This is a genomic window from Paenibacillus lycopersici, assembly GCF_010119935.1.
GTDB lineage: Bacteria > Bacillota > Bacilli > Paenibacillales > Paenibacillaceae > Paenibacillus_Z > Paenibacillus_Z lycopersici.
Genome location: NZ_CP048209.1, coordinates 4,414,733 through 4,530,075, shown reverse-complemented (window position 1 = coordinate 4,530,075; position 115,343 = coordinate 4,414,733). Strand labels below are relative to the sequence as shown.

The window sequence follows — 115,343 nt, the reverse complement described above, 5'->3', positions numbered from 1 at the left end:
CGCTCAAGCAAGGCATCGCCGAGAAATTCGACAAGGACGCGTCCATGGAAGTCAACACGGTCGACGTCGAAATCGCGAAAGAGCTGCAGCGCAATGCGCTCAAGGCGGTGTTGGTCGCCAGCGTCGGGATCGCGATCTACGTCAGCATCCGGTTCGAATGGCGCTTTGCCGTCGCGGCCATCGTGAAGCTGCTCCATGATGCGTTCATCGTCATCAGCCTGTTCTCGATCTTCCGGCTGGAGGTCAACCTGCCGTTCATCGTCGCCGTCTTGACCATCATCGGTTACTCGATCAACGATACGGTCGTTATCTTCGACCGGATTCGCGAGAACCTTCGGTTCGCGAAGCTCAAGACGGTCGCGGATATCGCCAATGTCGTCGATAGCAGCATCTGGCAGACGATGTCCCGTTCCATCAATACCGTCATGACGGTCGTGTTCGCGACGCTCTGCCTGCTCATCTTCGGCAGCGAATCGATCCGGCTGTTCTCGGTGGCGATCCTCTTCGGCCTCGTCGCCGGCGTGTACTCGTCGGTATTCATCGCGAGCCCGCTATGGTTCCTGCTCAAGAGCAAACAAAAAACGAAAACCAATGTCAAATCTTCGGCTGCATCGTAGGGAGAAAACCTCTATCGCAGCGATTCGAAGATATGCGACCGCGTTTCGTGGCGGGTTTATCGCCATTAAGAATTTGTTCTTTCATGAGAATCGGAAGCTTATAATTTCTTATGCGGAAAAATAGGCAGTACGACGTTATATCAATCAGGAGGCGTCCATGACAGCGAACCATCGTTATGCCAAGGCGGAGTCGGCAGCATGGACCGGACTTATCGGCAATGCCTGCATTGCGGCAGTTAAAGCCGGGGTAGGCGTATCGACGGGCAGCAAATCGCTGCTTGCCGACGCCTGCCGTTCGGCTTCCGAGGCAGCCGCCTCGTTTGTCTCCTTGACCGGTGTCCGCCGGTGCAGGCAGCTGGGTTCTCCCTATGCGCCCGTACCGGCTTCCCGCGGCCGTTCGGAAGCCGCGACCGGCGTCATCGCATCGTTATTGCTAATGATTGTCGGTCTCGAAATCGGAATCTCCGCCATCAAATCGATTGCGGACGGCGTCGATGACGCGCCCGGCTGGCCTGCGGCAGCAGCCGTACTGGTTGCGTTTCTTGTCAAGGAAGTCGGGTTCGGCAGCAAGGAACGCGGACTTGATTTCTATGCCTCGCTGGCGGCGCTTGTCGGCACCGGCGGCTCGATGCTCGGGAGACCGCTCGGCATGCATCTGCTTTACTATCTCGATCCTGCCGCTTCGCTTATTATCGTCGTTATCGTATTCAGCAGCGGATACCGCGTCGCATCGGCGTCCGTCATGAGAAGCCGGTTTTTGGAAGTGGAGCCGTCCGATCTGTCGGAGCTGAAAGCAGTCGTGCAGCGCATGGAAGGCGTCATCAGCATCGAGGTGCTTCGCGCGCGCGAACACGGCCATTATGCGGTCGCGGAAGTCGTCATTAGCGTCAATCCGCGCATTTCGGTGCTGGAAGGCAACGAAATCGCCAAGCGCGTCCGCGAATTCATCATGAAACGGTTCAATCACATGACGGAAGTGACCGTTCACGTCGAACCTTACGATCCCGGTTATCCGTACAAAACCAATTACGATTCCACGCAGGAACATTCGACAACGCTACTGCAATAGCAGCTAGCGTTCATTTTTTTGAAATCCGGATTTGCCGGCGGCCCGCATATGCTACGGTTAATCGATAGCGCACTCGGCATCGCACGCCGCATCAACCCGGATTTTCCGCTACAAGAAACGCACCGCGCCGCGAGGCATGCGGTGCCGTTTCACCTTATAGAGAGAGGTGTCAGCGATTTGCTGCAATCAAAAACACGCTGGAGCCTCGCGTCCCTCGATGTGGAAGGCGAAGCCCGCGCGGCGGTATTGGCGCGCTCTTTATCGCTATCGCCGCTTGTCGCCAGGCTGCTCGTGCAGCGCGGTTATGACCGCGTGGAGTCGGCGAGGCAATTTCTGCACGGCGGCATCGAGTGTCTGCATGATCCGTTCCTGTTGAAAGGAATGAAGGCGGCTTCGGAGCGAATATCGCTTGCGAGAGCGCATGGCGAGCGCGTTCGAATATACGGCGATTACGATGCCGACGGCGTATCCTCCACGACGCTCATGACGTATCTGTTCAAACGGCTGGAGCTGAGCTTCGACCACTATATTCCGCATCGGACGCTGGAAGGGTACGGCTTGAACAAGCGTGCGCTCGACGCGGCGGCGGCGGCGGGCGTGACTTTGATCGTGACCGTCGACACCGGCATCAGCGCGGTGGACGAAATCGCCTATGCGGCCGAGCTCGGCATCGACGTAATCGTGACCGATCACCATGAACCGCCTCATATCCTGCCGAACGCATACGCGATCGTGAATCCGAAGCAGGCGGATTGCGACTATCCGTTCAAGGGGCTGGCGGGCGTCGGCGTCGCCTTCAAGCTGGCGACGGCGCTGCTCGGCGAGCCGCCGCTGGAATGGACGGACGTCGTGGCGCTGGGCACGGTCGCCGACCTGATGCCGCTCACGGACGAGAACCGCGTGCTCGTCCGGTTCGGGCTGGAACAGCTCCGGCAGACGGACAAGCCCGGATTCCGGGCGTTAGCCGAAGTCGGCGGCGTCGAGCTGCCGGCATTGCTGGCGACGCATATCGCGTTTAGCATGGCGCCGCGCATCAATGCGGCAGGACGGCTCGATCACGCGAATGCCGCGGTCGAGCTGCTCACGGCCGGCACCGATGAAGCGGCCGCCGCCGGCGCTTTCCGGCTCGACGCGCTGAACAAGGAGCGGCAGGGCATCGTGGACGACATCGTGCAGCAGGCGCAAGCGATGTGGGCCGCCAAGCGCGAAGCGGCGAAGGAAGCGGGGAAGCCCGCTCCGTCGGTCATCGTGCTGGCGGGCGAAGGATGGAACGCCGGCGTCGTCGGCATCGTCGCCTCCAAAATGATCGAGAAGCACTACAAGCCGACGATTATTCTCGGCATCGATGCGGAGACCGGCAAGTGCAAGGGCTCGGCCCGCTCCATCGAAGGCTATGACCTGCACGCGGCCTTGACGGAATGCGAGGAATGGCTCGAGCATTACGGCGGCCACCAGGCGGCGGCCGGCATGACGCTGCACCGCGACAACCTCGCTCCGTTCGAGGAGAAGCTGTCCGGCCTTGCGGACGCTTGGCTGGAGCCGGAAGACTGGGTGCCTAAGCTGACGGTCGATTTGTCCTGCAAGATGGAAGACGCCACGCTTAAGGTGCGCGAGCAGCTCGCGAAGCTGGAGCCGTTCGGCGCGGGCAACGCGGCGCCCAAACTGCTCCTGACCGGCATAACGCTGGCGGACCGCAAGACGATGGGCAAGGACGGCGCGCATCTGAAGCTGTCGCTGGCCGGGCAAGGGAAGATGCTGGACGCCGTCGGCTTCGGGTACGGCCATCTGGCGGAGCGGCTGACCAGCGGTGCGAAAGTCGAAGTCGTCGGCGAATTGGCGATCAACGAATGGAACGGCCAGCGCAAGGCGCAATTTATGCTGAGCGATCTGCGCGTACCGCATATTCAGCTGTTCGATAAGCGCGGCGAGCCGGATTGCGATTCGGTCGCGGCGGCGGTCCGCCTGCTGTCCGCGACGGGCATTGCCCAGACGGGAGGCATCGTGCTCGTCCCGAACGAGCAGTGGAAGGAAGCCGCGGTACAATCCGAGCAATCCGGATCCGATCAATCCGATCAATCCGCGCCTTTCCAGCTTCCGCCAGCATTTCGGCTCTTGACATATGACGAGCTGATCGGGCAAAGTGTATTAGGCCGTCATTTGATCGTCGCCGGCAAGCCGCCGTCCGCTGAGCGGTTGTCCGCCGCCGTCGCAGCCTGCCAAGAGCTCGAAGCCGTGCATCTTCTCTACGGCATCGACAAGGAGCAGTGCGAATTCCCGACGCGCGAGGAATTCGGCCGGCTGTACCAGCTGCTGCGGCGCGAATGTCCGCTGCCGGAGAGCAGCGGCAGAGAGACGCTGGCTCAGCGGCTGGAGCGTTCCCCGCGGAGCGTCGGCTTGATGCTCGGCGTATTCGAGGAGCTGCAGTTCATCGCCAGCGAGAACGGCATGATCACGCTCAGCGCGGTGACGGGCAAGAAGGAGCTGTCGCTGTCCCGCACGTACCGCGACGGCAGCCGGAAAGCGGAGTCCAATGCGATTCTCTCCCTGCCGGTCAAGCAATTGTCGGAGTGGCTGAACGTGCAGAAGAGTATTACCCATAATGATCAGAACGAAGGAGTCGTCCACGCATGAATTATAAAGAATATATCCGGGTCATCCCCGATTTCCCGCAGCCGGGCATCCGGTTCAAAGACATTACGACGCTGACCAACAACGGCGCCGTATACGCCGCGGCCATTAACGAAATCAAGCAAGCGGTCCAGAACAAGCAGATCGATCTCATCGCAGGACCGGAAGCGCGCGGCTTCATTATCGGCGCGCCGCTCGCGGTGTCCATGGGCGCCGGCTTCGTGCCGATCCGCAAAAGCGGCAAGCTGCCCGGCGAGGTCGTCGAGGCCAGCTACGATCTGGAATACGGCAAAGACAAGCTGACGATTCACAAGGACGCCATCAAGCCGGGGCAAAAGGTGCTGATCGCCGACGACCTGCTCGCGACGGGCGGAACGATCGCGACGACGATCAACCTGATCGAGCAGCTCGGCGGCGAAGTGGTCGGCGCGGCGTTCCTGATCGAGCTCGGCTATTTGGACGGGCGCAGCAAACTCGGCAATATCGATATTTTCTCGCTCGTGACCTATTAATTGGGATTCGCCCTGCGCCGGACACGGAAGCTGCCGCTTCTGTCGTCCGGCGTTCTGCAATCGCGATGGTTGACGGAAAGGCTTGAAAACAGGCATAATGATAGAAAAAACGCGGGCAGAACGACGATGAGCGACCATTTCACCTTGATCTCGCAGGACCGGGAATCATTCGGAATTGATTTGGAAAGCAGCACGGACGCGCGCTTTTCCGGAAAGGAACATTCATGGGCATAGAGCAGCTACTCGATAAAGCATCAACCTACATGAAGGAACAAGACTTGAAACGAATTACGGAAGCTTATGAATTTGCCGATCAAGCCCATCACGGGCAAGTGCGCAAGTCGGGCGAGCCGTATATATTGCATCCTGTAGCCGTTGCGGAAATTCTCGTCAATATGCAGATGGACGTATTGTCGATTATCGCGGCGCTCCTTCATGATGTGGTCGAAGATACGACCGTTCCGCTGGAGGAAGTGCGCTCCCGGTTCGGCGAGGCATGCGCGGCCGTCGTGGATGGTTTGACCAAGCTGGAGAAGATTCAATTCCGTTCCAAGGAAGAGCAGCAGAACGAGAATTACCGCAAAATGTTCGTCGCGATGGCGCAGGACATGCGCGTCATTCTCATCAAGCTGGCCGACCGGCTTCATAATATGCGCACGCTCAAGTATCAATCCGAGGAAGCGCAGCGGCGGATCGCCTACGAGACGCTGGAGATCTTCTGCCCGATCGCGCATCGGCTCGGCATTTCCGCGATCAAATGGGAAATGGAGGACATCGCCCTCCGCTATTTGAATCCGCAGCAGTATTACCGGATCGCCAATCTCATGAAGAAGAAGCGCGCGGAGCGGGAGCAGTACATCTCCGACGTCATCGCCCGCATTCGCGAGAAGCTTGACGACATGGGCATCGAAGGCGATATTTCGGGGCGGCCGAAGCATATTTACAGCATCTATAAGAAAATGACGTCGCGGAGCAAGCAGTTCAACGAAATTTACGACCTGCTCGCGATTCGGATTATCGTCGACAATATCAAGGACTGTTACGCGACGCTCGGCATCATCCACACGCTGTGGAAGCCGATGCCCGGCCGGTTCAAGGATTATATCGCGATGCCGAAGGCGAACATGTACCAGTCGCTGCATACGACCGTGATCGGTCCGACCGGCGAACCGACCGAAGTGCAGATCCGCACCTGGGAAATGCACCGCACGTCCGAGTTCGGGATCGCGGCGCACTGGGCGTACAAGGAAGGCGGCGTCGTCCCGTCGGGCTCGTTCGAGGACAAACTGACGCTGTTCCGCGAAATCATCGAGCTGCAGCACGAAGCGCGGGACGCGTCGGAATTCGTCGAATCGCTCAAGATGGACTTTTTCTCCGACCTTGTGTTCGTGTTTACGCCGAAAGGCGAAGTGTTCGAGCTGCCGGCCGGCGCCGTGCCGCTCGATTTCGCCTACCGAATCCATACCGAGGTCGGCAACCGGACGATCGGCTCCAAGGTGAACGGCCGCATCGTTCCGCTCGACTATAAGCTGAAGACCGGCGATATCGTCGAGATCTTGACGTCGAAGCATTCCTACGGCCCGAGCCAGGACTGGATCAAGATCGCCCAGTCCTCCCACGCGCGCAGCAAGATCAAGCAGTGGTTCAAGAAGGAACGCCGCGAAGAGAACATCGTCAAAGGCCGCGAGGCGATCGAGCGCGAGCTGAAGCGTCTCGGACTCGAGCCGCCGAGCCTGATGTCGGATGCACAGCTGCAGGAAGCGGCGTACAAATATACGTTCAACGACATCGAGGATATGCTGTCCGCCGTAGGGTTCGGCGGCATCACCGCCGCCCAGATCTGCACGAAGCTGACCGAGAAGATGCGCAAGGAAGCCGAAGAGGCGAGCCAGATCGTCCTGACGAACGAAATGAAGGAAGTGAAGTCGTCGACCTCGCTTCGCAAGTCGCGGCCGACGCACGGCGTATCGGTCAAAGGCGTGGACAATTTGCTCGTCCGCTTCGCCCGCTGCTGCAATCCGGTTCCGGGCGATGCCATCGTCGGTTATATTACGCGCGGCCGAGGCGTATCCGTCCATCGCGCGGACTGCACGAATCTGACGTCGAGCGCCGAAGGGGAAGAAGCGGCGCGGATGATCGAAGTGGCATGGGAAGAATCGGTCGAGGCGAATTACAGCGTCGATATCGAGATTACGGGGCATGACCGTTCGGGGCTGTTGAACGAAGTGCTGCAAGCGGTGTCGGAGAGCAAGACGAACATTTCGGAAGTTTCCGCCCGTTCGGACAAAAACAAATTGGCGTTGATTCATATGACGGTGCTCATCAAGAACATCGAGCATTTGCAGTCCGTCGTGGAGCGCATCAAGCGCGTCAAGGATATTTATTCCGTTCAACGGATTATGCAATAGCCAACAAGGCCGCGTTAGGGAGCTGGAATCGAACATGAAAGTGGTTGTGCAGCGCAGCAAGCAAGCAGCCGTTACCGTCGACGGGGAGACGGTCGGCTCGATCGGGCATGGCCTCGTTCTGCTGGTCGGCCTGACCCATGAGGATACGGAATCCGATATTCGCTGGATGGCCGACAAGATTGCCGGCTTGCGGATTTTCGAAGACGAGAGCGGCAAAATGAACCTGTCGGCAGCGGACATCGGCGGGTCGATCCTGTCCGTGTCGCAGTTTACGCTCTACGGCGACTGCCGCAAAGGCCGGCGGCCGAATTTCATGGCCGCGGCTCGTCCCGAGCAAGCGGAGGCCCAGTATGACGCGTTCAACGAAGCGCTTCGCGCGTCCGGGCTCGAGGTGCAGACCGGCCGTTTCGGGGCGATGATGGACGTGTCGCTGACGAACTGGGGACCGGTTACGTTGATTGTCGACAGCAAATCGTAAGCAGGCGCGGAAGCAAAATCGGAAGCTAGCAAGGAAGTCGCCAGCACATGCCGTCAGGCTGTCAGGGTGCCTAGATTAGTCAAGTGCGCATGGATTGAAAGGAATCCCGCCGAGCCCGGCGGACAGAGATTCCGTTATTTTGACAAAATCGGCTTTCGAAGTTCGCGATCGGACACAGGATCCGTTATTGTCCCCGGCTGGCACCGAAAACATGGCAATCGGCCCGAATAAAGGATTTCCTGTCCGCGAACCTAGGAAGACAGGTGATCAAGAAGCGAATAGCGGATCTCCTGTCCGTTAGTTTGCTCGGTTGGTCGAATTGCGGCCTAGCCGACATGCAGACGAATAGGTCATGACGCAGCGGCAGTCTCGTCCATTCCAGACCGGCGAAGCGGCCGCTGGATCTCTCCATGGGCATGGTGCAGGGTGCAAGCTGACGCGAGTCAGCGCGAATCCGGATCCTACTATAGTGTTTTGGCATAGTTTTTGGCCAATCCGGCGGCATGCGCATGCCGTCTTTTTGCATTGACGGGCGAACGGACAAGGACGAATCCGAGAGGGCTGCGGCGAGTCCGATGCAGGCAGCGTCGAGTCAGACGGACCGAATTCGCTCGATGCGTGTTGAAATGACCGGAAGCGGGCAGACTAGATGCTGATAAGCACGCGCACGGATGGCGCGGAATACGGCGGAGGTCGAACCTAGCATGCACCAATCACGCAAAGAACAAGGCATTGAGAGGACTGCCAAACGGCTGCTGCACGCCGATCGCCGCGAAGCGATCATGCTGGCCCGCGAGGAATCCGGCATCGAAGCGGGCGGGGAGCTTGGCAGAATGGCGGTAGTACCGCCGAAAACGCCATAAGATAATGCGGGCGGGCAGTTTGTGCTGGCAGCGATGCGAAACGATGCCGAACATGATCGGACGAAGGCGAATGCACGCGGATCGCGCGAAATCGCTTTATTTTTTGTAATATAACTGTAACGTGTTTTCAATGTTTCTCTAACATGACAAGCCTATAATACAAAGCGACCCCCTTTTTTGAATATATTATTGATGGACCTACAACGCGTTTGTAGGTTTTTTTCTGTCTTCTTCCGGATTGGGTTTTTATTCAGGCCTGGATGGGGCGGTACGGATGTATATGTCAATTGTCTGAGAGAATGTCACCCTAACTGTTCTGTGAAAATGTCACCCCCGTTGAGTTTAAAGCCACCGTCAGGTGGCTTGGTTTCGGCCTTGCATTGTGGTATTCTGAATCTGTTTTTGGTGTACCTGATACGTCCTTTTCCAAGGATGGTCAGCGGCGGGTTTGCGTGGCTGCGCAATACCCGCTTTTTTATTGGGCTTCTTCTCCGCCTGTCGGACCGCTTTCGTGGTCTCCTTCAGCATTAAGGCCTCTCCGTTGTGCCAGATCAGCAAGGCCCCGCTAAGTGTCTCTCGGACCTCGACAACGGATTTGGCATCCCAGTGTCCCGGTACCGCCTTGGCGAAGGTGTAAATCCTCCCGCCGTACGAAAGCGTTCGGCCCGTACCCAGCTTACGATGTTCACGTGTCGTGAATACATGCTCTAAGCGTACGTCCTTGCCAAGCTTGCGGTAAGCGGAGTCGGCAGATACGGGGGCTACGGCAAACTGCTTGTTGTGCTTGGCGATAAGCTTGGGGAGTGCCTTATTGGCCTCCTCGATGGTCGATACACCGAGCAATCGCAGCTCAATGACGAGGCGGTCCTGCAGCGTCACCCAGAGGCGCTCAATGCGGCCCTTGGCTTGCGGCGTGACGGCCTTGATGTGTTCGATGCCCAATTCATGCATAGCCTTGCCAAAGTGCGAGAGGGGCTTGGTCATGCCAGCAAGCTGCTGCTCCAAGGTAAGTTTCTCGTTCGGCGAACGGAAGATGGTGTGGCGATCGCTGTAGAGTCCGAGTGGGATGCCTTGTTTCTTGATTCCCTGCATCATCACAAGCGAATACCCTTCGCGGCATTCAGTGGGCATGAATACGGCGCCTGTCACGATGCCGGTAGCGTCGTCGATGGCGGCGTGAAGGGCAAAGACAGGGGCACGATCCTCGAGCCAAGCATACGGAGTTGCGTCGATCTGCCAAAGCATACCGACTTGGGAGCGACGTTTACGGGGCTGGTGCACCTTCGAACGTCTACGCTGTTTCGCCGATTTCAAACCCTTGGTGAGGAGAATGCGACGTGTGCTGACGCCGCTTAGTTCAATCCCCTCATGCTCAGCAAGCAGTTCGGCAAAGTGACAGCTGTTGCTGCCTTGATACTTTTGTGTGTAAAGTTCCGCGACTCGATCCTTGATTTCCGCGGACAAGGCATGAACGGGCTTACGTCCGCGATTGCCGTGAGCGATCCCCCCAGCGTTTCCGACTTGATAACGTTTTTTCAGACGTTGAACCTGTCTAACCGAAAGCCCCAGCAGGGCAGCTCCTTCCTCATTCGTCATGTGTCCATCCAACACTTTCTCCACAACCAATACCTTCTTCAGCTCTGTGTTCGTCAATGTCATGGTCTCCTGTCTCATAGTGACATTATCTCAGAACAGTTACAGGGTGACATTATCACAGACGAACAACAGGCGGTACGGATGTATATTGACAGGTCAAAACTGGAATGCTAAGATATACGAAATAATGTGTCGATCCGATGATAGGACAGCTTCGCTCTGTCTGCACCGACTCAGAGATGGATTCCTTGGCTGGAAGAATCCTCGGCGTGCTGGAGCGAATAGACCCCCTTGAGGACATGCGGCGAACCTGCAAGCTCATGCACCGCGCTTGTTCAGTAGCTGTAATGCGTAGCCGGGCGTTAACCGGATAAAGCGAAACCTCGCGGGTTATCCCGCTGTTTCGGAATGTGGGTGGTACCACGATTGCTTCGTAAACGACAGCTCTCGTCCCTTTAGCCTGATGCAGGCGGAGGACGGGAGCTTTTTTGATTTCAACGTTCAAGGAGGAAGCTGCAATGGCGTTTCAGAAACCACCGGGCACGCAGGATTTCCTGCCGGGCGCCGTGGAGAAATGGCAGTATGTCGAACGCGTGGCGCGCGACATTTGCCGGCGGTTCAATTTCCGTGAAATCCGCACCCCGATCTTCGAGATGACGGAGCTGTACAAGAGGGGCGTCGGCGAGACGACGGATATCGTCGAGAAAGAAATGTACACGTTCACCGACCGCGGGGACCGCAGCCTGACGCTCCGTCCGGAAGGAACGGCGGGCGCCGTCCGCGCTTACGTCGAGAACAAGCTGTACGGCGAGCCGGATTTGACGAAGCTGTACTATATCGGCCCGATGTTCCGCTACGAGCGTCAGCAGGCCGGACGGTACAGACAATTCCACCAGTTCGGCGTCGAGGCGCTCGGCGCGGTCGATCCGGCGCTTGATGCGGAAGTGATCGCGCTCGGGTATGCGTTCTACGCCGAAGTCGGGCTCAAGGACGTACGGGTTGAAATCAACTCCGTCGGCACCCCCGCGGTGCGCGCGGCGTTCCGGGAACGGCTGCTGGCCTTCCTGGAGCCGAAGCGCGAGATCTTGTGCAAGGACTGCCAATCCCGCATGGACCGCAATCCGCTGCGCGTGCTGGACTGCAAGGTGGATCAGCATCACTTCGAGGGAGCGCCGTCCATCCTGGACAGCCTCGACGAAGCGTGCAGCACCCACTTTGAAGCGCTCAAGCGGCATCTTACGGGGATGCGGATTCCGTTCAGCGTGAATCCGCGCCTCGTCCGCGGCCTCGACTACTACACGCATACGGCGTTCGAGTACAAGGCGGAAGGCATCGGCGCCATCGATACGATCGGCGGCGGCGGCCGGTATAACGGCCTGGTGGCCGATATCGGCGGACCCGATCAGCCGGGCGTCGGCCTCGGGCTCGGGCTGGAGCGCACCGTTATGATTCTGGAAAGCCAGAACGCGCAGCTCGATAACCTGCATCAGGTCGATGTGTACATGGTCGGCTTGGGCGAAGCGGCCGATGACGAAATCACTCGCTTGCTGCATGGCTTGCGGATGCGCGGCATCGCCGCGGAGCGCGATTACCAAGGCCGCAAGATGAAAGCGCAGATGAAGTCGGCCGATCGGCTGCAAGCGCGCTTCACGGCCATTCTCGGCGACGACGAGCTGCAACGGGGCGAGATCGCCCTCAAGAACATGGCGACGGGCGAGCAGCGGTTCGTCGCGCTGGACGGGCTGGCGGACGCGATTCTAGGCGCGTAGCGGCGACTGCTTTAAGCCGGCGTTTGTTATGCCGCAGCGCCTCATGAACGTATTTTCATTCACTTACTATAAAAGGAGTCGAACATTCATTATGATGCTCAAAACGCATGCATGCGGAACACTGACGAAAGCGGAAGTAGGCCAAACCGTAACCCTGAACGGCTGGGTACAACGCCGCCGCGACCTTGGCGGAGTATTGTTCATCGATCTTCGCGACCGCACGGGCATTGTGCAAATCGTCTTCAACCCGGACTTCTCCGGAGATGCGCTCGCCATCGCCGACCGCGCGCGCAACGAATACGTGCTTGCGGTCCGCGGCCAAGTCGTTGAACGCGACGCCGAGACGGTCAACACGAACATCGCGACGGGCGAAATCGAAATCCGCGTCACGGAAATCGAAATCATGAACGCGGCGAAGACGCCTCCGTTCCCGATCGAAGACGGCGTCGACGTCGACGAGTCGCTGCGTTTGAAGTACCGCTACCTGGACCTGCGCCGTCCGGAAATGCAGAAGACGCTGCTGCTTCGTTCCAAAGCGGCGAAAGTGTTCCGCGACTTCCTCGACGGCCAGGGCTTCATCGACGTCGAGACGCCGATCCTGACGAAGAGCACGCCGGAAGGCGCGCGCGATTATCTCGTGCCGAGCCGCGTGCATCCGGGCGAATTCTTCGCCCTGCCGCAATCGCCGCAAATCTTCAAGCAGCTGCTCATGGTCAGCGGCCTTGAACGCTACTACCAGATCGCGCGCTGCTTCCGCGACGAAGACCTGCGCGCGGACCGTCAGCCGGAGTTCACGCAAGTCGACATCGAGACGTCGTTCCTGTCCCAGGACCAGCTGCTCGACCTGATGGAAGAGCTCGTCGCGAAGCTGTTCAAGGAGACGGTCAACGTCGACATCCCGCGTCCGTTCCAGCGCATTACGTACGCGGACGCGATGAACAAGTACGGTTCCGACAAGCCTGATCTTCGTTTCGGCATGGAGATGGAGGATATCACGGACATCGTGGCGGCCAGCGACGTGAAAGTATTCGCGTCGGTATCGGCGAGCGGCGGCGTCGTCAAGGCGCTGAACGCCAAAGGCTGCGCGAGCTGGAGCCGCAAGGAGCTTGACGACCTGCAGCCGTTCGCGGCGCGCTACGGCGGCAAAGGCCTTGCTTGGGTAACGGTGAAGGAAGGCGAATGGCGCGGCCCGATCGTGAAATTCTTCAAGCCCGAAGAAATCGCGGCCATGACGGAGCGTCTCGGCGTCGAAGAAGGCGACCTGCTGCTGTTCTCCGCGGATAAGAAGAAAGTCGTCGCGGATGTGCTGGGCAACCTGCGTTTGAAGATCGGCAAGCAGCTCGGTCTGATCGACGAATCGAAGTTCAAGCTGGAGTGGGTCGTAGACTTCCCGCTGCTCGGCTACGACGAGGAAGCGAAGCGTTACGTGGCGGAACACCATCCGTTCACGCGTCCGAACGACAACGACCTGGAGCTGTTCAACTCGAACCCGGGCGACATCCGCGCGCAAGCGTACGACCTTGTCTTGAACGGTTACGAAGTAGGCGGCGGCTCGATGCGGATCTACAAGCGCGACGTGCAGGAGATGATGTTCAAGGCGCTCGGCTTCACGCTCGAAGAAGCGCATGAGAAATTCGGCTTCCTGCTCGACGCGTTCGATTACGGCACGCCTCCGCACGGCGGCTTCGCGTTCGGCTTCGACCGTCTCGTCATGCTGCTTGCAGGCCGCACGAACCTGCGCGAGACGATCGCGTTCCCGAAGACGGCCAGCGCGACGGATCTGCTCACCGACGCTCCGTCCGAAGTGGATATCGCCCAGCTGCAGCAGCTGCATATCCGCACGATTCAGAAAGCGGCCAAGCAGCCTGAGGCAGCAGCCGCCGGCGCCGCGCCGGCACCGCAAAACTAATCCACTACCCGGCTTTCGTCCGCTAGCCATGCGGGCGGAAGCCGGATTCGTTACCGCATAAGAACGGATAAGCGTTCGAGAATCGCGTATAACAGAGGTTTTCCCGTATATCGCCCATGGAGGTGTGTGTAAGAATGCTGCATCAATTTTCCCGCACGGAGCTGGCGATCGGCCCGGAGGGGATGGATATTATGAAAGGGAGCACCATTGCGGTGCTCGGCATCGGCGGCGTCGGCTCCATCGCGGCGGAAGCGCTGGCGCGGACAGGCGTCGGACGCATTATTCTGATCGACAAGGACGTCGTCGACATCACGAACATCAACCGTCAAATTCATGCGCTGACGACGACGGTCGGCCAGCCGAAGGCGGATCTGATGCGCGACCGGATCAAGCTGATCAACCCCGAATGCGACGCCGTTTCGCTGCGCATGTTCTATACGGAGGAGACGTACGAGAAGCTGTTCGAGTACGAGCTCGATTACGTCGTCGACGCTTCCGATACGATCATGTACAAGATCCACCTCATCAAGCAGTGCCTGGAGCGGCAAATTCCGATCATCTCCAGCATGGGAGCCGCGAACAAGATGGATCCGTCGCGCTTCCAGGTCGCGGACATTTCCAAGACGTCGATGGATCCGATCGCCCGCGTCGTCCGCCAGAAGCTGCGGAAGGAAGGCATCAAGAAAGGCGTGAAAGTCGTCTTCTCGACGGAGGAGCCGATGAAGCCGCGCGCGGACGTTACGCAGCGGATCGTGCCCGAGAACGCGCCGGAGATCCGCAAAGCGCAGCAGCCCCCTGCAAGCAATGCGTTCGTGCCGCCCGTTGCGGGACTGATCATGGTAAGCGAGGTCGTCAAAGATTTGCTGGCATCAGGAGGCCAACCGATATGAACGTAGAACTGATGAATAAACTGAGGCTGTCGCTGGACATGCGCACCGCCCTGCTTGAAACGCCCGACGATTCGTACAAGGAATCGCTCGGCGCGGAGAACGCCGAGCCGTTCAGCGAGATGGACGCCGGCACGTACGATTTCGTCATGCTGTTCGCCAAAGATATCGCATCGCTGACGGAGCATGCTCCCAAAGCGCTCAAGGCGGTCAAGAAGGACGGGCTGCTCTGGATCTGTTATCCGAAGGGCACGTCCAAGATCAAGACGGACATCAACCGCGACCGCGGCTGGAAAGTCGTGAAGGAAGCGGGCTGGGAGGGCGTCTCTCTCGTATCGGTCGACGATGCGTGGTCGGCGATGCGTTTCCGTCCCGCCGGCATGGTGCAGGCCGGCGCGAGAGCGAGCCGCGCAGCGGATGCGAGCCGCACGGCCGGCGTGTCGATGGTGAAGGAAATCGTCGTCCCGGATGACGTGCAGGCGGCACTGGCGAGCGTGCCGGAAGCCGCAGCGTTCTTCGCGGAGCTGGCGCCGTCGCATCGCAAAGAATACTTGCGCTGGATCAACGAAGCGAAGCAGGAAGTAACCCGCGCGAAGCGCATCGGCGAGATGAAGGAGAAGCTTCGGCAGCAGCTGAAGCGCCCGTCGGACAAGCCGCAGGCGTAGGATGGAGCGGCATGAGCATCGTTCAGCATGCGTTCGCGTGTAAATTAGAAGCAGGTTTATCGGAGCATCGACAGCCGTCGATCCCCGGTAAGCCTGCTTTTTTTCTTGTGTTGCACGGCCGAAATGAACCGGCGAAATATTAGACGAGGCCATGAAATTTGTCCCAGTCAACAAAAGTTGCCTTTGACAAACTTTTTTGGTGGTGTACAATGAAATTAGGAAACAATGGTTTCCCGGATGCATACTTCTAGGTTATATCCATCTCGGAATTCATAATAAAGACGAACATAAAGAGGTGAAAGGCAATGAGCAGCAATCAATCGGCACCGTTGGTTCAAGAGAACGGCTGGCGGAAAGACAAGAGCGCGAACACGCTCCCTGAAGTATATCGTTCAATGAAAATACCGAAGCACGGCTCGTGGTTTCGCAAATTTCTGGCCTTCGCGGGTCCCGGCTACCTGGTTGCCGTCGGCTACATGGACCCGGGCAACTGGGCGACCGACTTGGCGGGCGGTTCGAAATTCGGCTATTCGCTCTTGTTCGTCATTCTGCTGTCCAACCTGATGGCGATCCTGCTTCAAGCGCTGGCGGGCAAGCTCGGCATCGTAACCGGCCGGGATTTGGCGCAGGCATGCAGAGACCATTACAGCAAGCCGGTATCCATGGCGCTGTGGGTGCTTTGCGAGCTGGCCATTGCAGCCTGCGACCTTGCGGAAGTCATCGGATCGGCGATCGCGCTTAATTTGCTGTTCGGCATACCGCTGATAGCCGGGGTGTTATTGACCGTCGTGGACGTGCTCCTCGTGCTGCTGCTGCAAAATAAAGGGTTCCGCTTCATCGAAACGCTCGTCATCGTGCTCATCGTCACGATCGGCGGCTGCTTCCTGATCGAAATGTTCTGGTCCCGGCCCGAGGTGGGCGCGGTCATGCAGGGCTTCATTCCGACCGGCGACATCGTATCGGATCCGACCATGCTCTATATCGCGATCGGGATTCTCGGCGCGACGGTCATGCCGCATAATCTGTATTTGCACTCGTCCATCGTTCAAACGCGGCAATACGAGCAGACGGAGCTCGGCAAGCGCCAAGCGATCAAATACGCGACATGGGATTCCAGCATCGCCTTATTCTTCGCCCTGTTCATCAATGCCGCCATCCTCATTATCGCGGCTTCGACGTTCCATACGACGGGCCATACGGAAGTGGCGGAGATCGAGGACGCGTATCACCTGTTGTCGCCGATGCTGGGAACGGCCGCGGCAAGCGTACTGTTCGGCGTCGCCCTGCTGGCCTCGGGACAGAACTCCACCTTGACCGGCACGCTTGCGGGCCAGATCGTCATGGAGGGCTTCCTGAATATCCGCCTCAAACCATGGCTCAGAAGGCTGATCACGCGGATGATCGCCGTCGTGCCCGCAGTCATCGTAACCTGGATCTACGGCGCAAAGGGAACGGGAGAGCTGCTTATCCTGAGCCAGGTCATCCTGTCCCTGCAGCTATCCTTCGCGGTCATCCCGCTGGTGAAATTCACGAGCGACAAGAAGAAGATGGGCAATTTCGCGAATCCGCTCTGGCTCAAAATATTGGCATGGGTCGTAGCGGTCGTTATTGCGGCACTGAATATCTATTTGCTGGTTCAGACGTTTACGGGTTAACGGCAGGCAGGAACGTCAGATCGGAACCGAGAAGCCTTCTCCGCATGGGGAAGGCTTCTTGGCTTTCCCGGCTCCCCTTGCATGGCGAACATGTGTGCTAGTGTGATATGATAGGGCGGAAAGGGACGTGATGCGGATGGATTTGTTTACCTATAACGAAGAGGAAGCGCAGCCGAGAGCGAAGCTGCTCGCGGACCGCATGCGCCCTCAGACGATCGACGAATATATCGGACAGCGCGACGTCGTCGGACCGGGCAAGCTGCTGCGCAGGGCGATCGAAGGCGACCAAGTGTCGTCCATTCTGCTGTACGGCCCTCCGGGATGCGGCAAGACGACGCTCGCCCATATTATATCCAAACGCACACAGGGCGATTTCGTGAAATTAAACGCCGTCGACGCGACCGTGAAGGATGTCCGGGCCGTGATCGATCAAGCGAAGATCACGAAGTCGATGTACGGGCGCAAAACGATCCTGTTCCTCGACGAGGTGCACCGGTTCAACGCTTCCAGACAGGATGCGCTGCTGCCGGCCGTCGAGCAGGGCATTATCGTCTTCATCGGCGCGACGACGGAGAACCCGTTCCACTACGTGAACGGCGCTTTGCTGTCCCGTTCGACGCTGTTCCAGTTGGAAGCGCTGACGCGGGAAGACGCGCTGGAAGCGATGCGCCGGGCGCTAGCCGACCCGGAGCGCGGACTCGGATTCATGAAGCTGCGCGTCGCGGAAGAGGCGCTGCAGCATATCGCCTCCATGGCGGGCGGAGACATTCGCCGGGCGCTGAACGCGCTGGAGCTGGCCGCCGTGACGACGCCGTCGCAGCCGGACGGCACGGTCGACGTCACGCTCGAGGTGGCGGAGGAATCGATCCGCAAGCCGACCGTTCGCGCCGACGAATCGACGCAGTACGACGTGCTGTCCGCCTTCCACAAGAGCGTCAGGGGCTCCAGCGACGCGGCGTTGTTCTGGTTCCTCTACGCCGTCGAGAAGCTGGGGATGGATCCGATGACGTTCCTTCGCCGGCTGATCGTCGCGTGCAGCGAGGATATCGGACTGGCCAATCCGCAGGCGATGGTACAGGCCGTGACGGCGATGGACGCTTATCACAAGATCGGCTGGCCGGAAGCCAAATACAACATCGCGCAAGCGATTCTGTTCGCGGTGGAGAGCCCGAAATCCAATGCGGCGGCGGTCGCGATCGGCAATGTCATGTCGACGATCGAAAGCATCGGCTCGGCCGACGTTCCGCTCCATTTGCGGGATACGCATTACAGCGGGGCCGAACGGCTCGGGCATGTCGGTTATCAATATCCGCATGATTATCCGAATCATTACGTGAAGCAGGATTACTTGCCGGAGCGCATCGCGAACAAAAAGTTCTATAAAGCGACGCAGCAGGGCATGGAGGATAAAATCCGCCAAAATCAAGAGCGAAGAAAGTAGCTTCTTGCACCTTAGCGGTCAATAACGCTAGCAGGAGCGCGAAAACGGTGCATAAAGGCCGACCTTTACAGAATAAGCATGAGTAAAACCCGAATTCGGGCCAGAAGGTGGGATGACGGCATTTGACGGAAAGTCCGGTCATCGTCTAATGTAGTATTATAAAAGAAATTTATAATTTTTATTCCCTGAAGGAGGTGCACCTGTTGGTCGTGATCGCGGCTTACGGCGCGAACGGCGAGCAGGGAATCATTGAGTAGTGACCCGTTACCCATAGCGTGGAGCATCGTATTGATTTTGGTGCTCGTCTTTCTAAACGGATTTTTCGTTGCCGCCGAGTTTGCCATGGTTAAAGTAAGAAGCAGCCGAATCGATACGCTCGTCCAGGACGGCAATCGCAAGGCGCGGTTCGCATCGCTGCTGACTTCGAATTTGGATGCTTACTTATCGGCCTGTCAGCTGGGCATTACGTTGGCTTCGCTCGGATTGGGCTGGGTCGGAGAGCCGACCGTGTCGCATATTCTCGAACCGCTGCTGGAGAAGCTTCGCCTTGGCGAGGTTGCCGTCTCGACCATTTCATTCATTGTCGCCTTCTCGGTCATCACCGTCTTCCATATCGTGCTTGGCGAGCTTGCTCCCAAGACGTACGCCATCCGCAAGGCGGAGCCTGTAACGCTGTGGACGGCCGTTCCGCTGATCGCCTTTCATAAAGTGATGTATCCGTTCATTTATCTGTTGAACGGCATGGCGAACGGCATGTTGAAGAGCATCGGCATCGAGCCCGCGGCCGAGCATGAATCGGCTCATACGGAAGAGGAAATCCGCATCCTGATGAAGGAAAGCCACAAGTCCGGTCTCATCGATAATACGGAGCTTACGCTGGTCGACAATATTTTCGAATTCGCCGAAACCCATGCCAGGGAAATCATGATTCCACGTACCGAAATGATCTGTCTGTACGCGAACCTGCCGTTCGAGGAGAACCAAGCGATCGCGCTGAAGGAAATGCATACCCGTTATCCCTTATGCGAGAAGGACAAAGACAACATTATCGGTTTCATTCATATAAAAGATCTGTTGAAGGTATCCCGTCAGCACATTGAAGACATCCGGGAAATCGCCCGGCCGATGACGACGGTGCCGGATTCGATGCATATCAGCACGCTGCTCAAGCTGATGCAGAAGAAGAAGACGCAAATCGCCATTCTGATCGACGAATACGGCGGCACGTCGGGCCTTGTCACTTTGGAAGACATCATGGAGGAAATCGTCGGCGAAATTCAGGACGAATTCGACGAGGAACGACCCGATGTCGAACCGAAGGAGGACGGCTCGCATTCCGTCAACGGCATGATGCTGATCGAGGCAGTGAACAGCTGCTTCGGCACGGAGATCGAAAGCGACGATTACGATACGATCGGGGGCTGGATGTACGCGCAGCTCGAGAATCCGCCGACGCAAGGACAGCGGGTCGTGCATCCGATCGGCTTCGAATTCATTATCGAGGAAACCGATCATCTGCGTATCTCGCGCATCCAGATCCGCAAGCACGCGGTTAACGATGCCGACGAGGAGCTGCTGATTGAAGATAACTTGCAGGCGGAGACGGGCTGAACGGACGCTCTTGCCGCGTCATCATAAACGAAGAGACGGCCATTCGGCCGTCTCTTCTTGTCATGGTTGCTCTTCATCGCTTCCATTCCCTTTCCCGGAAGCTTCGGTTATTTCTTCACGATATCGATCGTGCCGCCGCCGAGACAGACGTCCCCGTCATAGAAGACGACGGCTTGGCCGGGCGTGATCGCTTTCTGCCGCTCGGCGAAGACGACATCGGCCGTCGACCCGTCGGGACGGAACGTCACCTTCACCTGCTGGTCCGGTTGACGGTAACGGAATTTCGCCGTGCAGACGAACTCGCCATTCGGCTTGGCCGGGGAGATCCAATTGATGCCCGTCGCGGTCAAGCCGGCCGAGTACAAGCTGGGATGCGCATCTCCCTGCACCACGTACAGGATGTTCTCCTTCAAGTCCTTGTCCGCGACGAACCACGGCTCGCCGCTGCCGGAGCCGCCGATGCCGAGCCCTTGGCGCTGGCCGAGCGTATAGTACATCAGGCCGTCGTGTCGGCCCTTCGTCTCGCCGGTCATGATATCGATCATCGGACCGGGCTGCGCGGGCAAATAGCCGCTCAGGAACTGCTTGAAGTTGCGTTCGCCGATGAAGCAGACGCCGGTGCTGTCCTTCTTCTTGGCCGTCGCCAGGCCGAATTCCTCGGCGATCCGGCGAACTTCCGGCTTCGGCAGGTGGCCGATCGGGAACATCGCCTTCGCCAGCTGATCCTGCCGCAGCGCGTGCAGGAAGTACGTCTGGTCCTTGCCGGAATCCACGCCGCGCAGCAGCTTCGATTCGCCGTCGGCGGTCCGCTCCAGGCGGGCGTAGTGCCCGGTTGCCAAGTAGTCGGCGCCAAGCTCCAGCGCTTTCTGCAGGAAATCGCCGAACTTGATTTCACGGTTGCACATGACGTCGGGGTTCGGCGTGCGGCCGTTCCGGTATTCATCGAGAAAGTAGGCGAACACTTTGTCGTGGTAGGCTTTCTCGAAATTGACCGTATAATAAGGGATGCCGATCTGGTCGCAGACGCGGCGCACGTCTTCCGCGTCTTCCTCGGCCGTGCAATGGCCGAGCTCGTCGGTATCATCCCAGTTCTTCATGAAGATGCCGATGACATCGTATCCTTGCTGCTTCAGCAGCAGGGCGGTCACGGACGAATCGACGCCGCCGGACATGCCGACGACGACACGGATATTGGAATTGCTCATAGCTATGATCCACCACCTTGTCTATCAACCCATTCTGGCAGGAAGCAGCCGAATTGGGCGCTTAAGTTGTTATTGTAGCACACTTTCAACCCTTTTTTCATGAAAGTGTCATCGTTTTTCAACAAAACGCCGTCCGGTTATGTTAACATAGATATGATATGGGAATACCATGAATTGTAATCGATTACGGAAGCAACCTTATAAATAAGATTTTGTTTCGTCGGAGAAGAGGTGCACGATATGAAAATTTCTACGAAAGGCCGTTACGGCCTTACGATCATGATGGAGCTGGCAGCCAAATTCGGCGAAGGCCCGACATCGCTCAAGAGCATCGCGGAACGCAACCAGCTATCGGAGCATTACTTGGAGCAGCTGATCGCGCCGCTGCGGAACGCGGGACTCGTGAAGAGCATCCGCGGCGCGTACGGCGGTTACATTCTGTCCAAGGAACCGCAGAATATTACGTCCGGCGACGTTATTCGCATTCTGGAAGGCCCGATCTCGCCGGTCGACTTCACGGAAGAGGACGATCCGGCCAAGCGGAACCTGTGGCTCCGCATCCGCAACAGCATCGCGGACGTACTGGATTCGACGACGCTTGCCGACCTCGTGGCGTACAAGGAAGAGGTTCAGCAAGACTCTTACATGTTCTATATTTAAGGATGATGGCATAATGGAACGCATTTATTACGATCACGCGGCATCGTCGCCGATGCATCCCGATGCGGCGGCGGCGATGATGGACGTCTACGCCGGAATCGTAGGCAACCCGTCCAGCATTCATGGCAACGGACGCGCGGCAAGGCAGCTGCTGAACCGCGCGCGCGATCTGATCGCCGGCGGCATCGGCTGCGCGCCGGCCGAGCTTGTGTTTACGAGCGGCGGCACGGAGAGCGATAACGAAGCGCTTATCGGTGCGGCGAGAGCCGCCCGCAAACGCGGCAAATCCCATATCATTACGGCCGCGACCGAGCATCACGCGGTACTGCATGCCTGCGAGTCGCTGGAGCGCGAAGGGTTTCGTCTGACCGTGCTGCCGGTGAACGAGCAGGGGATCGTGGCGCTTCCGGATGTCGCGGAAGCGATCGCGGACGATACGGCGCTGATCAGCGTTATGTATGTCAACAACGAGACCGGCACGATTCAACCGATTGCGGCAATCGGTGAGCTCGCCCGGTCTAGCGGCGTTGTTTGTCACGTCGATGCCGTGCAGGCGCTTGGCAAGCTGCCGATCGACCTGCGGACGCTGCCGGTCGATCTGATGAGCTTCTCCGCCCATAAGATCAACGGGCCGCAGGGCGTGGGCGCGCTATTCGTCCGCAAGGGCGTCGCGATCGAACCGCTGCTTCACGGGGGATCCCAGGAACGGAAGCGGAGGCCGGGCACCGAGAACATTGCCGGCATCGCCGGTTTCGCCGCAGCGTTTGAACGTTGTGTGAACGAGATGGCGGAACGGAAACTTTTGTTGGACAAGCTTCGTTATACATGGATAGAACGGATGAAAGCAATCGCCGGCGCGGACCGGGTCGTCGTGAACGGTCATGACGAAGCATATGCTCCGCACATCGTCAATCTCAGCTTCCTCGGGATCAGCACGGAGACGATGCTGATGAATCTGGACATTGCCGGTATCGCGGCATCCGGCGGTTCCGCCTGCACCGCAGGCGCGCTTGAGCCATCGCATGTGCTGCGGGCAATGGGCGTCTCGCAGGAACGTCAGGCATCCGCCGTACGATTTAGCTTCGGTTTGAGAAATACTACGGAGGAACTCGAAGCGGCGGCAAAAAAAATTGAAACCTTTATGGGCCGCATTCGTACTACTGCCTAGGAGGCTTTACCAGACTGTGTTGCGACTACAGCATCTGATTGGACTGCCTGTCATTGAAATGAACGCCGGTAAGCATGTCGGGTATGTGAAGGACGCATGGTTCGATGAACACTGGCAGCTCGGCGGCATTATTCTGGACGCCGGACGGCGGTTCCTGACTTCGATGAAAGCCGTTGTGTGGAGCGAGGTTCTGGTCTGCGGAGAGGACTCGGTTCTCATCATGAACGAAGCCTCGGTGCAGCGAACGAAACAAACGGAAATTCAGCGTTCGTTCCTGACGGGAACCGTTCGTTTGAAGGATTTGCCCGTCGTTACCGCGCACGGCGAACAACTTGGACGCGTTTCGGATGTTTATTTTGGCGAAATACAGGGTACACAAATAATAGGCTACGAGTTGACGGATGGTTTCATAGCGGATATCATGGAAGGCCGTAAGTGGCTGCCAGCTCCGCCGCAAGCCGACGAAGTCATGCTAGGCAACGATGTAATTATAGTACCGGCCGGAAGCGAGGAATTCCTCTCGCCGGTCGTTGTTTCTGAGACGGATATTAGGGAGAAATGAGCTATGAAATGCCCGAATTGCAGTTCAAAGGATATCGGAAAAATCGGATCGCACCAGTATTACTGTTGGGGATGCTTCATCGAATTAACGGTGAACGGCGAGAAAATGTCGGTCTATCAGGTTGAAGAAGACGGCACGCTCAGCTCGCTGGACGATTTGTTCTTTGAAGACGAAATGCCGCAGGTTCATGCGAACTAGCGTGCAGCGTTCAGCTGCGTTTTTAGGGAAACGGCCTAATTTATAGGCCGTTTTTTTATTTGTCCGTTCCTTGCGCCGGAGAACCGGCTCCCTTTCGGCAGATTGCGGGATGATTCCGGCAACTTGTACATATACTGTAATAATGCCGGTCTTATCGAACACGCATGGCAGTAGAGCGCTTCGGCAAGTCGATCGAAGGGGGCATCGAGGTGGAACGGTTCACGAACAATCGCATATTCAGATGGCTCGTCTATCTCATTCTGGGACTGGTCGCCCTGTATCTCCTGCTGCTGCTGAAGCCGATATTCATCCATATCTACGTCTTCCTGCGGGCGGTGCTCGCGCCGTTCCTGATCGCGATGATTATCTCCTACGTGCTCAATCCGATCGTCAGCCTGCTGAACGAGCGGCGGGTGCCTCGGACAATGGCCGTGCTGCTCATCTACGCCGTCTTCTGCGCGGCGCTCACGGTCATCCTGATGAATGCCATCCCGATGTTCATGGAGCAGCTGCAGGAGCTGAACCGCCATATGCCGGATTTGTCGATGAAGGCGCAGAACATCGTGGACGACTTGAACAATTCGTCGTTTCTGCCGGAGAGCATCCGCTCGGGCATCAATAAATCGCTGTACAAGCTGGAGAAACAGGGCTCGGACGCCATCTTCAGCTTCATCAACAACATCGGCGAGATGCTGAACGTCGTCTTCATCGCGTTCATTATTCCGTTCCTCGCGTTCTACATCTTGAAGGATTTCGAGGTCTTCGAACGGACGTTGCTCACCTATGTCCCGAAGCCGCACCGCAAGCATGCCGTGCGGCTGCTGAAGGACATCGACAACGCGCTGGGCAGTTACATCCGCGGCCAATTCCTCGTATGCGTCATCGTCGGCACGCTCGCCTACATCGGCTATCTGATTATCGGCATGCCGTATGCGCTGCTGCTGGCGAGCGTCGTCGCCGTCACGAACATCATTCCGTACCTGGGCCCGTTCTTCGGCGCCGCGCCGGCGCTCGTCATGGCATCGACCGTCTCGATCAAAATGATGCTGATGGTCGTCATCGTCAATACCCTCTGTCAGATCCTCGAGGGCAACATCATTTCGCCGCAGGTGGTCGGTCGCACGCTGCATATGCATCCGCTGTCGATTATTTTCGCGCTGCTGGTCGGCGGCGAATTGGCAGGCATCGTCGGCATGATTCTCGCGGTGCCGATCTTCGCGGCGCTGAAGGTAATCGTGCAGCATATTTTCGCCTACTACGTTCGCAGGAAGACGATTTGACAGCGAATACGGATTGCTGATATTCTATCTTTATCTAGGTGAATTGCATACCTGAATACGTTGAGGAAACCGAAGTAGTTCATAGACCGCCAACAGAGAAAGAATTTCTTCGCGTCAGCGGATTGGTTTGTGTGTACAATCGCGAGATTGGACATACAGCATTCCGTCAGCGGATTGGTTTGTGTGTACAACAACCATTCCGCGAACGATAACGCGTCGGCTGAAAGAATTCTAAGGGCGAAGGATGAGCGAAAGCTGGTTTCGGAGTGCGAACGAACTTCGCCGGTTGGACCCGTTACCGTCTGCTGAAGGAGATTGTCCGGGCTGAATGCGGCCGCTTGCAAGCGCGCGTTACGCTGCCGGGCAATAACCAGGGTGGTACCGCGAACGATTCGTCCCTGTTAGATGGGGGCGTTTTTTTATTTTATCGACATTGTGGAGGTAGATTGGACATGAAAGCAAGTGAAATTCGTTCCAAATGGCTCGCTTTTTTCGAGAGCAAAGGCCATAAGATCGAGCCGAGCGCTTCGCTCGTGCCGCATAACGATCCATCCCTGCTCTGGATCAACGCAGGCATGGCGCCGCTGAAGCCGTATTTCGACGGCCGCGTCATTCCGGACAATCCGCGCATCGCGAACTCGCAGAAGTGCATTCGGACGAACGATATCGAGAACGTCGGCAAGACGCGCCGCCATCATACGATGTTCGAAATGCTGGGCAACTTCTCGATCGGCGACTATTTCAAGGAAGAAGTCATCACGTGGGCATGGGAGTTTCTGACGAGCCCGCAATGGATCGGATTCGATCCGGAGCGTCTGTCCGTCACGGTTTACCCGGAAGACGAAGAAGCGTTCCGCTACTGGAACGAGAAAATCGGCTTGCCGGCCGAGCGGATTTACAAGCTGGAAGAGAACTTCTGGGATATCGGCGAAGGCCCTTGCGGCCCTTGCACGGAAATTTTCTACGACCGCGGCGACGCATTCGGCGACCTGAACGACCCGGAATGCTGGCCGGGCGGCGAAAATGAACGGTTTCTCGAAGTATGGAACCTCGTCTTTTCGCAATATAATCATAATAAAGACGGCAGCTATACCCCGCTGCCGAACAAAAATATCGATACGGGCGCGGGCCTCGAGCGGTTCACGTCGATTCTGCAGAACGTCGATTCCAACTTCGACACGGATCTGTTCCGTCCGATCATCGACCGCACTTGCGAAGTCGCCGGCGTAACCTACCATACCAATCCGGAGCACGACATCGCGCTGAAAGTCATTGCCGATCATGTCCGTACGGTAGCGTTCGCCATCGGCGACGGCGTCATGCCGTCGAACGAAGGCCGCGGCTACGTGATCCGCCGATTGCTTCGCCGCGCGGTTCGTTACGGCAAGTCGCTCGGCGTCGACCGTCCGTTCCTGTTCGAGCTCGTGGCGATCGTCGGCGAAATCATGGGCGCCTACTACTCGGAAATCGTCGAGAAGCGCGAATTCATCGAGAAAGTGATGCGTACGGAAGAAGAGCGTTTCCACGAGACGCTGTCGGACGGCCTGTCCTTGCTCGGCGAGCTGGTGAAGACGGCGAAAGCCGATGGCGGCGCGCGGATCAGCGGACCGGACGCGTTCAAGCTGTACGATACGTACGGTTTCCCGTTCGACTTGACGGAAGATTATGCCGCCGAGCATGGCATGACGGTCGACCGCGAAGGCTTCGACGCGGCGATGGAAGAGCAGCGCACCCGCGCCCGCGCAGCGCGTCAGGATACTGGCGGCATGAACGTGCAGGGCGGACCGCTGGCGGATTTCACGGCGAAGTCGGAATTCGTCGGCTATGAGGAGCTCGCTGTCGAGGGGGCCAAGGTTATTGCGATTGTCGACGGCGATGCGCTTGTCGATGGAGCCGGCGAAGGCGCCGAGGTTCTGGTCATACTGGACCGCACGTCCTTCTACGCCGAAAGCGGCGGGCAGGTCGGCGACAGCGGCACGATCAGCGGCGAAGGCTTCGCGCTGAGCGTCGGGAACGTTACGAAAGCGCCGCATGGCCAGCCGGTTCATCACGCCGTCGTCGGGCGCGGCACCGTCAAGACGGGCGATACCGTGCAAGCGGTCGTCACGACGCAGACGCGCGAGGATACGATCAAGAACCATACGGCGACGCACTTGCTGCACCGCGCGCTGAAAGACGTGCTCGGCGAGCATGTCAACCAGGCGGGCTCCCTGGTCGAGCCGGATCGCCTGCGCTTCGACTTCTCGCATTTCGGCAGCATCAGCCCGGAAGAGCTGGCTGACATCGAGCGCCGCGTCAACGAGCAGATCTGGCTCGGCACGACGCTGCAGATCGACTACAAATCGCTGGCCGAAGCGAAAGCGATGGGCGCCATGGCGCTGTTCGGCGAGAAATACGGCGACGTCGTGCGCGTCGTGCGCGTAGGCAGCTACAGCCTTGAGCTGTGCGGCGGCTGCCACGTGACGAACACGTCCCAAATCGGCTTGTTCAAGCTCGTCAGCGAGAGCGGCATCGGTTCCGGCGTCCGCCGGATCGAGGCACTGACCGGCCGTCACGCTTACCTGTACATGGAAGGGCAGCTGGACCTGCTGAAGCAAGCGGCCGCGCTGCTGAAGAGCAGCCTGAACGACGTGCCGAAGCGGATCGAAGGGTTGAACGCGCAAGCGAAGGAGCTGACCCGCGACAACGAATCGCTGCAAAGCAAGCTGAGCCGCATCGAAGCGGGCTCGCTGGAATCGCAGACGAAGACGGTCGGCGGCGTAACCCTGCTCGCGGCCCAAGTCAGCGCGCCTTCGATGGATGCGCTGCGCGGCATCGCGGATGAGCTGAAGACGAAGCTGACCAGCTCGGTGATCGTGCTTGGCGCCGTTGCCGAGGACAAAGTCAATCTGGTCGCGGCTGTATCGCCGGATCTCGTCAAGCAAGGCTTCCATGCCGGCAAGATCGTGAAAGAGGCAGCAGCGGCTTGCGGCGGCGGCGGCGGCGGACGTCCGGATATGGCGCAAGCCGGCGGCAAGGATCCGTCCAAACTGGCGCAGGCGCTGCAAATTGCCGAAGAACTGGTTCTTGCGCAGTCAAATGTGATATGATAGAGACATAAATTGGCTGTCAAGCGACTTGGAAAGTGAGGTGCTGGCGATGAATTCAATGGACAAGACAATGAAATTCGACGTGAAAGCCGAAGGGGAAGCCTCTTCGAAGGAAATCATGCTCTCCGTCTACGATGCGCTGCTTGAGAAGGATTACAATCCCATCAATCAAATTGTCGGTTATTTGTTGTCCGGAGATCCTGCTTACATTCCGCGGCATAACAATGCGCGCAGCTTGATTCGCAGGAAAGAGCGCGATGAATTGATTGAAGAGCTGGTGCGCTCATACCTAAGCCAGCACAGCAAATCATGATCGACTACAGGAAGAAATGAGGTTCCCGTCGCATGCGTCTAATGGGTTTGGATTACGGCGACCGCAGGATCGGCGTTGCCGTCAGTGATGCATTCGGCTGGACCGCGCAGGGCGTCGGCGTTGTCGCGAAGCGCCGCGATAACAGCGAGGACGAGGACATCGCGAAGCTCATGCAGGAACATGAAGTATCGGAGATCGTTGTCGGATTACCGAAGAACATGAATGGCACCATCGGTCCGCGTGGCGAAATTTGCATCGCATTCGCTCAACATTTACAGCAAAAGCTAAATGTACCCGTACACCTTTGGGACGAACGGCTGACGACCGTTGCCGCAGAACGAACGCTGATTGAAGCGGATGTCAGCCGAAAGAAGCGAAAGTTAGTGGTGGACAAAATGGCGGCGACGCTCATTTTGCAAAATTATCTCGATTCTAAAACGAAAAGGTGAGGGTTACGATGGCAAACGACAACATGCAGAACGAAGAGCCGGAAATCATCTATATTCCGGATGAAGAAGGCAACGAGGAAGAGTTCGAGGTAGTCATGAAGTTCGAGGTTGACGGCTCCGATCAGAAATATATGATGGTCGTTCCGCTGAATGTCGATGCCGAAGACGAGCAGGACGAAGAAGCGGATGAGGTGTACGCGTTCCGCTACGAGGAAGACGGCGACGATCTGAAGCTGTACACGATCGAAGACGAAGAAGAATGGAATATGGTCGAAGAGACCTTTAATACGCTGCTTGCGGAAATTGACGACAACGACTAATCGGATCGGCTCGCATCGGAGCAGGAGCTTCGGATGTGGCTGCCGCCGGCCGGCGTTCGTTGAAAGGAGATCTGTATCTTGTCCGAAGTAAAACGGATTTCCGTGCTGAGCCCTATTTACGGGACGGAAGTTGACTTGATCGGCGATGCGGGCGAGACGGAACCGTTTCAAATCGTTGCCGAGTTTCAGCTGGGCGACCGCGCCTATGCAGGCTTGCAATCGCAAAGCATGCAGAAGGAAGACGAAATCGCGTTCTTCCGCATCGTCATGAACGACGGTTCCGAGCCGGAGCTGGAGTCCATCGAGGATGACGAGGAATGGGAAGACGTCGCGGAAGCTTACGACGATCTGATGTTCGAAGGCGACGACCAGCCTTAATGGCGATGCCTGATCGTCAAATAGAAACGAACGGATGGGGGCGGCGCTGACCGCCCCTTTTCCGCGCTGACAATAGAAACGGGGGATCGTTGCTTGAGTCCATCAAAGCACCGGCCGGATAACGACTGGCCGGCAAACGAAGACATGCGCCCAGTCGGGCCGTCAAAAGCGCGAATTACGTTCTGGGTCATAACATCGCTCTTAAGCCTGATGATCCTCATCGTAGGCGGCACTTATCTGTATATTTGGAACGGACTTCGGCCGACATCCTCAGGCGATACGGTGCAGGTCGAGCTGAAGAAAGGCTCTTCGCCCCTGGCGTTCGCGGAGGTGCTTGAAGACCATGGCATCATTCGCAATGCGTTCCTGTTCAAATATTATTTGCGCTACAAGAACGAAGGGCCGCGATTCCAAGCCGGCGTCTACGAGCTTCATCCGGGCATGAACAAGCAGGAGATTATCGACAAATTGAACGCCGGCGAAATTCTGCCGGCGGAGACGATTCGCTTCACGATTCCGGAAGGGTTCACGGTGGAGCAAATCGCGGACAAGCTGGCCGAGGCCGGATACGACGACAAAGCGGGCTTCATTGCGGCCGCCGACAAGGATCAGGCGTGGCCGGATGCGGATGCCGCGAAGAACGTGCCGAAGGACGGCAAGCTGCGTCATCGGCTGGAAGGCTATATGTTCCCCGAGACGTACGAGCTGCCCAAGGACAGCAAGCCGGAGGCGATCATCGACCGGATGCTGCAGGAGACGGACCGCAAGCTGGACAGCCTGCCGGAGAATTGGGATGATGCGCTTGCCGAGAACGGCGTTAATTTCCATCAAATGCTGACGATCGCCTCGTTAGTCGAGCGGGAAGTCGTCGTCGACGAGGAGCGGCCGATCGTTGCCGGGATTATTTATAACCGGCTGAAGAAGGGGATGCCGCTGCAAATCGACGCGACCGTGCAGTATTTGCTCGACAAGCAGAAGGAGCATCTGATGGAAGCGGACCTGCAGGTCGATAGTCCGTACAACACGTACAAGATCAAGGGTCTTCCGCCGGGGCCGATCGCTTCGCCGAGCTTGAAGTCGATCGAAGCGGCGCTGTTCCCGGCCAAGACGGATTATTATTACTACGTCACGAAGAAAGACGGCAGTCAGAAGCATTTGTTCGCGGAAACGCTCAAGCAGCATAATCAGAACATCGCGAAGAGCAATCAAATGGCGACGCCATAGATGATGCATGCGAAGCCGGTTTGCTGTCTTGGCACGCGAACCGGCCGCAGGCTTCGTTCAAGTAACGTTTAGGAGGATTTGCAAATGGCAACAAAGCCGGAGCTGCTCATCGATGCAGCTTCTCTCGCCGACATGGAGCGGCTAATTGAAGCGGGCGCGGATGCGTTCGTTATTGGCGAAGCGCGTTACGGCATGCGGCTTCCCGGGGATTTCGACATCGCCGGAATCGCGGCGGCCGTCAAGCTGGCTCACGCGCATCGCGTTTCCGTCTACGCAGCGGTCAACAACATGATGGATAATGCAACGGTCGACACGCTCCCGGAATATCTTCGGGCGCTGGCCGATGCCGGCGTCGATGCGGTCGTATTCGGCGATCCCGCCGTGCTTATGGCGGCGCGCGAGGCCGCGCCGGATATGAAGCTGCACTGGAACGCCGAGATGACGTCGACGAATTACGCGACGGCCAATTACTGGGGACGCCGCGGCGCTTCCAGGGTCGTGCTCGCGCGGGAATTGAACATGGACCAGATCATCGGCGTGAAACAGAACACGCCGCTTGCCGTTCAAGTGCAGGTGCACGGCATGACGAATATATATCATTCCAAGCGTCCGCTCGTGCACAATTATTTCGTCCATCAGAACAAGGATGGCGCCGAGGAGAACGTGCCGGTGCACGGCAAGCGCGAGGACGGCTTGTACCTCGTGGAGGCGGAGCGTCCGGGCGAGCGATTCCCGATCTATGAAGACGCGAACGGAACCCATATCATGAGCTCCGACGATCTGTGCATGCTTGAGAACCTGCATGAGCTGATGGAAGTTAATATCGATAGCTTTCGGATTGAAGGCCTGCTAAAATCGATAACATACAACGAAACCGTCGTGCGCGCGTATCGCGCGGCGATCGACGCGTACATGGCGGACCCGGAAGGCTATGCGTTCAACGAAGCGTGGCTCGAATCCATCCAAGCGCTGCAGGATCCGGGCCGGGAGCTGTCCTATGGGTTTTTCTATAAAGAACAAGTGTATTAAGGGCAGATCAATTGCATAAGTTGCCCTGGCCGTCGGCTATGCTGACCTCGGCCGCGAGCTTCGTTCGCCGCCCGGGTCTGCGTACGTGCGGCTGCCCGGGCCTGCGAGCTGCCCATGTATGTTTTGGAGGTGAGAATGGTGACAACGCAATCCGCCCCTCGATTGAAGGGCAAACGAAACCGGTTGGATAAGCCGGAACTGCTTGCTCCGGCAGGCAACCTGGAGAAATTGAAATTCGCCGTTCATTACGGTGCGGACGCGGTCTATATCGGCGGACAGAAGTACGGACTTCGCTCGAACGCCGACAATTTCAGTTTCGAAGAAATGAAGGAAGGCGTCGAATTCGCCGCGCGCTACGGCGCCAAGGTGTTCGTCGCTACGAATATATACGCCCATAACGAAGACATCGACGGCTTGGAAACCTATCTGCAAGAGCTTGAACGGGCAGGCATCGCCGCCATTATCGCGGCCGACCCGATCATTATCGAAACCGCGCAGCGCGTTGCGCCGAAGCTCGAAGTGCACCTGAGCACGCAGCAGTCGACGTTGAACTGGCAAGCCGTGAAATTCTGGAAGGACGAGGGACTGCCGCGCGTCGTTCTGGCGCGCGAAGCGAGCCTCGAAGAGATCGCGGAAATCAAGGCGCATGTCGATATCGAGATCGAGGCGTTCATCCACGGCGCCATGTGTTCGTCGTTCTCCGGACGCTGCGTGCTGTCCAACCACTTTACGGACCGCGATTCCAACCGGGGCGGCTGCTGCCAGTCCTGCAGATGGAAATACGACATCTACGAAGACGATCTGCAGATGGTCGGCATGGACGCCGATCAGTTCACGATGGGCTCCAAAGACCTATGCATGCTGGAGCATATCCCGGATTTGATCGAAGTCGGCGTCGACAGCTTCAAGATCGAAGGGCGCATGAAGAGCCTTCACTACGTGGCGACGGTCGTCAATGCGTATCGCCAGGCGATCGATTCGTACATGGCCGATCCGGAGCATTACGAGCTGAAGCAGGTATGGCTCGACGATATTCGGAAAGCCGCCAACCGGCCGCTCAACACGGGGTTCTTCTACGATACTCCGGGCGCGGAAGATCATATTTACCAGCCGGAAGACAAAGCGGCGCCTTATGATTTTGCCGGCGTCGTGCTCTCGTACGATGAAGCCGCGGGCACGGCCGTCATCCAGCAGCGCAACCATTTCAAACCCGGCCAGGAAATCGAGTTCTTCGGCCCGCACGGTACGTTCTTCAAACAGACGGTCGGCGATCTCGCCGATACGGACGGCAATGCGCTCGATGCCGCGAGACATCCGCTGCAGCATATCGTCATGCGCGTGAATGCCCCGGTTAAGCCGATGGACATGATGCGCAAACGCATTCGATAATGCAATAGACCTAGAAACATCCTTGTCGATCATTCGGCAGGATGTTTTTTTTGTTAAAATTTTTCTTCCATAGGCTAATAAAACGATTTCCGCATTCCGATAAATTGGATATTGCGTCGAATAAGGAACGATGGAACTGGTGCTGCGACTTCGTACATAGGCTACCGACACGTACCGCAATCAGCCGAATTCCGAAAACAGGAATCTATTACACAATCAGGTGGTGTCAAGCGATGAAGAACAAGTTGAAGAAGGATAACGCGAAGAAATTATCGAACGAAGGCAAGTCGAACAGTAACATGAAATCCATTTATGAAAGCTCCGTCAAAGGCATTAGGAACGTCAAGCTGACGAACCCGATCAAGTCCGTGGGACTCATGCTGTTCTTGATTATTTTTTGCGCGATCTTGATATGCGTGCTTGGCGTCGGCCTGTTCTCCTACTCGACCTCGAAGAGCATCATCAAGGACAAGGTTGCGGAGTCCAGCTCCGTGGCGCTTGCCCAGTCGAACGGTAAGCTGGAGTTAATGTTCAAGAACTACGAGGCTCTTTCCATGCAGATTCTGCTGGACAAGAACGTCCAGGATATGCTGATCGCGTACCATAAGGCGACGGACGATTACGACAAGTTCGACTTGATGAAGAAGCTGAGCGACACGATCCAGTCGTACATTCTCGGCAACCAGACGATCGTCGGCGCGGCAATCCTGCCGATCAACGGCAAATCGAATGCCGTGACGATTGGCAGCACGAACATCACCTCGGAAGACGCGAGCAAAGCCGATTGGTTCCAAAGCGTCGTCGATGGACAAGGCCGTCTGGTGTGGCTCCCTTCCAAGGCGAAAGGCTACAGCGACAAAGGCACCGAGCCGACGTTCGCGATGGGCCGCGTCATGAAGAACACGGTTAACAACGAGGGCAACTTCATTATGCTCGTTGAAATCAAACTGCACGAAATCGGAAATCAATTGGATGACTTGAAGCTGGGAGAGGGCAGCGAAGCGTTGATTCTGGACGCGAAGAACAACGTTATCTACAGCTCCGACGAAGCGCAGCTCGGCCAGCCGTCGCCGATTGCGATTTCGGAAGAGCAGCTGAAGAAATCCGCGGGCTCCATGACGACCTCCGACTCGGACGGAGACGAAGTGCTGGCGATGTACAATAAATTCGAAACCACGGGCTGGAATATGCTCGGCACCGTTCCGGTGAAGGAGCTTGTCAAAGACGCGAAGCAAATTCGCAATGCCACGTACATTATGGCCGGCATTGCGGCCTTGCTGGCCATCGGGATCGGCTTGCTCGTGATTCGCATGGTCGCGATTCCGCTCGTCCGTCTGCGGAACCTGATGAACGAAGGCGAGCGTGGCAATTTGACGGTTCGCTCGACGCTCAACAAGAAGGACGAAATCGGTCAATTGGCGCAAAGCTTCAACCAGATGATGGCGCAAATAACCGTGCTTGTGACGCAGACGAACCAGTCGGCGCAGGACGTGCTCGTCACGGCGGGAGAATTGTCCGACGCCTCGAAGAAAACGGCGATCTCCGCCAAAGAAATTGCCGTCGCTACCGAAGAGATTGCCAATGGCGCTACAAGCCTCGCGGTCGAAGCGGAGAAAGGCAGCGACTTGACGAGCGAGATTGGCCAGCAGATGCAGCAGGTGACCAGCGCGAACCAGGAGATGGGCGTTGCGGCATCCGAAATGGAGAAGGCAAGCCAGCAAGGTACGGTATATATGGGCACGCTTATCGAGAAGACCGGCTTGACCGAAGAAATGACCCGTTCCATGGTCGAGAAGGTCGACAAGCTGAAGGAATCGACCGGTTCGATTCGCAAAATTTTGGATGTCTTGAACAATATCACGAAGCAGACGAACATTCTGTCGCTGAACGCCACGATCGAAGCGGCGCGTGCCGGTACGGCCGGCAAAGGCTTCATGGTCGTCGCGGACGAGATTCGCAAGCTTGCCGATCAATCCCGTCAGTCCATCGATGTCGTCGGTCAAATCACGGAGGCGATCCAGAAGGAAATCGACGAGACGGTCAACGTGCTGTCGAACGCGTATCCGATCTTCCAGGAGCAGATCCAGTCCGTTAAAGAAGCGAATCAAATTTTCTTGACGGTGCAAGGCCAAATGGGCGAGTTCGTCGGCCGCCTGGGCTCGGTGACAACCTCGATCGGTACGCTGGAACGTTCGCAGGTCGTATTGTCCGAAGCGATGGGCAACGTCAGCGCGGTAGCCGAGGAATCCTCCGCGACGTCGCAGGAAGTCGCGTCGCTCAGCAACGAGCAGACGAACATCAGCGAAGGGCTTGTCCGGTTGTCGGATAAGCTGGAGACGGTATCGACAGGGCTCAAGGAGACGCTTAGCCGTTTCCGTACGTAAGTATAACGGCGCATGGGCGCATGCATAACTGCACGAAGACCGGTCCTATGTGGGCCGGTCTTCGCGCTTGTCAGGCCAATCGCTGAACCGTAGAGGTCAATCGACTGTCGACGTTCGATTATGCGACGATCACCGGAAGGCCGGTCTATCGGAAGGAATGAAACGAAGGGGCGAGCAGCTATAGCTGCTCGCCCCTTGCTCTTGCGGGAATTATGATCGTTCGTTAATCGCGCTGCTGCTGGGTGAAAATAAGAATGTACTTGATCAATTCAAGCAGCGAGATCAGCGCGGCGGCGACATAGGTCAGCGCGGCGGCGTTCAATACTTTGGCGACTCCTCGCTCTTCGTCGTTCGTGATGAAGCCTTCGGCAACCATCAAGTCGCGCGCGCGGCTGCTTGCGTTGAATTCGACCGGAAGCGTGACGAGCTGGAAAGCGACGGCGCAGGAGAAGAAGATAATGCCGAGACCGACGAGACCGGAGAGATTGAACAGAAAGCCGGCGATCAGCAGAAACGGCGCCGCGCCCGACGCGAAATTAACGACCGGGAAGATGCGGTGGCGGAGCGCAAGCATCGGATAGTGCACTTTATGCTGGATTGCGTGTCCGACCTCGTGGCAGGCGACGGAGACGGCGGAAATCGAGTTCTCGTAGTACACATGCTCCGAAAGTCTGACGACGCGGTGGATCGGGTCGTAATGGTCGGAGAGCGTACCCGGTACCGGCTCGACCGGGATATCGTGAAGTCCGTTCCGGTCGAGCATCATCCGCGCGGCCTGATAGCCGGTAATTCCGCTCGCCGTCGGCACGCCCGACCAGCGATTGAATGTGCCTTTGACTCTGAATTGCGCCCAGACCGACAGCGCGAAAGCGATGATGATCAAGAAGTCCATCGGGTGAAAAAACATACAGGTTCCCTCCGTTTAAATGGAATGCTACATGAATCCGCCTTTGTTCAGCAGCAGCATTAAGGCCTCGACGCAAGCGGCCGTCTGCGGGATCAACCGTTTGAATACTTGTTTAGCCTGCCCAGGCTTCAATTGGCTAATAACCGGCTCGATGGCCATCACTTCGCGCTGCAGCTTCTCCAGATGGATCTCCAGCTCGATGAACTGTCCGGACACTTCCTCCTGCGAGGAAACCTTCTTCCAGCCCGCCAAGCTTGCTTTGATCTCATCCAGCGAAAATTTTTCTTGCTTCAATTGTACGATACGTTTGAGACGCGATAAGGTTTCATCGCTGTATAAACGATAATTTTTGGCTGAGCGGCGTTCGGGCTCGATTAGGCCGATGGAGGTATAAAAGTCGATTGTGCGGGGACTTACGCCTGCCGCTTTGGATAATTCGCCGATCCGATATAGGCATTGATCAGACATTGAGAACACCTCTTTCCTTATAAAGCATGGTATGTACCAAAAAGATAAGTACCCTATATAACTATGATACAAATCCTGAACCATACAGTCAAACGTTATGCTTTGACAATAAATGCACAATATTGCGTGTATATAAAACCTGACATTAGTTGCGGTGGAGCACTAGAATCTAATGAGATGCCGGACGCGGATGGCGCTGCAGGGGCACTAGCTGGCGAAAAACACGAAGTATGAGTTCGGAAAAACAGAAAACCAAGCCGATTAATTGTTAAATTACTTAACATTATGCTGGTTTTAAGAGACGAACGTTAGATTTTTTTCTCAAAACGGCAAACTCATTATTGTCAAATCGGGAAGATCTGACTATAATGACATTAAGTCTTTCGTAATATGTTAGTAAACATTACATTAGGGAGTGGTCGTATGGTTAAGAAGTTGCTTTTGTCATTAGGAGCCTTATCGTTGTTATTCCCGGCATTGGCATTCGCGGATGATTCCGACGCAGCCGTGCTGAACATGGGGCTCAACTCGATTTGGGTGCTCGTTGCGGCCATTCTGGTCATCTTGATGCAAGGCGGTTTCATCCTGCTGGAGTCCGGGTCGACGCGCATGAAGAATGCGGGCCATATTGCAGGGAAAACGATTTTCACGCTGGGTCTCTGTACCTTGGTTTACTGGGCCATCGGCTATGCCTTCGCATTCGGTGCCGACAATGCCGAGAACACCATCAGCCGCGTCATCGGGTGGGGCGGTCAATTCTTCTCGCCGGCCGTAGCCGCGGGAGACGGCGATTCGCTGCCGACGACGATATTCTTCGTCTTCCAGCTGGCCTTCGCGGCAGTGTCGCTCTCCATTGCATGGGGCGGCTTCGCGGAACGCGCCAAGCTCTCCGCCTATCTCGTCTTCACCGTATTGTTCACCGCGCTCATCTATCCGGTCATCGCGCACTGGATCTGGAGCTCCTCCGGCTGGCTGTTCACGAAAGGCGCGCAGGACTACGCCGGCTCTACCGTCGTTCACTTGACGGGCGCGATTGCGGCCTTCGCCGCGACGGTGCTCTTGAAACCGCGGATCGGCCGCTTCAATAAAGACGGCTCCGCGAACGAAATTCTCGGTCACAACCAAGTGTTTGGCGCCTTGTCGGTCCTGATTCTGTGGGTGGGCTGGTTCGGCTTTAACGCCGGCAGCGCGCTGAGCGTAGGGGATGGATTCTTCGGTTATGTCGCGTTCAATACGCAGCTTGGCGCAGCGGGCGGCGCGGTATCCGCATTGTTGATCTCCTGGCTCGTCAACGGCAAAGCGGATATCACGACGACGCTGAACGGCGCGCTTGCCGGTCTGGTCGCCATCACCGCGACTTGCGCATTCGTCGATCCTTGGGCGGCGGTCGTAATCGGTCTCGTCGCAGGCGTCCTCGTCTTCTTCAGCGTCAAGTTCTTCGAGAAAATCAAGGTCGACGATCCGATCTACGCGCTGTCGGTGCATGGCGCGGCCGGCATCTGGGGGACGCTTGCGAACGGGATCTTCGCGACCGACGCGCTGGCGAAGAAACTGAACGTCGGCGTCGGCGGTCTGATCGATACGGGGAGCTGGCATCAGCTGTGGGTGCAATTGGAATCGGTCGTCGTCTGCGGCGGCTATACGCTGGTCGCCTCCTTCCTGCTGCTCGGCATCATGAAAGCGGTCATGGGTCTTCGCGTTACGGAGGAGCAAGAGATCATCGGCCTTGACCTCTCGGAGCACGGCACGTTCGGTTACCCGGAACAAATGAAGAAAGCTCAACAAAACATGTAGTCCCCATGCATGGCTAAGGAAACTGCGGCATAGATTCCGATATCGTTCATAGGGATGAAGCTTGCGGCGCCGCTTATGCACGGCGCCGCCGGTTTCGGACCCACTATCCTGATAATGAGGTGAGCACTGCATGAGCGACCCGGTTCTTGGGCAGCTGCTTGCGCGCATCGGCGCTTGCGGCGACGCGCATTCGCTGCGCGGCTTGCGGGACCATATTCACTCGCGTCTGGAAGCTCTGCTCGCCGAACAGCGCATCGATCACTTCTATACGGATCTGAACACGATGCACGACGCCATCATCAGACGCGCGGTCGCCCTCTCGGAAGAGCAGCTGGCGCGGTCGGGGTTCGGTTCTCCGCCCGTGCCGTATGCGTATCTGCTGTTCGGCAGCGGGGGCAGGGCGGAACAGACCTTCGCGAGCGATCAAGACAGCGGGTTGATCTATGCGGACCCGGCTGATCCGGCGCAGGCGGAATCGACCGCGCTGTACTTCGCGCGATTCGCGCAAACGGCGGTTTGTCTGCTTCAACAGCTTGGCTATCCGCCGTGCGAGGGCGAGGTCGTCAGCGCCAATCCGCTCTGGTGCCGTTCGGAATCGCAATGGAAGGCGCAATTGGAGCAGTGGTTCCGGGATCCGGACTGGGAGCGGGTCAGATACCTGCTGATCGTGGCGGACTGCCGCATGGCAGCGGGCGCGCCGGCGCTTGCCGAAACGCTGCAAGACTGTTTCTTCGCAAATATGCAAGACCATGAACGGATCGCCGCGAATATGCTGCATAATACGATGCGCCACAAAGTGCTCGTCGGCGTATTCGGCCAGCTGTTCAAAGAGCGTTACGGCGAGGATTCGGGCAGTCTCGACCTGAAGTACGGCGCGTATATTCCGATGGTGAACGCGGTTCGTCTGCTAGCCATCCAAGCGGGCATCCGCCGGACGTCCACGCTTGCGCGCTTGCGAGCGCTGACGGACTTGGGGATTGTCGATGAAACGGAAGGCGCGCGCTATGCCGAGGTATTCGCGTTGTTCCTGCGGCTGCGCTTGATGACGACCGTCAAGCTGGACGACGGCTTCTATGCCAACAACGGCAAGCTCCCCCATGCCCGCATGACCAAGGAACTGATCGAGGAACTGAAGACCGGCCTTCGCGTCGCGAAGAAGCTGCAGAAACGGGTTCGGAGACGGGCGCTGGGCCGGATATAAGCGCAAGCTCATCCGGAGGGGAAGAACATGAACGAACGGAAAGGCGTAGGCCGGATGTGGCATTTGTACAAAATGGGCGGCATCACGCCGGCGCTGGCATCGATGAGGGGGGTGCAGAACGCGCAGCAGATGGCGTTCATTCGCTCGATATCCAAGGAACAACGCAAAGATTCCATCATGGACCAGCCGCTGTCCGAAATGGAAGTCGTCGTGTTCGATCTGGAGACGACCGGCTTCTATCCGGCCAACGGGGACGAAATCATTTCGTTCGGCGCGGTTATGCTGAAAGGCGGGCAGCTGCTGGAAGAGCGGACGTTCTACAGTCTGGTCAATCCGAAGCGCAGCGTGCCGAGGCCGATTTCGGAGCTGACCGGCATTACGAACGAGATGGTGCGGGACGCGCCCGAGCTGATGCAGGTGCTGCACGATTTTATGGCATTCGTCGGGAAAAGGCTGCTCATCGCGCATGCCAGCGGGCATGACAAGCAGTTTCTGAACAGCGCGCTCTGGCGTACGTCGAAGGTGAACCTGACGCATCGCGTGCTGGATACGATAATGGTCGCCAAGTGGCTGGATTCGGGGCGCGCCAGCTATCATTTGGATGACCTGCTGGAGCAGTCCGGCATCGTGATCGGGCAGCGTCATCATGCGCTCGAGGATGCGGTGATGACGGCCAGGCTTTGGCTTCATTATCTGAAGCGGATGCTGGAGCGGAATGTGGTGACATTGGGGGACTTATACGCTTATTTGAGCAAGCATTAACGGATGGAACGTCCCGTCCTGCAGCCAATATGGCTGCAGCGCCGCTCCAAGCTCCGAATGCCGGGGAGCGACGATCCAGTACGAGGTGCCGCCGTCAACCGGCGGGAGACCGTCGCGGTCGGCCGGGCTCGGCACGGGAGGCGAAGCGGGATGGGAATGGAAGAAACCGACAAGCGATTGCCGGTTTTTTTGCATGCCGTACAGCACGCGGATCCAGTCGGCCGGATCGAAGGCAAAGGCCTTCGCGGGAATCGGCGATGCGTTTCGAATCGGATGGACGCCGGAAATGCGAAGCAACTCTCCGTGGCAGGAGCCGCTTAATACGCCGCATGCTTCATAGGGCAGCGCATTGACGCATGTCTCGATCAGGCGGTTACAGGCTTGCGGTTCCAGCTCGGCTCTCCGCGGCGGCTGCCTCATGGCGGCGGTTCTCCTTCTGTGGCTGCATGACAGCGATAATTAACCTCATTATAGCGCAAGCGCCGCGGGAGCGGGAGGTCGGATGGCCATATCGAGCGATTGCAAGCCGAGCTGATTTATTCGGCCGGCGCATCCCCGGCCTGTGCCGGCGGGTGCACGAGGAAGACGATGATCAGCAGCGCGGCTACGGACAAGCCCGACACGATGCCATAGAGCAGCGCATCGGATTTCGCTGCGATCCAGCCGAATAACGGCGGACCGAAGGCGACGCCGAAGAAACGCAGGCTGCTGTACAGCGATGTCACCATGCCGCGATGCTGGCGGTCGACGGAACCGGTGATCAATGTGTTCAAGCATGGCAGCAGCAGACCGGTTCCGAGGCTGCTTAGCGCGGCGAAACCGATCAGCACATAGATATTCCGGTGAAGGAACGCGGCTGCGGCCAAGGCGGCGCCCATGACGGCGAGTCCGATGATCATGAGGACGCGCATCAGCTTGCCGTTGTTTTTGATTTTACGGCCGGTAATGTACGCGGTTATGACCAAGAACAATAACGGAATCGCGAGTACGCCGCCCTTCGCGACGCCGTCGACGTTATAAGGCGCCTTCTCCAGCAGGTCCGACAGCCGGAACAGGACGCCGAACAGAATGAATAAGCCGAGCGAGCCCGACACGAAGGCGCTGATTAGCCATTTGCCTTTCTCCCGGAACACTTTGCCGATGTCCTTGACGTATTGTTTGATCGGCAGCGCTTGTTCCTTGCTCTCCCGGGACGGTTCTTTGATGAGGAACATCACGGCGGCGAACGAGCAAGCGCAGAACGCCGGGAACGCGAATAGCGGCGCGTACCAGGACAGCAGCGCGAGCAGCGATCCGATGATCGGGCTGATGACTTTGCCGGCGCCGTTGGATGCTTCGATCAGGCCGAGCGCCTCGCTCTCTTCGCCGTCCTTGTATTTGTCGCCCACGAGCGCCATGGCGATCGAGGACGTTCCCGCGGCGCCGATGCCTTGCAGCGCCCGGGCGGCAATGAGGAAACCGTACGAGTGCATGACCGCCGCGACGCCGGCGCCGATTCCCGCGACGCCGTAGAGCGCCAGGGAAGGGAGGATGACGCCTTTCCTTGAATAGCGGTCGGAGAGATATCCGGAGATCGGAATAATTAAGCCCGCCGAGACGGAGAATAACGTAATTACGAGACTTGCCTGAAACGTGGAGATGTGAAGCTTGCGTTCCATTTCCGGGAGAATCGGCACCAGCATGGAGTTGCCGAGCACGAGCACGAGCGGTACGGTCGCCAGGGCCATGTATTCCAGCCATTTGCCGCCGCCTTTGCCGCCTTGCTTCGAGTCGGACGCCGAACCGGCCGGTCCCGTCGTCCGCAGCTTACCGGGACCGCCGGCCGCGCCGCGGGATTTCGTCGATTGTTTCACTGTTTCCAGCCCCCAAGCCCCTGGTTTGACCGAATGGTCTTCGGGTAATGTGCCCTTGAACTTGAGCTGCCATTCTTGCTCGTGGTAACATAGGGGAAGCGAGTCGGATGTATCGACAAATTTTGGAAAGAAGGCCCAACATGAAACGATCGATCGTATTGCTAGCCATTGTACTTCTGCTTGCGGGAGTAGCCGTATATCAGAATAACGGCAAACATGACGAAGTCTTGGCCGCATCGTCGGATATGCTGCCGAAGCCGGGTTTCACCGCGCCGACGCTCAGCTTGCCCGATCTGAAAGATCGGCCTGTCGCGATCGGCGGGAAGCAGGAAAAGCTGACGCTGGTTAATTTCTGGGCGTCCTGGTGTTACCCCTGCGAGATGGAAGCGCCCGATCTTCAAGCGCTGTCGAAGGAATATGGCGATAAGCTGCAAATCTTGGGGATCAACGCGACGAGCGTCGACAAGGAACGGCAGGCGAGGGAATTCGTCGATCAGCAGAAGCTGACGTTCACCATCCTGATGGACAGAGAGGGCAGCGCCCAGAAGCTGTACAAGATCAATTCGTTCCCGATCAGTCTGCTGGTGGACGGCAACGGTATCGTCCGGGAACGGGTCGAGGGCGTCATCAAGAAGGAGCAATGGCAGTCGCTTATCGACAAATGGCTGAATGCCGAAGTTGAAGAGAAGGCGAACGCGGCGACCTGATCATGGCGGCGCGATCCAATACGATACGAGTCAACAACGGTTAAGAACCGACAGTGACAATGAAGATACAACGGATAGAACGAACGGCGAAGAAGCGGATGCACCTTAATGGCGGTATCCGCTTTTTGCTGCGGAGATTTTATTCCTTCATCCAAATTCAATCTTGACAGCGTTTGCAGGGTAGTGGTATATTTTTCTCCCTGTCATTCTCAATACACTAATAAAATATGGAGGTACAGGAAGTTGATTACTTTGGAAGGCATAAGCAAAACATTCCTGGTTGCGAAGCGGCAACCGGGTATCCGGCATGCGGTCAAATCGCTGTTCCATCGGGAGTACACGGCGGTCGACGCGCTGCAGGACATCTCCTTCTCGATTGCGCCCGGCGAAATCGTCGGCTACATCGGGCCGAACGGGGCGGGCAAATCGACAACGATCAAAGTCATGAGCGGCATCCTGGTGCCGGACCGCGGCGCGTGCGTCATCGACGGCTTCACCCCGTGGAAGGACCGGGTGCCGTTCGTGAAGAACATCGGCGTCGTGTTCGGCCAGCGCTCGCAGCTGTGGTGGGACGTGCCGGTGCTCGACTCGTTCGAGCTGCTGCGCGACATCTACGACGTACCGGAGGCGCAGTACAAGGAGACGCTGACGCTGCTCGTCGAGGCGCTCGATCTAGGCGCCATCATCCACACGCCGGTCAGGCAGCTGAGCCTCGGCCAGCGGATGCGCTGCGAAATCGCCGCCTCCTTGCTGCACAGCCCGCGCATCTTGTTCCTGGACGAACCGACGATCGGGCTTGACGCGGTTTCCAAGATCGCGGTGCGGCAGTTCATCAAGAAGATCAACAAGGAGAAGGGCGTCACCGTCATTCTGACGACGCATGATATGAACGACATCGAAGCGCTCGCGAGCCGGATTCTGCTGATCGGCAAAGGAAAGCTGCTCTACGACGGCAGCGTGCAGGGCCTGCGGAGCCGGTTCGGCACGAAACGGACGATCACCGCCGACTACCACGAGAACGGCAAGCCGCTGCATATTCCGGGCGCCGAGCTGCTGTCCTGGACGCCGGAGCGGGCCATACTCGGCGTCGACACCGAGCAGGTGATGATCTCCGAGGCGATTACCCGGCTCTCCGCGCAGGTCGAACTGCTGGACGTGGCGGTCGAAACCCAGCCGATCGAGGATATCATCGTCCAGATGTACAAGGAGTACCGGTTATGAGGAAGGCTTACTTATCCGTCTTCAGGCTCCGAGTCAGCACCGGTCTTCAATACCGCACCGCGGCGCTGGCCGGCATCGGAACGCAATTCTTCTTCGGTTTCGTCTTCATTATGGTCTTCGAGGCGTTCTACGCGCACACCGTCAACCAACCCCCGATGACACTGTCCCAAGTGATCACCTACAGCTGGCTCAAACAGGCGTTCCTGGCTTTCATCATTCTATGGCTCCGGGACAACGAGCTGTTCCAGCTGATTACAAGCGGCAACATCGCTTACGAGCTATGCCGGCCCAGCGGCATCTACGGCTTCTGGTTCGCCAAGCTGCTCGCCCAGCGGTTGTCGAGCGCGCTGCTGCGCTGCTTCCCGATTCTTCTTGTTGCTCTGTTTCTGCCGGACCCTTACCGGCTGGAGCTCCCTTCAGATCCGCTCACCTTGCTGCTCTTCGTCGCCGCGCTGTTAATCGGCCTGCTCATGATCGTATCGTTGTCGATGCTGATCTATATTTCCGTGTTCGTCACGATGTCGCCGAGCGGCTCGCTGCTGATGTTCAGCATATTCGGCGAATTTCTTGCCGGGATGATCATTCCGGTGCCGCTGATGCCGGGATGGATGCAGAACATCGTATACGTGCTGCCGTTTCACTGGACGGTCGATTTTCCGTTTCGGGTCTATACGGGGGATCTGACGAAATCCGATGCGGCCGTGGGGCTGCTGGGGCAATTGACATGGCTCGCAGCGCTGGTCGCCGTCGGCAAATTCACCATGGGACGGGCGCTGCGGCGCATCGTCGTGCAGGGAGGCTGAAGCGGGGCCATGAAGCTTTATTTCAAATACATGCTGATCATCTTGAAATCGCAAATGCAATATCGGGGCTCGTTCTTGCTGCTCCTCGTCGGCCAGTGCTTGACGCCGTTCACGACATTGGCCGGGGTGTACTTCATGTTCGAACGGTTCGGGCAGCTGAAAGGCTGGGATTTCTACGAGGTGGCGCTATGCTTCGCCGTGACCCAGATGGCGTTCTCGCTCAGCGAGACGTTCGCGCGCGGCTTCGATACGTTCTCGAGCCTTGTCGTGAGCGGCGATTTCGACAGGCTTCTCGTACGTCCGCGCGGCACGGTCGTACAGGTGCTCGGCTCGCGGTTCGAGTTTGCCCGCCTTGGCAGGCTGCTGCTCAGTCTGGCCCTGCTCGTATGGTCCGTCATGCATATCGATGTCGCGTGGACGGGACTCAGAATCATGGCGCTCGTCCTGATGCTCCTATGCGGTACCGTCATTTACACCGGCATCTTCATCCTTGCCGCGTCGATCAGCTTCTGGACGGTGCAGGGGCTGGAAATCGTCAATATCTTCACCGACGGCGGACGGGAAATGACGCAGTATCCGCTCAACATCTATCACCGCTGGATCAAACGGTTCTTCACCTTCATCATCCCGTTCGGCTGCATTAACTATTTGCCGCTGCTGTACATCCTCGGGCGCGAAGGTGCCGATCATGCGCTCTACGCGCTGACGCCGCTGAGCGGGTTTCTGTTCCTCGCGCCATGCCTGCTCGTCTGGCGGATCGGCGTCCGGCATTACCGGTCGACCGGTTCGTAGCCCATATGCAAAAGAAGGGGCCGCCCGTTGCGGGCAGCCCCTTCTATAGCTAGCAATTTCACCGGTCAGTGGTTCACGAGACCCAGCTGCTCGCGCGGTTCGTCATGCGAATCGACTTTGCTCTTCGTCAGCAGCGCGTAGCGAATGCTGTCGACAAGCGCTTCCCAGCTCGCTTCGATGACGTTGCTGGAGACGCCGACCGTGTTCCAGGTGTTCTTGAAATCGGTCGATTCCATGAGCACGCGGACTTTGGCGGCCGTTGCGTCCTTCTCGTCGATGACGCGTACCTTGTAGTCGGACAGATGGAAATCGTTAATGCTTGGATAGTAGGTTTCCAGCGCCTTGCGCAGCGCGTTGTTGAGCGCGTTGACGGGGCCGTTGCCTTCGGCGGCCATATAGACGGCTTGACCGTCGATATTGACCTTCACGATCGCCTCGGCGTTCATGCCGTGGCCGTTCGTTTTCTCGACGAGCATTTTGAGCGATTCCAGCTTGAAAATCTCTTTCATCTCGCCGAAGGCGTCGCGTAGCAGCAGCTCGAGGGAGGCGTCGGCGCCTTCGAATTGGTAGCCTTGATGCTCCAGCTCCTTGATACGCTCCATGATTTGCTTCGTCTTCTCGTTGTTCGCGTTAATGTCGAGCCCGAGCTCTTGCGCCTTGGAAATGATGTTGCTCTGGCCGGCGAGCTCGGAGACGAGCACGCGCTGCTTGTTGCCGACGAGCTCCGGCCGGATATGCTCGTACGTCTTCGAATCTTTCATGATCGCCGATACGTGGATGCCGCCTTTGTGCGCGAACGCCGCGTTGCCGACATACGGCTGCGCGACGGGCATATGGACGTTGGCGATTTCGCTGATATAGCGCGCCGTCTTCGTCAGCGACTGCAGCTGGTCGTCGCTGATGCAGCGGTAATCCATTTTCAATTGCAGGTTCGGAATGATCGAGCAGAGATTCGCGTTACCGCAGCGTTCGCCGTAGCCGTTGATCGTGCCCTGGATTTGACGGGCGCCGGCTTGTACGGCCGCAAGCGTATTGGCGACGGCAAGCTCGCAATCGTTATGCGTATGTATGCCGATCGGCGAATTCAGCTCGGACGCGACGCGCGTGACGATGTCGTGGATTTCCGTAGGGAGGGTGCCGCCGTTCGTGTCGCAGAGCACGATCCAGTCGGCGCCCGCATCCTGCGCTTTGCGCAGCACGGAGAGCGCGTACTCCGGATTATGCTTGTACCCGTCGAAGAAATGCTCCGCGTCGAAGATCGCCTCGACGCCGTTGCGTTTCAGGAAGGCGAAGGAATCGTAGATCATGGACAGATTCTCTTCGAGCGTCGTTTGCAGCGCGGTGTGTACGTGGAAGTCCCACGACTTGCCGACGAGCGTAGCGGCCGGAACGCCGGATTCCACGATGCGCAGCAGGCTGCTGTCTTGCTCGGCGAGGCTGTTCTTCCGCCGCGTGCTGCCGAAGGCGGTCAGCTTCGCGTTCAGCTTCATGCCTTTGATGCGCTGAAAAAATTCAATGTCCTTGCTGTTGCTGCCGGGATTTCCGCCTTCAATATAATGAACGCCGAGCAGATCGAGCTTCTGGGCGATTTTGACTTTATCCTCTGCGGAAAGACTGATGCCTTCTCCCTGTGTGCCGTCTCGCAGCGTTGTGTCGAATACGGAGATTGTGTTTCCCATGAATGCAGAAGCCCCCTTCCAAAGACCAGTTTTACGTTCTAGTCATAATATTTTATTATACCATCAGAAGAGCGGGGCGTAAATGTCGGATGCATTCGCCGGCGGCGAAAGTTGACGCGGCGGACGTTATCTTGCTATGCTGAAAATACGATCATAAGTTCGGGTATCGGTTATCCGCGGAAGGATGTTGCTGCGATGACGAAGGAGCGGGAAGCGGCGCCTCCCAAAAGCCGCGTCATTCTTCATTTAGACATGAACGCGTTCTATTGTTCCGTTCACGAGGCGGAAGAGCCTCGCTTATATAAAGGCAAGCCGACGGCGGTCGCCGGAAGCGTGGAGCAGCGGAGAGGGATCATCGTGACGTCGTCGTACGCCGCGCGGGCGCAAGGCGTCAAGACCGGCATGACGGTGCGCGAGGGGCTCCGCAAATGTCCGGATCTCGTGCTGATCAGTCCCGATTTCAACCTGTACCGCATGTACTCCAAAGGCTTCATGTCAATAGCCAGGCAGTATACGCCGCTCGTGGAAGCCGTCTCGATCGACGAGTGCTATATGGATATAACGGGCTCGGCCGCCTTTGGCGAACCGCTTCACATCGCGCATACCATACAGGAGCGGATCCGCACGGAATGGAATTTGCCCTGTTCCGTCGGTATCGCGCCGAACAAACTGCTGGCCAAGATGGCGTCCGACATGCAGAAGCCGAACGGCTTCACCGTGCTGCGCATCCGCGACGTGCCCCGGCTGCTCTGGCCCAAGCCGTGCGATACGCTGTTCGGCATCGGCCGGAAGACGGCGGAGAAGCTGACGAAGCTGAACATCCGTACGATCGGACAGCTTGCGGCCGCCGAAGAAGCGGCGCTGATCAAGCATTTCGGCGTGACCGGCAGCTGGATGAAGGCGGCCGCGCACGGCTATGATTACGCGCCTGTCAACGCCGAGCGCGGACGGAACAAGTCGATCGGCCACACGACGACGCTCCCGAGAGACGTGACCGACCGGGACGAAGCGCACCGGATACTGCTCAATCTGGCCGACCAGACCGGCAGGCGGATGAGGCAGCAGAAGATGATGGCCGCAACGATTCAGATCGTTATCCGGAGACCGGACATGGTGACGATCAACCGCTCCGTCACGCTGGAGACGCCTACCGATTCCGCGGCCGATATTCATAGGGAAGCGTGCAAGCTGTTCGATAAGCATTGGAAGGACGGCGAACCCGCGCGCCTGCTCGGCATCACGCTGCAGAACCTGACGCTGCAGTCGGAAACCGCGGTCCAGCTGGATTTGTTCAATTATAGCGAACAGCCGAAGAAAGAGGCGCTGACGCAAGCGATGGATAGATTGAGAGACAAATTCGGCGAGGATGCGGTGCTGACGGCGGGCATGCTTGGCGACGATCCGTCGGCCTTAATCCGCAATAAACGAATTCGCGGGACATCCTTGCAAAGGGATGAGCATATGTTATATAGTGATGAGTGAGGGTTGTATGCTTAGTATGAAGCACATAACGTAAGGTTGAACTTACCACATAATAGGAGGAACCACGATGTCGAAATTTACTTGGGTAGAGAAAGATACATGCATTGCATGCGGAGCGTGCGGAGCAACGGCACCGGACATTTACGATTACGACGATGAAGGTTTGGCTGAAGTTATTTTCGGCAACGACGGTAACCACGGCAACACGGAAATTCCGGAAGATTTATACGATGATTTGCAAGATGCGGCAGACGGCTGCCCGACCGACTCCATCAAGATCGCGGACACGGCTTTCAATAACTAATCTCACATATAAATCGCGTAAACGCGCACATGAAGTCCCGTTCCCTGTTTCGACAGGAGCGGGATTTTTCTTGTTTTTTCGACAATCCGTTGTTGCCAATCGTTGTAAGTCTACTCTAGAATGATAGGTAGCTTAATAGCCTATTTCTGGCAGCATGAACAAGAGAATAGGGGGCGTGTATGCACAGGCGCAAATGGATCGCCGCGGCTGCGGCCGGTATCGTCATTATGCTGTTCTGGTCGTTTCTAAGCCAGTTGGGAACGGGTGGGACGCTGAGCAAGCTGGAATCGGTGCTTCAAGACAAAGTAACGAAGCAATCGGATGCGGCGCGAAAACCGAACGTCAACATCAAGCTGATTACGATCGACCAGGCTTCGCTAGACGGGCTCGGGCAATTCCCGTGGGACCGCAGTCTGTACGCGCAAATGATCGGCATGCTTGCGGATGCGGGCGCGAAAGCGATCGCGCTCGACGTCGTGCTGTCGGAGCCGGGGAACGATCCCGCGATCGATGCGGCCATGGCGGAGACGATGCGCAAGTATCCGAACGTCGTTCTGCCGGTCGTATTCAATTTCAAGGCAAGACAGGACCAGGCCGGCGCATTGGAGACGGAATCGATCTCCTACCCGGCTTCGACCATCGGCGCAGGACCGGATCAGCTCGGGCACATCAACGTGCTGCAGGACAACGACGGCACCGTGCGCAAGCTGACGGTCGGCTTGCGGGACAACGCGGGCAGGATGGTTCCGGCGTTCAGCGTCAAGCTGGCGAATTACTTGCTCGACGCGTCGCATCAAATCGGTTGGGATGCCGGCAGGAACGGCTGGTACCGGGGAGACAAGCGGTTGCCCGTCGATGCGCGCGGCCAATTGACGACACAGTTCTACACGGAGCCGAGAGAAGCGATGAACGCGGATACGGGCTATGACACCCAGAGCTTCGTCGACGTCCTGACGGGCAACGTGCCGCCCGAATATTATCAAGGCGATATCGTGCTGATCGGACCGTATGCGCCGGGCTTGCAGGACGAGTACTTGACGCCGCTCAGTCCGGTGCTGAAGATGTACGGAGTGGAGATTCACGCCAACATGGCGCAGTCGCTCGTCGCGGGCAAGTTCTATACGCAATCCGGTCAAGGCATCGGCTACGCGTTGATCGCGCTGCTGACGCTGCTGCCGATCCTGCTGTTCGCGCGGATGACCGGCTACAAGACCTTTATCGTCTACGGGGCGCTTGTCATAGTCTATACCTTGACCTGGATCGAGCTTTACCAGCTCGAGTCCGTCTTCATTCCGTTCACGTATCCGTTCTTGGCGATGACGACGGTGCTGATCTGGTCGGTCGTGCGGTATTACGTCATGGAGCGCACGGAAAGGGGCAGGGTGACGAACATTTTCGGCCGTTTCGTGCCGCGGACGGTCGTCGACGAGCTGCTCGCCTCCGGCGAAGAGGTTAAGGTCGGCGGACAGCGCAGGGACATCAGCGTCATGTTCGTCGATATTCGGGGATTTACCCCGATGTCCGAGAAGCTGGAGCCGGAGCAGATCATTCAAGTGTTGAACGAATACCTGGATATATGTACGAAAGCCGTCTTCAAGTACAACGGCACGCTGGACAAGTTCATCGGCGACGGCGTCATGGCGATCTTCGGGGCGCCGGTCTCGCAGCCGAACCATCCCGAGCTCGCGGTGCTGGCCGCGCTGGAGATGAAGCGGCAGTCCGCGGAACTGGAAGAGCGCTGCCTGCGCGAGATCGGCGTTCCGGTGCGGTTCGGCGTCGGCATCAACAGCGGTCCGGCCGTCGTCGGCAACATCGGCTCGCAAATGCTGCGGCTGGACTATACGGCCATCGGCGATACGGTCAATCTTGCGGCGCGGCTGGAATCGAACGCCAAGCCGGGACAGATTCTGATCAGCGATGCAACGCTGAACCGCGTGACCGGGCGGTTCGATACGGCGTTCATCGGCGAAATCAAAGTGAAGGGCAAAGAGAAGCCCGTGCCCGCAACGGAAGTGCGGGGGCAAACGGAATCTTCGCCGTCCTTGCATCCGATTCGCGAATTCGAAGGGAGAGAAGGAACATGAGGAAGGGAAGCTCCCGCACGCTGCTTGCGGCGCTGTGCTTCTTGCTTGTCATCGGACCCGCGTCGCTGTTCTTCGGCAAGCAGGCGTCGGCACAGATTATGCGCGTGGCTGTCGTGCAGTCGCTGAAAGGCGGCGTAACCGTCTTGAAGTCGGGAGGCGCGAAGCCGTTCAAGGCGTTCAAGAACATGAGCCTGAACGAGGGGGATCAGATCGCGACGGCGAAGGACGGCCAAGTCGTGCTCGAGCTGTCCAGCGCGAATGCGGATAAGGATTCCATTACCATCGCGGCCAATTCGGTCGTCAATTTCTCCAAAATGAAAGACGGCGAAGGAACCAAGTCGAAACTGAGCGTATGGGCCGGATCGCTGTGGGTGAAGGTCAAGTCGGTCTCGAACGCCAGCGATCAGTTCGAGGTGGAGACGCCGACGTCGATCATGGGCGTGCGCGGCACGCAGTTCTACGTCGACGTCGATCCGATGACCGGATTGACCCAGCTGTTCCTTGCGGCGGGCGTTGTCCAGTCCTCGACGAACGATACGCGGAAGGCTGCATCGAGCCATGAGCAGATGAACCAGCAGCAGCTCGTCTATCCGTCGCAGCAGCTCGCCGAATCGCATGATCAAGCCGATCTGATGACGCAAATCGCGATTGTCGACTTGCAGCAATTCATTGCGCAGGCGTCGCCGGATATCATTCGGGCCATCCTCTCCAGCGCGCAGTCGATCATGGCGGAGAACGATGCGTATCTATTGAAGAAGCGGCAGGAGCTGGACAAGGGTCCGAAGGGAGACCCGGCCGGCAGCCTAGCCTCGCAGGAAGAGCTTGACCGGATCGCGGAGAATCTGGGCAATTTGCTATCCGCGATTGCGCAAGAGGCGCTGAAACAGCAGAAGCTTGACCAGAAGGCGCTGGAACAGCTGGTCGAGGAAGCCGGCAAGAAGCTGGACGGCAGCAATATCATCGACTTGAAGAAGAAGGCGGACTTGAAGCTGACCGATAAGGAAAAGGAACAGCAGAACAAGCTGGATCAGCTCCTGAAAGCCAAACAGGAACAGGCAGCCAAGGAGCAGGCGGCCAAAGAAGCGCAATTGCAGCAAATGAAAGACGCCTTGGCGAAAGCGCAGCAGAAACTGCAAGAGCTGATCGAGCAAAACCGGAAGAAGCTGGAGGAACAGCAGAAGCTGGCCGAGCAAGCGTACTTCAATACGCTGTCTGCGGACGAGCAGAAGAAATTCAACGCCAACCGCGTGGACAACGGACTTGCGCCGCTTGGAACGGGTACGTCGCCGGGCGCTGGCTCCGGTCCCGTCCAGCAGCCCGCTGTCCGCAAAGCGAGCTTGGCGTTCAGCAATCCGCAGCAGGCGGCGACGCCCGTCGATAACATCGGCGACGTGGACCTGAATCTCGTCTTTGACGGATTCGCCGCTTCGCCGCGTATCGCTGGTTATCAGATCGAAGTGGAATTCCCGACGCAGATGGCCGCGTTCCGTCAAGGCGCGTTCGCCGAACCGGAGTCGGCGCTGCAGTATCGCGCAGGCGCCGCAGGGTTCAAGGTCGAGCCGGAAGGCACGTCGGTCGCGAACGCGAACAGCGTCGACGATTTTCGCGTCGTCGCAGGGTCGGCTACATCGAGCGTGATCTATTCGGTGGCCATGTTCAGAGCCGATCCGGCGACCGTCCCTGACAGCGCGGTAATGCTCAAGCTGCCGTTCAACGTCCATGCGCCGTCTGCCGGCGGGGATACGGGAAGCGGACTGGCCAATGTCGCGTTCCATATCAAATCCATTAAAGCCGTCGACGCGAACGGCGATCCGATTGCGGTCAAGGCCGGAGATGACGTGACGGTGCAGGTGCGGCAGGCGAATACTTAACGAGGAGATACGTTGCCATGAGGAAAATAACGAGATTCGCCGCCATCGCTGCGGCTGCTTCGGCCGTGCTGGCGGCTACGGGCGGCACGGGATACGCCGATGCGGGGAGCTCCCGGGATACGATCGGAAACCTTAAAGCGCTGTACGAGGTGCATACGATCGCAGGTACCGGCGATTACCGCTTGTCCAGCGGCGCGCCGCTCGGCTCCGCCTTCAGGACGCCCAGCTCGCTGCTGAAGGATAACGGGACGGATGCTTATCTGGTGTCGGATACCGGCAACCAGCAGCTCCGCTACATTACTTCGAAGGCGACGGACAAGGCTGCGGGCTTGTACATCGGCAGCGGCGACAAGGACGATCCGCTCGGCAGCTTCGTCGACGGTCCGGCCGCCGAGGCGGCATTCAACGGTCCGGCCGGCCTTGCGCAGGACGCTTCGGGCAACGTCTATGTCGCCGACGCCGGGAACAATGCCATCCGCAGGATCGATGCCGAAGGCAAGGTCACGACGGTTGCGGGCACCGGCGTATTCGGCGACGCCGACGGAGCCGGCGCGAAGGCGGAGTTCGATCATCCGCTCGATGTCGCGGTGACGAAGGACGGCGTTATCTACGTCGCGGATACGCTCAACCATGTGATTCGCCAAATCAAGAACGGCGCCGTGACGACGCTGACCGCGCATTCCGACCGGATCGTGGAGTACAGCCCGGGTTCGGTCGCGGCAGCGGGCGATTATGCGGACGGCCCGATCGGGCAGGCGAAGTTTAACGAACCGAGCGGCCTTGCGCTGGACGGCAAGGGCAATCTGTACGTCAGCGATACCGGCAACGACTTGATCCGCTATATCGATTTCAAGGCGGGCAAGGTAACGACGGTTGCGGGCGCGGGCGCGCCGGCCGGAACGGCCGGCCTGTACGGGGCCAACGCCGTCTACGCCGAAGGCGGATTCGCGGACGGGGCCGCGCGCGCGGCGAAGTTCCATGCGCCGCGCGGCATCGACGTCACCGCGGACGGCGGCGTGCTGATCGCGGATTCGCTCAACCACGCGATTCGCTACTTGTTCTCCGGCAGCGTGACGACGATCGCGGGCACGCCGGGCGAAGAAGGACGCGTAGACGGCCTTGCGGGCAGCGGCGCGCTGCTGAACCTGCCGACCGACGTGGTATGGCTCGGCGGAGGCGCGATGGCGGTTGCGGACAGCGGAAGCGGCACGATCCGGGTCGTCGAGCCGTATCGGGCGCCAGCCGAAGTCAAGGCGGACGGCACGATTCATCTGCTGTACGGAACGAAATTGCTGCAGAGCGACGCGAATCCGATCATCAAGGAGAGCGTTACCTTCGTGCCGGTCAGAGTGTTGGCGGAGCAGCTCGGTTACAGCGTTCAATACGAGAATGGCCAAACGACGCTTCGCAGCGGAACGACTGCTTATACCGTGAGAACCGGTTCCTCCGCGATCGCGAGATCGTCGGAAGGCAATGCGAAGCAGACGTTCAACATCGCGGGCACGCCGTTTAACGCGGGCGGCCGGTTGTTCCTGCCGGTTCGTTTCTTCGCCGAAGAGCTCGGCCTCGACGTGCAGTGGCTGCCGGATCTCCGCGCCGTACTGCTGCGCAGCAAGACGGTCGGCCATTGATCGCGGCCATAAAATAATTATAAAAAGAGCCGTCCGGATGTTATCCGGGCGGCTCTTCTGCCGATAAAATAGCTACCGGGTTCGGAACAAGGGAGGCTGCGACATGGAAACGAACGAGGATATGAACTATCTCAAACGTTACGTACAGAACCATCCCGATAATCGAATGGCCTGGTATTTGCTGGGCAAGCAGTACGTGCGGGAAGGCAAAGACGCGAAGGCGAACTATTGCTTCCTGCAATCCGGCAGCATCTATGATGCGTACGAACGCAAGCAGCATCCGCTGGCGAACGAGCCTCAGCAAATGATCGCCGAATGGAACCGCACACGCCGGCGCCGCCTGCTCGCGCTGCGTACGGCGTCCGCGGCGCTGCTCCTTGCCCTGATGACGATGTTCATCCGGCCGCACGGCTACGAGGACGGGGCAGGCGAAGCCCCCGGCAGGAGCAAACCGTCGGCGGCAGCGCCGGTTGCTGCGCCGGCCGTTATGAAAGACGGGCTTCAAGTCGTCTTCGTGAAACCGGGCGGGAGCGATGCGGCTATGTTAGGCAACGCGCTTGGCGCGCTCCTGCAAGGGGGGAGGAGCGGAGCCGGGCGGGGGCTCGCCGTCAGCTTGGAACAGGACGGCAAGTGGCGTAAGTGGACGGGTACGACCCGCCTGCTGGCTCAGACAGCGCCGATGGACGGTCAAGGCCGCGCCGATGTCGGCCTGCTTGACGCGCGGGCATGCGATTGCAAGCCGGGCAATGCATCGCAAGCGCGCAAGCTCTACGCCGGCTGGCGCGCGTGGCAGGAGCAGAAATGGACCCTGTCGAGCGCGATCGCGCATTACCGCGAGCGGACGACGGCATGGCCCGCCGCGCTGGACGATCTGGTGCGGCCGTATCCCGATAACGTGCTGTCGGGCAGCTCGGGAACGATGCGGCAGCTGTTCGCGCCATTACTGCAGGCGATGAAAACAAAGGCCGGCCAAGGCGCGGCGCCGCCGGCCGGGGCGGGATCCTCCGAGGGGAGCGGTGCTGCGGACATGCCCGATATGCGCGTTCCCGCGACTTCGGGCGTATCCGCAGCGGCCGCTTCCGCAATAGAATCGCCGCTGCCGGAGGAACCGCTGTCGATCGTCGTCGACAAGGCCAGCCATCAGTTAGCCGTCGTCAGCGGGGACGTCATCGTCCGCGGCTACATGGTGGGACTGGGCGGCGGCAAGACGCCGGAAGGCAGCTTCCGTATCAGCGAGAAGGTGCGCCATCCGAACGGCCGGGACGACAGCGAATTCGGCAGCCGGGGCATGGTGCTGTCCGGGTCGCTATACGCGATTCACGGCACGGACGAACCGGACAGCATCGGCAAGGACGAATCGCACGGCTGCATCCGGATGAACCGGAAGGATCTCGAGGAGCTGTACGACCTGGTTCCGCTCGGCACGAAGGTCCATATAAAAAGCGGCGTTCTTCCCGGCCAGCCGGCGCCGATCGCAACGCGTTTCCGCTTGCAGCCGGCCCAGGACGAGACGAACTCCGCTGTCGTTTACGAATGGCTAGATTGATTAACGGCCGAACTTACTTGTCAATAATAAGCAGTACGGCGATGACGATCACGACGACGACAAAGACCGATCCGATCCAGATGAGCGCTTTCTTATTGACTTCTTCTTTCGACTTGGATTTCATGATGGGCGGCTTCTTCTTGGCTTGGCTCATGCGGATCAACCTTTCTTTCACGGAAATGAGAATATGGTTTTATTGTAATCGTTTTCTTGCGTATAAACAACTGTTCGCAAGGCAATCGCGAGTCGCGCCGCAGGGAATGAAGGCGGCGGCGACTCTTTCTTTTTCGTGCCCGACACGTTAAACTGTTCGATAGAGCTAACACGAAGAACGGAGTGACTTAACCTTGCTGTACACCAAGATCGCCAAGCCTTATTTCTTCCGGATGGATGCGGAGAAAGCCCATCATATGGTCATCGACGGCCTCCATTCGGCAAGCCGCCTCCCGGGCATTCCCGGCATGATGCGCGCCATGTACGGCGTGCCGGAAGCGAAGGAGCTCGCGTCGAACCTGTTCGGCCTGCATTTCGCCCATCCCGTCGGCCTTGCCGCCGGATTGGACAAGAACGCGAAGGCCGTCGACATGTTCGCGAACATCGGCTTCGGCTTCGCCGAGGTCGGCACGGTGACGCCGAAAGGACAAGCCGGCAACGATCTGCCGCGCCTGTTCCGGCTGCCGAGCGACGAAGCGCTCATCAACCGGATGGGCTTCAATAACGACGGGGCGGAGGCGATGGCCGGACGTCTGGCGCATTATACGAACCGCCGGATTCCGATCGCCGTCAATATCGGCAAGAACAAGACGACCCCGAACGAGCTGGCGCACGAGGACTACCGCGCGTGCCTGCGGCAATTGTATACATACGGCGACTTCTTCGTCGTCAATATCAGTTCGCCGAATACGCCGGATCTGCGCGCGCTGCAGCATGGCGACGAGCTGAAGCTGCTGCTTGCGACCGTCATGGAAGAGACCGGCGCGCAGGCTGCCAAGAGCGGCGCCGCCCGCAAGCCCGTGCTCGTCAAGATCGCGCCGGACATGACCGACGAACAGCTGGCTTATACCGTCGAGACGATCGTTGCGAGCGGCGTGAACGGCATTATCGCGACGAACACGACGATCGGCCGCGAAGGGCTGCGGCATCCGAACGCGAAGGAAGCCGGCGGCTTGAGCGGCAAGCCCGTACGCGACCGTTCGACGGCCGTCGTGCGCGACGTGTACCGCCTTACGGGCGGACGGCTGCCCATTATTGGTTCCGGCGGCATCTTTACGGCATCCGATGCATACGATAAAATTCGCGCGGGTGCAAGTCTTGTAGAAATATACACTGCGCTGATTTATAAAGGCCCGGAGCTGCTCCGGGAGCTGACGGAAGGACTCAAAGCGCTGCTGCGCAAGGACGGATTCGCATCGATTACGGAAGCGATTGGGGCAGATCATCGGTCTTAAGACAGGAGGCGGCCGGATGGACGGAAGAGACTGGGGATTATTTTTACAGCCATATGAGCAAGCAGTCGAAGAATTGAAGGTCAAGCTGAAGACGCTTCGGACGGAGCTGAAGAATAGAGAAGCCTACGCGCCGATCGAGTTCGTCACGGGGCGGGTCAAGAAAATTTCGAGCATTCTCGAGAAGGCGAAACGGCTGTCGGTGCCGATGGAGAAAATCGATACCGGCATTGAAGATATCGCGGGCATCCGCATCATGTGCCAGTTCGTGGACGATATTCACCGCGTGGCGGGGCTGATCCGTTCGCGCAAAGATTTGAAGCTCGTCTACGAGAAGGATTACATTACGAATTTCAAAGACAGCGGTTATCGCAGTTACCATATGATCATCGAATATCCCGTTCAGACGGCGATCGGCTTAAAGAACGTGCTGGCGGAAATTCAAATCCGCACGCTCGCGATGAATTTCTGGGCGACGATCGAGCATTCGCTGAACTATAAGTATAAGGAAAGCTTGCCGGAGGACGTTCGGGGCCGGCTGAAGAAAGCGGCCGAGGCGGCGTCGCAGCTCGATATGGAGATGTCGAGCATCCGCAACGAAATATTGGATGCGCAGCGGGATTTCGAAGAGAAATCGAACATATTCTCCAGCGTGCTCAGCGACATTCAGGATCTATACTTCTTCAATCGGGTGCGGGAGGCCGTGCAGTTCCAGCTGCGGTTCAACGAGCTTTGGGAGCAGGAGGATACGTTCGGCATTCGCATGCTGTCCGACGAGATTCGCACCGCGATCAACCGGTCGAAGAAGGGCGGCACGACGTAAGTGGGCGGCGGGGCTGACAAGCTTTACGACGAGCGGTTCGTCCATTTCATCGTCCTGTTCAATACGGACCGGGATTATTTCGAATGTCACGAGGTCATGGAGGAATTGTGGCTGGAAGAAGGCCGCAATCTCCTCTATCAAGGACTGCTGCAAGCGGCGGTCGGCCTGCATCATTGGCGCAATGAGAATTTCTCCGGCGCGGTCAAATTGTTTAAGCAGGCGGACTCGAAGCTCGTTCAATATCCCGATGAGCAGATGGGCATTGATCTGCGGCGGCTCCGCGCCGACGTGGCCGGGAGCTTGGCACTGCTCGTCGGCGAGGAGGACAGGCTGTTAGCGCCGGCCTTCGCGCCGTTCCGGCTCGTTATTACGGATGAGCGGCTGATGATGGAATCGGAAGCGCTTGCGCAGATGCCATTGGAGCAGCGCCTTCATCCCGATGCATGATTCAGGGAGTCCGGGCGGACTCCCTTTTCGAATTCGCAAGCTCCCGTTAGCCGGTTGGTCAATGGAGCGGCTTTCATATACAATAAGTGAAGCATCGGACGTTTGGAGGATGAATAAAAGATGGCGAAACGAATGCGGCTGGATAAGCTGCTGTCAAATATGGGATTCGGGACGCGAAGCGAAATCCGGCGCGCGGTCAAGCAAGGGCGGGTCACGGTAGACGGAGCCGTCGTCAAGGATTTCGGCCTGCAGCTCGATCCGGAAGCGGAGCAAGTCAGGTTCGACGAAGAAGCGGTTATCTATAAAGATACCATCTACGTGATGCTCAATAAGCCTCAGGGCGTCGTTTCGGCGACGGAGGACACGCGCGACCGGACGGTCGTCGATCTGCTGGAGCCGGAGGATCGCGTGCTGCAGCCGTTCCCCGTAGGACGGCTCGACAAGGATACGGAAGGACTGCTGCTGCTGACGAATGACGGGAAGCTCTCGCATGACCTGCTGTCGCCGAAGAAGCATGTGCCGAAGACGTACGAGGCTTTGGTGCACGGCGATGTGGACGCGCGCGACCAGGAAGCGTTCGCGGCGGGCGTGACGCTGGACGACGGCTACGAGACGCAGCCGGCGAAGCTTGTTATCGGCGAGAAAGAAACGCGCGAGGATGGGATCTACAGCCGGATTTCGCTGACGATTCACGAAGGAAAGTTCCATCAAGTGAAGCGCATGTTCGAAGCCGTCGGCAAGAAGGTCGTCTTCTTGAAGCGGGTCTCCATGGGACCGCTTGTGCTCGACGAGACGTTGGGGCTTGGCGAATACCGCCCGCTCACGGAAGAAGAACTGGAAGCGCTGTTGAACGTTCGTAAATAACGATCAATAGATAGATAGATAGATAGATAGATAGATAGATAGATAGATCAACAGACAGATAGACAGACAGATAGGCAGGGAGAGGAACCATATGGCCAACATCAACTACGATTTAATTGCGCTCGATATCGACGGCACGCTGCTTACGGACGGACATGTATTGACCGCCGGCGTCAGAGAGGCGGTGCGCGAAGCGCATGAGCGCGGCGCGGAAATCGTGCTCTGTACGGGCAGGGGGCCGGCGAACGCGATTCCGGTCTTGGACGAGCTTGGACTTGCGGGCACGATGATTACGCATAACGGGGCGGCTACGGTCGACTCGGCCAGCCGCAGCGTGCTTCATCAATACAGCATCGCTGCGGCGGAAATGGCCCGTTTCCGGGCGTATTGCCTGCAGGCGAAGCTGCATTTCGATATTAACACGGCATTCGAGATGCTGATCGAAGGCATAACGCCGGAGGCGCGGCGGATGTACGAGCGATACGGCGCGAATCCGGTCATGCGGCAAGCGGACGCGCCGCTGCCGGAGGGGCTCGTGAAGTTTACGCTGTTCGGCGATATGGCGGAGCTTGACCGCGTCGAAGCGGAGTGGAACGGCTGGTCGCACGGCTTGCAGCATATCCGGAGCGGCGATTATTTTATCGACGTGCAGCACAAGGAAGCGAGCAAGGGCACGGCGCTGCGTCAGCTCGCGCAGCTTCGAGGCGTCGACCATAGCCGCGTCATGGCGATCGGCAATTACTTCAACGACGTCGGCATGCTGACGTTCGCCGGACTCGGCGTTGCGGTCGCGAATTCTCCGGACGCCGTGAAGGACGCGGCGAACGCAGTGACCCGTTCCAACGAAGAGGACGGGGTTGCGCACGCGCTGCGCGAGCATGCGTGGTAACGCGCAAATGAAAAAACCGTCGAAGGGGAGCCTTCGACGGTTTTCTCATTATCGCCAGTTAGTATTCCTTAGAAGAAAACCCCGCGGGTTACGATGACCAGCAGAATGAACAGAACCAGAATCACGCCAGCAGAAGTAAATCCTCCGTGTACACCGGACATGCAATTGCCTCCCTTAAAAGGTTTTTCCGGCACCGGCTTCAAGATTGTCATGTTGTTCTCGGCACTCGGTATACAGTATTGTATGAAATACGCCGTTCGCGGATTGGACAGATGCCCGCCTCGCCAACAATTGGGCAAATCGCGCGGGATGGATGGCCGAAGAATGAGATGGTTATCCGCGAGGCAAACGGAACGGAATGTACGCCTATCAACGGAGGCGGAGCCCGTCCGATCGAAGCCCGGAGCTTAACGCGCGCAGCTGCGCGCCATCGAATCGCAATTGAACGGAGGTTAACGCCATGCATGCTGCCCAGGACTTGCAGGGCTTGAAATTGCACACGAAACGGCTTGTGCTGCAAGTCGTTGACGAAACGGACGCCGAACGCGTGTTGGCGTTCTTCGCGCGCAACCGGGAGGCGCTGGCCGAATGGGAGCCGGCCCGGAACGAAGCGTTCTACACGCTCGATACGCAGCGGCAGCTCATCCGTCAGGACTTGCAGAGCCTGCAGGGGGGTCAGCGCGTCAGCTTCTGGCTGTCGCTTGCCGGGGACCCGGACGGGGAGCTGATCGGCACCGCATCGGTCAGCAATATCGTGCGCGGCGCGTTCCAATCCTGTCATCTCGGGTATCGGATGGACGAGAAGCACCGCAGCCAAGGCTATATGACGGAGGCGTTATCGCATCTCATCGCCTTCGCCTTCGACCGCTTGAACCTGCACCGGATCGAAGCCAACATCATGCCGCGCAACGCGCCGTCGTTGAAGGTGTGCGAGCGGCTTGGGTTCCGGCGCGAAGGGCTGGCGCGGGATTATTTGCGCATTGCCGGGCAATGGGAGGACCATGTCCATATGGTGCTGCTGCACCCTTGCTGGACGGAACGCTAACCGCCGGCGGCTATCGGAGCGTACGGAAACGCACGGGGGATAATTAACCTGCCATAGGCATTTATGTCCTTGCGGGTTTCATGTTAGAATAGAACATGCATCCTCTTGCAAGACATAGAGCGCAAATACGGGCACATAAGCCTTACTTGACTATACGATGTTCGAACGCCTCGATTGCGGACGAACGGGAGATTCCGGTTGGAAATCCGTTCTTCGCCCGCATTTCCCGGGATAGAGAAGCTGTCGGCCGCGGTCGTCGCGGCGGAACGACCGCGATGCGGGAACCCGCCGGTGCCAAGCGTTACGGCGCTTGAGAGGCCGAAGAACGGCCTGCCGGGTTCATCGGACTTCCGATGATCCATCCGAACGATGGCTGCGCATGGATCCGCGAGCGGATCATGCGACGATAAGTAGAGGATGCAATTCATATGGACGGGAGATTGAAAGGATGTACAGGACGGCGATGCTTGGCATGCTGCTCGGTCTCGTTGTGCTGACCGGCGCCTGTTCGATTCAGAACGACCCTCCGAACCAGGACCCCGTCACGGGCGAACGAATCGACTATCGCGATTCATCGGGCGCTTCCGATGTCATGAAAGCTTACGAAGAATCCATGGTCGAAGCGGTCAATAAGAACCGCTTCTCGCTTGTGGAAGGACTGCTCGACCCGGACGGGCCGCTGTACAAGGAACAGGAAGGCCTGGTCCGCCGGCTCAGCGCCAAGCAAATCAAAGAGAAACTAATCCGCTATCAGACGATGAATATTCAGAAGATCAACGGTACCTATAAATTTTACATTATCGAGAAAATCGGCGTTTATTACCCCGACGGCAGATCGACGGTGAACGAGTACGAATGGATCTATACCGTTACGCAGCATCCCGTGACGAATGCCTTCAAAGTGTACAGCATCGAACGGTGGGAGTAGCCGTTCGGCCGCGGCCGGGAGAACGAGGAGCGCAGACGGAGCCGGTTTCGGCGCCGTCCGTTCAATCATGAATAAGCAGCCAAGAGGTGCAACAATGTCGAGCATAATTGCGTTTGAACCGTATAGCGGCCAATATTTGGAACGCGTCCGCGGCACGTACAACCATTTCGTGGCGCATACGACGGTTTCGTTCGATCTGTATCCGTACGACGCGGAGCAGATGCGTCAGCTGATCGAGCCGGTATCCGAGCTGTACCGCTCGTATGTCGTGCTGTACGCGGGCCGTTACGCGGGCTATATGCTGCTCACCCAGCATAAGAAGAAGCTTGCGTTCAACGTTACGGCCGAAGTGACGATCTACCTCGAGCCGGATTTCACGGGCAAGGGCATCGGTACCGAAGCGCTGCGGTTTCTGGAAGAGACGGCCGCATCGCTGCGTTTCCACTCGCTTATCGCCGCCATTTGCACGGAGAACGAAAGCAGCATCGCGCTGTTCTCGAAGCTCGGGTACAAGCAAGTGGCGCATTACGAGGAAATCGCCTACAAATTCGACCGCTGGCTCGATTTGGCTTGTTATCAGAAGAAGCTGAACTAAAGGCGGTGGTTACATGCGGGTTCGTGCGTCCGCAAGAGGCTTGGCGCTGTGCGCCGCCGCTGCGGTCATGCTTGTCGCGGGCTGCAGCGGGAACGCGGATAATCTCCGGAAGCGGCTGGACGCGCAGAACGAACAGCTGGCTGCGCTCAAGCGCGATAACGGTTCGCTGGCGAAGCGGCTGGACGAAGCGAACCGGAAGCTCGGCGAAGCGGACAGGCGGTTGACGCAGATGCAGGCGCAAGCCAGCGAAGAAGCGGAACAAGCGGCCGAGGATCCGTATGCCGACCGGACGGAGAACGATCTGCTGGTCGACCGGCGCCTCCCTGCGGATGCGGCCGGATTGCTGCTCCGGCTGATCGAAACGGTCAACGCCAAGCCGAAAGCGGACGACCAGATTTGGGCGCGCTTTTTTCAGGACCCGTCCCGCATGCGTTATTTTATCGAATCCGTCCTGGCGAAGCCGGAACTGACGTACGTCAAGCTGTTCTATCAAGGCGAAACGACGTATGCGAAGCCGGGCAAAGAGACGGTGTCGATGGTCGTCGTCGGCAAGCTGAAGACCGAAGGCGCCCATGCGTTCGCCATGACCGATACGAACGGCGCCGGATGGACGATCGTCGATGTCGATTGAAGCCGTCCCGCATGCCGTCACGGCCGCCGTTTCGGATACATGCATGCGCCATGGAATGAATCGCCGGCAGGCGGAATAGCTATAGTTGGCAAGGGGACAAGCGAATTGCCGCGGAGCGCGGCCGCGTTCTCCTTGGCAGGCCGGGAGGTGAGATTGCAGGTAGAATGAGGAAAGCCATTGCATGGATTACCATTGCGTATTCCCTCTTGCTGCTGTATTGGATGTTTATCGGGTTCGGGCGCACGCACCCGCAATTGCCGGGTTACAAGTACAACGTCGTGCCGCTGCAAACCCTCAAGCTTTATTTCCGGCATGCGGACAGCTTCCAATTCAAATACTGGATCGTGAACATCGTCGGCAACATCGCGGTATTCGCGCCGTTCGGCCTCTCCGTTCCGTATTTGCTGCGGATGCGGCTGTTCTCGTTCACCTGCTTCTTCATCTGCGTGCTGTTCCTGCTGGAGACGTTTCAGCTGCTGCTGCAGCGCGGCAGCTTCGATATCGACGATATTCTGCTGAACACGATCGGCGCGCTCATCGGCTTCGGATTGCTGCAGCTTATACGAAAGCGGGTGGTGATATGACCGCGTACAAGGCGATACTGTTCGATCTGGACAATACATTGCTCGATTACGATACGAGCGAGCGGGAGTCGATGCAGCGGACGATACGCGACCACGGGCTGACCGACCGGGAAGGCTTGACGTGGGAGCTGTTCTGGACGTCGTTCGCCCCGATCAATTGGACGTACTGGAGCGAGCGCATGGAGCGGAAGCTGCATATTTCCGACGTGCTGGATTATTCGTTTCGCGATACGCTGGTGCAGCTCGGCTTCGACGGCGCGCTGTCCAAGGCGCTTGCGAAGACGTACTGGGAGCTGTTCTGTTCCTCCTGCCTGCTCATGGACGGCGCGGAGGAGCTGCTGCCCGGGCTGCACGGCAGCTACGAGCTCGGCATCATCTCGAACGGCATCGGCGAAGCGCAGCGCAGACGGCTCGCGATCGGCGGCATCTCGCACTATTTCCCGCATCTGTTCATATCGGACGAGGTCGGCGTCGGCAAGCCGCATCGGCTGATCTTCGACAAAGCCGTCGACGCGCTTGACGCCGAGCGGTCGGAAATCCTGTTCGTGGGCGATTCGTTGACGGACGATTATGCCGGGGCAAGGGCCGCGGGCATCGATTTCTGCTACTATAATCCGCATCGCAAGCCGGCGCGGGAGGGGATAGCCCCGCATTACATCATCCATGAGCTGACCGAACTGAACGGCATCATGAAGAGAGAAGAGGAACCGCAGTGAAGTTCAGACCTTGCATCGACCTGCATAACGGCAAAGTAAAACAGATTGTCGGCGAAACGCTGGGGAGCAGCGGACAGGTCGTGGAAAATTTCGTCTCCGCGCACGATTCCGCGCATTACGCGGACATGTTCAAGCGCGACAAGCTGACCGGGGGCCATGTTATCATGCTCGGCGGCGGCAACGAAGAAGCGGCGCTCGCGGCGCTGCGCGCGTATCCGGGCGGCCTGCAGATCGGCGGCGGAATCCGGGCCGAGAACGCGGCGCTGTATTTGGAAGCGGGGGCGTCCCACGTCATCGTCACGTCCTACATCTTCCGCGACGGCGAGCTCGACATGGGCAATCTGCAGCGCATCGTCTCCGAGGTGGGGAAAGAACGGCTCGTCATCGATCTCAGCTGCAAGCAGAAGGACAATCAATGGGTCGTCGTGACGAATCAATGGAAGACGTACAGCAATTTCGTCGTGGACGCGGCCCATTTGCGAGAATTGGAAGCGTACTGCGATGAATTTCTAGTCCATGCCGTCGACGTGGAAGGGAAACGCACCGGAATACTGGCCACGCTCGTGGAGCAGCTGGCGCAGCAGGTGACGATCCCGACGACCTACGCCGGCGGCGCGCGGTCCTTCGGGGACTTGGAGCTGTTCCGTTCCTTGGCGAACGGCAAGCTCGACATTACGATCGGCAGCGCGCTCGATATATTCGGCGGCGCGTTGTCCTACGACGAGGTTGTCGCTTACTGCAGCCGGTAGCGGACGCCTGAAGACGCCAGCCTGCGCGCGACGCGGGACTGGCGTTTTTGATGATGAGCGCGCGTGCGCAAGCAGGGATTGTCTTCTAGCAATGACGAGTATCATCTTCCGCATTCATTACATAACCTTCGAAGTCGAGAGCGGCGACCGGATGGAATTTCAAGTGACCGGCGAAGAATCCGGCATGCTGGTCGAGGGGGACCAAGGCAAGCTGACGTTTCGGGGGACGCGCTACAAAGGTTTTCAACGTTACGGCAGCAAACAGACGGTGAGGGACTAATACTAATCGAAACAATGGATAGCTTTTCCCTCTGCAAGCGATTACAATGGTAGTGATTGCATGTCTTCATCGAATCCATGATAAGAGGAGTGGCAGATCAATGGCAGGAAATCGCGCGGTCGTCTATGACCGGCCAGGCAGGGTGGAAATTAGTGATATTGCGTATCCGGAGCTGATTTTGCGCGACGGTCCGGGCGTGAATCCGCTCAACGTCGGCAGAAAATGCGAGCATGGCGTCATTCTGAAAGTCATTACGACGAACATCTGCGGGAGCGACCAGCACATGGTGCGCGGACGGACGACCGCTCCGAGCGGCTTGGTGCTTGGACATGAAATAACGGGCGAGGTCATTGAAGTCGGCCGCGACGTGGAATTCATCAAGAAGGGCGATCTGGTATCCGTGCCGTTCAACATTGCTTGCGGACGGTGCCGGAACTGCAAGGAACGGAATACGAACGTCTGTACCAACGTCAATCCGGACCGTCCCGGTTCCGCATACGGCTATGTCGATATGGGCGGCTGGGTAGGCGGTCAATCCGAATACGTCATGGTCCCTTACGCGGACTTTCAATTGCTGAAATTCCCGGATAAAGACCGGGCGATGGAGAAAATCCTCGATCTGACGATGCTGTCGGACATCTTCCCGACAGGCTATCACGGCGCGGTCAGCGCAGGCGTCCGTCCGGGCTCGACGGTCTATATCGCAGGCGCCGGACCCGTCGGACTCGCCGCCGCGCATTCCGCGCAGCTGCTTGGCGCATCCGTCGTCATCGTCGGCGACTTGAACGCCGAGCGTCTGGCGCAAGCGAGAAGCTTCGGCTGCGAAACGGTCAACCTGCGGGAGCACGCGAACTTGGCGGAGCAGATCGATCAAATTCTCGGCGTGCCCGAAGTGGATTGCGCCGTCGACTGCGTCGGCTTCGAGGCGCACGGCCACGGCAAGTCGCACGGCGAAGCGCCGGCGACGGTGCTCAACTCCATTATGGAAGTGACGCGCGCCGGCGGCAGACTGGGCATTCCGGGCTTGTACGTGACGGGCGATCCGGGCGCGGTGGATGAAGATGCGAAGATCGGCACGCTCAAGATCCGCTTCGGTCTCGGCTGGGCGAAATCGCACACGTTCGTCACGGGTCAGACGCCGGTCATGCAATATAACCGCGAGCTGATGAGCGCGATCTTAAGCGGCCGGGCGCAAATCGCCAAAGCGGTCAACGCCACGCTCATATCGCTGGACGAAGCGCCGGCGGCATACAGCGAGTTCGATCAAGGCGCTTCGAAGAAATTCGTCATCGATCCGCACGGTTCCGTCAGACGCTAACGGAAGAAGTCCGGCCTTGCCGGAAGGATCGGCGAGAGACCCGTTTTGCCCCTCGCGGGCGGGACGGGTCTTTTTGTTGGGCGCGCTCGGGGAACGGTAAAAGTCGACTATAGGCAAATAAGTAGTACCGCGCCAACCGGAGACATGGTACACTGAGTACGGGTCAAACCTTCAAACAGCCGAAGGCAATGAAATTGCATGCGGGAGGTCATTCGCGGTGAATAATTGCGCCTTGATTACCAAGCCGGCAATGAATGTGGTGGGCATCAGCTATTGCGGTCCTTATTCTACGTTCCCGGATGAAGCCATTCATCTGCAGAGTGAGTTTCTCTCCAGAAAACACGAAATCGAAGGCGACGTCAAAACATCGGTGCTGTACAGTCCTTATTTCGGCAATGAAGTTTTCGCTACGTATTGGGCATGCTTCGAGGTGCCGCATTTGGAGCAGGTTCCTGCAGGCATGGTACAGTTCACCATTCCTCAGCGCACGTACGCCATGGCGGTATGCACGTACGAACGCATCGGCGAAGGCTATGAGCAGTTGACGGCGTGGATGAACGAGCAGAAGCTGAGCAGGCGGGAGAACGCCGTATCGCTGGAAATATTCTATATCGACGAGCATCTGGAAGCCGAGCAGGTCGAGCTGCTCATTCCGATCGAAGAAGAATAAACGCGCTTGGTATGCGACACTGCCCGGCGGCTGAAGACAGCCGTCAAGGGGCGGTGTTTTTTGCGTAAGGAAATCGGTCCGATGCCGGCGGCAACGGGAAACGGGATGGGAGAATCGGCGGGTTTTCCGTACGATTGAGAAGCCTTATTCGGCTTCAACCCTGCGAATGATTCGGGAGGTGCGTGACATGTCGTTAGCGATATCCATTATTGATGCATTTACGAAAGAACCGTTCCGCGGCAATCCGGCAGCGGTCTGCGTGCTGGAGGAGGAGCGAGGTGCCGAGTGGATGCAGCGCGTCGCCGCCGAGATGAATTTGCCGGAGACGGCTTTTCTGCGCCGCCGCCAAGACGGCAGCTACGACCTTCGCTGGTTTACGTCGACGCACGAGGTCGATCTGTGCGGCCATGCCACGCTTGCCAGCGGCCATTATTTGTGGACGAACGGGCAGCTGAGGCAGGACGAGCCGGCACGGTTCCATACCCGCAGCGGATTATTGACCGCGGAGCGGACGGAAGAAGGCATTACGCTCGACTTTCCGGCCGAGCGTGCCGAACCGGTCAACGCGCCGGAGGAGCTTATTGAAGGGCTTGGCCTTATCCCGCGATTTGTCGGCCGCAATCGGATGGACTATCTGGTAGAGGTCGACAGCGAGGCAACGGTGCGCACGCTTCGGCCGGACCTCGGGCTGCTGGCTCGCGTCGAAGCCCGCGGCGTGATCGTGACGAGCAAGGGAGCGCCGGGCGCTTCGCCGGCGTACGATTTCGTCTCCCGCGCCTTCTATCCGGCAACCGGAACGGACGAAGATCCGGTGACGGGCTCGGCCCACTGCGCCTTGGCGCCGTATTGGCAGCGCCGGCTGCGGAAGGACGAGTTCCTCGCGTACCAGGCCTCGGCTAGAGGGGGAGAGCTGCGCATCGCCCTTCGCGGCGGGCGGGTATTCATGACCGGACGGGCCGTAACGGTGCTGACGGGGCAGTTAAAGGTATAAGACAACGCTAGATACCGCTGCCGCATTGTGCTATAATATCATATTGCAGTTGTATACAGAGGAAGGTGTGGAACGTGACTTACGAGATTCCGAAGCATATTCAGCAGTTCGGTGTCGATATTGACGAGCGGCAGCTCCGTTATCATAACCGGCGGGTGCTCGTTTCCAAAGAATTTACTTTTGACAGCGCGCATCATCTGCATCTCTACGAAGGAAAGTGCAAGAGCCTCCATGGCCATACGTATAAGCTTCAAACGATCCTGTCCGGCACGACCGACAATCGCGGACTGACGATCGATTTTACCGATATGAAACGAATCGCGAAAGAGCGGATCATCGACAAGCTCGACCATCGGTACCTGAACGAGGTGCTACCGCCGATGAACACGACGGCCGAGAACATGGTCGTATGGATGTACGAGCAGCTGCACGACGCGCTCGTCGAAGAAGGCCATTACCCGAATGTGCGTATCGAGGAGATCCGGTTGTGGGAGACGCCGACCAGCTATGCGGCGGTTACGCGGGCGTTGATGGAGGCGGACGAGCATGCCGGCTAACGAGACGGGGCTGGAGCCGCGCGCCATTCGGCTGCCCATGGTGGAAATTTTCGAAACGGTCGAAGGCGAAGGCACGCGTGCCGGGTTTCCGACCGTTTTTGTACGTCTGTTCGGCTGCAACCTGCGCTGCGTCTGGTGCGATACGAAATACAGCTATCCACCGGCCGAAGCGGAGATGACGATGACGATCGACGAGATCGTCGCGCAGGTCGAAGGACAGTACAAGTCGGAGCATATCTGCATGACCGGCGGCGAGCCGCTGCTGTATGGCAGCCGGTCCGGCGCCCTGCTGGAGGCGCTGTGCGGCATCGAGCGCATCAAGGACGTGCACGTGGAGACGAACGGCGCGATCGATTTGGCTCCGTTCCTGCGGGACATTGCATCGCCGAAGGCGCGGTATATCATGGATTACAAGCTGCCGGATTCCGGCGAGAACGAGGCGATGCTGCATGACAATTTCGCGCTTCTGCGCCCGCAGGACGAAGTGAAGTTCGTCATCGCGAGCGACGCGGACTTCGATTATGCCGTGAAGGTGCTTGCCGAATATCCGACCAAGGCGCTTGCGCTGTTCAGCCCGGTATGGGAAAGCATGCCGCCGGCGAAGCTGGTCGAACGAATGCTCGCTGCGGGCTTGACGGGGGTCAAGCTGAACATGCAGCTGCACAAAATCATTTGGGATCCCGCCCAGAGAGGTGTATAAGTTGACGAAAAAAGCGGTCATTATATTGAGCGGAGGATTGGACAGCACGACCTGCATGGGCTATGCGAAAGAAGCGGGCTATGAGTTGTATCCGATCTCCTTCCACTACGGCCAACGCCACATCATCGAGCTGGAGAACGCGCGCGCGGTAGCCGAATTTTACGGCACGGCCGACCGGTATAAAGTCGTGCAGCTCGGATTTCTGCGCGAATTCGGCGGCAGCGCGCTGACGGACGACACCATAGACGTGCCGAAGACGGGCGCCGATCCTGAATCCATGCCCGAATCCGACGAGCCGGGCGAAATCCCGGTGACGTACGTGCCCGGCCGCAATCTGCTGTTCCTGTCGATTGCGACGTCCTATGCGGAAACCGTCGGCGCGGAAGCGATCTATATCGGCGTCAATGCGCTGGATTACAGCGGCTACCCGGACTGCCGTCCGGAATTCATCGCGAAGGTGCAGGAAGTGATCGCGCTCGCGACCAAGGTCGGCGCGGAAGGCAAGCCGATCTCGATCGAAACGCCGCTCATTCATCTGACGAAGGCGGGCATCGTCGCGGAAGGCACGCGCATGGGCGTGCCGTACGATCTGACGACGTCCTGCTACAACGGCGAGAAGGAAGCCTGCGGCGAATGCGACAGCTGCCGCCTGCGGTTGAAAGGTTTCGCCGAAGCGGGCATGACCGATCCTATTCCATACAAACAGCGTTAAGCTGCGACGAAAGCAAGACAGCTCCGAGCATAGGGACGAACCTTCGTCCCTTGCCGGAGCTGTCTTGCGTTATGTATGCCGCGATAACCGTATATAAGTCGATGAAAGCCGTTCGTTATGCCTGTGCTTTCGATTTGCCGGCGCCTTCGGCCGACCGCGGCCGGGTGCGCATGGAGGCGTGAAGCGTTACTTTGTTCTTGCCCGTCGTCTTGGACTGGTACATCGCTTCGTCGGCTTGCGCGACAATCTCGGCGATGGACGCGCCTTCGCGCGACAGGCTGACGCCGACGCTGATCGTAACCATCGTTTCTTGCTCGACCCGGCTGCGAATCGCTTCGGCGACCGTTTCCGGCTTGATGCCCGGAGCGGCGACGAGACCCAGCAGCTCTTCGCCCCCGTAGCGGCCTGCGGTGCCGATGCCTGCGGTTTCTTCGCGAATAATGTCGGCGACCTGCTTCAGCACGCCGTCCGCCCTGTGGTGGCCCTGCGTGTCGTTCAGCTTCTTGAAGTTATCGATGTCGCAGAATATAATCGCGATCCGCTTCGTATCCCGCAGCAGCTGCTCCGCCTTCTTGTTGAAGTGCCGGCGGTTGTACAAGCTCGTCAAGCCGTCGGTAATCGAGGATTGGAACGTCATCAGGAGCCGTTCAAGCACCCATTCGAACAAGAGCAGGAACAGCAGTCCGTAGTAGATGACCGGCAGAAATTGGCTCAGTATGACGAGCATCGGCACTTTGCCGTGAAAGACGTACCGGTCGGCCATCTCCGCGATCTGACGCGCGAAATAGACGATCAGGCTGGCCGAGTAGGTGAAGCGCTGATCGATCCCGCGCAGGTTCAGCAAGATGACGAAGTTCAAGATTAAGCCGTAGAAATCGACGGCGAGAAAGTTGACCGATTCCGCTTCCGGTCCCGCAAGCATGATGTTCGGCGTGAACGCCACCTGCGCCGCCGTAACGAGCGCAAGGCCGGCGATCATGAGCAGGAACGGAAATCCTTTCAACTTGGCCGAACGGCCGGTATATAACTTCATGAACACGAAATTGATGATAATAAACGCAAGCAGGTCGAGGAAGATGACGGTAAGCTGCCAGTACGGAGCCGTCGTCCGACCGGAGCAGGCGATGCCGAGCACGGCCGCGTTCTGGATCAATCCCACGAGCAGCAAGAGAATGAGCACGAGATAAGTTCGATTGCGCCGATAGCTTTGATACAGCTTAATCGCCATGAACAGCATGAGGACGAGAATGGTCATGACACATGCGGATGCGAAAACGTGGCCGGATAGGCCGGCCAGCCAAGGAATGAACGTCATATTTCAACCACCTAGAATGAGAGTGCGAACAAGGTTGATTATCGGCAAGAGGACGGATTTTCGTGAGCATACGGAAACATATGTTCTAGTATAGCATAAGTTCGCGGATGAAGTCTTTAATACGTCGGATCCATTATGAGCTGTTCGAATTCCGAGAACAGAAAGCGCAAAGTACTTCGCAAACTCGGCGATCGCAAGCGCAGGAATGCCTTATGCCTATGCCGTCCCGCCGGCGGAGTACGCAACTGCCGCCGCATGCGCATTACGCCGCGGCAGCTGCGGCAAATGCTCCGTTTACTGCGCGACTTCAACGCCTTGATTCCGCCCGCCCTCTCGGTCCAGGAGCCCGAGGCGGTCAGAACCTGCGGCAGATGCTCTTCCGCTTAAACCGGCTGGTCGGTCTGCTGTGTCCCCTGAACCGTGAGCGGATCCTCCGCCTGGCGCTGCTGGATTCGATACTGGCGAAGCTGGTCGTGCCGATCGCGTTCGTCACCTCCGCCGCCGTCGATATGCGCATCTTCAATACGCTCGTCCAAATCGTCACGCTCGTCCAAATCGTCGCGCAGCCGCTTGTCGTCAATTCCGTCGTCCGGAACGAGCCGACCCAGCTCATTCAAGCCATCGACAACTCGTTAAGCATCGTCATCGACAACGTCCTTGCGGGCGCGGAAGGTCCCCAGGGACCGGCTGGACCCGCAGGCCCGGCCGGACCCCAAGGGCCGAACGGGCTGCCAGGTCCGGAAGGCCCTCCTGGACCGAGAGAGCTGCCGGTCAATCGCATCTATGTGTCGTCGGAGAATCTCGTTACGGTAATCGACGGCAATACCGACACCGTGACGGCGACGATACCTTTGGGCACGGGCACGGCGACGATTCAGGGCATCGCCGTCAATCCGACGACGAGCCGCGTCTACGCGGTCAACCGCACCAGCGCCCAAGTCATCGTCATCGACGGGGACACCGATACGATCCTGCATTCGCTTTCCGTGGATCCGCTGCCGTTTTATCCGGCGGTAGAGGTATCCACCAATACGATACTCGTTACCTGCGGTTTGTTCGATACGGTAAACGTGATCGAAGGAAACACCGATTCGATCATCAAAAAGATCTCGGTCGGGTTGACGCCCGGCGGCATCGCGGCCAATCCGGTTACCAACCTCGTCTATACGTCCAACGGGAACACGTCCGCCGGAAGCGGGAGCGTCTCCGTTATTGACGCGATTACGAATACGCGGATCGCGCCGGACGTGCCGATCGGCAGAAATCCGGGTCTTATCGCCGTGAATCCGGCCACGAACCTGGTTTACGTAGCGGGCTTCGACACCCCGAACGTCACGGTCATTAACGGAGCCAACAAATCCGTGCTCGCGACGATTACCGCGGGTATCGGAGCCCAGCCGTTCGGCGTGGCGGCGAACCCGGCGACGAACCTGATTTACGTGGCGAACCGGGGCAGCAATACCGTATCGGTCATCCAAGGAGCGACAAGCACGGTAGCATTGACCATACCGGTCGGCCCCAGGCCGCTCGGCGTCGCCGTCAACCCCCGCACGAACCGAATTTACGTGGTGAACGGCGGGGACGGCACGTTGTCCGTTATCGACGGGGAGACCAGCACGGTCGTACAGACGATCGGGATCGGGCTTACTCCGTTCGATGTCGCTGTACAATTCTAGGAACGTATCTCTAGCAACGTCACTAGGAACGCCGCCCGCGGCAACGGTCGCATGCCGGTCTAAGCGCGCGGTTCGCATTGTGGCCACAAGAAGACATCTCCGCCGGGAGAGCGGGGGGAGATGTCTTCTTGTTGCATGGTGCGCCCGGCATGGGCGATAACTAGGCGGTGAAAGTCCGCTACAGGCTTGGCAGTAGGAACTGTTCGCCGAAGGCAAGGGTGTCTTGACCGCTTTCATGGCTATCGGACGTACATACGAAGGGACAGGACTTGCGGAAGCCGGAGATACGTGGCAGGCCTGCCAATGGGGAAGCGCCGTCCTTCACGGCGTTGGCGCTTCCCGCACGCGGTCAAACCATTTAAGCGGCGACAGACGTTTTCCGATCGGATCGCACATATCATACCTTAAGAACGGCTCTTCGATATTCACTCCTGTGCCAAGCACGCGGAACGGATGGAAAATCATGGAATTGCTGGCGCGTTATTGCAGGCAGGGCATTGAGGAAAGATTGCTCTAAAGGCCGAATTGCCACTATAATGAACAGACACAGTGGTTTGGGAGGGCTTGAGATGAACATTTTGCAGGCACTTTTTTTCCCCCCGGAGCAGCCTGGCGGCGTGTCCTCCATGGTCCCGTACATTCAAGAGCGGTTCAGTAAGCTCGGTTGGCCGATGGAGCTGTTCTCGCTGCCGAAGCGGGTAAGAGGGAAGGGACAGGAGCCCGTTTCATTCGATACGTTCGATGTCGTTCATTACGAGGGCAATCCGATTATCGATAAATATTTGCAGACGTACCGCGATTACGTCTGGTGGACGAAGCTGCGCATCAAGAAGAACTACGATATCATCCATGCGCATCATCCGATCTCCGCGCTCGTCATGAAGCAGCTGTACCCGGATATCCCGCTTGTCATGACGATCCACTCCAGCTTCGAGCGCGAGCTGATCCTGAACGGCAAAATCGTCGAAGGCGGCATGGAGCACCGTTTCCTGACGGCGGTATACGGCGAGCTCGAATCGAAGGCGGAACGGATCCTTACGCCGTCGGCATCGTTCCGCGAATACTTGCGGCCGTACGTCAAGGACGCCGACCGGATTCAAGTCATTCCGAACGGCTTCGACGAGAAGCGGTTCCGGCCGATTTCCCACGAGAACGCGGTCGTGCAGCTGATAACCGTCTGCCGGCTCGTACCCGCGAAAGGACTCGACGTGCTCCTTCGCGCATGCGCGCAGCTCAAGGCCAGGGGCCATGCGTTCGTGCTCCATATCATCGGCGACGGACCGTGCCGGGAGGAGCTGGAACGGCTGGCGCAGGAGCTGAACCTGTACGACGATATTATCTTCTACGGCTATATGCTGCACCCGGAAGAGTTCATGCCGTTCTTCGACGTGTTCGTGCTGCCGTCGCGGGCGGAAGCCTTCGGCTCCGTGTTCGCGGAGGCGGCCCTGTGCTGGCTGGCGCTCGTCGGCACGAACGTGGGCGGTATCGCCGAGCAGATCGACGACGGCGTGAACGGCTTGCTGGTGGAGCCCGAGAATCCGGCCGCGCTCTGCAACGCGCTGGAGAAGGTCGTGTCCGACCGGGATTACCGGTACAATATGGCCCGGGCGGCATGGAACAAGGCGAAGAAGGCGTACTCCCTGCAGCGGGTAATCGCCCAGCTCAAGCAGGTGTATACGGAAATCAAACCGGAACCGGAAGCGGCGGAGTAGAGGGAGAGGAAACATGGGCGTCTCGTTTCGGTTTATACATGCCGCGGATCTGCATGTCGACAGTCCGTTTCGCGGCCTTACGGAAGTGCCTGCGCCCGTGCGCGAGGCGCTTCAGGCGTCGACGTTCGAAGCGGTGAGCAGGCTTGTGGACGCGGCGATCGGCGAGGAGGCCGATTTCGTCGTCGTCGCGGGAGATCTCTACGATTCGGCGGACCGCTCCCTTCGCGCGCAGCTGGCGCTTCAGAAGGAATGGCTGAGGCTGCATGCCCACGGCGTGCGGCTTTTTGTCATTCACGGCAATCACGATCCGCTGTCCGGCCAGCAGGCCGCGCTGCGCTGGCCGGACAGCGTCCGTTTCTTCGGCGCCGAGCGTCCCGAGCAAGTGCCCGCTTACACGAAGCAAGGGGAACTGGCGGCTTACATAACCGGCATGTCGTACGGCTCGCGGTCCGTGACGGCGAATTTGGCGGCGAGCTATGTCCCTCGGCGCGACGGCGCATTCGGGATCGCGCTGCTCCATGGCAATGTCGACGGCAATGCCGGCCACGATCCGTACGCGCCTTGCAGGCTGGACGAGCTGGTCGGGGCCGGGTTCGACTATTGGGCGCTCGGCCACATCCATCAGCGCGCGGTGCTGCATGAATATCCCCATGTCGTCTATGCCGGGAATACGCAGGGCAGGCATGCCAAGGAGACGGGGGCAAAAGGCTGCTATGTCGTCGACGTCGCGGCTTCGCATGAAGTCGCGCTTCGTTTCGTGCCGCTCGATTCGGTGCGCTGGCTGCAGGCGGAGACGGCGATCGACGGCATGGCGGCGGAGCAGGAGCTGCTGGACGCGATGGAGGATGCGGTCTCGAAAGCGTACGCGGCATGCGAGGGGCGTTCGCTGATGATGCGCCTCACGTTTGTCGGACGAGGGCCTTTGCACGCGGCATTGGGCAATGCGGAGCGGCTGCAGGAGCTGCTTGCCGGACTGCGGGAGCGCGTGGCCGAGCCCGGATGGCAGTCGGCTTTGCCTGCGGGCGGCGCTGAAGCAAGCTGGTGCTGGGTTAGCGAAATCGAGGCGTCGACGGCCCCGGAATTGGATTATGGGGCGCTGGCGGAGGAAGACAGCTTCGTCGGCGAGCTGATCCGCGGCAGCAATATGGCGGCGAGGGATAGAGACTTGCTGCAGGCGTTGACGGAGGAGGCGATGCTTCCCCTGCTCGGATCGCCGAAGCTGCGCAAGCGAGTGCGGAACGCGATGGAGAGGCGGGCCGAGGATTGGCTGGACAAGGCCAGGGCGTTATCGGCCGGCCTGCTCGCCGCGGAGCCGGAGACGAACGCGACGGGCGCGAAGGATCAAGGAGGGGAATCGTCGTGAGACTGCTTAAGCTGCACGTGGAAGGGTTCGGCAAGCTGAGCGGCGTTGCCTGCGATCTGGCCGCGCCGGTAACGATCGTTTACGGGCCGAACGAGGCGGGCAAAAGCACGCTGCTCCATTTCCTTCGCGCGATGCTGTACGGGTTCGCGAATCGAGGGAGCCGGACGGAGCGTCTGGAGCCGGTGAACGGCGGGCGCCATGGAGGAAGGCTCTACTTTGCCGACGAGGCCGGCCGTTCGTTCGTGATGGAGAGGTACGGCGCTTCGTCCGGCAAGGTGACGGTGCGCAGGCTGGCTGCCGGCGGCGCCCGCGAAGAAGGCGCGGAACAAGCCGACACGCTGACGCAGCCGCAATGGGAGCGGCTGTATCTGGGGGGCATCGGCGAGCGCGTATTCCGCGAGCTGTTCGCGATTACGCTGACGGAGCTGCAGGCGATCGGCATGCTCGAAGGCGACGAGCTGGGCAAGCAGCTGTACCATGCCGGCTGGAACGGCGGGAGCGCGATCGCCGGCGCGGAGAAGCTGCTGCAAGGCCAGCTGGACGATCTGTTCAAGCCGCGCGGAAGCAATCAGCGGATGAGCAAGCTGCTGAAAGCGCTGGACGAGACGGAAGAGCAGCTGCGGAAGCTGGAGGACGGCATCGCGGCGTTTAACGAATTGACGCATGCGATCGCCGAAACGGAACGCGGGCTGGCTGACGTCGAAACGCGCATGCCCGGCTTGCGGAGCCGGAGCGCGCTGCTTGAGCGGGCAGCGGAGCTGCGGCCGGCCTGGATGCAGCGGCTCGCGCTGCTCCAGGAGCTGGATGCGCTTCAAGACGCGCCGCGGCTTGCCGCGGATGCAAGAAGCCGCTGGGAATCGCTGGCGAACGAGCTGCTCCGCGCCCGCGAGGAGCTCCGGGAAGCGGAGGCGTCGGCGCTATTGCTGGAAGGCCGGTTGGAACGGCTGCAGCTCGACCGGGAGCTGCTCGACCGCCGGGCGGACATCGATACGTTAATGCTGTCCGACCGCCAAATCGCGGCCGCGAAGCAATCCATGACCGAGCTGGCGGCCGAGCAGGAAGAGCATCGGGAGGCCGTTAAGCGGCTGCTGCTGCGGATTTCGCCGTCGTGGACGGAGGCGTCGCTGCGCGCGTTTCTCGCCGGGGTCGCGGAGCGGGAAGCCGTGCGCGCGCACCGGTCTTCGCTGCAGGACGCCGAGCGGGCGCTGCAGGCCGCGGATGCCGAGCATCGCGCCGCGCTCGGCCGCGTGCGGGAAGCGGCGCTTGCGGTGGAACCGTCGGGACTGGCGGATGCGGAAGACACGGGCGGGACGGGAAGAGCCGGCAATCGCGGGAGCGGCGAAGCCCGCACAGGCGGCAGCTTGCAAGGGTCGGCGGCTGCCTGGGGGGATGACGAAGCGCTTGCGGCCATTTTCCGCTTGCTGCCGCAGACGGGCGATGCGCTTCGCTATGCCGCGCGCCAGTTCGAGGACGCGTGGCGCGAGCTGGAGCTTGCCCTGCTGCGCGAGCGGCATGAAGCCGGCGAGGCCGCTGCCTTGCCGCGCCGGCTTGGAGGCGCCGCCGCCGGTTATGGGGCGGCGGCGGCGGTTTTGGCCGCCGGCGCGGCGGCGCTCGCGGCGGCCGGCCAGGCCGCGGCCGCCGTCGCCGCCGGCGCAGCCGCGGCCGCGCTGGCGGTGCCGGCGCTGCTGCGGCTCGCGCGCCCGCAAAGCGGCGACGGCCGCGCCGCGCGCAGCGGCCTCGCGCGCTCGCGGCGCGCGGCCGTGCCTGCGGTGGCTGTCGGCGCAGGCACGGCCGCGGCCGCGGAGCAGCGCGCGCTCGCGGCGCTGGGCGCGCTCGTCGCCGTGCCCGGCGGCGCGCTGGCGCTGCTGCTGCCGCGCGAGCGCGCCGCCGGCGGCGCTGCCGCAGCCGCGCCGCTGCGCGAAGCGGCGGCCGCGCGCGAGCCGACGCTGCCGCCCCGCGGCGCCGCTGCGCCAGGCCCGGCGCAGCTGCTCGCGCGCCTGCGCGCCGCGATCGACGCGCGGCAGGACGAGCTCCGCGCGCAGGCCAGCGGCGCCGAGCGGCGCGCGGAGCTCCTGCGCGCGCATGCCCGGCTTCGCGCGCAGGAGCGATCCGCCCGCGCCGCGGCCGACGCGGCGGCGCAAGCGTATGACGCGGCCGCGGCCGCGTGGCGCGACTGGCTGACGGCGCGCGAGCTGCCGCCGATCTTGTCGCCCGAAGCCGCGATCGAAACGATCGAGCTCGCCGAGCAGGCGCAGCTTCGCTTGCAGGCGCAAGAGCGCGCGGCGGGCAAGGCCGCGCGGCTGCGCGAAAGCATCGCGGCCTTCGAGCAGGCGGCCGGCGCGCTCTGCGAAGCTTTTCCGGTCGCCGTACGCCTGGCGCACGGCGACGCCGCTGCCGGACTGCGCCTGCTGCAGGCGGAAGCCGCCAAGCAATCGGCCGTCCAGGCCGAGCGGGAGGAGCTGCGGACGAAGCTGACGGAGCAGGCCATGCGGATCGCAAGCCTGGAGCGAAAGCTGGAGGAGCTGGAGCGGCAGCGGGATCGCTGGTTCGCGGCCGGCAAGGCGGCCGATGAGCCGGAATGGCTGACTGCGCTTCAGCGCTCGGAGCGTTTGGCCGGCATCGAGCTGGAGTCGTATAAGCTGAACGCGGCGATAAGCGCCGGCTTCACGGAAGAAGATTCGGCGCTTCTGGCGGAGTGGTACGCCAGCACGGACGAGACGGGGCTGCGCGACATGCTCGCGGACGCCAAGACGGCATGGCGGGAGGCTGAAATCGCCCGCAGCGAGCTGCAGGAGCGGCTCGGCCGTCTGAAGCAGCGGCTGGAGCTGCTCTTGAAGGACGGGGACCGGCAGCGGCTCATCGGCGAGCGCGAGCGGCTGAATGCGGCCTTGGAGCAGTTGATCGACCGGTACGCGGTGCTGTCCGTCAGCATGACGATGATCAAGCGCACGAAGCGGATCATGGAGGAACAGCGCCAGCCCGGCGTGCTGCGCGAAGCGTCGCGCTTGATGGGCATGCTGTCGGAAGGGCGATACAAGCGAATATCCATGCCGGAGGGAGAGCGGACGATCGCGCTGGAGACAGCCGACGACCGCATCGTCGAAAGCGGTTTTCTGAGCAGGGGAACGGCGGAGCAGCTGTATCTCGCGATGCGTTTCTCGTTGGCGGGCGAAGCGGCGGCGGTGCATCAGCTGCCGCTGCTGCTGGACGATCCGTTCGTCAATTTCGATTACGATCGGCTGCAAGCGGCGGCAGGCGTGCTCGAAGAGCTGGCGGAGCAGCGGCAGATCGTCTTCTTCACCTGCCACGCGCATATGCGGGATCTCTTCATGAAACGGCTGCCGGGCGCGCGGCTGATCGCGTTGAACTCCTGAATCCGCGATCGGACGCAGCAGCAAGATGCCATGGCAAGCGCTGCCTCGCTCGGGCGCGAGTACTCGAGCGAGGCAGCGCGATTTGCGTTTCTACCTATGTTTCGTCCGCCGGTTCACTCCCGAACGGGGGGCCGATGGCGGATCAACAGGATCAGCCAGCCGAGGCTGATCAGGCCGAAGATCGGATAGAGCGTCGAGAGCAGCGGTCCGAACCCGATTTGGCTGGCGAAGTAGCAAGCGCCGAGCGTCAAGGTCGTCAGCATCGTGCGGGACAGCTTGATGCGCTCCTGCAGCTGCAGCGTAAGCCCGTATATATCCGCGATCAGCGTCGTGAAGATCTCGGCGAAGATCAGGAAAATATACACCCACTGGATGCCGTGCCCGAGCTCGCGCGCGATGCCGCCCATCGGAATGGCGAACTGCTGGATGCCCGGCATGTAGACGGAGAGCGCGATATGGCCGGACAGCAGCATGAATCCGATGCCGATGCCGCCGACCCAGGAGCCGTAGACGATCGTTTTGCGGTCTTTCATCGCTGCGCCGAGCGGCACGAGGACGGCCTGCGCCATCGACAGATTGAACGCCGCGTACAGGAAGGGCGAGGCCCATACCGCGAACGGCGAGAAATCGCTCTTCAGCAGCAGCCAGCGTCCGGAGCCCGGCGTTTGCACCGTATCGATAATGATCAGTACCGTGAACAGCAGCATGGCCGGGACGACGATCGCGTTAACGGTCAGAATCGCGTTCATGCCTTTGCGCAGCAGGAGGAAGCAGCCGACGATCGTCAGCAGCAGGCCCGATTGGTAGGAGAAGTTCCAGTTCTCGGAGAAAATCGCGCCGGCGCCGGCCAGCATGACCGCGCAAACGCCGAATAAGACCAGCTGCATGAAATGGCTGATCCACCTGCCGAACCGGTCGCCGAACAGCACTTTATTGACATCCTCGTAGGATTTGGCTTGCACGTCGTTCGAGATGAGCATCATTTTCGCGCCGAGCCAGACGAACATCAACGTGGCCAGCAGAATCGTAAGCGCGCCCATGAAGCCGAAGCGGGTGAAGAACTGCAGGATTTCCTGGCCCGTGGCGAAACCGGCGCCCACGACCGTGCCCATGTACGTAAAAGCGATTTGCAATATCGTACCGATCCGTTTCATGCTTCGATCATTACCTGCCTTTCGGTCACCTTGACAGCCTGTAATTCTATAGGTATGTCCAAGCGCGGACAGGCATGACTATTACATGACTATAATTCGAAAACTTGACATTGAAGGCAGTTGATCCGATCCAATGGCTTTGGTTACGGCCGTCGGCGTGTTCGCGATCGCGCTTGCGCTCATCGTATGGAAGCCGAAGGGGCTTCACGAGGCGATTACCGCCTTGGCCGGTGCGGCGCTGTTGTTCGCGATGGGCATGCTGGATGTTGGCGACGCGGCATATATTTGGCATTTCGTTTGGGATGCGACATTTTCATTGATCGGCATAATGATGTTTACGTCGCTGCTGGACGCGAACGGTTTCTTCCGCTGGGCGGCGCTCCATATCGCGCGGCGGTTTCACCGCCGTCAGCTGCGGCTCCTCGTCGGACTATGCGCCCTCGCCGCCGGCATTACGATCTTCTTCAATAATGACGGGACGATTCTGATCATGATTCCGATCGTGCTGGAGGTAACGGCGCTGCTGCGCCTCTCGCGGACGGTCCGGATCGCGTTCCTGCTCGGCGTCGGCCTGATGGCCGACACGGCGAGCGCGCCGCTGATGATGAGCAATTTGACGAATATTTTGACGGCGGATTTTTTCGGCTTGACGTTCGGGGAATACGCGCGGACGATGATGTTTCCGGGCTTTGTCGCAATCGCGGCGACGATCGCGGCAACGACGGCGTATTTCGGCAGGAGCATTAAGCGGGAAGAGAAGCAGCGCGAAGCGCCGGATGAGTTTCCGGATCCGGCCACGGCGGTCCATGACATGCGGCTGTTCAAGCTGTCCTGGATTATTATCGCGTTCATGCTGGGCGGTTATTTGGTATCGGGGAAGGTCGGCTTGCCCGTCGCGGTCATCGCGCTCGGGGGAGCGGCCGTTCAGTGGGCGGTCAATATGTCTGTCGGACTGGGGGATATCCGAACGACCGTGCGCCGTACGCCGTGGTCTATCGTCGTCTTCGCGCTGTCGATGAATCTGGTCGTCTACAGCTTGTACTTGCACGGCGCCATCGATTGGTTTCCGCGCGCGCTGACGCCGTTGACGGAACAAGGCCCGCTGATCGGCATCCTCGGCTCCGGCGGCATGTTCTCGCTGCTGAGCGCCGCCGTCAACAATTTGCCGGCGGTGCTTGTGTCGTCGCTCGCGATTCACGATTCCGGCGGTCCGCATTATTTGGCGTATGCGAGCCTTCTCGGCACTTCGGTAGGCGCCAAGCTGACGCCGATCGGCTCGCTCGCGACGCTGCTATGGCTGCAGCTGCTCCGCAAAGGGGGCATCGATATGACGTGGCGCGAGTACGCCAAATACGGCATCGTACTGACGCTGCCGATCCTGTTCTGCGCGCTCCTAGCCTTGTGGCTGACGATCGGCTGAGAACAGCTTGATGGACACGATCCGGTTGTTCTGCGGGTCGAGATCCAGCTTCAGCAGCGCCCCGGCCGCTTCGTAAGCAATGACGCTTGTAGTCCGGGTGCTGGGCTTGCCGAGCGCCTTGACGGCGGCGTTGCCGCTGTCCCCGATGCGCAGCCCGCTTAAGCCGGTCACGGCCGCTTTGCCGAACGCTTCCACGAAGACGACCTTCTTGTCGCTGCCGTATCCGACGGCGTAATCGGCATATTCGTCGACGGTCAGTTTACGGGTTCCGTCTTCCAGCGGATACGTGTCGAGCGGCTTGCCGAGCTTCGCGCCGGCTTCCGATTTCGGTTCCCCGAGCGCGACGCCGATCAGGCGGGGCGCTTCGGCGTTCCAGGCGGCATCGGCCGCAGGCCCTGTAGTCTTACCGGGTTTGACGGCTGCGGCGCCTTCGGAAGATTCCGTCGTCGCGTTCGGAATCGCCGCCGCTTCGCCGTCCTCATCCGTGTCCTTCACGGCAGCGTAGGAACCTTTGTCCTTCGCATTATAGGTTTTCTGGGGGCTGTCCGATTCCGGGCCGGGGTCGGCATGCCGGATCGCCGCGCGATCGTCGTTTCCGGCTGGCTGCGAGCTGTCTCCGGCGCCGAGCTGGCAGCCCGTAACGGACATGGCCAGCAGCGCGGCAGCGGCGGCGCCGGCGGCTCTTCGGGCATAATTGAATTTCATGGCAAGAGACCTCCTGATGGTGCTCCGATAATGTTACGTAAGATCATTGTAATATGTAGACGCCGGGAATGGAAGAAAGTTGCAGCCGATTTCGTTCCTCGCGGATCGCCTGCGCGTTCAGTTGCGCGGATTGAAACCATATGGTACCTTTAACGGAAAAAGATTTGGTGGAGGGAACGCGAATGGAGCTGCTAAAAGAACGTATTTTGCGCGAAGCTTCGATTATTAACCAAGACGTCCTGAAGCTGGACGCACTGCTGAATCACCAGGTCGATCCGCGGCTAACGATGGAGATGGGCAAGGAATTCGCCCGCCTGTACGCGGAAACGCCGATCACGAAAGTCATCACCGTCGAGTCTTCCGGCATTCCGGTTGCCTTCGCGACCGCTCTGGCGCTGAACGTGCCGCTTGTGTTCGCCCGCCGGAAGAAGACGCTGATCGCCGATTCGGACGCTTATACCGAGCGGGTACCGTCGTTTACGAAGGGCATCGTGACGGACATCATGGTTTCCCGTCAATTCCTGTCACCGGACGATACGGTGCTGTTCATCGACGACATTATCGCCAACGGAGACGCTGCCAGAGGGCTGATCAAAATCATCGAGCGCTCCGGCGCCAAGCTCGCCGGTCTCGGCATCGTCGTGGAGAAATCGTTCCAGGCCGGCGCGCGGACGATACGCGAGCAGGAGATCCGCGTCGAATCGCTCGTCAAAATCGCTTCGCTTGAAGGCGGCCAAATCCGCTTCGAGCAGTAAGCCGGAATCCGCATCTTTTCGAGATTCGCGTTTTGACTTATAATGATCCTAAGTACGGATGGGGGAGGCACAGATTATGGCTAAGCTATCAGCTGAGTATTTATTAACCAAGTTGTCGGACGCGAAAACCCATTTTGAACGTGCGCTCGATTGCAAGCATACGGAGTTCGATGACTTGTATCCTTATATGATCGAGCATCCGCAGTTTTTCTGGTACAAACGGTATGTCGCCTGGTCGGAGCTGCTTACGATCGTGAAGCTGTCGGAAGAGCTTGAGATCGACTGGAAAGGCAATTTCACGGAGAAGCAGGCCGAATACGTCGAGAGCCGGGTCATGTCGTCGCGCGTGCTGGACGAATGGTACGAGACGAATGATTCCAAGGAACACGTAAGCTAATTCAGCTATGAACGGGAACCTCAACGCCAGCGCTCGCCGCGGTCTTGAGGTTCTTTGAGCATTGGGGGCAGCGTATGATTACGGAAGAACAACTGGATCGCTATCGCATCGATGGGACGCCACTTCGGGTCGTCCGCGACAATTTCGAGATCAACGACGTGCTCGGCATTGTCGTCGCGTGGGACGAAGAGCATGTCGTGATCCGCAAGCGGAACCGCAAAGTCGTCAAGTTAAGCCGAGGCTATGTCTATGAGCCTGTAACAGCACCGCGAAGCGAAGTATAACAGAGCTGGAGATATTGTTAGAAAATTAGAACTTTAGCGTGTTTCTTGACTTCGAGCAGGTCAGATGATAATATAAAACACGTGATTGCGGCACTGTCGCAGTCGATCTGCCAGATGCGGTCGTGGCGGAATTGGCAGACGCGCTAGATTCAGGTTCTAGTGGTGTAACAGCCGTGGAGGTTCGAGTCCTCTCGACCGCACCAACCTTATACGTTCAAGAAGCCTTGCTGATGCAGGGCTTCTTTTTTGCGTTGAATCGGTTTTTTGCGTTCGCGCCGGCGGCCTTTCATGCTCTTCGGTTTCTTATTTGCGCCTCTACGCCCCACCGTCTCTCCGGCACCCCGAAAGCTTAGCCTGAATGTCACCCTGATTCAGCCTATAGTTCTTTGTTCTCTCTTGAATGATGCTTTTGTCATGCTCGCAGCTATTATTTCCCTTTACATTACGAGTCGAATTACATAGAATGATGTTGTCGAAATATGTCAATGAGCGGTTTGCTGGAAAGTACAAGATAACGAAATGGGAACATTCTGCTGCATCAGTCCAAATAGTTGGAGACGATAGGATGACATATGGCAAGCTTGTAACTCGCATGATCTTTCTGTCGGTCGCGCTCTGCTTGCTGACTTCCTGCTATAAGGGCGGCATGCAGCGCCCGGTCTCGCCGCTGGATCCCGAAGAAGCGGGGAAATGGCAAGCGGTGAACTCGTATTACCGTCTGACCGATTTGCATGCGAAAGGCTTCACCGGCAGCGGCGTGCATGTGGCGATCGTTACGTTCGATACCTTTGAGCGGTCGGATATCGAGCTCTTCTCGCAGCAATTCAACCTGCCCAAGCCGGAGATCCGCGTCATCCCGGTAGTAGGCGGGGCTATTCATCAAGGCGCGGCGGCCAACGGCCATGTCGAGTCGACGCTCGATATCGACGTGGTGCACGCAGCGGCCCCGGACGCGGCGCTGGACGTCTATTCCGTTCCGCCGGCCGTCCCTTTCTCGCACGTGCTTCAGCAGATCATGGATGACGGGCAGGCTCGAATCGTGACCTTCTCCTGGGGACGTGCGCCGGATCCGAGGGACGACAAGCTCGTCTACGACATTATTGAAGAGATGGGCAAGCGGGGAACGACCGTGTTCGCGTATACGGGCGACATCGGCCCAAGCCTCGATAACTCGCATATCGCCTCGCCGTCTTATTTGCCGAACGTGGTAGCTGTCGGCGGCACCGTCCTAACGGTCGATTCGGCTTCCAAAGCCGTTGCCGAGCAAGAGTGGCCGTTATCGGTAGGAGGCTGGAGCGTCGCATATCCGTCGCCTGCCTATTAATCCGCCGCGGCGGCAGTCATGGAAGGGAACGCGGAGAGCGGAAAATACCGCATGCTCCCCGATGTCGTCGGACCTTCAATCGTAGCGGCGGCCGGCTCGCCTACCGCGGACCGGGACGGGCTGCCGATCTTCGTCACCGATCCGAAGACGGGCAAGGGCGCATGGATGCCGGCCACCGGGACGAGCGTTGCTGCGCCATACGCGGCCGGCATTTTTGCGTCTATTGCCGGCGGATTGAACAGAGGGCTCGGGGATATCCATGAACCGCGTGTCCTCTCCGGTCTTTACGGGATTGGCCATGCCTGCGGGCGCGTGCGGCCCGCATCAATTCGAAGTGAACATCATTCGAGATGCGGCGCCTTCTACGCCAAGCGCGCCAAGCACGCCTAACCATACGACTACGAAGGCCGTGCTCGTGCTGGATACGAACCCGAACGAGACGGATCAGTCGGCCAAAACGGCGATTACCCAATTCGTAGGCAAGAATTTGAAGCTGTCGGGCACCTTATTGACGCCGGACGGCAAACCGGTTAGTCTCCCGGACATCGAGATCGGCGCGGACGGCTCGTTCAGCCTGAACAACGTGCCTCCGGGCGAGTATAAAGTCATGCTCAGCGTCGTGGCGCCTACAGGCGAGAAGCTCGCCGGCCAATCGGCGAAGCTGATCGTGAGCAGCGACGGAACCGCCAAGCTTGAAGCAGGCTTGATCGACCCGTACGGCATTGTGACGGACGCGGTTACCGGCGAAGCGATCGACGGCGCGACAGTGACGCTGCATTGGTCGGATACGGAGCTGAACCGTTCCAAAGGCAGAAAGCCGGGCGAATTGGTCGTATTGCCGGAGCTGCCGGACTTTGCTCCGAACAAGAACCGCGATCCGCAAACGACTGTGAATAAAGGGCAATACGGCTGGATGGTATTCCCGGATGGGGATTACTACATCGTGGCCGAGAAGGCAGGATACGAGCCGTACGACAGCCGCAGCGATACGCGGGACGAGCGGCAGGGCGATGACAGTTACGTGAAGAACGGCACCATTCACGTCGGCCAGTCGATCGTACAGTATAACTTCGCGATGAAGCAGAAAGTCATCGGTTCCGGCGGCCATATGCCGTACATGCTCGGCTATCCGGACGGCTCTTTCCGTCCTGAGCGCGGCCTTACCCGGGCGGAGACGGCAGCGATCCTGAGCCGTTTGTTCGCGGGCGAAGCAAGTCAAACTTCGGCGGCATCGTTCGGCGACGTGAAGGCAGCGCACTGGGCGGCGAAGGAGATCGCCGTCGTCGCTGCGCAGAAGTGGATGGTCGGCTATTCGGACGGCAGCTTCCGTCCGGACCAGCAAGTAACGCGCGCCGAGCTGGCGCAAATACTGCTGAACGTGAAGCAGTGGACAACGGATGCGACGAACGGCTTTGCGGATGCGAAAGGACATTGGGCCGAGAAGGCGATTGCCGCCCTGCAAGCGCAAGGCTTGATTGCGGGCTACCCGGACGGCAATTTCCATCCGAACGATCCGGTCAAACGCGTCGAAGCGGATGTCGTCTTCAATCAATTGACCGGCCGTACGCCTTGGAAAGTGCAGGCGAAGCAGAAGTGGACGGACGTCGCCCCGGGCTATTGGGGCTATGACGCGGTCATGGAAGCATCCGTGCCGCATGACTATGAGCAGTACGAGAGCGGTTCGGAGAATTGGACGTCGAATTAATCGGCCTTGAGGTTGATTAAGCGCGGCCGTATTCGCCATCTTGCTCTGCAATGAAGAAGGCCGCGTGCGCCAGAGGGTACTACTGGCACATGCGGCTTTCTTGTTCGCGGCGCAACATCAGAGGAATCGCCTGGAATGTTATGACCGGAATGGCGATGGACCGAATATTAATTTTTCGTTGACTTTCCATTCTTCGGCATGCTATATTATTTCTTGCCGCTTCGATTTCATCGTTGAAGCGACATCTGCCAGATGCGGTCGTGGCGGAATTGGCAGACGCGCTAGATTCAGGTTCTAGTGGTGTAACAGCCGTGGAGGTTCGAGTCCTCTCGACCGCACCATCTTAACATTGAACAGCTCTTGAATTCGTCCTTGGGACGGTTCAAGAGCTTTTTGCATAGTTGGGATTCGCGACGTTAATGAACATCTTAAGTCCTTCTGTTGATATCTCAACAGAAGCGATACTATTAACTATGTGCATGTTAACCTTGTACAACTATAATTCTTATTATATCCGACAACTTACTGGAGGTAACGCAATGATAGCTGCTCAAGCACGTGCCGTTTTTAGTCCGGAGGGATCATTCAAGCTGACCGCCATCGAGCGCAGAGATCTGCAGCCGCATGATGTCCTTATTGAAATTAAGTACGCAGGCATTTGTCATTCCGATATTCATACGGCTCGAGGCGATTGGGGACCGATCGATTATCCCCTCGTGCCGGGACACGAAATTGCGGGAATCGTCGCCGAAGCAGGTTCGGACGTTACAAAATATGCGGTTGGCGATCGGGTTGGCGTTGGCTGCATGGTCGACTCTTGCCGCGAGTGCGAGCCCTGTCGGCATGGAGAAGAACAGTACTGCCTCGATGGGAATACCGGAACCTATGCAGCCATCGACAGATATGGCCAATATACGCAGGGCGGTTATTCCACCCATATCGTTGTCAACGAGGATTTCGTGGTGAAAATTCCTGACGGCCTTGCGCTGGATGCTGCCGCGCCGCTGCTATGCGCCGGTATCACGACATACTCGCCGCTGCGCCATTGGGGGGCTGCGCCTGACAAAAAAGTGGCCGTTATCGGATTCGGCGGACTTGGGCATATGGCCGTGAAGCTTGCCCATGCGATGGGGGCGGAGGTGACGGTTTTATCGCAAACCTTGAATAAACAAGAAGACGGTTTGCGTCTTGGCGCGGACCATTACTATGCTACGAACGATGCGGAGACGTTTACGAAACTGGCTCATTCATTCGACCTCATCATCAATACGGTAAGCGCGAAAATTGATATCAACGCTTACCTGGCATTGCTGGCGCTGGACGGTACTTTAGTCAATGTTGGCGCGCCTTCGGAGCCGCTGCCCGTTCAGGTGTTTTCGCTTATCCCTTATCGCCGGTCCTTTGCGGGGTCCGCGATCGGCGGAATCCGCGAAACACAGGAAATGCTGGATTTTTGCGCCGAACGCTCCATTGCGCCTGAAATCGAGGTGATTGCCGCTTCGCAGATCGATGAAGCCTGGGAGCGGGTGCTGGCTTCGGATGTTCGGTATCGGTTTGTAATCGACATCGGCACGATGAATAACGAATAACGAACAACGAATTACGAATAACGAATTACGAATAACGAATTACGAATAACGAATTACGGCAGCATCAAGCTCTGCGAAGAGTTTGATGCTGCCGTTTTTATAGGTATTCATTTTTTGAAAGAAGGATCCGGTTAGCGGCCGAAGCGCAAAGCGAAGGGAGCTAACGAATGAAAGCTAATTAAATTGCGCAGCCGGAGCCGGTCTTTTCACCAAGATGACATAGGCGACGGAGGCAAGCATGCTCGTCATGAAAATCGTGACTCCGAAAGGCCAAGCGGCGTTTTCTCCCGCAAGCCCGACGAGTGGAGAAGCAACAGCCCCCAGTGCAAATTGCAGCGAGCCTAATATCGCGGCAGCGCTCCCTGCGATATGTCCTTGCGATTCCATCGCCAACGTAAAGGAAATCGGGCCGACGATGCCGATCGATGCCGCAAACAAGAAGATGGCAAGGAACAAAGCAAAGAATGGCCCATGAGCCAAAACCTCGATGAGGATCACGGCGGCAGCTACAAAAGCCAACAGCAGCCCGATCCGGAAAATCCGCCGTTCATCCATCCGTCCGGCGAGCCGTTTGACGAATTGCGATCCCAAGATGATACCGAGACCATTCAAGGCAAACAGAACTGAAAACAGCGGGGATATGCCGTACATGTTCTGATATATAAACGGTGTACCTGCAACGTAAGCGAACACGCCCGCGAACAAAATGCCGTTGACAAGCGCAAAGCCCATAAAGCTCCGATTCCGAAGCAAAGCGCCATAGTTTCTCAGCACTTCCGCCAAGCTGCCCGGGACACGCCGCTCGACAGGCAAGCTTTCTTTGATTCCCCACATGGTCATGCCGCTTAAGAAAAGCCCCAGCAATCCCAAAAAGACAAATACGCCGATCCATGAAGTAAACGTGGTCACCAGGCTGCCGGCGGTAGGTGAAACCAAGGGCGCGATATTGCTGATAATGGTCAACAATGCCATGAATCGGACCATCTCGACGCCGCTGTAACGGTCGCGAACGATGGCGCGGGAGATGACAAGCCCGGCGGAGGCGACAAATCCTTGAATGAAACGCAGGGCAATAAATATCCCGACGCCGGGCGAAAATGCGCAAGCCAAGGAAGCCAGCAAATAGAGCAGCATGGAGATGATCAAAGGCCTCCGTCTGCCGTAAACATCGCTTATAGGTCCTGTCACAAGCTGACCGACGCCTAATCCCAGCAGGCCGGCTGTCAGGCTCATCTGGATCGTGGACGCATTCGTACCGAAATCAGCGGCCATTCGCGGAAGCGACGACAGGTACATATCGACCGTAAACGGCCCCAGAGCAGAGAAGGCCGATAACATCAAGGCAAATAAGATAGAATAACGCTTAGTCTGCATACTCATCTAAGTAACTGAACACCTCGCCATAATATAATGAACTCATGTTCATAATTATATTTTGTTCCAAAACATCTTCAATCGTTAAAAAGGCGAGAATCGTTCAATAATGAACGGATACCTGACATCTGTTCATTTTTCGTTCGAAAGGGTTTATTTTTTTGCCTGGAATTAACATGGATAAGAACCGATAATGCTATAATGGTCTACACATTATACAGGCAGGTGGTTCCCCGTTGTTAGTAGAAGAACGATTGTCGCCGCGTACGAATGGATACGGCGCCAGACTGTCTGAACGGCTGTACGGACGGGAGCGCGAAGCGGCGCTGATCGCCGAAGCGTATCATTGGGCGACGCTCGGGTCGACGCAGATGATCTGCGTGTCGGGGCCGTCCGGCATCGGCAAGACCGCGCTCGTTCAAGAAGCGACGCGCAAGATCGCGTTCGGGCAAGCGTACGTCATTGCCGGCAAATTCGAGCCCTTGCAGCAGGATAAGCCGATGTCTCCGCTCATCGCCGCATTCCGGGAGCTGACCGAGCAGCTGCTGAGCGAAGACAAGCCAAGTCTGGATCGGTGGCGCAACGATATCGTACAGGCGCTGGGCGCGAACGCCGCCGTCATTACGGAGGTCATTCCCGAGATGGAGCGGATCGTCGGGCAGCCCGCGTCCGTCGAGCAATTGCCGCTGGAAGAAGCGATGGAACGGTTCCAGTTCGCGCTGCGCCGCTTCATCCAAGTGTTCTGTCGCCAGAAGCATCCGCTTGTGCTGTTCATGGACGACTTGCAATGGGCGGACGAGGCTTCGTGGCGGATGATCCGCGCCATCATGACAGACCCATTAAGCCAGAGCTTGCTGCTGATCGGCGCTTATCGCGACTATGACCAAGCCGGCGTGAGCCGAATCGCGGACGAATTGGAGGCGATCGCGTCATCCGGCGTATCCGTACAGCCGCTTCGGCTGGAGCCGCTCGCGCTCCCCGAGTTGACCCATATCGTGAAGGACACGCTGGGCGTGAATCGGGAAATCGCCGACGATATCGCCCACGCGCTGTTTCTGAAATCGCAGGGCAACCCGTTCCTGTTCCGGCGCTGGCTGCGCCGGAGCCTGGAAGAAGAGACGCTTCGGTACGACGACGGACAGGGCTGGATATGGAATTGGGGCGAAAATGATCCGAGCGGCGATCCGGAGCATGCCGACCTGCTCTTCGACTATATGATGGACAGCATCGACCGGCTTCCTGGCGATACGCGTCTGGCGCTGCTGGAAGCCTCCTGCTTGGGGAGCGAATTCGAGCTCGGGCAGCTGGCCTCCTGGCGCAGCGAATCGGCGGGACGGACGCTCGCGCTGCTGCGTCCGGCAATCGATCGGCAAATTATCGCTTGCATGGACGAAGCAACGGTGAATGGCGAGCTCCCGCGCGAAGCGGTACGCCTCCGGTTCGTGCACGACCGGCTGCAGGAAGCGGCCAACGCGATGCTCGATGCCGAAGCAAGCGGACGGGTGCATTGGTATGCCGGCAATTATTGGCTGGATCATCCCGATCCGGCGAAGCGCGAGCGGCATCTATACGATGCGGCAGGACATCTCAATAAAGGCAACCGGTTCGCGATGCGGCCGGAGGACGCCGATCGTCTCGTGCGCGCGAATGCCGGCGCAGGGCGGAAAGCGAAGTCGGCTACCGCATTCGAAGCGGCTCTCGTCTACTTCCGCGCGGCCGCGGCAAGTATCGGAGAGGAGCATTGGGAGCGCGATTACGGGTTCTGCTTCGACTTGATGGTCGATCTGCTGGAATGCGAATACATGAACGGCTGGCAGTCCTCCGCCGATGCATTCACCGCGTCGCTGCTCCGTCGTTCCCGCAATGCGTACGACAGCATGCGCGTACAGCTCATCGTCGTGATGAGCATGCTGCATACGGACAGGATGGCGGAAGGGATCGCGCTCGGCATGCGCAGCTTGCGCGACCTGGGCTTCCGCGTGCCGGCGAAATCGGGCAAATGGAGGCAGCTGGCCGAAGCGCTGTTCACAAGGGAGCGGCTGCGCCGCAAAGTCGGCCGTTTCGAGGGGCAGCCGTCCGTGACGGATCCCGTCGTCACGCTCGCGCTGCAGGTGCTGACGCAGCTGTCGGGCTCGGCATTTATGTGCGACAGGCCGCTGTTCCGGACGCTGACGTACAAATGCGTCAGGCTCTCGTTGAAGTACGGCAACTTTCCCCAAGCCGCGGCGGTGTTCGGCAGCTTCGCGGGGTCGATCAACCAGGCGTTCGGCGACCGCAAGCTCGCGCATGCCTCGCTGACGCATGGGATGCGAATTGCGCTCGCGTACAATCAGCCTTCCATTCTGTGCAGAGCCTACTTAACGATGGGCGTCATGTTCTTCGTCATGGAAGACGACTATCGGGACTTCGGCGCGAGTTTGCAGAAATCGATCGACTACGGTTTGGAGGCCGGAGATCTGTTTTTTGTCGGCCAGACGGTCATTATCATGCTCGTCAATCTTCATTTGACGGGAAAGCTCGTCCGGCTGCGGAAGGTCCTCCCGGAATATCGGAAGCTGCTGCTCGATACGCATAATCAATATTTGCTTCCCTGCCTGACGATGATCGAACGATGGACGCAGGCGATGAGCGGAACGGAGGAAGAGGCAGGGGCCGTAGCAGGCGCGGAGGACAGCGAGCTGCTTCGTCAAATCGGCCGTTCCGGCATGGAATCGAACCTGTTGTTCCTGCATGGCTTATGCCTGCTTCAGGAAGGTTTCCTGCTCGGCCGTCACGGATTGGCGCAGCAAGGTATCGCTATGGCCGGCAGCCGTTCACAGGATGCGACGCATTACGTGCAGCGCTCCGAATTCGAGCTGTTCCATGGATTGGAGCTTGTATCCAGGTGGGATTCGCTCCAGCCTGACGACAAACGATTGGCAGCGTCATTGTTGAAGCGGCTTCGCCGTTCGGCGCGCAAGAACGCAGCGCATGTCCGGCACAAGTCGCTGCTGCTGCAAGCGGAATATGCCCGGGTTCGCGGCAAGCGCGAAGAGGCGGGCCGCTTGTACGACGAGGCGATCCGGGAGGCGAAACGGAGCGGGTATGCGCATCATGCGGCGATCGGCTGCGAATGCGCCGTGAACCATTATTTGTCGCAGGCGCGGGAAACGATCGCGAAAGGGTATTTGATCGAAGCGCTGACGCTCTACCGGGAGTGGGGAGCCTCGCGCAAAGCCGACAGCATTCGCGAACGGTATGCGGCGCATTACCAGGAGCTGGGCGCACGGGAGACGGCGGCAGCCGTTGAAGGCAGCGCCTTGTCCGCCGACGCGGCGGCTTCGGAGCCCCTTGCCTTGCCGGGCGCGCTGGAGTTCAATGTCGTGCAGCAAGCCTTTCAAGCGATGGCGGCCGAGGCGGATCAGCGGATATTGATCGACCGTTTGGCACGGACGGTCTTGGAGCAGGCCGGCGCGCAGAAAGGCTGCATCGTGTTCGAGCAGGCCAAACGGCTCGTAGTCGAACTGGCCATCGGCGAGCAGGGCGTGACCGACCGGAAGCGATTGCCGCTGGAGCGGTACGACGAGGTATGCGTATCGGCAATCCGGTATACGGCGAACACGGGCGAGCCGCTGCTGCTCGACAATGCGTCCGCAAGCGGGCGGTTCGCGCGCGATCCGTACGTGATGAGCTGCCAAGTCCGCTCCATGCTGTGTATGCCGCTTTATGTCCAGAACGAGCTTGCCGCCGTGCTCTATCTGGAGAATAACGCGAAGCCGGGCGCGTTTGCCGCCGGCAAGCTTGACATGCTGCGTATGCTGGCGACGCAAGCGGTGTTCCTGCTCAAGCTCTTTCCGCTGGAGGTTGGCCGGACGACAGCAGCCTTGTCCTGCGACAATTCGCCTACAGACGCCATGCCGAGTCATGCCGAGCCAAGCCGCTACGTGCCGGGCGAAGCCGGGGAACGTGACGCCGCGCCAGTGGGCGCCGATCCGAATGCGTTCGCTCCGGTCGACGTCGCGCCAGCTGAAGTCGCTGCGCTGCCGCCCCCGTCCGATGCGCCCGCGGCGCTGCCGATGGATCCGCTCACGAACCGGGAATTGGAGGTGCTGCAGCTCATCTCGCTGGGGCTGTCCAACCAGGAGATCGCCCAGCAGCTTCACATCGCCGTCGGCACGGTGAAGCTGCATACCAATCGTATTTTCAGCAAAATGAACGTCAACCGCCGCGCCAAAGCCGTCATCGAAGGCAGGAAGCTGAAGCTGCTGGATGACGGAAAATAAACGAAATCGTTAGGCAGTAGACTTGCAAAGAACCTCACACACCTGCTGCAGAATAGCAAAGAAGTCGTGGCTAAATGGGAAAGCTGCCATTCAGTCAGCTTTACCCGCCGCAGACCGGCAAAAGTGTCGATAAAGTTGCCATTCGAGCAGCTTTACCCGCCGCAGACCGGCAAAAATGTCGATAAAGTTGTCATTCGGGTAGCTTTACCCGCCGCAGACCGGCAAAAGTGTCGATAAAGTTGCCATTCGGGCAGCTTTATCCGCCGCAGACCGGCAAAAGTGTCGATAAAGTTGCCATTCGAGCAGCTTTATCCGCTGCAGACTGGCAAAAATACAGATAATGTTGCCATTCGGGCAGCTTTATCCGCTGCAGATTAGCAAAAATGCCGATAAAGTTGTCATTCGGACAGCTTTACCTCCCGCAGGCCAGTAGCTTTGCAAAGAACCTACCACGGGCAGTGGAGAACTTTACAAATAAAGAGAGTTCCCCTTCGGATCGTTACGCGAAGAAGTTGACGTTTGGGAACACCTCGCTTCTTTTTCTGGAAGCCATTTTACGCGGTTGTCCCTTGCAGGAAATGGCCGATCACTTAGAAAGTTCACCGTGGATGCAACGTTGGTTGGGACTGTCCTCCATCCGCGCCTCCAGTTTGCATCGCAAACTCGAGCGACTGCCGACGGAATCGTTGCAGGAGCTTTGTCATCAAGCCGCCAAAAAGCTTGCTACGATGTACTGCGATGTGAGCCTTCGATCGCTTGGACGACTAGCCGCTGTCGATTCTTCCATGGTTACCCTCGGTAGCAAACGTGCCGAATGGGCCTATGTTTCAAAGGATTTTCACGCCATCAAGCTCCACCTGAGCTTAGGATTGGTCAATGAGACAACGTCATATCCCTTGCGGACGGTGCTGTCGACGGCCGTCGTCTCTGACAACGACGACGAAGTGCTAGCTGTGCTGGTGGAGCCTTCGGATTTCACCTATGTGTTTGACCGCGGCTATGTGAATTACGGTCGGTACATCGCTTGGAACGAGAACGACATTCGCTTCGTCGCGCATCCGCTTCAACAATAAGTTTCGCACCATCCGCGAACGTAAGTGCAGCGGGGAGATCAAACGGGATGCGACAGTCGAAGTCGTCGATGCGAAAAGCGGCTGTAAGACCCACTTGCGTTTGGTTGAATACCGTTTTTTGGGTACGCGTAAGAAATGGCCTGCCATTCGCGTCTTGACGAACCGAACAGATTTAACGGCCAAACAAATCGCGCGCATCTATGCCTGGCGCAGGAAAATCGAAAATTTCCGTACGCATTCTGGTCTACTAAAGCATGACAAATCCATTTAAAAAACGGTGTTACCTACATGGTAGCAGGGGATTTGCTTTGTTTTTTGACTGCTTCCGCTGCAAATGCCCTCTCGAACTTAAGGTGCGAAAACGCCGGAATTATATGACTCATTCAAGTGCAAGAGGAGCCATTTCCCTTGTTGCAGCCACACGTGTTAGGTAGTTTGCAAAGCTGCAGATCGTTAGGACAATGGACCCGGGAGTATGGCCGAATGCGGCGATATTCTCGGGTTTTTTGGCGTTTTATGCGGAAAATGCACAGATATAACTTAAGGTATACGACAAATTTCGCATTCGACGCGTAGAGTGGAACAAGCATGAGACGATCAAAAGGAGACACGGACGGATGAGAAGGAAAGCAATCGCGTTCATCGCCGCAGCGGCGCTTATGACGATGTGCCTCGCTTCCTGTTCCCGAGCAGGCAGTTTGAGCCAGGAGCGGGACCAAGCGCTGCGCAAGCAGACCGGCGATATCCTCGTCGGCGTAGCCTGGCCATTCGCCTCCCGCAATGACGGATTTCGCGAAGGACTACAGCTGGCGCTCGATGAGATTAACGAACATGGCGTGCTTGGCCATCGGCTGCAGCTGATCGAGCAGGACGATAACAACTCGGTTACGGAAGGACTCGAGATCGCGCAGTCGTTCTCGGGCAACTTGAAGCTGACGGCAGTCATCGGCCATCGCAGCTCGGCGGTCACCGTCCCGGCGGCCCAAGACTACGATCATGCCGGCCTGCTGCTGCTCGCCCCTTCTTCGACGGCTCCGGCGCTCACGGCCTCCGGAATGGAGCGCGTCATCCGTCTGATTCCGAACGATAAGCAAATCGGCTCCGCCATGGCGAAATTCGCCTTTGCGCAAGGCTACCGTCATGCGGCGATTTTCTATACGAACGACGAGTACGGCCGCGGGCTTGCCAACGCGTTCGAGGATGAAGCCGAGAGGAACGGAACGCAAATCGTCGACCGGGTGTCGGACTATAAGGATTTGAACGATTTGCGGCGCCTGGCTGACAAATGGAAGCTGCTCGGCTGCGATGCCGTATTCGTGGCGGAATCCATGCCCGAAGGGGCCGCGCTGATCTCCGATCTCAGGAAAGCAGGCGTGGAAGCGCCGATTCTTGGCGGAGACGGATTGGATTCGGCCGCGTTGGCGGAAACGGCGGGCGAAGCGGCGGAGCAAGCGGTTGTCGCCTCCATCTTCGATCCGACCGATAAGGCGGATGCCGTTCAGCAATTTGTACGGCGCTATAAGGATAGATACGGCGCGGAGCCCGGCAAAATGGCCGCCCAAGGCTATGACGCGCTGCAATTGCTAGCCTACGCGCTGACTAAAGCGGGGACGCGCGAGCCGTCCAAGCTCGCGGAAACGCTGAAGGGAACGAAGTCGTGGCAGGGCGTTGCCGGCCTTCATTCGTTCGACGGGCAAGGGGACGTAAGCGGCATGCCGATCATTCTGAAACGGCTTGAAGGCGGCAAGTTTCACTATCTACCTTAAAAGGAGCGCAAGCGGATGAACAAGGACGTGTATCGCAAAGTGTCCCTCGAGCGGCTGTCCTCGCCCGAACAACTGGATACGCTCATGCGGGTGACTTCGCCGCGCGGCTGGCTGGCCTTGGCTGCGCTCGGACTGCTGCTGCTGTCGGCGATCGCGTGGGGAATCGGCGGCACGATCAGCACGAAGATGGAGACGCAGGGCGTATTCATCCGTCCGGGCGGCCTGCAGACGATCTATGCCGGCGCGAGCGGCACGATTACCGACATTCGGGTCGTGGAGAACGACGAGGTGACGAAGGGCGACGTGGTTGCCCGGGTCGAGCAGCCGGCGCTGCTGGAGAAGCTGGGGCAGCTCAATCAGTCGCTGAAGGCGGCGCAGGGGGAATACGGGCAGCAGCCGAACAAGGCGCTAGCCGGGCAAATCGACGCCGTGCAGGCGGCGATTGTCGCGGCGAAATCCAACTATATGGCTGCATCCCGAATCGTCAGCCCCTACACGGGACGCGTGCTGGAGGTTCGTTCGAAGGCAGGCTCCGCGATCGGTTCGGGCATGCCGCTGCTTACGGTGGAATCGGGCGCGAAGCAAGCCGGCGCGCTGGAGGCGGTCATGTATCTCCCGGTGCAGCAAGGCAAAACGATCGTTCCCGGCATGGCGGCCAATATTTATCCGAGCTCGGTCAACCGGGAGGAGTACGGCTTCATCAGAGGCCGGGTGACGACGGTGTCCGAATACCCGGTGACGGCGCAGGCCATGATGGCGACCATCGGCAGCGAAGCGCTCGTTGCCGAGCTGGCGGGGAGAGGGGCGGCGCTGCTGGAAGTGCGCATCGCGCCGCTGCTTGATCCCGGCACGGCCAGCGGCTACAAGTGGTCCACGACCGACGGGCCGCCGGTCCGCATCGACAGCGGCACGCCGGTGACCGCCTCGATTATTATCAAGACGCAGAAGCCGATCACATCGATTATTCCACAGATCAAGTGACCAGGAAACGGAGTTGAAGAGCAGGTGGCGACGACGGCAGACGCGGGGAACGGCGCCCGCATCCCGAAACGGGTGAAGACGCCGACTGTACTGCAGATGGAAGCGGTAGAGTGCGGCGCGGCGGCACTGGCCATCATTCTTGGCTATTACGGAAGCCATATCCCGCTCGAGGAACTGCGCGTGGCGTGCGGCGTATCCCGGGACGGGAGCAAAGCGAGCAATCTGCTGAAGGCGGCGCGGAACTATAACCTGACGGCCAAAGGCTACAAGAAAGACCCCGAGCAGCTGCGCACGATGCCGTTGCCGATGATCGTGCATTGGAACTTTAACCACTTTCTCGTCCTGGAAGGGTTCAAGGACGGCCGCGTCTATCTGAACGACCCGGCTTCGGGCCCGAGAGTCGTGTCGAACGAGGAATTCGATATGGCCTTCACCGGCGTCGCGCTCACCTTCGCGCCATCCGGGCTATACGAGCCGGCAGGCGCGCGGACCGGGATGCTGACAGCGCTGGCGGGCCGGCTGAAAGGATCCGAGTCCGCGCTTGCTTATGTCGTGCTGGCCGGCTTGTTCCTCGTCGTGCCGGGCTTGGTCGTTCCGGCGTTTACGAAGATTTTCATCGATAACATTCTGCTTGCCGGGCTGCATAACTGGCTTATGCCGCTTCTGCTCGGGATGGCGGTCACCGCCGTCGTGCGGGCTTGGCTCACCTGGCTGCAGCGTCGCTACCTGCTTCGGCTCGAGATGAAGTTCTCGCTCAGCACGTCCGGCGGTTTCTTCTGGCATGTGCTGAAGCTGCCGATCGAATTTTTCTCGCAGCGGTACAGCGGGGAGATCGGCTCGCGGATCATGATTAACGACCGCGTTGCGCAGCTGCTGTCCGGGGACTTGGCCGTCGCGGCGCTGAATTCGATCATGATCGTCTTCTATACGCTGCTCATGCTGCAGTACAGCCTGTCGCTGACGCTGATCGCCGCGGCGGTGGCGGCAGCGAACGTATTGTTCCTGCGCTTCGTCTCGAAGCGGCGGGTGGATCAGAATATGCGGCTGCAGCAAGAATCGGGCAAGCTGCAGGGCGTGTCCATGGGCGGCTTGCAGTTGATCGAAACGTTGAAATCGGGCGGCGCGGAATCGGATTTCTTCGCCAAATGGTCCGGTTATCAGAGCAAGCTGCTGCACACGCAGCAGGAGCTTGGCGTATCTTCGGGGTGGCTGACGGCCGTGCCGGGACTCTTGTCCGGCGTAAGCACGGTGGCGATTCTAACCGTCGGGGGCCTGCAGGTGATGGACGGTTCGTTAACCGTCGGGATGCTCGTTGCTTTTCAAAGCTTGATGGCCAGCTTCATCGCGCCGGTCAATCAAATGGTGCAGCTCGGGAGCTCCTTGCAGGAAGCGCAGGGCGGATTGAACCGGCTGGACGACGTGCTGAACTATAAGGCGGACGAGCAGATCACGGATGCGCCTTCGGACGGCGAGAAAGGACTTGACCTGCTGCCGAGCGCGAAGCTGTCCGGCTTCGTCGAGCTCGACCGGGTGACGTTCGGCTATAACCGGCTGGAAGGTTCGTTGATCGAGAACTTCAGCCTGCAGCTGAAGCCGGGCATGCGCGTCGCGCTCGTCGGCGGATCGGGCAGCGGCAAGTCGACGGTCGCCAAGCTCGTTGCAGGCATCTATGAGCCATGGTCCGGCGAAATTCGTTTCGACGGAAGCGCGCGCAAGCGGCTTCCGCGCGCGATGATCGGCCATTCCGTCGCGGTCGTGGATCAGGATATCCACCTCTTCGAAGGGACGATCAAAGACAATCTGTCCCTATGGGACGCGACCGTTCCGGAGACGGACATCGTGCGCGCGGCCAAGGATGCGCGGATACATGACGAGATCAGCGTTCGCAGCGGCGGCTACGAACACCGGATCGAAGAGGGCGGCGGCAATTTCAGCGGCGGTCAGCGCCAGCGGCTGGAGATGGCCAGGGCGCTTGCCGGGAATCCGACCGTGCTCGTGCTGGACGAAGCGACAAGCGCGCTGGATGCGACGACGGAGGCGCTGGTGGATGCGAGCATTCGCAGGCGAGGGTGCACATGCCTGATCGTGGCCCATCGCCTGAGCACGATCCGCGATGCGGACGAAATCATCGTGATGCAGCGTGGCAAAGTCGTCGAACGCGGCACCCACGAGCAGTTGGTCGTCCGCGACGGCGCATACGCGAGATTGATCGAGGAGCACTGAGCGGCGCATGTTGGGTTCGAAACGACGACAGCGTACGAAAGGAGGGAAGACGTTGAGCGAGTTGGATAAGGCCGCGCTCCGGCGGCTGTTCGCGGAACGCGGCACCGAGACGTCCGTCGACGGAAGCAGTCCTTTGCTGATACGGGACGAGCGGTATGTCTGGATGGTCCAAGACGGCCATGCCGACGTGTTCGCCGTCACGCTCCGCGGAGGAGAGATCGTTCGCCAGAGGCGTTACTTGTTCGGCGTCGATCGGGGGCAGCTTGCGTTCGGTTATCATGCCGGCGACGAAGCGGGACCTCGCGGCGTTGCGGGAGACGACGGCAGAGAGAATGCGAGAGAGCCGGCCGGAGACGATGAGGCAGCTATAGCCGGTGACGAACCGGGAGCCGGCGCGGGAGTAGACGCTAGTGGCGCTGACGGCGGCAGCGCTTCGTCATGCCTGCTCATCGCCGGCTTGTCGGGAACGAAGCTGCTGCGCATGGAGAAGGCCGAATTCTTCCGGATCGTGCATGAATCGCCTGCCATCAGGGGGGAAGCGGCCGCGGCCGTGGATGCGTGGATCCAGGTCTGGTCGACGGTTTTGGCGACGGCCGCTCCGGCTGAGCAGACCGTCGGGCTGGAGCCGGGCATCGGGATGGTGGCGGCGCAATCGACGCTGCGCGCAGCGGCCGGGACGGCGTGGGTGCGGGTAAACGCAGGCAAGCTGCATTGGATGGGCGATGCCGCGCTTGCCATCGACGGCCCGGATCGTTTCTTCCCGCTGGCGCCGGCAAGCTGGGCGGCTGCCGAAGAAGCGGCCGACCTGTCCGTCTTCGGCACGCCGGAATGGCTGGCGCAGGACGAATCGGCGCAAGGCTTGTCCGCCTTTCATGCCCATGCGGCGCATTGCCTCCATCAAGCGGAGCAGTTCCGGGAACGCTTCGAGCACGAGCGGTTGAGGCTCAGGGCCGAACAGGACCGGCTGGTCATGGATCGGGCGCTGAAACGTCTGGCTGCCGTAACCGGCAGCCCGGAAGCGGGGGCGGGAGCGTCGGGGGAGCCTCATTCGGAGGACGGGCTGTACGCCGCGGCACGACTGGTGGGCGATGCTTGCGGCATCCAGGTCAAGCCGATCCGGGCCGGGCAGCTTCGGCTGTCGCGCGATCCCGTCAGCGAAATCGCCAAAGCTTCCGGGTTCCGATCGCGCCAAGTCATGCTGCGGGACGACTGGTGGCGGCGGGATAACGGTCCGCTGCTCGCATTCATCGAAGAAGGCGGCCAGCCGGTCGCGCTCCTTCCGCAAGGGCCGAACCGCTATCGCCTGGTCAATCCCGCCGACGGCTCGGAATCCGTCGTGACCGAACAGCTGGCAAGCACGCTGGAAACGGCGGCGCATATGTTCTATCGGCCGCTGCCGAGCCATCCGCTGTCGGTGTTGGATCTGCTCAAATTCGGATCGCACCGGATGGTTCGCAAGGACGCTGCGACCGTGCTTGCGCTTGCCGTCGCAGGAGGGCTGCTCGGCCTGTTCGTCCCGGTCGCGAACGGCATCCTGTTCGATACCGTCATCCCCTCGGCGGTACGCGGACCGCTGCTGCAGATGGGACTCATCCTGTTGTCGGTCGCCGCGTCGACGACGCTGTTCGAGCTGATGCGTTCCGTGGCAACGCTCCGCATCGAGGGGCGGATGGACGGCGCCATTCAGGCCGCGGTCTGGGATCGGCTGCTGCAATTGCCGGCCTCTTTCTTTCGCGGCTACGCGGCCGGCGATCTGGCGGGCAGGGCGAACAGCATCAACGCCATCCGGCAGATGCTGTCCGGCGTCGCGCTGAACGGCCTGTTCTCGGGGTTGTTTTCCTGCTTCAATTTCTTCCTGCTCTTCCATTACGATGCGCGGCTGGCGCTGACCGCGGCGGCGCTCGTCCTGATCCCGATGACGGTGACGATCGGCATCGGCATTATCCAGACGCGCAAGCAGCGGCGCCTGCTTCAAGCGACGGGCAGGCTTACGGGCACCGTGCTGCAGATCATCAACGGCATCTCGAAATTCCGGATGGCCGCGGCGGAGAAGCGGGCGTTCTTCCTGTGGGCGAAGCTGTTCGGGGAGATGAAGGAAACGTCGTTCCAAGCGAGGAAAATCAGCGACCTCCATGCGGTGTTCAACGCGTTCTTCCCGATTGTCACGTCGATCGTGCTGTTCTACGCGCTTGCGTCCCATCCCGACCGGTTGAGCGCAGGCCAGTTCATCGCGTTCTTCTCGGCGTTCACCGCCTTCCTCGGAGCGATGATCGGGATGTCGACCGCCGTCGTGACGGTCATCGGCATCGTGCCGCAATACGAGCGCGCCAGGCCGATTCTGCAGGCGCAGCCGGAAGTGCTGGAGACGATGGACGATCCCGGCGAGCTAACGGGCGCCATCGAGGTGCGCCATGTCAGCTTCCGCTATGCCGCCGAACAGCCGCTCGTCCTGAACGATATGTCCATGTCCGTCCGCCCGGGCGAATTCATCGCCTTGGTCGGCGCGTCGGGCTGCGGGAAGTCGACGCTGCTGCGGCTGCTGCTCGGCTTCGAGAAGGCGGAGTCGGGCTCGATCTTCCTGGACGGCCAGGATCTCAAGTCGCTCGATATTCGCGCCGTCCGCAAGCAGCTTGGCGTCGTGCTGCAGCATGGCAAGGTGATGGCCGGCGATATATACGCCAATATCGTCGGGTCAACGAATCTGACGCATGAAGATGCCTGGGAAGCGGCGCGGATGGCGGGCTTCGACGAGGATATCCGGCAAATGCCGATGGGCATGCACACGGTCATCTCCGAAGGCGGCGGCACGCTGTCCGGCGGACAGCGGCAGCGGCTGCTCATTGCCAGGGCGCTTGCCAGACGGCCGAAAATCCTCTTCTTCGACGAGGCGACGAGCGCGCTCGACAATCGGACGCAGGCCATCGTCAGCGAGAGCCTGGAGAAACTGCGCGCCACGCGCGTCGTCATCGCGCATCGGCTCAGCACGATCCGCAACGCCGACCGCATCTTCGTGCTCGACAAGGGACGGCTCGTACAGGCGGGAACGTACGCCGACCTGATGGCGCAGGAAGGACTGTTCATGGAGCTGGCCAAGCGGCAGCTGGCATAGACGCCGACAGGCGGGCACAAGGATGCCGGCCGGGCAAGGAAGATCAAATTCGAGGAGGAATCGGCGATGAGTCGGAACCAGGAAGCATTTATGGAAGCAATCAGGAAAGTAAGCGCCCGGGCTGCGGTCGACCCGGCATTCAGAAGCTTATGCGCAAGCGACATCCATGCGGCGATCCGGCAGGAGAGCGGCATCGAGCTGCCGGCAAGCTTCACGATCGGCGTGCTCGATCCGTCGGCGAACATGTTGAATATCGTACTGCCCCCGATGGCAGGAGAAGAGGGCGAGTTGGGGGAAGACGAGCTCGGTCGCGTAGCGGGCGGGGTTAAAGGAACGGCGGCGGAAGGGTCCGGCGAGATGCCGCGAGACAGCGTCGGCATTATTCCCGGGCGGCCCGACACGGGCGGCATGATTTATTTCGGCGGCTTTCCTCAGTAGACGGTTTGTCCTGCCTGCACCTGCTTACCGATCGGGTGCGATCATCTTCACGGCCGTCCGGTTTGTCCGCGGCCTGCATATGCGTTCATTGTCCGGCTTTCTGCCGGGTTAATGATAAATAGCCATTATTCTTGGAGGTGTCAATCATGAGTTGGACGAAAGAAGCGGTTGAAGAAGCAGTGCGCAAAGTCGGCGCAAGAGCGGCGACGGACCTGGCGTTCAGAAGCCTGTGCGTCAGCAACATCCACGCGGCGATTCAGCAAGAGAGCGGCATCGAGGTGCCGGCGAGCTTCACGATCGGCGTGCTGGATCAATCGGCGCATCAGCTGAGCATCGTTCTGCCTCCCGTCGCAAGGGAAGCGGACGAGCTGCTGGAGAGCGAATTGGAAAGCGTGGCGGGCGGCAGCAAATCCGGCGCGAACGATTTCTTCACGGGCATCGCCACGGGGATCGCGTCCGTCGCGACGGGACAGCTGGTCGATACGCATTCTTCCGAAGAAACAGCCGGCAATATCGTCGGTCAAATCGTCGGTTCGCCGCTGATTCTGATTTCGTCGTAATCACTCGGCGCTAGAGGCAAGAACAACTTACCAACTTACTATGCGGAGGTAGAACGATGAGCTGGACCAAAGAAGCGTTTGAGGAAGCGGTACGTAAAGTCGGCGCAAGAGCGGCGACGGATCTGGCATTCAGAAGCTTGTGCGTGAGCGACATTCATGCGGCGATTCAGCAAGAAAGCGGCATCGAGGTGCCGGCAAGCTTCACGATCGGCGTGCTGGATCAGTCGGCGAACCAACTGAACATTATTTTGCCGCCAATTGCCAGAGATGCGGACGAATTGCTGGAAAGCGAGCTGGAGAGCGTAGCGGGCGGCAGCAAATCCGGCGCGAACGATTTCTTCAGCGGCATCGGCACGGGCGCGCTGGCGATGTTCGGCGAAGACACCGGCTACCGGCCGAACAGCGCGGAAGGCAACGCAGGCACGATCGTAGGCGCGATCTTGACCTTCCCTGCGGCATTGAGCCAGTAATCGATCCTTATTTCATTTCCGCGATTTAAGGCAAGCTTCGTCGGGCTGCGAAGAATCCCGAGCCTTCGGGGTTCTTCCTGCGGCCGGCGGTTTCACGTTGGCCGGCAAGGTCCGGCCAGCCATAAACGCAGAAAACAACTTGCGATTCGCATGCGAATAAGCGGCGGACGCTTTCATTATAGATTGCTAGGCCCGCAGCCGTGCGCCTCGGGAGCGCATCGGCGCAATACAACTGGAATAGGCGAGGGGATTGTTCATGTATAGCGTCAAACGATTGCGTGCCGCGGAATGCTCGCCTTATGAATCACTGACGTATCGCTACGCGCGTCCCTTGCTGTACCGGACGGATGCCGATAGTTCGGTCCTCGTCGTCGGGGCGGAATGGACGGAAGGGGAGCGCCAGGGGGAAGCGGCCGGGCTGGTCGTCCTCCAATGCGGGGAAGCCGGCGGAACCGCGGAGGTCGTATCCGTCTTCGTCAAAGCCGCCTTCCGCAGGCGCGGCATCGGCAGCGCGCTGCTCTGCGAAGCGGAACGGCTGCTACGGGACATGCATGTCGGACGGCTGGCGTTCACTTACTATTCGGGCAAGTCGATTACGCCTGCCTTGGAAGCTTTTCTGCGGCGCGAAGGCTGGTCCGAGCCGATGCCGGAAGGCAAAGTGTACAAGACCGATGCCCGTATCGCGGAAGCGCCCTGGATTCGGAAAACGGCCATGCCGAAAGGGATGCGTTCCTTCTACTGGCATGAGATCGATCGCGAGGAGAAAGAACGGCTCTTGGCGCTGGAAGGCAGCCTCTATCCGGCGTTTCTGTCGCCGTTCAAAACGAAGCTGCCGCCCGAGAACGGCAACAGCCTCGGCCTGCGGCTGCGCGGCGAAACGGTCGGCTGGTGCGTCAATTACCGAATCGCGGAAGACACGGTGCTGTACGACAGCGTGTTCGTGACGCCGGAGCTTCGTCTGACCGGCTGCGCGTTCATGCTCGTGGCGCAGTCGATCGCAATCCAGCTGGAACAGGGCATTCCGAATGCGATCTTTGCCGTGAACAGGCAATCCCCGTTCATGCGCAATCTGCTCGATCGCTGGCTGGAGCCGCATGCGACGAGCGTTGCGGAGCGAAGAACGGCTGCCAAAACGATATCTGCGCCGAGGGGGTTGGCCGATGGCATTATCAGCGAATAGGCAGCAGCGCGTGGCCATTACAGGAATGGGCATTCTGTGCGCGCTTGGCGGCCAATTCGACAGTGTCTTGTCCGCTATGCGAGCCGGGACGACGGGCATCGGCCCGGTGACGCGGTTTCCGACGGAACGGTTCCATTGCGGGATCGGCGCGGAGCTGCGCGAGGACGCTGCGGGCGCGTTCTTCAACGCGGAGCAGAGGCGGCGGTACGACCGGTGCGCGCAGTACGCGATTATCGCCGCCGATCGGGCGCTGCAGGACAGCTGTCTGGAACCGAACGGCGCGCTGACGAAGGGACGGCGCGTTGGCGCCGCGCTCGGAACGTGCAACGGCGGCATTTTGTCGCTTGAAGAGCAGTGGACGGTAACCGACCTCGATGAGCAGAAGACGGCCCGGTACCCGTTCTATCAGCAGGGCGACGATGTCGCGTCGTATTTCGGGCTGAACGGTCCCGTGACGACGATTCATACGGCGTGCGCGGCAAGCGGCAACGCGATCGGATTCGCGTACGATATGATCCGCTGGGGACATGCGGACGCGATGCTTGCGGGCGGTTCGGATCCGCTGTCGCATGCCGTGTTCTCCGGCTTCAACGTGCTTCGCGCCTTGAATCCGGTGCCGGCATCGCCGTTCGCGAGCCGGTTCGGGCTTAGCCTGGGCGAAGGGGCGGCGTTCGTCGTGCTGGAGCCGCTGGATCGCGCGTTGCAGCGGGGCGCGAACATCTATGCGGAGCTGTGCGGCTACGGGCTGAGCAACGACGCGTATCACGAGACGGCTCCGGATCCCGAGGGGCGCGGCATTCAGGCGGCGGTCGCGATGGCGCTTCGCTTGTCCGGCGCGGCTTCGTCACAGATCGGCTACGTCAACGCCCACGGCACAGGCACGCAGGCGAACGATCAGGCCGAAATCAAGGGGCTGCGCCGCGTATTCGGCGACGAACTCGGCAGCGTGCCGCTCAGCTCCAGCAAAGCGTATTTCGGCCATACGCTCGGCGCGGCGGCGGCGATCGAGCTCACGACTTCCCTGTACGCGATCCGTCACGGCTTGCTGCCTGCCACGCTCCATTACGACGAACCGCGCGAGGGCTGCGAAGGGCTTCATGTCATTGCCAATGACATGCGCGAAGGCCGGCCGGCGTACATGCTCAACAACAATTCCGCTTTCGGCGGCCATAATGCTTCGATCGTCGCGCGAACCGGCTTGGCGGACGACGCGGCATGCGATCCGATGCCGTATGACGCGAATCGGAGAATCGGCATTGTCGGCATCGGAGCCGTATTGGGCGGCGAGACGACAGCGGCGGCGGATCTTCCGCCTGGCGCTTGTTCCTTCTCGCTGAAAGCTTTCGATGCGTCCAAGTACGAGCGGCGGATGAACCGGCTCTGCCAATTCAGCATCGGCGCCGTGCAGACCGTGCTGGACGCTGCGGGCTGGAATGACGCAGGCGATGGCGGAGGAAGCAGGGACGGTGGAGGAAGCGGCGATTCCGACAACGACGATCCGGCAGGGAAGGAGATCGGCTTCGTCTACGGCACGGCGCGCGGCAGCACGGAGAGCATCGGCAAGTTTCTGCACAGCGTATTCGCAGGCGGGCCGGAATTTGCGAGCAGCATACATTTTCCGTATACGGTCATCAACTCCATTGCCGGCAAGACGGCGGAGAAGCTGGCGCTTCGCGGCTTCAGCAGCTCCCTCAGCAGCGGCGGAGCGGAGGGCATCCTAGCCGCGGCCTCCGCGTGCGGCAGCATCCGCAGCGGCGTGCACCGCCGATTCGTGATCGCCGCCGGCGAGGAATGGTCGCCGCTATCGGATCGGATCGACCGGGCCAAAGGACTGACGGACAGCCGCTATCATAAGCTGGAAGGCAGCGTTTGTCTCGCGCTGACGGCTATGGACGACGCCATGGGGCAAGGCTTGCCGGTCATTGCGGAGCTGAAGGGCTGCGGGATGGCATACGGCGAATATCCGTGCTCGCCGCGAACGGCGGATGCGCTGAAGCATTCGATCGAAGACGCGCTGGCGCAAGCGGGGCTCGCGATGGAGCGGATCGACGGCGTGCTCGTCGACAGCGTCGGCCGTCCGGGGGAATGGGAAGCGCAGCAGGCGATGATCCGTCAACGGTTTGAGGGGCGCGAGGTGCCCGTGATCAGCTTGAACGAGCAGCACGGCTTCGGCGAAGCGGTCAGTTCGATGCTGCTGCTCTCGACGGCCGCCGAGTGGGTGAGGCAGGGCAAGATGCAGATGACGCATATTCTCGCCGTCAGCATAGCGGTGAACGGCAATACGGCGGCGGCCGTGGTCGGCGCGGTCGGCTGACATTCGGTTCGATAACCTATACGAGGAGGAGACGGCATGCGGGACTGGTGCAAAGCGTCGCACGAGGAAATTAAAGTAACGGTGAAGCAGAAGCTGTTGATCGAACGGCTGGAATTGGAAGACGTGACCGCGGAAGACATCGACGACGAAGCGCCGCTGTTCGTCGAAGGGCTGGGTCTCGATTCGGTGGAAGCATTCGAAGTGATGGTCGGACTCGAGGTTGTCTTCGGGGTCATGGTGGAAGGCATTGAAACCTTGCAGTTGAAGGCGCATCTGCATAGCGTGGATTCCATCTCCCGTTTCATTAAACAATACGTCGAAGCGCAATTCCCTGCCGCGGCGGCCGCGGCAGGGGACAACTGACCCCGATGCCGCAGCATAATCGGGTTGCGATCGTTACAGGAGCCACGCGGGGAATCGGGAGAGCCGTGTTCGAACGCTATGCGGAAGCCGGGGCGGCCGTCGTCGGCGTCTACTCGAAGCGTGCCGACCTTGCGGAACGGATGGAAGCGGACATGGCGTCCAAATCGATGAAGGGCCGCCTCTACCGGGGAGCGGTCGACGATGCCGATTTTGTCCGATCGCTGATGCGCGACGTAAGGGAGCAATACGGGCGGATCGACATTCTCGTGAACAATGCCGGCATTGCGCGCGACAATCTGGCGATGATGATGACTGCCGAGGAATGGGATGCGGTGATGCAGACGAACCTCATGGGCACGCTGTTGTGCGCCGCGGAAGCCATTCCGTATATGCGGCGGCAGGGGGGCGGCGCGATCGTCAACGTCGTCTCCGTTTCCGGCATCCATGGCCGGGAAGCGCAGGCCAATTACAGCGCGGCCAAGGGAGCGGTGATCGGGCTGACGAAGCTGCTCGCGCGGCGCCATGCGCAGGAAGGGATTCGCATCCATGCGATAGCGCCGGGGATGGTCGACACCGAGATGACGGAGCGCGTGCCTGCAGGCAAAATGGACAATTTCCTGCACCATACGCATTTGAAACGCCAAGCGAAAGCATGCGAAATCGCGGAAACGATCGTTGCCCTCGCGAGCGGCGGGCACGGCTATCTGTCCGGACAAGTGCTGAAAGTAGACGGAGGGTTCTTGCGATGAGCGGAAAAGTATTGCTAACCAAGGGGGACGGGGCAATTAATTCGTCCGTCCTGCGCGGATTGCTGGAGCGCGGCTGCACGGTTGCGGTTGCCTGCAGGGAAGGCGAAGAGGCGGATGCAATCGTGAACGGGTTGTCCGACTGCGGCAATCGCGAACGGCTGGTGCCCCTGTTCCCGGCTGCCGAGGATGAGGCGGCCATTAAAGCGACGGTTGACGAGGCCGTCCGCCGTATGGGCGGAATGGATTACGCGATTCATGGCGTGGACCATTGGGACGAAGAGGAAGCGTACGACGGCGATGCGGCCGCGTTCGGCTTGAGAGCCGCCGCATCGCTTCGATCGCGCTTTCTGTACAGCCGCGCGGCGGCTGCGCATATGGCGCGCCATAAACACGGCCATATTGTGTTCCAGCTCATCGCGGATCGTTTCTATTATGCAGGCTGCGCTTCGAATCCGGTAACGAACAGCGGCACGATCACGCTCATGCGCACGCTCGCGAAGGAGATGTCGCCGTTTCGCGTCGGCGTCAATGCCGTTACGTTCGGCTGCTACGCGATGCCGGAAGGGCAGGCGGATCGAAAGCGGTTGAAGCAGCAATTGGAAATCCATGCGTTGAAGCCGTATTTGCCGCAGCCGGACGAACTGGCTGACGCTTCGCTTACGTGGCTGCTTCATGCATCGGGGCAGCTGGTCAGCGGGCAGAACATTCATTTCGGAGCGGGGATCGACACCGACCTGTAAGGCCGGCTTCAACCTGGGGGAGGCGATGAAGTGATTCGGGGTATCGGATTGGATCTCGCGGATATCGCGCGATTCGGCAAAATGGTCGGCGCGGGTAACGAAGCGTTCGTCAAGCAGCTGCTCACCGATCGGGAGATGGCTGTATACGCCGCGTTATCCGGCGATCGCAGGCGCGCCGAATTTCTGGCCGGCCGATTCGCGGCGAAGGAAGCGCTCATGAAGGCGCTTGGCTTGGATTTGCCGGAGGGCATCGGCATGCGCGATATCGAAGTGCTGCCGGATCGCTTGGGGAAGCCGGTTCTTGCGCTGTCCGAGGGCGTTCGCCGGCAGATCGATTACGATTACGCTTGCAGCTTAAGCATTACGCATACGGCGACGACGGCGGGAGCGGTCGTCGTGGTCGAACAGCGCGATCGGCAGGCCCGAGGATAATAAACTTGAGAAAGGTAGAAGGAACAACAAAAGGTAGAAGGAACGGTTGACTTTTCTCCCTCAACCTGATAAATTAATATTTATCGCTGAAAGAATTCAAGCGGTAACTGCCGAACATGCGGTCATGGCGGAATTGGCAGACGCGCTGGCTTCAGGTGCCAGTGGTAGCAATATCGTGGAGGTTCGAGTCCTCTTGACCGCATCCCATGAAAGCGAAACCCCCTCGAGAAATTCGAGGGGGTTTTTCATTGCCTGTTTCCGCAAGGTTACGTTCAACCGCGGGGCAAGTTACGGGATACTCGTCCATACCATTTACATGCCATTTTCATAGAATGAGGTATCTGGATGGAAGGGAGTTGAACTATCGAATGGCACAATTAATCGATTATAATGTCAGCGTTCCCGCAGTCGCGACGAACCAAGTGGCGATCACGGCTCCGCTTACGCCGGATAAAATCATTCTGGCCGAGCTTGGCATATTCGTGCTTCCGCAATTCGCGAACAATAACCGCGTGCAGCTGGTAGCGACGTTCGGCGCGCAAGCCATAACGAGCACGCCGCCGCTGCTGTTCCGCGTGTTTCGCGGCACGCAAGAAATTTACTACGGCGTGCATGGGCTGGAAGCCGGCTATGAACATTACGGCATGATAACGTTCCAAGTGATCGACATCAACGTTCCTGCCGGCGCGCACGGCTATTCGTTCTATGTCGAGAATCTGGAAGCGGACACCGAAGGTCAAATCATCGGCCCGATGAACGTCAGCGCCGCCGTATTCGCCGTTTAAGCGAACCGGCATCATAACCAGGCTGCCTCAACCGTCAAGGGAGACGATTGTTGGGACAGCCTTTCTTTGCGTTCCCGGTCATTCTGCCGAAGCGAATACATAAATTTCCTCCTTCTGACAAACAATGAATCCGATTCGTCAAGAAAGAGGGAGAATACGATGAACAAGAGAATGAGGCTTGCCGCCAGCTGCGCGGTGGGAGCCGCCGCGATTGCCATGACGGTAATCGGGGTCCCGGGTCAAGCGGGGTACGCCAAGGCGGAAGGCGGTCAGCAAGACGGCAAAGTCCAGCGTCAGGTGGCCATCGTCATCGACGACTTCGGCAACGGCATGACAGGCACGCAGGAGATGATGCAGCTGCCGGTGAAATTGACGACGGCGGTCATGCCGTTCATGCCGACGACGAAGCAGGATGCGGAGCTGGCGTATCGGCTCGGTCATGACGTCATCGTGCATATGCCGATGGAACCGGTCAGGGGCAAACCCGAGTGGCTGGGGCCTGGCGCCATCATGACGACGATGAACGATGCGGAAATCCGCAAACGGGTCGAAGCCGCGATCGACGATGTGCCGCATGCGGTCGGCATGAACAATCATATGGGCTCGAAGGTGACCGCCGACGAACGGGTGATGCGGGTGGTCTTGTCCGTCGTCAAGGAGCGGGGCTTGTTCTTCCTGGACAGCCGGACGACCTACAAGACGGTGCTGCCGAAACTGACGGCTGAAATGGGCGTGCCGCTGCTGTCCAACCAAGTGTTCCTCGACGATGTGTATTCGACGGCGCATATCGCCAAGCAGGTCGGCCTGCTGCGCAAATATTTGGAACAGAACGAGAGCTGCATCACGATCGGGCATGTCGGGCCGCCCGGGAAATTAACCGCGGCCGTGCTGAAGGACGCGATTCCCCGGATGCAGCCCGATACGCGTTTCGTGCGTTTGTCCCAGTTGCTGAAGCCGTCACCGGAGCAGGAGATAGTTCCTCACTCCTGAGGCGATGGCCGCCGCGATCTCCGTCTGCTTGACCGGATTCGTCAGCATCCGCCGGTCGCCTTCATGACTGATGAAGCCCATCTCCACGATGACGGCCGGCTTCTTCACGACATTGAGCAAATAGAAGGGCTTCCCTACACGGGGAAGCCCATGCGTGTTTTGCCTGCGGTTCAGCGCATCCTGTATGCAATATGCGAGCAGCGCGCTCTGGCCTTCGTTCTGATGCAGCACGAGCGGTCCGTATTCGGTGCGGTCGGGCGCCCAATTGACGTGGATGCTGATCAGAATTTGCGTGTCGATTTCCTTCGTCAGCTGGCTTCGCTGGGACAGGTCGCGCCGATGCCGGGACGAGGACGGATTCCAGCGGTTGTCGTCGCTGAGCGCATAGTCGCCATTCCGGTTCATGATCGCGCGAATGCCGCTGCCCTGCAGAAGCAGATACAATTTCTTCGCGACGGCTAAATTAATGTCTTTCTCGAGCAATTCTTCATGGTGCGCGCCGCCGTCGATGCCGCCGTGGCCCACGTCGATCAGCACTTGCGCCGTCGGCAGCGCGCGGCTGTAATCCGTCGGCAGCTTGCCGCCGCCGGAGCCGGCATGAAGCGAAGGGGCGGCTTGTCCTTCGGGCTGGCCGGTGCGCGACGGGTTGGACGGCTCGGCATACGAACGGTCCGGGAAGAGGCCGAACAGCAGGATAACGGCCGTACTTATCGTGATGCAAACGTGTAACGGGAGAGATTTCGTACGCAGGACGCGCATCGTTCACATCCTCCATTTCCAGATTGGTTGGCTATCCCTAGCGTGGCACAGACCAAGGAAACTCATTCATGTTTGAAAGGAATGAATCGCGGGGAAACTGTACAATAGCGAGCATGATTGACGTGCATTTCATTTTCATTGCGATGAGGAGCGTGCGAGCATGGACAAACCGGAAGAATACATCAAATTCATGACCG

General features: G+C 59.0%; 103 protein-coding genes, 3 tRNA genes and 1 pseudogene (2 of these 107 running past the window's edge). 92 read left to right on the top strand and 15 right to left on the bottom strand.

What is annotated here, in order from left to right; translation table 11 throughout:
- From secF to GXP70_RS29610, 7 genes are all read left to right on the top strand, one after another.
- Positions 1 to 617, top strand: partial view of a protein translocase subunit SecF gene (gene secF / locus GXP70_RS20035; protein WP_162360575.1) — the 3' portion only. It extends 244 nt beyond the left edge of the window; only the last 617 of its 861 coding nucleotides appear in the window; its start codon lies off the left edge, out of view; the stop codon is at positions 615 to 617.
- A gap of 157 nt (positions 618 to 774) precedes the next feature.
- Positions 775 to 1,686 carry a cation diffusion facilitator family transporter gene (locus tag GXP70_RS20030; protein ID WP_162358469.1) on the top strand — a complete coding sequence of 304 codons (912 nt, stop codon included), beginning with the start codon at positions 775 to 777 and terminating at the stop codon, positions 1,684 to 1,686.
- 177 nt (positions 1,687 to 1,863) lie between these two features.
- The gene (gene recJ, locus GXP70_RS20025) at positions 1,864 to 4,317 is read left to right on the top strand and encodes a single-stranded-DNA-specific exonuclease RecJ (RefSeq protein ID WP_162358468.1); all 2,454 of its coding nucleotides are present in this window, start codon (positions 1,864 to 1,866) and stop codon (positions 4,315 to 4,317) included.
- Positions 4,314 to 4,826: an adenine phosphoribosyltransferase gene (locus GXP70_RS20020; protein WP_162358467.1), complete on the top strand. Its 513-nt coding sequence runs from the start codon at positions 4,314 to 4,316 to the stop codon at positions 4,824 to 4,826. Before recJ ends, GXP70_RS20020 begins: the two co-directional genes overlap by 4 nt.
- Positions 4,827 to 5,050: 224 nt before the next feature.
- A complete protein-coding gene (locus GXP70_RS20015; protein ID WP_162358466.1) occupies positions 5,051 to 7,234 on the top strand; it encodes a RelA/SpoT family protein in 2,184 nt (727 codons plus the stop codon).
- Between the two features lie 34 nt (positions 7,235 to 7,268).
- Positions 7,269 to 7,712: a D-aminoacyl-tRNA deacylase gene (gene dtd / locus GXP70_RS20010; protein WP_162358465.1), complete on the top strand. Its 444-nt coding sequence runs from the start codon at positions 7,269 to 7,271 to the stop codon at positions 7,710 to 7,712.
- A 704-nt stretch (positions 7,713 to 8,416) separates the two neighbouring features.
- Positions 8,417 to 8,575 carry a hypothetical protein gene (locus GXP70_RS29610; RefSeq protein ID WP_192043375.1) on the top strand — a complete coding sequence of 53 codons (159 nt, stop codon included), beginning with the start codon at positions 8,417 to 8,419 and terminating at the stop codon, positions 8,573 to 8,575.
- 354 nt (positions 8,576 to 8,929) lie between these two features.
- Here the strand turns inward: GXP70_RS29610 and GXP70_RS20005 are convergent, their stop codons facing one another.
- Positions 8,930 to 10,228 carry an ISNCY family transposase gene (locus GXP70_RS20005; RefSeq protein ID WP_162360403.1) on the bottom strand — a complete coding sequence of 433 codons (1,299 nt, stop codon included), beginning with the start codon at positions 10,226 to 10,228 and terminating at the stop codon, positions 8,930 to 8,932.
- A 461-nt stretch (positions 10,229 to 10,689) separates the two neighbouring features.
- Between GXP70_RS20005 and hisS the strand changes: the two genes are divergently transcribed.
- The 7 genes from hisS (at position 10,690) to GXP70_RS19970 (ending at position 20,108) form a co-directional block, all read left to right on the top strand.
- Entirely contained in the window at positions 10,690 to 11,940 is a 1,251-nt protein-coding gene (gene hisS, locus GXP70_RS20000) for a histidine--tRNA ligase (protein ID WP_162358464.1), read from the top strand.
- Positions 11,941 to 12,031: 91 nt separating this feature from the next.
- The gene (gene aspS, locus GXP70_RS19995) at positions 12,032 to 13,849 is read left to right on the top strand and encodes an aspartate--tRNA ligase (RefSeq protein ID WP_162358463.1); all 1,818 of its coding nucleotides are present in this window, start codon (positions 12,032 to 12,034) and stop codon (positions 13,847 to 13,849) included.
- A gap of 134 nt (positions 13,850 to 13,983) precedes the next feature.
- A complete protein-coding gene (locus GXP70_RS19990; RefSeq protein WP_162358462.1) occupies positions 13,984 to 14,739 on the top strand; it encodes a tRNA threonylcarbamoyladenosine dehydratase in 756 nt (251 codons plus the stop codon).
- Positions 14,736 to 15,401: a YdeI/OmpD-associated family protein gene (locus GXP70_RS19985; RefSeq protein WP_162358461.1), complete on the top strand. Its 666-nt coding sequence runs from the start codon at positions 14,736 to 14,738 to the stop codon at positions 15,399 to 15,401. The genes GXP70_RS19990 and GXP70_RS19985 overlap by 4 nt, the downstream gene beginning before the upstream one ends.
- Positions 15,402 to 15,706: 305 nt before the next feature.
- Positions 15,707 to 17,056: an Nramp family divalent metal transporter gene (locus tag GXP70_RS19980; protein WP_162358460.1), complete on the top strand. Its 1,350-nt coding sequence runs from the start codon at positions 15,707 to 15,709 to the stop codon at positions 17,054 to 17,056.
- Between the two features lie 136 nt (positions 17,057 to 17,192).
- On the top strand, positions 17,193 to 18,497 hold the full coding sequence (locus tag GXP70_RS19975) for a replication-associated recombination protein A (RefSeq protein WP_162360574.1): 1,305 nt from the start codon (positions 17,193 to 17,195) through the stop codon (positions 18,495 to 18,497).
- A gap of 249 nt (positions 18,498 to 18,746) precedes the next feature.
- Positions 18,747 to 20,108 (top strand): hemolysin family protein, encoded by a 1,362-nt coding sequence (locus GXP70_RS19970; protein WP_162358459.1) that lies wholly within the window; start codon positions 18,747 to 18,749, stop codon positions 20,106 to 20,108.
- Between the two features lie 107 nt (positions 20,109 to 20,215).
- On the opposite strand, the gene mnmA is transcribed toward GXP70_RS19970, so the two are convergent.
- Positions 20,216 to 21,313, bottom strand: a complete 1,098-nt coding sequence (mnmA, locus tag GXP70_RS19965; RefSeq protein ID WP_162358458.1) for a tRNA 2-thiouridine(34) synthase MnmA — start codon at positions 21,311 to 21,313, stop codon at positions 20,216 to 20,218.
- A gap of 240 nt (positions 21,314 to 21,553) precedes the next feature.
- On the opposite strand from mnmA, the gene cymR reads away from it, so the two are divergent.
- The 14 genes from cymR (at position 21,554) to GXP70_RS19895 (ending at position 35,756) form a co-directional block, all read left to right on the top strand.
- Positions 21,554 to 21,973 (top strand): cysteine metabolism transcriptional regulator CymR, encoded by a 420-nt coding sequence (gene cymR / locus GXP70_RS19960; RefSeq protein WP_162358457.1) that lies wholly within the window; start codon positions 21,554 to 21,556, stop codon positions 21,971 to 21,973.
- 13 nt (positions 21,974 to 21,986) lie between these two features.
- Entirely contained in the window at positions 21,987 to 23,141 is a 1,155-nt protein-coding gene (locus tag GXP70_RS19955) for a cysteine desulfurase family protein (RefSeq protein ID WP_162358456.1), read from the top strand.
- Positions 23,142 to 23,157: 16 nt separating this feature from the next.
- Complete coding sequence (locus tag GXP70_RS19950) at positions 23,158 to 23,703, top strand: PRC-barrel domain-containing protein (protein WP_162358455.1); 546 nt, start codon at positions 23,158 to 23,160, stop codon at positions 23,701 to 23,703.
- A 3-nt stretch (positions 23,704 to 23,706) separates the two neighbouring features.
- Positions 23,707 to 23,901: a hypothetical protein gene (locus tag GXP70_RS19945; RefSeq protein WP_090641631.1), complete on the top strand. Its 195-nt coding sequence runs from the start codon at positions 23,707 to 23,709 to the stop codon at positions 23,899 to 23,901.
- A 209-nt stretch (positions 23,902 to 24,110) separates the two neighbouring features.
- Positions 24,111 to 25,181, top strand: a complete 1,071-nt coding sequence (locus GXP70_RS19940) for an AI-2E family transporter (protein ID WP_162360573.1) — start codon at positions 24,111 to 24,113, stop codon at positions 25,179 to 25,181.
- A 452-nt stretch (positions 25,182 to 25,633) separates the two neighbouring features.
- Positions 25,634 to 28,270: an alanine--tRNA ligase gene (gene alaS, locus GXP70_RS19935; RefSeq protein ID WP_162358454.1), complete on the top strand. Its 2,637-nt coding sequence runs from the start codon at positions 25,634 to 25,636 to the stop codon at positions 28,268 to 28,270.
- 49 nt (positions 28,271 to 28,319) lie between these two features.
- Positions 28,320 to 28,583, top strand: a complete 264-nt coding sequence (locus GXP70_RS19930) for an IreB family regulatory phosphoprotein (RefSeq protein WP_162360572.1) — start codon at positions 28,320 to 28,322, stop codon at positions 28,581 to 28,583.
- A gap of 32 nt (positions 28,584 to 28,615) precedes the next feature.
- Complete coding sequence (gene ruvX / locus GXP70_RS19925; RefSeq protein WP_162358453.1) at positions 28,616 to 29,032, top strand: Holliday junction resolvase RuvX; 417 nt, start codon at positions 28,616 to 28,618, stop codon at positions 29,030 to 29,032.
- 8 nt (positions 29,033 to 29,040) lie between these two features.
- Entirely contained in the window at positions 29,041 to 29,352 is a 312-nt protein-coding gene (locus tag GXP70_RS19920) for a DUF1292 domain-containing protein (RefSeq protein WP_162358452.1), read from the top strand.
- Positions 29,353 to 29,430: 78 nt separating this feature from the next.
- Positions 29,431 to 29,730 carry a DUF1292 domain-containing protein gene (locus tag GXP70_RS19915; RefSeq protein WP_225442488.1) on the top strand — a complete coding sequence of 100 codons (300 nt, stop codon included), beginning with the start codon at positions 29,431 to 29,433 and terminating at the stop codon, positions 29,728 to 29,730.
- A 93-nt stretch (positions 29,731 to 29,823) separates the two neighbouring features.
- On the top strand, positions 29,824 to 30,954 hold the full coding sequence (gene mltG, locus GXP70_RS19910; RefSeq protein WP_225442487.1) for an endolytic transglycosylase MltG: 1,131 nt from the start codon (positions 29,824 to 29,826) through the stop codon (positions 30,952 to 30,954).
- A gap of 84 nt (positions 30,955 to 31,038) precedes the next feature.
- On the top strand, positions 31,039 to 31,983 hold the full coding sequence (locus GXP70_RS19905; RefSeq protein WP_162358451.1) for a peptidase U32 family protein: 945 nt from the start codon (positions 31,039 to 31,041) through the stop codon (positions 31,981 to 31,983).
- Between the two features lie 135 nt (positions 31,984 to 32,118).
- Positions 32,119 to 33,372 carry a peptidase U32 family protein gene (locus GXP70_RS19900; protein ID WP_192043374.1) on the top strand — a complete coding sequence of 418 codons (1,254 nt, stop codon included), beginning with the start codon at positions 32,119 to 32,121 and terminating at the stop codon, positions 33,370 to 33,372.
- A 233-nt stretch (positions 33,373 to 33,605) separates the two neighbouring features.
- The gene (locus GXP70_RS19895; RefSeq protein WP_225442486.1) at positions 33,606 to 35,756 is read left to right on the top strand and encodes a methyl-accepting chemotaxis protein; all 2,151 of its coding nucleotides are present in this window, start codon (positions 33,606 to 33,608) and stop codon (positions 35,754 to 35,756) included.
- 223 nt (positions 35,757 to 35,979) lie between these two features.
- Here GXP70_RS19895 and GXP70_RS19890 read toward each other — a convergent pair whose 3' ends face one another.
- Both GXP70_RS19890 and GXP70_RS19885 read right to left on the bottom strand, forming a co-directional pair.
- A complete protein-coding gene (locus tag GXP70_RS19890) occupies positions 35,980 to 36,663 on the bottom strand; it encodes a zinc metallopeptidase (protein ID WP_162358450.1) in 684 nt (227 codons plus the stop codon).
- 27 nt (positions 36,664 to 36,690) lie between these two features.
- Positions 36,691 to 37,131: a MerR family transcriptional regulator gene (locus GXP70_RS19885; RefSeq protein WP_162358449.1), complete on the bottom strand. Its 441-nt coding sequence runs from the start codon at positions 37,129 to 37,131 to the stop codon at positions 36,691 to 36,693.
- A gap of 423 nt (positions 37,132 to 37,554) precedes the next feature.
- Here GXP70_RS19885 and GXP70_RS19880 point away from each other — a divergent pair, with 423 nt between their 5' ends.
- From GXP70_RS19880 to GXP70_RS19870, 3 genes are all read left to right on the top strand, one after another.
- Positions 37,555 to 38,925 (top strand): ammonium transporter, encoded by a 1,371-nt coding sequence (locus tag GXP70_RS19880; RefSeq protein ID WP_162358448.1) that lies wholly within the window; start codon positions 37,555 to 37,557, stop codon positions 38,923 to 38,925.
- A gap of 130 nt (positions 38,926 to 39,055) precedes the next feature.
- Entirely contained in the window at positions 39,056 to 40,126 is a 1,071-nt protein-coding gene (locus GXP70_RS19875) for a DUF294 nucleotidyltransferase-like domain-containing protein (RefSeq protein ID WP_162358447.1), read from the top strand.
- Between the two features lie 27 nt (positions 40,127 to 40,153).
- Positions 40,154 to 40,888, top strand: coding sequence for an exonuclease domain-containing protein (locus GXP70_RS19870; RefSeq protein ID WP_162358446.1), 735 nt, complete (start codon positions 40,154 to 40,156; stop codon positions 40,886 to 40,888).
- Here the strand turns inward: GXP70_RS19870 and GXP70_RS19865 are convergent.
- Both GXP70_RS19865 and GXP70_RS19860 read right to left on the bottom strand, forming a co-directional pair.
- The gene (locus GXP70_RS19865) at positions 40,862 to 41,308 is read right to left on the bottom strand and encodes a Mov34/MPN/PAD-1 family protein (RefSeq protein WP_162358445.1); all 447 of its coding nucleotides are present in this window, start codon (positions 41,306 to 41,308) and stop codon (positions 40,862 to 40,864) included. The two genes, GXP70_RS19870 and GXP70_RS19865, sit on opposite strands and share 27 nt — an antisense overlap.
- Positions 41,309 to 41,424: 116 nt before the next feature.
- On the bottom strand, positions 41,425 to 42,750 hold the full coding sequence (locus tag GXP70_RS19860; protein WP_404822364.1) for an MFS transporter: 1,326 nt from the start codon (positions 42,748 to 42,750) through the stop codon (positions 41,425 to 41,427).
- A gap of 131 nt (positions 42,751 to 42,881) precedes the next feature.
- On the opposite strand from GXP70_RS19860, the gene GXP70_RS19855 reads away from it, so the two are divergent.
- From GXP70_RS19855 to GXP70_RS19840, 4 genes are all read left to right on the top strand, one after another.
- On the top strand, positions 42,882 to 43,448 hold the full coding sequence (locus tag GXP70_RS19855) for a TlpA family protein disulfide reductase (RefSeq protein ID WP_162358444.1): 567 nt from the start codon (positions 42,882 to 42,884) through the stop codon (positions 43,446 to 43,448).
- A 243-nt stretch (positions 43,449 to 43,691) separates the two neighbouring features.
- Positions 43,692 to 44,669, top strand: a complete 978-nt coding sequence (locus GXP70_RS19850) for an ABC transporter ATP-binding protein (RefSeq protein ID WP_225442485.1) — start codon at positions 43,692 to 43,694, stop codon at positions 44,667 to 44,669.
- Positions 44,666 to 45,472 (top strand): ABC transporter permease, encoded by an 807-nt coding sequence (locus tag GXP70_RS19845; RefSeq protein WP_162358442.1) that lies wholly within the window; start codon positions 44,666 to 44,668, stop codon positions 45,470 to 45,472. Before GXP70_RS19850 ends, GXP70_RS19845 begins: the two co-directional genes overlap by 4 nt.
- Before the next feature lie 9 nt (positions 45,473 to 45,481).
- Positions 45,482 to 46,264, top strand: a complete 783-nt coding sequence (locus GXP70_RS19840) for an ABC transporter permease (RefSeq protein ID WP_162358441.1) — start codon at positions 45,482 to 45,484, stop codon at positions 46,262 to 46,264.
- A gap of 65 nt (positions 46,265 to 46,329) precedes the next feature.
- Here GXP70_RS19840 and cimA read toward each other — a convergent pair whose 3' ends face one another.
- Positions 46,330 to 47,943 (bottom strand): citramalate synthase, encoded by a 1,614-nt coding sequence (gene cimA, locus GXP70_RS19835; RefSeq protein WP_162358440.1) that lies wholly within the window; start codon positions 47,941 to 47,943, stop codon positions 46,330 to 46,332.
- Between the two features lie 195 nt (positions 47,944 to 48,138).
- Here cimA and GXP70_RS19830 point away from each other — a divergent pair, with 195 nt between their 5' ends.
- The 6 genes from GXP70_RS19830 to GXP70_RS19805 all read left to right on the top strand — a co-directional run bounded on the left by GXP70_RS19830 (position 48,139) and on the right by GXP70_RS19805 (position 56,861).
- On the top strand, positions 48,139 to 49,425 hold the full coding sequence (locus GXP70_RS19830; RefSeq protein WP_162358439.1) for a DNA polymerase IV: 1,287 nt from the start codon (positions 48,139 to 48,141) through the stop codon (positions 49,423 to 49,425).
- A gap of 67 nt (positions 49,426 to 49,492) precedes the next feature.
- Positions 49,493 to 49,729 (top strand): ferredoxin, encoded by a 237-nt coding sequence (locus GXP70_RS19825; protein WP_090635496.1) that lies wholly within the window; start codon positions 49,493 to 49,495, stop codon positions 49,727 to 49,729.
- A 179-nt stretch (positions 49,730 to 49,908) separates the two neighbouring features.
- Complete coding sequence (locus GXP70_RS19820; RefSeq protein ID WP_162358438.1) at positions 49,909 to 51,813, top strand: CHASE2 domain-containing protein; 1,905 nt, start codon at positions 49,909 to 49,911, stop codon at positions 51,811 to 51,813.
- On the top strand, positions 51,810 to 53,684 hold the full coding sequence (locus GXP70_RS19815; RefSeq protein WP_162358437.1) for a FecR domain-containing protein: 1,875 nt from the start codon (positions 51,810 to 51,812) through the stop codon (positions 53,682 to 53,684). The genes GXP70_RS19820 and GXP70_RS19815 overlap by 4 nt, the downstream gene beginning before the upstream one ends.
- Positions 53,685 to 53,701: 17 nt before the next feature.
- Positions 53,702 to 55,315: a stalk domain-containing protein gene (locus GXP70_RS19810; RefSeq protein ID WP_162358436.1), complete on the top strand. Its 1,614-nt coding sequence runs from the start codon at positions 53,702 to 53,704 to the stop codon at positions 55,313 to 55,315.
- Positions 55,316 to 55,418: 103 nt separating this feature from the next.
- A complete protein-coding gene (locus GXP70_RS19805; protein ID WP_162358435.1) occupies positions 55,419 to 56,861 on the top strand; it encodes a L,D-transpeptidase in 1,443 nt (480 codons plus the stop codon).
- A 13-nt stretch (positions 56,862 to 56,874) separates the two neighbouring features.
- Here the strand turns inward: GXP70_RS19805 and GXP70_RS29605 are convergent, their stop codons facing one another.
- Complete coding sequence (locus tag GXP70_RS29605; protein ID WP_192043515.1) at positions 56,875 to 57,015, bottom strand: hypothetical protein; 141 nt, start codon at positions 57,013 to 57,015, stop codon at positions 56,875 to 56,877.
- A 193-nt stretch (positions 57,016 to 57,208) separates the two neighbouring features.
- Here GXP70_RS29605 and GXP70_RS19800 point away from each other — a divergent pair, with 193 nt between their 5' ends.
- The 5 genes from GXP70_RS19800 to GXP70_RS19780 all read left to right on the top strand — a co-directional run bounded on the left by GXP70_RS19800 (position 57,209) and on the right by GXP70_RS19780 (position 61,329).
- On the top strand, positions 57,209 to 58,309 hold the full coding sequence (locus tag GXP70_RS19800) for a quinone-dependent dihydroorotate dehydrogenase (protein WP_162358434.1): 1,101 nt from the start codon (positions 57,209 to 57,211) through the stop codon (positions 58,307 to 58,309).
- A 16-nt stretch (positions 58,310 to 58,325) separates the two neighbouring features.
- Positions 58,326 to 59,129 carry a GTP diphosphokinase gene (locus GXP70_RS19795; RefSeq protein WP_162358433.1) on the top strand — a complete coding sequence of 268 codons (804 nt, stop codon included), beginning with the start codon at positions 58,326 to 58,328 and terminating at the stop codon, positions 59,127 to 59,129.
- A complete protein-coding gene (locus tag GXP70_RS19790; protein WP_225442484.1) occupies positions 59,130 to 59,576 on the top strand; it encodes a DUF309 domain-containing protein in 447 nt (148 codons plus the stop codon).
- Positions 59,577 to 59,696: 120 nt separating this feature from the next.
- Entirely contained in the window at positions 59,697 to 60,440 is a 744-nt protein-coding gene (locus GXP70_RS19785; protein WP_162358432.1) for a pseudouridine synthase, read from the top strand.
- A gap of 91 nt (positions 60,441 to 60,531) precedes the next feature.
- Positions 60,532 to 61,329, top strand: a complete 798-nt coding sequence (locus tag GXP70_RS19780) for a Cof-type HAD-IIB family hydrolase (protein WP_318652386.1) — start codon at positions 60,532 to 60,534, stop codon at positions 61,327 to 61,329.
- A gap of 68 nt (positions 61,330 to 61,397) precedes the next feature.
- On the opposite strand, the gene GXP70_RS19775 is transcribed toward GXP70_RS19780, so the two are convergent.
- The gene (locus GXP70_RS19775) at positions 61,398 to 61,490 is read right to left on the bottom strand and encodes a dihydroorotate dehydrogenase (protein ID WP_162358431.1); all 93 of its coding nucleotides are present in this window, start codon (positions 61,488 to 61,490) and stop codon (positions 61,398 to 61,400) included.
- Positions 61,491 to 61,789: 299 nt separating this feature from the next.
- On the opposite strand from GXP70_RS19775, the gene GXP70_RS19770 reads away from it, so the two are divergent.
- The 14 genes and pseudogenes from GXP70_RS19770 (at position 61,790) to queC (ending at position 71,805) form a co-directional block, all read left to right on the top strand.
- Entirely contained in the window at positions 61,790 to 62,374 is a 585-nt protein-coding gene (locus GXP70_RS19770) for a GNAT family N-acetyltransferase (RefSeq protein WP_162358430.1), read from the top strand.
- A 448-nt stretch (positions 62,375 to 62,822) separates the two neighbouring features.
- Entirely contained in the window at positions 62,823 to 63,302 is a 480-nt protein-coding gene (locus tag GXP70_RS19765) for a TcaA NTF2-like domain-containing protein (RefSeq protein ID WP_162358429.1), read from the top strand.
- A gap of 94 nt (positions 63,303 to 63,396) precedes the next feature.
- On the top strand, positions 63,397 to 63,897 hold the full coding sequence (locus GXP70_RS19760; RefSeq protein ID WP_162358428.1) for a GNAT family N-acetyltransferase: 501 nt from the start codon (positions 63,397 to 63,399) through the stop codon (positions 63,895 to 63,897).
- Between the two features lie 13 nt (positions 63,898 to 63,910).
- A complete protein-coding gene (locus GXP70_RS19755) occupies positions 63,911 to 64,528 on the top strand; it encodes a hypothetical protein (RefSeq protein WP_162358427.1) in 618 nt (205 codons plus the stop codon).
- Between the two features lie 164 nt (positions 64,529 to 64,692).
- Positions 64,693 to 65,112, top strand: a complete 420-nt coding sequence (locus GXP70_RS19750) for a VanZ family protein (RefSeq protein WP_162358426.1) — start codon at positions 64,693 to 64,695, stop codon at positions 65,110 to 65,112.
- On the top strand, positions 65,109 to 65,828 hold the full coding sequence (locus tag GXP70_RS19745) for a YjjG family noncanonical pyrimidine nucleotidase (RefSeq protein WP_162358425.1): 720 nt from the start codon (positions 65,109 to 65,111) through the stop codon (positions 65,826 to 65,828). The genes GXP70_RS19750 and GXP70_RS19745 overlap by 4 nt, the downstream gene beginning before the upstream one ends.
- Positions 65,825 to 66,577: a phosphoribosylformimino-5-aminoimidazole carboxamide ribotide isomerase gene (hisA, locus tag GXP70_RS19740; RefSeq protein ID WP_162358424.1), complete on the top strand. Its 753-nt coding sequence runs from the start codon at positions 65,825 to 65,827 to the stop codon at positions 66,575 to 66,577. Before GXP70_RS19745 ends, hisA begins: the two co-directional genes overlap by 4 nt.
- Before the next feature lie 118 nt (positions 66,578 to 66,695).
- Positions 66,696 to 66,857, top strand: a pseudogene (locus GXP70_RS19735) (DUF2500 domain-containing protein); the annotation flags it as partial.
- Positions 66,858 to 66,957: 100 nt separating this feature from the next.
- A complete protein-coding gene (fdhA, locus tag GXP70_RS19730; RefSeq protein ID WP_162358422.1) occupies positions 66,958 to 68,175 on the top strand; it encodes a formaldehyde dehydrogenase, glutathione-independent in 1,218 nt (405 codons plus the stop codon).
- Between the two features lie 217 nt (positions 68,176 to 68,392).
- Positions 68,393 to 68,845, top strand: coding sequence for a GyrI-like domain-containing protein (locus GXP70_RS19725; protein WP_162358421.1), 453 nt, complete (start codon positions 68,393 to 68,395; stop codon positions 68,843 to 68,845).
- A 187-nt stretch (positions 68,846 to 69,032) separates the two neighbouring features.
- Positions 69,033 to 69,836, top strand: a complete 804-nt coding sequence (locus GXP70_RS19720; RefSeq protein WP_162358420.1) for a PhzF family phenazine biosynthesis protein — start codon at positions 69,033 to 69,035, stop codon at positions 69,834 to 69,836.
- A 74-nt stretch (positions 69,837 to 69,910) separates the two neighbouring features.
- Positions 69,911 to 70,393, top strand: a complete 483-nt coding sequence (gene queD, locus GXP70_RS19715) for a 6-carboxytetrahydropterin synthase QueD (protein WP_162358419.1) — start codon at positions 69,911 to 69,913, stop codon at positions 70,391 to 70,393.
- Positions 70,383 to 71,093, top strand: a complete 711-nt coding sequence (locus tag GXP70_RS19710; protein WP_162358418.1) for a 7-carboxy-7-deazaguanine synthase QueE — start codon at positions 70,383 to 70,385, stop codon at positions 71,091 to 71,093. The genes queD and GXP70_RS19710 overlap by 11 nt, the downstream gene beginning before the upstream one ends.
- Before the next feature lies 1 nt (position 71,094).
- Positions 71,095 to 71,805 (top strand): 7-cyano-7-deazaguanine synthase QueC, encoded by a 711-nt coding sequence (gene queC, locus GXP70_RS19705; RefSeq protein ID WP_162358417.1) that lies wholly within the window; start codon positions 71,095 to 71,097, stop codon positions 71,803 to 71,805.
- A gap of 115 nt (positions 71,806 to 71,920) precedes the next feature.
- Here queC and GXP70_RS19700 read toward each other — a convergent pair whose 3' ends face one another.
- On the bottom strand, positions 71,921 to 73,120 hold the full coding sequence (locus GXP70_RS19700; protein WP_162358416.1) for a GGDEF domain-containing protein: 1,200 nt from the start codon (positions 73,118 to 73,120) through the stop codon (positions 71,921 to 71,923).
- A gap of 371 nt (positions 73,121 to 73,491) precedes the next feature.
- Between GXP70_RS19700 and GXP70_RS19695 the strand changes: the two genes are divergently transcribed.
- From GXP70_RS19695 to GXP70_RS19680, 4 genes are all read left to right on the top strand, one after another.
- On the top strand, positions 73,492 to 74,796 hold the full coding sequence (locus tag GXP70_RS19695) for a beta-propeller fold lactonase family protein (protein WP_162358415.1): 1,305 nt from the start codon (positions 73,492 to 73,494) through the stop codon (positions 74,794 to 74,796).
- A 569-nt stretch (positions 74,797 to 75,365) separates the two neighbouring features.
- Complete coding sequence (locus GXP70_RS19690) at positions 75,366 to 76,508, top strand: glycosyltransferase family 4 protein (RefSeq protein WP_162358414.1); 1,143 nt, start codon at positions 75,366 to 75,368, stop codon at positions 76,506 to 76,508.
- Between the two features lie 13 nt (positions 76,509 to 76,521).
- The gene (locus GXP70_RS19685; RefSeq protein WP_162358413.1) at positions 76,522 to 77,871 is read left to right on the top strand and encodes a metallophosphoesterase family protein; all 1,350 of its coding nucleotides are present in this window, start codon (positions 76,522 to 76,524) and stop codon (positions 77,869 to 77,871) included.
- Positions 77,868 to 81,245 (top strand): AAA family ATPase, encoded by a 3,378-nt coding sequence (locus GXP70_RS19680; RefSeq protein ID WP_162358412.1) that lies wholly within the window; start codon positions 77,868 to 77,870, stop codon positions 81,243 to 81,245. The genes GXP70_RS19685 and GXP70_RS19680 overlap by 4 nt, the downstream gene beginning before the upstream one ends.
- Positions 81,246 to 81,358: 113 nt before the next feature.
- Here the strand turns inward: GXP70_RS19680 and GXP70_RS19675 are convergent, their stop codons facing one another.
- On the bottom strand, positions 81,359 to 82,399 hold the full coding sequence (locus tag GXP70_RS19675; protein ID WP_162358411.1) for a YkvI family membrane protein: 1,041 nt from the start codon (positions 82,397 to 82,399) through the stop codon (positions 81,359 to 81,361).
- A 133-nt stretch (positions 82,400 to 82,532) separates the two neighbouring features.
- Here GXP70_RS19675 and GXP70_RS19670 point away from each other — a divergent pair, with 133 nt between their 5' ends.
- Complete coding sequence (locus tag GXP70_RS19670; protein WP_162358410.1) at positions 82,533 to 83,819, top strand: ArsB/NhaD family transporter; 1,287 nt, start codon at positions 82,533 to 82,535, stop codon at positions 83,817 to 83,819.
- Here GXP70_RS19670 and GXP70_RS19665 read toward each other — a convergent pair.
- The gene (locus GXP70_RS19665) at positions 83,793 to 84,524 is read right to left on the bottom strand and encodes a hypothetical protein (RefSeq protein WP_162358409.1); all 732 of its coding nucleotides are present in this window, start codon (positions 84,522 to 84,524) and stop codon (positions 83,793 to 83,795) included. The genes GXP70_RS19670 and GXP70_RS19665 overlap by 27 nt on opposite strands.
- Before the next feature lie 182 nt (positions 84,525 to 84,706).
- Between GXP70_RS19665 and GXP70_RS19660 the strand changes: the two genes are divergently transcribed.
- The 5 genes from GXP70_RS19660 to GXP70_RS19640 all read left to right on the top strand — a co-directional run bounded on the left by GXP70_RS19660 (position 84,707) and on the right by GXP70_RS19640 (position 87,284).
- Positions 84,707 to 85,279 carry a xanthine phosphoribosyltransferase gene (locus GXP70_RS19660; RefSeq protein WP_162358408.1) on the top strand — a complete coding sequence of 191 codons (573 nt, stop codon included), beginning with the start codon at positions 84,707 to 84,709 and terminating at the stop codon, positions 85,277 to 85,279.
- Positions 85,280 to 85,355: 76 nt separating this feature from the next.
- On the top strand, positions 85,356 to 85,676 hold the full coding sequence (locus GXP70_RS19655) for a hypothetical protein (protein ID WP_162358407.1): 321 nt from the start codon (positions 85,356 to 85,358) through the stop codon (positions 85,674 to 85,676).
- 74 nt (positions 85,677 to 85,750) lie between these two features.
- Complete coding sequence (locus tag GXP70_RS19650; protein ID WP_162358406.1) at positions 85,751 to 85,960, top strand: hypothetical protein; 210 nt, start codon at positions 85,751 to 85,753, stop codon at positions 85,958 to 85,960.
- 116 nt (positions 85,961 to 86,076) lie between these two features.
- Positions 86,077 to 86,163, top strand: a tRNA-Leu gene (locus GXP70_RS19645).
- Between the two features lie 362 nt (positions 86,164 to 86,525).
- A complete protein-coding gene (locus GXP70_RS19640) occupies positions 86,526 to 87,284 on the top strand; it encodes a S8/S53 family peptidase (RefSeq protein WP_162358405.1) in 759 nt (252 codons plus the stop codon).
- Here the strand turns inward: GXP70_RS19640 and GXP70_RS19635 are convergent.
- A complete protein-coding gene (locus tag GXP70_RS19635; protein WP_162358404.1) occupies positions 87,281 to 87,496 on the bottom strand; it encodes a hypothetical protein in 216 nt (71 codons plus the stop codon). The two genes, GXP70_RS19640 and GXP70_RS19635, sit on opposite strands and share 4 nt — an antisense overlap.
- Positions 87,497 to 87,543: 47 nt before the next feature.
- On the opposite strand from GXP70_RS19635, the gene GXP70_RS19630 reads away from it, so the two are divergent.
- The 3 genes from GXP70_RS19630 (at position 87,544) to GXP70_RS19620 (ending at position 90,578) form a co-directional block, all read left to right on the top strand.
- Positions 87,544 to 88,989 (top strand): S-layer homology domain-containing protein, encoded by a 1,446-nt coding sequence (locus tag GXP70_RS19630; protein ID WP_162358403.1) that lies wholly within the window; start codon positions 87,544 to 87,546, stop codon positions 88,987 to 88,989.
- A gap of 254 nt (positions 88,990 to 89,243) precedes the next feature.
- A tRNA-Leu gene (locus tag GXP70_RS19625) sits at positions 89,244 to 89,330 on the top strand.
- 198 nt (positions 89,331 to 89,528) lie between these two features.
- Positions 89,529 to 90,578 carry an NAD(P)-dependent alcohol dehydrogenase gene (locus GXP70_RS19620; RefSeq protein WP_162358402.1) on the top strand — a complete coding sequence of 350 codons (1,050 nt, stop codon included), beginning with the start codon at positions 89,529 to 89,531 and terminating at the stop codon, positions 90,576 to 90,578.
- Positions 90,579 to 90,752: 174 nt separating this feature from the next.
- Here the strand turns inward: GXP70_RS19620 and GXP70_RS19615 are convergent, their stop codons facing one another.
- Positions 90,753 to 91,952 (bottom strand): multidrug effflux MFS transporter, encoded by a 1,200-nt coding sequence (locus GXP70_RS19615; protein ID WP_162360564.1) that lies wholly within the window; start codon positions 91,950 to 91,952, stop codon positions 90,753 to 90,755.
- Between the two features lie 236 nt (positions 91,953 to 92,188).
- Between GXP70_RS19615 and GXP70_RS19610 the strand changes: the two genes are divergently transcribed.
- The 18 genes from GXP70_RS19610 (at position 92,189) to GXP70_RS19525 (ending at position 114,387) form a co-directional block, all read left to right on the top strand.
- Positions 92,189 to 96,214: an AAA family ATPase gene (locus GXP70_RS19610; protein ID WP_162358401.1), complete on the top strand. Its 4,026-nt coding sequence runs from the start codon at positions 92,189 to 92,191 to the stop codon at positions 96,212 to 96,214.
- A gap of 383 nt (positions 96,215 to 96,597) precedes the next feature.
- The gene (locus GXP70_RS19605) at positions 96,598 to 97,287 is read left to right on the top strand and encodes a transposase (protein ID WP_162358400.1); all 690 of its coding nucleotides are present in this window, start codon (positions 96,598 to 96,600) and stop codon (positions 97,285 to 97,287) included.
- A 617-nt stretch (positions 97,288 to 97,904) separates the two neighbouring features.
- Positions 97,905 to 99,053: an ABC transporter substrate-binding protein gene (locus tag GXP70_RS19600; RefSeq protein ID WP_162358399.1), complete on the top strand. Its 1,149-nt coding sequence runs from the start codon at positions 97,905 to 97,907 to the stop codon at positions 99,051 to 99,053.
- A gap of 15 nt (positions 99,054 to 99,068) precedes the next feature.
- Positions 99,069 to 100,034, top strand: a complete 966-nt coding sequence (locus GXP70_RS19595) for an NHLP bacteriocin system secretion protein (RefSeq protein WP_162358398.1) — start codon at positions 99,069 to 99,071, stop codon at positions 100,032 to 100,034.
- Positions 100,035 to 100,058: 24 nt separating this feature from the next.
- On the top strand, positions 100,059 to 102,257 hold the full coding sequence (locus tag GXP70_RS19590) for an NHLP family bacteriocin export ABC transporter peptidase/permease/ATPase subunit (protein ID WP_225442483.1): 2,199 nt from the start codon (positions 100,059 to 100,061) through the stop codon (positions 102,255 to 102,257).
- Between the two features lie 52 nt (positions 102,258 to 102,309).
- The gene (locus GXP70_RS19585; RefSeq protein ID WP_162358397.1) at positions 102,310 to 105,366 is read left to right on the top strand and encodes an NHLP bacteriocin export ABC transporter permease/ATPase subunit; all 3,057 of its coding nucleotides are present in this window, start codon (positions 102,310 to 102,312) and stop codon (positions 105,364 to 105,366) included.
- Between the two features lie 66 nt (positions 105,367 to 105,432).
- A complete protein-coding gene (locus GXP70_RS19580; RefSeq protein WP_162358396.1) occupies positions 105,433 to 105,804 on the top strand; it encodes a hypothetical protein in 372 nt (123 codons plus the stop codon).
- Positions 105,805 to 105,950: 146 nt separating this feature from the next.
- The gene (locus tag GXP70_RS19575) at positions 105,951 to 106,364 is read left to right on the top strand and encodes a hypothetical protein (protein ID WP_162358395.1); all 414 of its coding nucleotides are present in this window, start codon (positions 105,951 to 105,953) and stop codon (positions 106,362 to 106,364) included.
- Between the two features lie 56 nt (positions 106,365 to 106,420).
- Positions 106,421 to 106,834, top strand: coding sequence for a hypothetical protein (locus GXP70_RS19570; RefSeq protein ID WP_162358394.1), 414 nt, complete (start codon positions 106,421 to 106,423; stop codon positions 106,832 to 106,834).
- Between the two features lie 256 nt (positions 106,835 to 107,090).
- The gene (locus GXP70_RS19565; protein ID WP_162358393.1) at positions 107,091 to 108,014 is read left to right on the top strand and encodes a GNAT family N-acetyltransferase; all 924 of its coding nucleotides are present in this window, start codon (positions 107,091 to 107,093) and stop codon (positions 108,012 to 108,014) included.
- The gene (locus tag GXP70_RS19560) at positions 107,995 to 110,328 is read left to right on the top strand and encodes a beta-ketoacyl-[acyl-carrier-protein] synthase family protein (RefSeq protein ID WP_162358392.1); all 2,334 of its coding nucleotides are present in this window, start codon (positions 107,995 to 107,997) and stop codon (positions 110,326 to 110,328) included. The genes GXP70_RS19565 and GXP70_RS19560 overlap by 20 nt, the downstream gene beginning before the upstream one ends.
- Positions 110,329 to 110,364: 36 nt before the next feature.
- Positions 110,365 to 110,691 (top strand): phosphopantetheine-binding protein, encoded by a 327-nt coding sequence (locus tag GXP70_RS19555; protein WP_162358391.1) that lies wholly within the window; start codon positions 110,365 to 110,367, stop codon positions 110,689 to 110,691.
- 5 nt (positions 110,692 to 110,696) lie between these two features.
- Positions 110,697 to 111,440 carry an SDR family NAD(P)-dependent oxidoreductase gene (locus GXP70_RS19550; RefSeq protein ID WP_162358390.1) on the top strand — a complete coding sequence of 248 codons (744 nt, stop codon included), beginning with the start codon at positions 110,697 to 110,699 and terminating at the stop codon, positions 111,438 to 111,440.
- Positions 111,437 to 112,180, top strand: a complete 744-nt coding sequence (locus GXP70_RS19545; RefSeq protein WP_162358389.1) for an SDR family oxidoreductase — start codon at positions 111,437 to 111,439, stop codon at positions 112,178 to 112,180. Before GXP70_RS19550 ends, GXP70_RS19545 begins: the two co-directional genes overlap by 4 nt.
- A gap of 30 nt (positions 112,181 to 112,210) precedes the next feature.
- Positions 112,211 to 112,612, top strand: a complete 402-nt coding sequence (acpS, locus tag GXP70_RS19540; RefSeq protein WP_162358388.1) for a holo-ACP synthase — start codon at positions 112,211 to 112,213, stop codon at positions 112,610 to 112,612.
- Positions 112,613 to 112,730: 118 nt separating this feature from the next.
- Positions 112,731 to 112,814 (top strand) — tRNA-Leu (locus GXP70_RS19535).
- Positions 112,815 to 112,980: 166 nt separating this feature from the next.
- Entirely contained in the window at positions 112,981 to 113,397 is a 417-nt protein-coding gene (locus tag GXP70_RS19530; RefSeq protein ID WP_162358387.1) for an exosporium protein C, read from the top strand.
- Between the two features lie 159 nt (positions 113,398 to 113,556).
- Positions 113,557 to 114,387: a divergent polysaccharide deacetylase family protein gene (locus GXP70_RS19525; protein ID WP_225442482.1), complete on the top strand. Its 831-nt coding sequence runs from the start codon at positions 113,557 to 113,559 to the stop codon at positions 114,385 to 114,387.
- Here the strand turns inward: GXP70_RS19525 and GXP70_RS19520 are convergent.
- Positions 114,355 to 115,146 carry an N-acetylmuramoyl-L-alanine amidase family protein gene (locus GXP70_RS19520; protein ID WP_162358386.1) on the bottom strand — a complete coding sequence of 264 codons (792 nt, stop codon included), beginning with the start codon at positions 115,144 to 115,146 and terminating at the stop codon, positions 114,355 to 114,357. The two genes, GXP70_RS19525 and GXP70_RS19520, sit on opposite strands and share 33 nt — an antisense overlap.
- Positions 115,147 to 115,306: 160 nt before the next feature.
- On the opposite strand from GXP70_RS19520, the gene GXP70_RS19515 reads away from it, so the two are divergent.
- Positions 115,307 to 115,343, top strand: partial view of a YqzE family protein gene (locus GXP70_RS19515; RefSeq protein ID WP_162358385.1) — the beginning only. The gene runs 209 nt beyond the window's last position; 37 of the gene's 246 nt are visible here — the first part of the coding sequence; its start codon is at positions 115,307 to 115,309; the stop codon falls past the right edge of the window.

Excerpts from the sequence above, each read along its gene's own strand:
- GXP70_RS19530 (WP_162358387.1), top strand. The coding sequence starts at position 112,981 with ATGGCACAATTAATCGATTATAATGTCAGCGTTCCCGCAGTCGCGACG.
- GXP70_RS19810 (WP_162358436.1), top strand. The coding sequence starts at position 53,702 with ATGAGGAAAATAACGAGATTCGCCGCCATCGCTGCGGCTGCTTCGGCC.
- GXP70_RS19985 (WP_162358461.1), top strand. The coding sequence starts at position 14,736 with ATGAACGTAGAACTGATGAATAAACTGAGGCTGTCGCTGGACATGCGC.
- GXP70_RS19555 (WP_162358391.1), top strand. The coding sequence starts at position 110,365 with ATGCGGGACTGGTGCAAAGCGTCGCACGAGGAAATTAAAGTAACGGTG.
- GXP70_RS19760 (WP_162358428.1), top strand. The coding sequence starts at position 63,397 with ATGTCGAGCATAATTGCGTTTGAACCGTATAGCGGCCAATATTTGGAA.
- GXP70_RS19955 (WP_162358456.1), top strand. The coding sequence starts at position 21,987 with ATGGAACGCATTTATTACGATCACGCGGCATCGTCGCCGATGCATCCC.
- GXP70_RS19620 (WP_162358402.1), top strand. The coding sequence starts at position 89,529 with ATGATAGCTGCTCAAGCACGTGCCGTTTTTAGTCCGGAGGGATCATTC.
- GXP70_RS19880 (WP_162358448.1), top strand. The coding sequence starts at position 37,555 with ATGGTTAAGAAGTTGCTTTTGTCATTAGGAGCCTTATCGTTGTTATTC.
- GXP70_RS19825 (WP_090635496.1), top strand. The coding sequence starts at position 49,493 with ATGTCGAAATTTACTTGGGTAGAGAAAGATACATGCATTGCATGCGGA.
- GXP70_RS19885 (WP_162358449.1), bottom strand. The coding sequence starts at position 37,131 with ATGTCTGATCAATGCCTATATCGGATCGGCGAATTATCCAAAGCGGCA.
- GXP70_RS19820 (WP_162358438.1), top strand. The coding sequence starts at position 49,909 with ATGCACAGGCGCAAATGGATCGCCGCGGCTGCGGCCGGTATCGTCATT.
- GXP70_RS19865 (WP_162358445.1), bottom strand. The coding sequence starts at position 41,308 with ATGAGGCAGCCGCCGCGGAGAGCCGAGCTGGAACCGCAAGCCTGTAAC.
- fdhA (WP_162358422.1), top strand. The coding sequence starts at position 66,958 with ATGGCAGGAAATCGCGCGGTCGTCTATGACCGGCCAGGCAGGGTGGAA.
- aspS (WP_162358463.1), top strand. The coding sequence starts at position 12,032 with ATGATGCTCAAAACGCATGCATGCGGAACACTGACGAAAGCGGAAGTA.
- GXP70_RS19870 (WP_162358446.1), top strand. The coding sequence starts at position 40,154 with ATGAACGAACGGAAAGGCGTAGGCCGGATGTGGCATTTGTACAAAATG.
- GXP70_RS19640 (WP_162358405.1), top strand. The coding sequence starts at position 86,526 with ATGACATATGGCAAGCTTGTAACTCGCATGATCTTTCTGTCGGTCGCG.
- GXP70_RS19695 (WP_162358415.1), top strand. The coding sequence starts at position 73,492 with ATGCTCTTCCGCTTAAACCGGCTGGTCGGTCTGCTGTGTCCCCTGAAC.
- GXP70_RS19720 (WP_162358420.1), top strand. The coding sequence starts at position 69,033 with ATGTCGTTAGCGATATCCATTATTGATGCATTTACGAAAGAACCGTTC.
- mnmA (WP_162358458.1), bottom strand. The coding sequence starts at position 21,313 with ATGAGCAATTCCAATATCCGTGTCGTCGTCGGCATGTCCGGCGGCGTC.
- GXP70_RS20015 (WP_162358466.1), top strand. The coding sequence starts at position 5,051 with ATGGGCATAGAGCAGCTACTCGATAAAGCATCAACCTACATGAAGGAA.
- GXP70_RS19855 (WP_162358444.1), top strand. The coding sequence starts at position 42,882 with ATGAAACGATCGATCGTATTGCTAGCCATTGTACTTCTGCTTGCGGGA.
- GXP70_RS19575 (WP_162358395.1), top strand. The coding sequence starts at position 105,951 with ATGAGTTGGACGAAAGAAGCGGTTGAAGAAGCAGTGCGCAAAGTCGGC.
- ruvX (WP_162358453.1), top strand. The coding sequence starts at position 28,616 with ATGCGTCTAATGGGTTTGGATTACGGCGACCGCAGGATCGGCGTTGCC.
- GXP70_RS19545 (WP_162358389.1), top strand. The coding sequence starts at position 111,437 with ATGAGCGGAAAAGTATTGCTAACCAAGGGGGACGGGGCAATTAATTCG.
- GXP70_RS19830 (WP_162358439.1), top strand. The coding sequence starts at position 48,139 with ATGACGAAGGAGCGGGAAGCGGCGCCTCCCAAAAGCCGCGTCATTCTT.
- GXP70_RS19780 (WP_318652386.1), top strand. The coding sequence starts at position 60,532 with ATGGCCAACATCAACTACGATTTAATTGCGCTCGATATCGACGGCACG.
- GXP70_RS20020 (WP_162358467.1), top strand. The coding sequence starts at position 4,314 with ATGAATTATAAAGAATATATCCGGGTCATCCCCGATTTCCCGCAGCCG.
- hisS (WP_162358464.1), top strand. The coding sequence starts at position 10,690 with ATGGCGTTTCAGAAACCACCGGGCACGCAGGATTTCCTGCCGGGCGCC.
- GXP70_RS20030 (WP_162358469.1), top strand. The coding sequence starts at position 775 with ATGACAGCGAACCATCGTTATGCCAAGGCGGAGTCGGCAGCATGGACC.
- GXP70_RS19785 (WP_162358432.1), top strand. The coding sequence starts at position 59,697 with ATGGCGAAACGAATGCGGCTGGATAAGCTGCTGTCAAATATGGGATTC.
- alaS (WP_162358454.1), top strand. The coding sequence starts at position 25,634 with ATGAAAGCAAGTGAAATTCGTTCCAAATGGCTCGCTTTTTTCGAGAGC.
- GXP70_RS19980 (WP_162358460.1), top strand. The coding sequence starts at position 15,707 with ATGAGCAGCAATCAATCGGCACCGTTGGTTCAAGAGAACGGCTGGCGG.
- GXP70_RS29610 (WP_192043375.1), top strand. The coding sequence starts at position 8,417 with ATGCACCAATCACGCAAAGAACAAGGCATTGAGAGGACTGCCAAACGG.
- GXP70_RS19605 (WP_162358400.1), top strand. The coding sequence starts at position 96,598 with ATGCCGATAAAGTTGTCATTCGGACAGCTTTACCTCCCGCAGGCCAGT.
- GXP70_RS19975 (WP_162360574.1), top strand. The coding sequence starts at position 17,193 with ATGGATTTGTTTACCTATAACGAAGAGGAAGCGCAGCCGAGAGCGAAG.
- GXP70_RS19945 (WP_090641631.1), top strand. The coding sequence starts at position 23,707 with ATGAAATGCCCGAATTGCAGTTCAAAGGATATCGGAAAAATCGGATCG.
- GXP70_RS19765 (WP_162358429.1), top strand. The coding sequence starts at position 62,823 with ATGTACAGGACGGCGATGCTTGGCATGCTGCTCGGTCTCGTTGTGCTG.
- cymR (WP_162358457.1), top strand. The coding sequence starts at position 21,554 with ATGAAAATTTCTACGAAAGGCCGTTACGGCCTTACGATCATGATGGAG.
- GXP70_RS19990 (WP_162358462.1), top strand. The coding sequence starts at position 13,984 with ATGCTGCATCAATTTTCCCGCACGGAGCTGGCGATCGGCCCGGAGGGG.
- GXP70_RS19630 (WP_162358403.1), top strand. The coding sequence starts at position 87,544 with ATGAACCGCGTGTCCTCTCCGGTCTTTACGGGATTGGCCATGCCTGCG.
- GXP70_RS19745 (WP_162358425.1), top strand. The coding sequence starts at position 65,109 with ATGACCGCGTACAAGGCGATACTGTTCGATCTGGACAATACATTGCTC.
- GXP70_RS19710 (WP_162358418.1), top strand. The coding sequence starts at position 70,383 with ATGCCGGCTAACGAGACGGGGCTGGAGCCGCGCGCCATTCGGCTGCCC.
- GXP70_RS19650 (WP_162358406.1), top strand. The coding sequence starts at position 85,751 with ATGATTACGGAAGAACAACTGGATCGCTATCGCATCGATGGGACGCCA.
- GXP70_RS19890 (WP_162358450.1), bottom strand. The coding sequence starts at position 36,663 with ATGTTTTTTCACCCGATGGACTTCTTGATCATCATCGCTTTCGCGCTG.
- GXP70_RS19875 (WP_162358447.1), top strand. The coding sequence starts at position 39,056 with ATGAGCGACCCGGTTCTTGGGCAGCTGCTTGCGCGCATCGGCGCTTGC.
- GXP70_RS19900 (WP_192043374.1), top strand. The coding sequence starts at position 32,119 with ATGGTGACAACGCAATCCGCCCCTCGATTGAAGGGCAAACGAAACCGG.
- GXP70_RS19670 (WP_162358410.1), top strand. The coding sequence starts at position 82,533 with ATGGCTTTGGTTACGGCCGTCGGCGTGTTCGCGATCGCGCTTGCGCTC.
- GXP70_RS19655 (WP_162358407.1), top strand. The coding sequence starts at position 85,356 with ATGGCTAAGCTATCAGCTGAGTATTTATTAACCAAGTTGTCGGACGCG.
- GXP70_RS19750 (WP_162358426.1), top strand. The coding sequence starts at position 64,693 with ATGAGGAAAGCCATTGCATGGATTACCATTGCGTATTCCCTCTTGCTG.
- GXP70_RS19570 (WP_162358394.1), top strand. The coding sequence starts at position 106,421 with ATGAGCTGGACCAAAGAAGCGTTTGAGGAAGCGGTACGTAAAGTCGGC.
- GXP70_RS19770 (WP_162358430.1), top strand. The coding sequence starts at position 61,790 with ATGCATGCTGCCCAGGACTTGCAGGGCTTGAAATTGCACACGAAACGG.
- GXP70_RS19815 (WP_162358437.1), top strand. The coding sequence starts at position 51,810 with ATGAGGAAGGGAAGCTCCCGCACGCTGCTTGCGGCGCTGTGCTTCTTG.
- GXP70_RS19840 (WP_162358441.1), top strand. The coding sequence starts at position 45,482 with ATGAAGCTTTATTTCAAATACATGCTGATCATCTTGAAATCGCAAATG.
- GXP70_RS19795 (WP_162358433.1), top strand. The coding sequence starts at position 58,326 with ATGGACGGAAGAGACTGGGGATTATTTTTACAGCCATATGAGCAAGCA.
- dtd (WP_162358465.1), top strand. The coding sequence starts at position 7,269 with ATGAAAGTGGTTGTGCAGCGCAGCAAGCAAGCAGCCGTTACCGTCGAC.
- GXP70_RS19700 (WP_162358416.1), bottom strand. The coding sequence starts at position 73,120 with ATGACGTTCATTCCTTGGCTGGCCGGCCTATCCGGCCACGTTTTCGCA.
- GXP70_RS19775 (WP_162358431.1), bottom strand. The coding sequence starts at position 61,490 with ATGTCCGGTGTACACGGAGGATTTACTTCTGCTGGCGTGATTCTGGTT.
- GXP70_RS19845 (WP_162358442.1), top strand. The coding sequence starts at position 44,666 with ATGAGGAAGGCTTACTTATCCGTCTTCAGGCTCCGAGTCAGCACCGGT.
- GXP70_RS19920 (WP_162358452.1), top strand. The coding sequence starts at position 29,041 with ATGGCAAACGACAACATGCAGAACGAAGAGCCGGAAATCATCTATATT.
- GXP70_RS19560 (WP_162358392.1), top strand. The coding sequence starts at position 107,995 with ATGGCATTATCAGCGAATAGGCAGCAGCGCGTGGCCATTACAGGAATG.
- GXP70_RS19615 (WP_162360564.1), bottom strand. The coding sequence starts at position 91,952 with ATGCAGACTAAGCGTTATTCTATCTTATTTGCCTTGATGTTATCGGCC.
- GXP70_RS19805 (WP_162358435.1), top strand. The coding sequence starts at position 55,419 with ATGGAAACGAACGAGGATATGAACTATCTCAAACGTTACGTACAGAAC.
- GXP70_RS19675 (WP_162358411.1), bottom strand. The coding sequence starts at position 82,399 with ATGAAACGGATCGGTACGATATTGCAAATCGCTTTTACGTACATGGGC.
- GXP70_RS19690 (WP_162358414.1), top strand. The coding sequence starts at position 75,366 with ATGAACATTTTGCAGGCACTTTTTTTCCCCCCGGAGCAGCCTGGCGGC.
- GXP70_RS19635 (WP_162358404.1), bottom strand. The coding sequence starts at position 87,496 with ATGCCGGCCGCGTATGGCGCAGCAACGCTCGTCCCGGTGGCCGGCATC.
- GXP70_RS19660 (WP_162358408.1), top strand. The coding sequence starts at position 84,707 with ATGGAGCTGCTAAAAGAACGTATTTTGCGCGAAGCTTCGATTATTAAC.
- GXP70_RS19600 (WP_162358399.1), top strand. The coding sequence starts at position 97,905 with ATGAGAAGGAAAGCAATCGCGTTCATCGCCGCAGCGGCGCTTATGACG.
- GXP70_RS19665 (WP_162358409.1), bottom strand. The coding sequence starts at position 84,524 with ATGAAATTCAATTATGCCCGAAGAGCCGCCGGCGCCGCCGCTGCCGCG.
- GXP70_RS19905 (WP_162358451.1), top strand. The coding sequence starts at position 31,039 with ATGGCAACAAAGCCGGAGCTGCTCATCGATGCAGCTTCTCTCGCCGAC.
- GXP70_RS19685 (WP_162358413.1), top strand. The coding sequence starts at position 76,522 with ATGGGCGTCTCGTTTCGGTTTATACATGCCGCGGATCTGCATGTCGAC.
- GXP70_RS19595 (WP_162358398.1), top strand. The coding sequence starts at position 99,069 with ATGAACAAGGACGTGTATCGCAAAGTGTCCCTCGAGCGGCTGTCCTCG.
- GXP70_RS19520 (WP_162358386.1), bottom strand. The coding sequence starts at position 115,146 with ATGCGCGTCCTGCGTACGAAATCTCTCCCGTTACACGTTTGCATCACG.
- GXP70_RS19895 (WP_225442486.1), top strand. The coding sequence starts at position 33,606 with ATGAAGAACAAGTTGAAGAAGGATAACGCGAAGAAATTATCGAACGAA.
- GXP70_RS19565 (WP_162358393.1), top strand. The coding sequence starts at position 107,091 with ATGTATAGCGTCAAACGATTGCGTGCCGCGGAATGCTCGCCTTATGAA.
- cimA (WP_162358440.1), bottom strand. The coding sequence starts at position 47,943 with ATGGGAAACACAATCTCCGTATTCGACACAACGCTGCGAGACGGCACA.
- GXP70_RS19525 (WP_225442482.1), top strand. The coding sequence starts at position 113,557 with ATGAACAAGAGAATGAGGCTTGCCGCCAGCTGCGCGGTGGGAGCCGCC.
- GXP70_RS19930 (WP_162360572.1), top strand. The coding sequence starts at position 28,320 with ATGAATTCAATGGACAAGACAATGAAATTCGACGTGAAAGCCGAAGGG.
- GXP70_RS19580 (WP_162358396.1), top strand. The coding sequence starts at position 105,433 with ATGAGTCGGAACCAGGAAGCATTTATGGAAGCAATCAGGAAAGTAAGC.
- GXP70_RS29605 (WP_192043515.1), bottom strand. The coding sequence starts at position 57,015 with ATGAGCCAAGCCAAGAAGAAGCCGCCCATCATGAAATCCAAGTCGAAA.
- GXP70_RS19755 (WP_162358427.1), top strand. The coding sequence starts at position 63,911 with ATGCGGGTTCGTGCGTCCGCAAGAGGCTTGGCGCTGTGCGCCGCCGCT.
- GXP70_RS19550 (WP_162358390.1), top strand. The coding sequence starts at position 110,697 with ATGCCGCAGCATAATCGGGTTGCGATCGTTACAGGAGCCACGCGGGGA.